This is a genomic window from Pontibacter litorisediminis (assembly GCF_029360645.1).
GTDB classification, from domain to species: domain Bacteria; phylum Bacteroidota; class Bacteroidia; order Cytophagales; family Hymenobacteraceae; genus Pontibacter; species Pontibacter litorisediminis.
Genome location: NZ_JARDUA010000010.1, coordinates 1 through 115,343 on the forward strand (window position 1 = coordinate 1; position 115,343 = coordinate 115,343).

102 protein-coding genes and 1 other RNA gene are annotated in these 115,343 nt (G+C 49.5%); 73 read left to right on the forward strand and 30 right to left on the reverse strand.

Features of this window, described 5'->3' with window-relative positions; genetic code table 11:
• Positions 1-185: 185 nt before the first annotated feature.
• The 5 genes from PXG97_RS20135 to tsaD form a co-directional block, all read right to left on the reverse strand.
• Positions 186-689 (reverse strand): HNH endonuclease, encoded by a 504-nt coding sequence (locus PXG97_RS20135; RefSeq protein WP_276499644.1) that lies wholly within the window; start codon positions 687-689, stop codon positions 186-188.
• 83 nt (positions 690-772) lie between these two features.
• The gene (locus PXG97_RS20140; protein ID WP_276499645.1) at positions 773-1,549 is read right to left on the reverse strand and encodes a C40 family peptidase; all 777 of its coding nucleotides are present in this window, start codon (positions 1,547-1,549) and stop codon (positions 773-775) included.
• Between the two features lie 173 nt (positions 1,550-1,722).
• On the reverse strand, positions 1,723-2,190 hold the full coding sequence (smpB, locus tag PXG97_RS20145) for an SsrA-binding protein SmpB (RefSeq protein WP_276499646.1): 468 nt from the start codon (positions 2,188-2,190) through the stop codon (positions 1,723-1,725).
• A complete protein-coding gene (locus tag PXG97_RS20150) occupies positions 2,191-2,577 on the reverse strand; it encodes a thioesterase family protein (protein WP_276499647.1) in 387 nt (128 codons plus the stop codon).
• Positions 2,578-2,725: 148 nt separating this feature from the next.
• On the reverse strand, positions 2,726-3,733 hold the full coding sequence (tsaD, locus tag PXG97_RS20155) for a tRNA (adenosine(37)-N6)-threonylcarbamoyltransferase complex transferase subunit TsaD (protein ID WP_276499648.1): 1,008 nt from the start codon (positions 3,731-3,733) through the stop codon (positions 2,726-2,728).
• A gap of 2 nt (positions 3,734-3,735) precedes the next feature.
• Between tsaD and PXG97_RS20160 the strand changes: the two genes are divergently transcribed.
• The 11 genes from PXG97_RS20160 (at position 3,736) to PXG97_RS20210 (ending at position 19,102) form a co-directional block, all read left to right on the forward strand.
• Positions 3,736-8,286 (forward strand): translocation/assembly module TamB domain-containing protein, encoded by a 4,551-nt coding sequence (locus tag PXG97_RS20160; RefSeq protein ID WP_476745741.1) that lies wholly within the window; start codon positions 3,736-3,738, stop codon positions 8,284-8,286.
• A 171-nt stretch (positions 8,287-8,457) separates the two neighbouring features.
• Positions 8,458-9,354, forward strand: a complete 897-nt coding sequence (locus PXG97_RS20165; protein WP_276499650.1) for a cell division protein FtsX — start codon at positions 8,458-8,460, stop codon at positions 9,352-9,354.
• A 4-nt stretch (positions 9,355-9,358) separates the two neighbouring features.
• The gene (locus PXG97_RS20170; RefSeq protein WP_276499651.1) at positions 9,359-9,577 is read left to right on the forward strand and encodes a DUF3098 domain-containing protein; all 219 of its coding nucleotides are present in this window, start codon (positions 9,359-9,361) and stop codon (positions 9,575-9,577) included.
• Positions 9,578-10,411, forward strand: coding sequence for an undecaprenyl-diphosphate phosphatase (locus tag PXG97_RS20175; RefSeq protein WP_276499652.1), 834 nt, complete (start codon positions 9,578-9,580; stop codon positions 10,409-10,411).
• 2 nt (positions 10,412-10,413) lie between these two features.
• Positions 10,414-11,112, forward strand: coding sequence for a tRNA pseudouridine(55) synthase TruB (gene truB / locus PXG97_RS20180; RefSeq protein ID WP_276499653.1), 699 nt, complete (start codon positions 10,414-10,416; stop codon positions 11,110-11,112).
• On the forward strand, positions 11,096-12,025 hold the full coding sequence (locus PXG97_RS20185) for a bifunctional riboflavin kinase/FAD synthetase (RefSeq protein WP_276499654.1): 930 nt from the start codon (positions 11,096-11,098) through the stop codon (positions 12,023-12,025). The genes truB and PXG97_RS20185 overlap by 17 nt, the downstream gene beginning before the upstream one ends.
• Positions 12,026-12,243: 218 nt before the next feature.
• On the forward strand, positions 12,244-14,121 hold the full coding sequence (locus PXG97_RS20190) for a DUF389 domain-containing protein (protein ID WP_276499655.1): 1,878 nt from the start codon (positions 12,244-12,246) through the stop codon (positions 14,119-14,121).
• A gap of 108 nt (positions 14,122-14,229) precedes the next feature.
• Entirely contained in the window at positions 14,230-14,928 is a 699-nt protein-coding gene (locus tag PXG97_RS20195; RefSeq protein WP_276499656.1) for a CoA transferase subunit A, read from the forward strand.
• Between the two features lie 11 nt (positions 14,929-14,939).
• The gene (locus PXG97_RS20200; protein ID WP_276499657.1) at positions 14,940-15,596 is read left to right on the forward strand and encodes a CoA transferase subunit B; all 657 of its coding nucleotides are present in this window, start codon (positions 14,940-14,942) and stop codon (positions 15,594-15,596) included.
• A gap of 165 nt (positions 15,597-15,761) precedes the next feature.
• Positions 15,762-17,312: a bifunctional GNAT family N-acetyltransferase/carbon-nitrogen hydrolase family protein gene (locus tag PXG97_RS20205; protein WP_276499658.1), complete on the forward strand. Its 1,551-nt coding sequence runs from the start codon at positions 15,762-15,764 to the stop codon at positions 17,310-17,312.
• Between the two features lie 476 nt (positions 17,313-17,788).
• Complete coding sequence (locus PXG97_RS20210; protein WP_276499659.1) at positions 17,789-19,102, forward strand: flippase; 1,314 nt, start codon at positions 17,789-17,791, stop codon at positions 19,100-19,102.
• A 204-nt stretch (positions 19,103-19,306) separates the two neighbouring features.
• Here PXG97_RS20210 and PXG97_RS20215 read toward each other — a convergent pair whose 3' ends face one another.
• Complete coding sequence (locus PXG97_RS20215; RefSeq protein ID WP_276499660.1) at positions 19,307-20,209, reverse strand: Wzz/FepE/Etk N-terminal domain-containing protein; 903 nt, start codon at positions 20,207-20,209, stop codon at positions 19,307-19,309.
• A gap of 202 nt (positions 20,210-20,411) precedes the next feature.
• Here PXG97_RS20215 and PXG97_RS20220 point away from each other — a divergent pair, with 202 nt between their 5' ends.
• The 9 genes from PXG97_RS20220 to PXG97_RS20260 all read left to right on the forward strand — a co-directional run bounded on the left by PXG97_RS20220 (position 20,412) and on the right by PXG97_RS20260 (position 30,235).
• A complete protein-coding gene (locus PXG97_RS20220) occupies positions 20,412-21,872 on the forward strand; it encodes an oligosaccharide flippase family protein (RefSeq protein WP_276499661.1) in 1,461 nt (486 codons plus the stop codon).
• Between the two features lie 8 nt (positions 21,873-21,880).
• The gene (locus tag PXG97_RS20225; RefSeq protein WP_276499662.1) at positions 21,881-22,630 is read left to right on the forward strand and encodes a class I SAM-dependent methyltransferase; all 750 of its coding nucleotides are present in this window, start codon (positions 21,881-21,883) and stop codon (positions 22,628-22,630) included.
• Between the two features lie 197 nt (positions 22,631-22,827).
• On the forward strand, positions 22,828-23,625 hold the full coding sequence (locus tag PXG97_RS20230) for a glycosyl transferase (protein WP_276499663.1): 798 nt from the start codon (positions 22,828-22,830) through the stop codon (positions 23,623-23,625).
• Between the two features lie 238 nt (positions 23,626-23,863).
• On the forward strand, positions 23,864-24,967 hold the full coding sequence (locus tag PXG97_RS20235; protein ID WP_276499664.1) for a glycosyltransferase family 4 protein: 1,104 nt from the start codon (positions 23,864-23,866) through the stop codon (positions 24,965-24,967).
• Between the two features lie 4 nt (positions 24,968-24,971).
• Positions 24,972-25,817 (forward strand): glycosyltransferase family 2 protein, encoded by an 846-nt coding sequence (locus PXG97_RS20240; protein ID WP_276499665.1) that lies wholly within the window; start codon positions 24,972-24,974, stop codon positions 25,815-25,817.
• 46 nt (positions 25,818-25,863) lie between these two features.
• A complete protein-coding gene (locus PXG97_RS20245) occupies positions 25,864-27,054 on the forward strand; it encodes an O-antigen ligase family protein (protein ID WP_276499666.1) in 1,191 nt (396 codons plus the stop codon).
• Positions 27,002-28,048 (forward strand): glycosyltransferase family 4 protein, encoded by a 1,047-nt coding sequence (locus PXG97_RS20250; RefSeq protein ID WP_276499667.1) that lies wholly within the window; start codon positions 27,002-27,004, stop codon positions 28,046-28,048. The genes PXG97_RS20245 and PXG97_RS20250 overlap by 53 nt, the downstream gene beginning before the upstream one ends.
• Entirely contained in the window at positions 28,026-28,874 is an 849-nt protein-coding gene (locus PXG97_RS20255; protein WP_276499668.1) for a glycosyltransferase family 2 protein, read from the forward strand. The genes PXG97_RS20250 and PXG97_RS20255 overlap by 23 nt, the downstream gene beginning before the upstream one ends.
• Positions 28,874-30,235, forward strand: a complete 1,362-nt coding sequence (locus PXG97_RS20260; protein ID WP_276499669.1) for an O-antigen ligase family protein — start codon at positions 28,874-28,876, stop codon at positions 30,233-30,235. Before PXG97_RS20255 ends, PXG97_RS20260 begins: the two co-directional genes overlap by 1 nt.
• A 586-nt stretch (positions 30,236-30,821) precedes the next feature.
• Here the strand turns inward: PXG97_RS20260 and PXG97_RS20265 are convergent.
• Positions 30,822-32,303: a sugar transferase gene (locus tag PXG97_RS20265; RefSeq protein ID WP_276499670.1), complete on the reverse strand. Its 1,482-nt coding sequence runs from the start codon at positions 32,301-32,303 to the stop codon at positions 30,822-30,824.
• 321 nt (positions 32,304-32,624) lie between these two features.
• Here PXG97_RS20265 and hisS point away from each other — a divergent pair, with 321 nt between their 5' ends.
• From hisS to PXG97_RS20290, 5 genes are all read left to right on the forward strand, one after another.
• On the forward strand, positions 32,625-34,019 hold the full coding sequence (gene hisS, locus PXG97_RS20270) for a histidine--tRNA ligase (RefSeq protein ID WP_276499671.1): 1,395 nt from the start codon (positions 32,625-32,627) through the stop codon (positions 34,017-34,019).
• 4 nt (positions 34,020-34,023) lie between these two features.
• A complete protein-coding gene (hutH, locus tag PXG97_RS20275) occupies positions 34,024-35,514 on the forward strand; it encodes a histidine ammonia-lyase (RefSeq protein ID WP_276499672.1) in 1,491 nt (496 codons plus the stop codon).
• A 125-nt stretch (positions 35,515-35,639) separates the two neighbouring features.
• Complete coding sequence (locus PXG97_RS20280; protein ID WP_276499673.1) at positions 35,640-37,568, forward strand: T9SS type B sorting domain-containing protein; 1,929 nt, start codon at positions 35,640-35,642, stop codon at positions 37,566-37,568.
• A gap of 120 nt (positions 37,569-37,688) precedes the next feature.
• Entirely contained in the window at positions 37,689-38,024 is a 336-nt protein-coding gene (locus PXG97_RS20285; protein ID WP_276499674.1) for a YbaB/EbfC family nucleoid-associated protein, read from the forward strand.
• Positions 38,014-39,036 (forward strand): glycosyltransferase family 2 protein, encoded by a 1,023-nt coding sequence (locus PXG97_RS20290; protein ID WP_276499675.1) that lies wholly within the window; start codon positions 38,014-38,016, stop codon positions 39,034-39,036. Before PXG97_RS20285 ends, PXG97_RS20290 begins: the two co-directional genes overlap by 11 nt.
• Here PXG97_RS20290 and PXG97_RS20295 read toward each other — a convergent pair.
• Positions 39,031-39,249 carry a PspC domain-containing protein gene (locus tag PXG97_RS20295; protein WP_266053777.1) on the reverse strand — a complete coding sequence of 73 codons (219 nt, stop codon included), beginning with the start codon at positions 39,247-39,249 and terminating at the stop codon, positions 39,031-39,033. The two genes, PXG97_RS20290 and PXG97_RS20295, sit on opposite strands and share 6 nt — an antisense overlap.
• Positions 39,250-39,405: 156 nt before the next feature.
• On the opposite strand from PXG97_RS20295, the gene PXG97_RS20300 reads away from it, so the two are divergent.
• The 7 genes from PXG97_RS20300 (at position 39,406) to ligA (ending at position 48,839) form a co-directional block, all read left to right on the forward strand.
• Positions 39,406-41,187 (forward strand): tetratricopeptide repeat protein, encoded by a 1,782-nt coding sequence (locus tag PXG97_RS20300; protein WP_276499676.1) that lies wholly within the window; start codon positions 39,406-39,408, stop codon positions 41,185-41,187.
• A gap of 86 nt (positions 41,188-41,273) precedes the next feature.
• Positions 41,274-42,257 (forward strand): pyruvate dehydrogenase complex E1 component subunit beta, encoded by a 984-nt coding sequence (locus tag PXG97_RS20305; RefSeq protein WP_276499677.1) that lies wholly within the window; start codon positions 41,274-41,276, stop codon positions 42,255-42,257.
• Positions 42,258-43,070: 813 nt separating this feature from the next.
• Positions 43,071-43,907 carry a DUF2279 domain-containing protein gene (locus PXG97_RS20310; protein WP_276499678.1) on the forward strand — a complete coding sequence of 279 codons (837 nt, stop codon included), beginning with the start codon at positions 43,071-43,073 and terminating at the stop codon, positions 43,905-43,907.
• Positions 43,908-44,006: 99 nt separating this feature from the next.
• Positions 44,007-44,543 (forward strand): DUF1572 family protein, encoded by a 537-nt coding sequence (locus PXG97_RS20315; RefSeq protein WP_276499679.1) that lies wholly within the window; start codon positions 44,007-44,009, stop codon positions 44,541-44,543.
• A gap of 54 nt (positions 44,544-44,597) precedes the next feature.
• Complete coding sequence (locus PXG97_RS20320; protein WP_276499680.1) at positions 44,598-45,548, forward strand: Smr/MutS family protein; 951 nt, start codon at positions 44,598-44,600, stop codon at positions 45,546-45,548.
• A gap of 129 nt (positions 45,549-45,677) precedes the next feature.
• An RNA gene (gene rnpB, locus PXG97_RS20325) (RNase P RNA component class A) lies at positions 45,678-46,066 on the forward strand.
• Positions 46,067-46,829: 763 nt separating this feature from the next.
• Positions 46,830-48,839, forward strand: coding sequence for an NAD-dependent DNA ligase LigA (ligA, locus tag PXG97_RS20330; protein WP_276499681.1), 2,010 nt, complete (start codon positions 46,830-46,832; stop codon positions 48,837-48,839).
• A 162-nt stretch (positions 48,840-49,001) separates the two neighbouring features.
• Here ligA and PXG97_RS20335 read toward each other — a convergent pair whose 3' ends face one another.
• Both PXG97_RS20335 and PXG97_RS20340 read right to left on the reverse strand, forming a co-directional pair.
• Positions 49,002-49,781, reverse strand: coding sequence for an ABC transporter permease (locus PXG97_RS20335; RefSeq protein WP_276499682.1), 780 nt, complete (start codon positions 49,779-49,781; stop codon positions 49,002-49,004).
• Positions 49,778-50,737 (reverse strand): ABC transporter ATP-binding protein, encoded by a 960-nt coding sequence (locus PXG97_RS20340; protein ID WP_276499683.1) that lies wholly within the window; start codon positions 50,735-50,737, stop codon positions 49,778-49,780. The genes PXG97_RS20335 and PXG97_RS20340 overlap by 4 nt, the downstream gene beginning before the upstream one ends.
• A 277-nt stretch (positions 50,738-51,014) precedes the next feature.
• Between PXG97_RS20340 and PXG97_RS20345 the strand changes: the two genes are divergently transcribed.
• The 3 genes from PXG97_RS20345 (at position 51,015) to dapA (ending at position 53,997) form a co-directional block, all read left to right on the forward strand.
• Positions 51,015-52,085 (forward strand): sensor histidine kinase, encoded by a 1,071-nt coding sequence (locus tag PXG97_RS20345; RefSeq protein WP_276499684.1) that lies wholly within the window; start codon positions 51,015-51,017, stop codon positions 52,083-52,085.
• Between the two features lie 4 nt (positions 52,086-52,089).
• Entirely contained in the window at positions 52,090-52,821 is a 732-nt protein-coding gene (locus PXG97_RS20350; RefSeq protein ID WP_276499685.1) for a LytR/AlgR family response regulator transcription factor, read from the forward strand.
• A gap of 306 nt (positions 52,822-53,127) precedes the next feature.
• Positions 53,128-53,997: a 4-hydroxy-tetrahydrodipicolinate synthase gene (gene dapA / locus PXG97_RS20355; RefSeq protein ID WP_276499686.1), complete on the forward strand. Its 870-nt coding sequence runs from the start codon at positions 53,128-53,130 to the stop codon at positions 53,995-53,997.
• An 81-nt stretch (positions 53,998-54,078) separates the two neighbouring features.
• On the opposite strand, the gene PXG97_RS20360 is transcribed toward dapA, so the two are convergent.
• Entirely contained in the window at positions 54,079-54,930 is an 852-nt protein-coding gene (locus PXG97_RS20360) for a hypothetical protein (RefSeq protein ID WP_276499687.1), read from the reverse strand.
• Between the two features lie 277 nt (positions 54,931-55,207).
• Between PXG97_RS20360 and PXG97_RS20365 the strand changes: the two genes are divergently transcribed.
• Positions 55,208-55,399 (forward strand): cold-shock protein, encoded by a 192-nt coding sequence (locus PXG97_RS20365; RefSeq protein WP_276499688.1) that lies wholly within the window; start codon positions 55,208-55,210, stop codon positions 55,397-55,399.
• Between the two features lie 67 nt (positions 55,400-55,466).
• Here PXG97_RS20365 and PXG97_RS20370 read toward each other — a convergent pair whose 3' ends face one another.
• Both PXG97_RS20370 and PXG97_RS20375 read right to left on the reverse strand, forming a co-directional pair.
• Positions 55,467-56,231, reverse strand: coding sequence for a creatininase family protein (locus PXG97_RS20370; protein WP_276499689.1), 765 nt, complete (start codon positions 56,229-56,231; stop codon positions 55,467-55,469).
• Positions 56,232-56,267: 36 nt separating this feature from the next.
• Entirely contained in the window at positions 56,268-56,585 is a 318-nt protein-coding gene (locus PXG97_RS20375; protein WP_276499690.1) for a hypothetical protein, read from the reverse strand.
• A 204-nt stretch (positions 56,586-56,789) separates the two neighbouring features.
• On the opposite strand from PXG97_RS20375, the gene PXG97_RS20380 reads away from it, so the two are divergent.
• The 3 genes from PXG97_RS20380 to PXG97_RS20390 all read left to right on the forward strand — a co-directional run bounded on the left by PXG97_RS20380 (position 56,790) and on the right by PXG97_RS20390 (position 58,973).
• Complete coding sequence (locus PXG97_RS20380; RefSeq protein ID WP_276499691.1) at positions 56,790-57,200, forward strand: hypothetical protein; 411 nt, start codon at positions 56,790-56,792, stop codon at positions 57,198-57,200.
• A gap of 114 nt (positions 57,201-57,314) precedes the next feature.
• A complete protein-coding gene (locus PXG97_RS20385) occupies positions 57,315-58,349 on the forward strand; it encodes a COX15/CtaA family protein (protein ID WP_276499692.1) in 1,035 nt (344 codons plus the stop codon).
• Between the two features lie 390 nt (positions 58,350-58,739).
• A complete protein-coding gene (locus PXG97_RS20390; RefSeq protein ID WP_276499693.1) occupies positions 58,740-58,973 on the forward strand; it encodes a hypothetical protein in 234 nt (77 codons plus the stop codon).
• A gap of 83 nt (positions 58,974-59,056) precedes the next feature.
• Here the strand turns inward: PXG97_RS20390 and mscL are convergent, their stop codons facing one another.
• A complete protein-coding gene (gene mscL, locus PXG97_RS20395; protein ID WP_276499694.1) occupies positions 59,057-59,491 on the reverse strand; it encodes a large conductance mechanosensitive channel protein MscL in 435 nt (144 codons plus the stop codon).
• 253 nt (positions 59,492-59,744) lie between these two features.
• On the opposite strand from mscL, the gene PXG97_RS20400 reads away from it, so the two are divergent.
• A complete protein-coding gene (locus PXG97_RS20400) occupies positions 59,745-59,993 on the forward strand; it encodes a hypothetical protein (RefSeq protein ID WP_276499695.1) in 249 nt (82 codons plus the stop codon).
• 62 nt (positions 59,994-60,055) lie between these two features.
• Here PXG97_RS20400 and PXG97_RS20405 read toward each other — a convergent pair whose 3' ends face one another.
• The 3 genes from PXG97_RS20405 to PXG97_RS20415 all read right to left on the reverse strand — a co-directional run bounded on the left by PXG97_RS20405 (position 60,056) and on the right by PXG97_RS20415 (position 65,824).
• On the reverse strand, positions 60,056-60,487 hold the full coding sequence (locus tag PXG97_RS20405; RefSeq protein WP_276499696.1) for a hypothetical protein: 432 nt from the start codon (positions 60,485-60,487) through the stop codon (positions 60,056-60,058).
• A 320-nt stretch (positions 60,488-60,807) separates the two neighbouring features.
• A complete protein-coding gene (locus PXG97_RS20410) occupies positions 60,808-64,761 on the reverse strand; it encodes a class I SAM-dependent DNA methyltransferase (RefSeq protein WP_276499697.1) in 3,954 nt (1,317 codons plus the stop codon).
• 766 nt (positions 64,762-65,527) lie between these two features.
• Positions 65,528-65,824, reverse strand: coding sequence for a hypothetical protein (locus tag PXG97_RS20415; RefSeq protein ID WP_276499698.1), 297 nt, complete (start codon positions 65,822-65,824; stop codon positions 65,528-65,530).
• 195 nt (positions 65,825-66,019) lie between these two features.
• Here PXG97_RS20415 and PXG97_RS20420 point away from each other — a divergent pair, with 195 nt between their 5' ends.
• Positions 66,020-66,520 carry a metallophosphoesterase family protein gene (locus PXG97_RS20420; RefSeq protein WP_276499699.1) on the forward strand — a complete coding sequence of 167 codons (501 nt, stop codon included), beginning with the start codon at positions 66,020-66,022 and terminating at the stop codon, positions 66,518-66,520.
• Positions 66,521-66,632: 112 nt separating this feature from the next.
• Here the strand turns inward: PXG97_RS20420 and PXG97_RS20425 are convergent, their stop codons facing one another.
• The gene (locus tag PXG97_RS20425; protein WP_276499700.1) at positions 66,633-66,818 is read right to left on the reverse strand and encodes a hypothetical protein; all 186 of its coding nucleotides are present in this window, start codon (positions 66,816-66,818) and stop codon (positions 66,633-66,635) included.
• A gap of 78 nt (positions 66,819-66,896) precedes the next feature.
• On the opposite strand from PXG97_RS20425, the gene PXG97_RS20430 reads away from it, so the two are divergent.
• The 3 genes from PXG97_RS20430 to PXG97_RS20440 all read left to right on the forward strand — a co-directional run bounded on the left by PXG97_RS20430 (position 66,897) and on the right by PXG97_RS20440 (position 69,669).
• Entirely contained in the window at positions 66,897-67,943 is a 1,047-nt protein-coding gene (locus PXG97_RS20430; RefSeq protein WP_276499701.1) for a threonine aldolase family protein, read from the forward strand.
• Between the two features lie 330 nt (positions 67,944-68,273).
• The gene (locus tag PXG97_RS20435; RefSeq protein ID WP_276499702.1) at positions 68,274-68,897 is read left to right on the forward strand and encodes a DNA-3-methyladenine glycosylase family protein; all 624 of its coding nucleotides are present in this window, start codon (positions 68,274-68,276) and stop codon (positions 68,895-68,897) included.
• An 82-nt stretch (positions 68,898-68,979) separates the two neighbouring features.
• Positions 68,980-69,669 carry a hypothetical protein gene (locus tag PXG97_RS20440; RefSeq protein WP_276499703.1) on the forward strand — a complete coding sequence of 230 codons (690 nt, stop codon included), beginning with the start codon at positions 68,980-68,982 and terminating at the stop codon, positions 69,667-69,669.
• 97 nt (positions 69,670-69,766) lie between these two features.
• On the opposite strand, the gene PXG97_RS20445 is transcribed toward PXG97_RS20440, so the two are convergent.
• Positions 69,767-70,855 carry a DNA topoisomerase IB gene (locus tag PXG97_RS20445; protein WP_276499704.1) on the reverse strand — a complete coding sequence of 363 codons (1,089 nt, stop codon included), beginning with the start codon at positions 70,853-70,855 and terminating at the stop codon, positions 69,767-69,769.
• A gap of 1,028 nt (positions 70,856-71,883) precedes the next feature.
• Between PXG97_RS20445 and PXG97_RS20450 the strand changes: the two genes are divergently transcribed.
• From PXG97_RS20450 to PXG97_RS20475, 6 genes are all read left to right on the forward strand, one after another.
• The gene (locus PXG97_RS20450) at positions 71,884-72,288 is read left to right on the forward strand and encodes a hypothetical protein (RefSeq protein ID WP_276499705.1); all 405 of its coding nucleotides are present in this window, start codon (positions 71,884-71,886) and stop codon (positions 72,286-72,288) included.
• 80 nt (positions 72,289-72,368) lie between these two features.
• Positions 72,369-75,218, forward strand: a complete 2,850-nt coding sequence (locus PXG97_RS20455; protein ID WP_276499706.1) for a M16 family metallopeptidase — start codon at positions 72,369-72,371, stop codon at positions 75,216-75,218.
• 217 nt (positions 75,219-75,435) lie between these two features.
• Positions 75,436-76,272, forward strand: coding sequence for a M48 family metalloprotease (locus PXG97_RS20460; protein ID WP_276499707.1), 837 nt, complete (start codon positions 75,436-75,438; stop codon positions 76,270-76,272).
• A 57-nt stretch (positions 76,273-76,329) separates the two neighbouring features.
• Positions 76,330-77,481 (forward strand): App1 family protein, encoded by a 1,152-nt coding sequence (locus tag PXG97_RS20465; protein WP_276499708.1) that lies wholly within the window; start codon positions 76,330-76,332, stop codon positions 77,479-77,481.
• A 158-nt stretch (positions 77,482-77,639) separates the two neighbouring features.
• Positions 77,640-79,280 (forward strand): alpha-amylase family protein, encoded by a 1,641-nt coding sequence (locus PXG97_RS20470; protein ID WP_276499709.1) that lies wholly within the window; start codon positions 77,640-77,642, stop codon positions 79,278-79,280.
• Positions 79,281-79,323: 43 nt separating this feature from the next.
• Positions 79,324-79,839 (forward strand): GreA/GreB family elongation factor, encoded by a 516-nt coding sequence (locus tag PXG97_RS20475; protein WP_276499710.1) that lies wholly within the window; start codon positions 79,324-79,326, stop codon positions 79,837-79,839.
• A 648-nt stretch (positions 79,840-80,487) separates the two neighbouring features.
• On the opposite strand, the gene PXG97_RS20480 is transcribed toward PXG97_RS20475, so the two are convergent.
• Together PXG97_RS20480 and mtgA are read right to left on the reverse strand one after the other, a co-directional pair.
• Positions 80,488-80,943, reverse strand: a complete 456-nt coding sequence (locus PXG97_RS20480) for a YybH family protein (protein WP_276499711.1) — start codon at positions 80,941-80,943, stop codon at positions 80,488-80,490.
• Positions 80,933-81,667, reverse strand: coding sequence for a monofunctional biosynthetic peptidoglycan transglycosylase (gene mtgA, locus PXG97_RS20485; protein ID WP_276499712.1), 735 nt, complete (start codon positions 81,665-81,667; stop codon positions 80,933-80,935). The genes PXG97_RS20480 and mtgA overlap by 11 nt, the downstream gene beginning before the upstream one ends.
• A gap of 155 nt (positions 81,668-81,822) precedes the next feature.
• Here mtgA and PXG97_RS20490 point away from each other — a divergent pair, with 155 nt between their 5' ends.
• The gene (locus tag PXG97_RS20490; protein ID WP_276499713.1) at positions 81,823-82,464 is read left to right on the forward strand and encodes an LON peptidase substrate-binding domain-containing protein; all 642 of its coding nucleotides are present in this window, start codon (positions 81,823-81,825) and stop codon (positions 82,462-82,464) included.
• A 21-nt stretch (positions 82,465-82,485) separates the two neighbouring features.
• Positions 82,486-83,667, forward strand: a complete 1,182-nt coding sequence (locus PXG97_RS20495; protein ID WP_276499714.1) for a metallophosphoesterase — start codon at positions 82,486-82,488, stop codon at positions 83,665-83,667.
• An 8-nt stretch (positions 83,668-83,675) separates the two neighbouring features.
• On the opposite strand, the gene PXG97_RS20500 is transcribed toward PXG97_RS20495, so the two are convergent.
• Positions 83,676-84,572, reverse strand: coding sequence for a diacylglycerol/lipid kinase family protein (locus PXG97_RS20500; protein ID WP_276499715.1), 897 nt, complete (start codon positions 84,570-84,572; stop codon positions 83,676-83,678).
• Positions 84,573-84,663: 91 nt separating this feature from the next.
• Positions 84,664-85,476 carry a M48 family metallopeptidase gene (locus PXG97_RS20505; protein ID WP_276499716.1) on the reverse strand — a complete coding sequence of 271 codons (813 nt, stop codon included), beginning with the start codon at positions 85,474-85,476 and terminating at the stop codon, positions 84,664-84,666.
• Positions 85,477-85,726: 250 nt separating this feature from the next.
• Here PXG97_RS20505 and PXG97_RS20510 point away from each other — a divergent pair, with 250 nt between their 5' ends.
• Positions 85,727-85,924: a hypothetical protein gene (locus PXG97_RS20510; protein WP_276499717.1), complete on the forward strand. Its 198-nt coding sequence runs from the start codon at positions 85,727-85,729 to the stop codon at positions 85,922-85,924.
• 92 nt (positions 85,925-86,016) lie between these two features.
• On the opposite strand, the gene PXG97_RS20515 is transcribed toward PXG97_RS20510, so the two are convergent.
• Positions 86,017-86,826 (reverse strand): murein L,D-transpeptidase catalytic domain family protein, encoded by an 810-nt coding sequence (locus PXG97_RS20515; protein ID WP_276499718.1) that lies wholly within the window; start codon positions 86,824-86,826, stop codon positions 86,017-86,019.
• 270 nt (positions 86,827-87,096) lie between these two features.
• On the opposite strand from PXG97_RS20515, the gene PXG97_RS20520 reads away from it, so the two are divergent.
• Positions 87,097-87,513: a hypothetical protein gene (locus tag PXG97_RS20520; RefSeq protein ID WP_276499719.1), complete on the forward strand. Its 417-nt coding sequence runs from the start codon at positions 87,097-87,099 to the stop codon at positions 87,511-87,513.
• A gap of 37 nt (positions 87,514-87,550) precedes the next feature.
• On the opposite strand, the gene PXG97_RS20525 is transcribed toward PXG97_RS20520, so the two are convergent.
• Complete coding sequence (locus tag PXG97_RS20525; protein WP_276499720.1) at positions 87,551-87,946, reverse strand: hypothetical protein; 396 nt, start codon at positions 87,944-87,946, stop codon at positions 87,551-87,553.
• A 346-nt stretch (positions 87,947-88,292) separates the two neighbouring features.
• Here PXG97_RS20525 and PXG97_RS20530 point away from each other — a divergent pair, with 346 nt between their 5' ends.
• On the forward strand, positions 88,293-88,490 hold the full coding sequence (locus tag PXG97_RS20530; protein WP_276499721.1) for a hypothetical protein: 198 nt from the start codon (positions 88,293-88,295) through the stop codon (positions 88,488-88,490).
• Between the two features lie 97 nt (positions 88,491-88,587).
• Here PXG97_RS20530 and PXG97_RS20535 read toward each other — a convergent pair whose 3' ends face one another.
• Positions 88,588-89,049: a DUF4199 domain-containing protein gene (locus PXG97_RS20535; RefSeq protein ID WP_276499722.1), complete on the reverse strand. Its 462-nt coding sequence runs from the start codon at positions 89,047-89,049 to the stop codon at positions 88,588-88,590.
• Positions 89,050-89,091: 42 nt separating this feature from the next.
• Entirely contained in the window at positions 89,092-89,562 is a 471-nt protein-coding gene (locus tag PXG97_RS20540; RefSeq protein ID WP_276499723.1) for a DUF4199 domain-containing protein, read from the reverse strand.
• 335 nt (positions 89,563-89,897) lie between these two features.
• Between PXG97_RS20540 and PXG97_RS20545 the strand changes: the two genes are divergently transcribed.
• Positions 89,898-91,523, forward strand: a complete 1,626-nt coding sequence (locus PXG97_RS20545) for an ABC-F family ATP-binding cassette domain-containing protein (protein ID WP_276499724.1) — start codon at positions 89,898-89,900, stop codon at positions 91,521-91,523.
• 46 nt (positions 91,524-91,569) lie between these two features.
• Positions 91,570-92,256 (forward strand): hypothetical protein, encoded by a 687-nt coding sequence (locus PXG97_RS20550; protein ID WP_276499725.1) that lies wholly within the window; start codon positions 91,570-91,572, stop codon positions 92,254-92,256.
• A 77-nt stretch (positions 92,257-92,333) separates the two neighbouring features.
• Here the strand turns inward: PXG97_RS20550 and PXG97_RS20555 are convergent, their stop codons facing one another.
• Positions 92,334-92,483: a lmo0937 family membrane protein gene (locus PXG97_RS20555; RefSeq protein WP_115566706.1), complete on the reverse strand. Its 150-nt coding sequence runs from the start codon at positions 92,481-92,483 to the stop codon at positions 92,334-92,336.
• Between the two features lie 64 nt (positions 92,484-92,547).
• The gene (locus tag PXG97_RS20560; protein ID WP_108212983.1) at positions 92,548-92,700 is read right to left on the reverse strand and encodes a lmo0937 family membrane protein; all 153 of its coding nucleotides are present in this window, start codon (positions 92,698-92,700) and stop codon (positions 92,548-92,550) included.
• 393 nt (positions 92,701-93,093) lie between these two features.
• On the opposite strand from PXG97_RS20560, the gene PXG97_RS20565 reads away from it, so the two are divergent.
• The 16 genes from PXG97_RS20565 (at position 93,094) to PXG97_RS20640 (ending at position 112,885) form a co-directional block, all read left to right on the forward strand.
• Positions 93,094-93,984 carry a 3-hydroxyacyl-CoA dehydrogenase family protein gene (locus PXG97_RS20565; RefSeq protein WP_276499726.1) on the forward strand — a complete coding sequence of 297 codons (891 nt, stop codon included), beginning with the start codon at positions 93,094-93,096 and terminating at the stop codon, positions 93,982-93,984.
• 388 nt (positions 93,985-94,372) lie between these two features.
• Positions 94,373-95,161, forward strand: coding sequence for a polysaccharide biosynthesis/export family protein (locus PXG97_RS20570; protein ID WP_276499727.1), 789 nt, complete (start codon positions 94,373-94,375; stop codon positions 95,159-95,161).
• A gap of 15 nt (positions 95,162-95,176) precedes the next feature.
• On the forward strand, positions 95,177-97,498 hold the full coding sequence (locus PXG97_RS20575) for a GumC family protein (RefSeq protein ID WP_276499728.1): 2,322 nt from the start codon (positions 95,177-95,179) through the stop codon (positions 97,496-97,498).
• Positions 97,499-97,697: 199 nt separating this feature from the next.
• Positions 97,698-98,204 carry a UpxY family transcription antiterminator gene (locus PXG97_RS20580; protein WP_276499729.1) on the forward strand — a complete coding sequence of 169 codons (507 nt, stop codon included), beginning with the start codon at positions 97,698-97,700 and terminating at the stop codon, positions 98,202-98,204.
• A 42-nt stretch (positions 98,205-98,246) separates the two neighbouring features.
• Positions 98,247-99,332 carry an NAD-dependent epimerase gene (locus PXG97_RS20585; protein WP_276499730.1) on the forward strand — a complete coding sequence of 362 codons (1,086 nt, stop codon included), beginning with the start codon at positions 98,247-98,249 and terminating at the stop codon, positions 99,330-99,332.
• Positions 99,333-99,427: 95 nt separating this feature from the next.
• The gene (locus PXG97_RS20590) at positions 99,428-100,984 is read left to right on the forward strand and encodes a lipopolysaccharide biosynthesis protein (RefSeq protein WP_276499731.1); all 1,557 of its coding nucleotides are present in this window, start codon (positions 99,428-99,430) and stop codon (positions 100,982-100,984) included.
• 9 nt (positions 100,985-100,993) lie between these two features.
• A complete protein-coding gene (locus PXG97_RS20595) occupies positions 100,994-102,145 on the forward strand; it encodes a glycosyltransferase family 4 protein (protein WP_276499732.1) in 1,152 nt (383 codons plus the stop codon).
• A gap of 6 nt (positions 102,146-102,151) precedes the next feature.
• On the forward strand, positions 102,152-103,438 hold the full coding sequence (locus PXG97_RS20600) for a hypothetical protein (RefSeq protein WP_276499733.1): 1,287 nt from the start codon (positions 102,152-102,154) through the stop codon (positions 103,436-103,438).
• Between the two features lie 48 nt (positions 103,439-103,486).
• A complete protein-coding gene (locus PXG97_RS20605; RefSeq protein ID WP_276499734.1) occupies positions 103,487-104,914 on the forward strand; it encodes a nucleoside/nucleotide kinase family protein in 1,428 nt (475 codons plus the stop codon).
• Positions 104,915-105,177: 263 nt separating this feature from the next.
• The gene (locus PXG97_RS20610) at positions 105,178-105,933 is read left to right on the forward strand and encodes a P-loop NTPase family protein (protein WP_276499735.1); all 756 of its coding nucleotides are present in this window, start codon (positions 105,178-105,180) and stop codon (positions 105,931-105,933) included.
• A 132-nt stretch (positions 105,934-106,065) separates the two neighbouring features.
• Positions 106,066-107,028, forward strand: coding sequence for a glycosyltransferase family 2 protein (locus PXG97_RS20615; RefSeq protein WP_276499736.1), 963 nt, complete (start codon positions 106,066-106,068; stop codon positions 107,026-107,028).
• Between the two features lie 143 nt (positions 107,029-107,171).
• The gene (locus tag PXG97_RS20620) at positions 107,172-108,302 is read left to right on the forward strand and encodes a glycosyltransferase family 4 protein (protein ID WP_276499737.1); all 1,131 of its coding nucleotides are present in this window, start codon (positions 107,172-107,174) and stop codon (positions 108,300-108,302) included.
• A gap of 94 nt (positions 108,303-108,396) precedes the next feature.
• On the forward strand, positions 108,397-109,563 hold the full coding sequence (locus PXG97_RS20625; RefSeq protein ID WP_276499738.1) for a glycosyltransferase family 4 protein: 1,167 nt from the start codon (positions 108,397-108,399) through the stop codon (positions 109,561-109,563).
• A gap of 16 nt (positions 109,564-109,579) precedes the next feature.
• Positions 109,580-110,515, forward strand: a complete 936-nt coding sequence (locus PXG97_RS20630) for a glycosyltransferase family 4 protein (protein ID WP_276499739.1) — start codon at positions 109,580-109,582, stop codon at positions 110,513-110,515.
• A 38-nt stretch (positions 110,516-110,553) separates the two neighbouring features.
• Positions 110,554-111,573, forward strand: a complete 1,020-nt coding sequence (locus PXG97_RS20635) for a DUF354 domain-containing protein (RefSeq protein ID WP_276499740.1) — start codon at positions 110,554-110,556, stop codon at positions 111,571-111,573.
• 4 nt (positions 111,574-111,577) lie between these two features.
• The gene (locus PXG97_RS20640) at positions 111,578-112,885 is read left to right on the forward strand and encodes a nucleotide sugar dehydrogenase (protein WP_276499741.1); all 1,308 of its coding nucleotides are present in this window, start codon (positions 111,578-111,580) and stop codon (positions 112,883-112,885) included.
• A gap of 301 nt (positions 112,886-113,186) precedes the next feature.
• Here the strand turns inward: PXG97_RS20640 and PXG97_RS20645 are convergent, their stop codons facing one another.
• A complete protein-coding gene (locus PXG97_RS20645) occupies positions 113,187-114,569 on the reverse strand; it encodes an exopolysaccharide biosynthesis polyprenyl glycosylphosphotransferase (RefSeq protein ID WP_276499742.1) in 1,383 nt (460 codons plus the stop codon).
• Positions 114,570-115,343 lie beyond the last annotated feature (774 nt).

Sequence of the window (115,343 nt, forward strand, 5' to 3'; positions counted from 1 at the left end):
AAGGCGCTGCTGATCAGGTTTGAGACAAAAGCCAGCAACTGGATGGCCCTCCACGTGCTGGCTTTTACAGTGCTTTTTGTTCGGAAAATTAAAAGATGTGAGAAACTCTAAACAGGTTCTATACCTATTGATGCTCAATACAATAACGCTAAGCAACTAAATTTATTAGCAACCATAAAGTGCAGTTAATTTTCTACTCCGAGGTAAGTTTTCCAGTCCGAATTGCTGTGGTTCAGGTGCAGCTGCAGGAATGTTTGGAGGGTGGGGCGCGTAGGTTTCCGAAGAAGTTTAAGCCCGGCTTCCTCGGGGGTACGGTCGCCTTTGCGGGAGTTGCAGCGCGAGCAAGCGGTTACCAGGTTCTGCCACTTGGTTTCTCCACCCCGGCAGCGCGGCAACAGATGGTCCAGCGTTAAATGTTTGACCGAACCGCAATACTGGCAGCTGTAGTTGTCGCGGCGCATCACATTGTGGCGGCTCAGGGCAATGCCATAGTACGGCACCCGCACATAGCGTTGCAGCCGGATAATGGAGGGCACAGGATACGTGGTGCTGACAGTATGAAGCACCTCGGAGGCAGACTTGGAGACCATCTCCGCCTTATCGAGGTACACCAAACGAAAAGCCCTCTGGATAGAACATACAGCAATTGCGCTGAAGTCCTGGTTCAGGATGAGTACTTTGTCTTTCATGGCCAATTTCTGGTCTTTCGCCTACTCTTTTACGGAATTCACCGAAAAGCTGTAGCGCCAGATCCAAAGAAATCAGCAAGATTTTAGAGGTGAATTCGCTTGATAATGCGCAGGTTATGGGAGTAGCGCTTGCGCTCTGCGTTGTAAATCCCGTTGTGGTCCAGCGTATCGATTCGGACTTCGCCATGGGCATGCATGATCTGCTGCCCCTCCAGCACAAGGCCGACATGCGTGATGCGGCCTTCCGGGTTAGAAAAGTATGCCAGGTCACCTGGCTGGGCCTGCGTCACGAAGTGCACCTCCTCCCCATGGCTCACCTGCTGGTAAGCATCGCGCGGCAGTTGGTAGCCGCAGATACCGAACACGAGTTGCGTGAAGCCGGAACAGTCGATACCGAAGATGGATTTGCCGCCCCACAAGTATGGCGCCTTCAGGAAGCTGTTGGCCACCTTCAGCAGCTGCGCCGGTGTAGCGTGGGTAGCTGGGTTAGAAGCCCTGCCGGTGTACTGGTACCGCTCCTCTCCCACCCGGATGCTCATCCCGTCGAAGAAAGGCAGGTAACAGCCGATGCCCACCGGAATTCGCACCTCCGCGTTGCTTATTACCTGCAGCAGGTCCAGAGCGCGAGGGTGCTGGGAGCTGCACCATTCTTTGTAGTAGTCCGTTGATACCGGGGTGTGCTGCTTTGAGTCTATCCAACCACGGTAGCCGTCGGCGGCCAGTTGCAGCTGCAGCCAGTTACCGTCGCGCGCCACCACCTCGTAGCACTCGCCAAACGTCAGCTGCGTCACGATCTCAGCCTTGTCAGAAGTTTCGGCGCGCATGGGCACCACACTCAGCATTCCTATTCCGTATTCCACTTTTGTTTAAATTGTGATTGAGTGAAAGAGTGATTGAGTGAATATTAAATGAGGGATTGGTTAAATGTTTTCAAAGTATAAAATAAGTATAAACCAGTACCTTTTTGCCTTTATAGGGCTTTAGAAAAGTATAAATTTAATCACACATTCACTCAATCACTCATTCAAAATCCCTAGTATCCGCTGCGCTCCATCTCGCGCTTCACATCTTTTGCCTTTATGTCTTCCCGCTTGTCATACAGCTTTTTACCACGCGCCAGCGCAATTTCTACTTTAGCAAAGCCACGGTCGTTTATGAACATGCGGATCGGGATGATCGTTACCCCCTGCTCCTCAGCGCCACGCTCCAGTTTGCGCAATTCGCTCTTGTTGAGCAAGAGCTTTCGGGCGCGCATGGGCTCGTGGTTGTAATGGGTGCCCTCGGTGTAGGTGGAGATGTGCACATTGTGCAGCCACAGCTCATTGCGGGTAAACACGCAATAGCCGTCCTGCATGTTCACCTTTCCCTCCCGTATCGATTTTATCTCTGTTCCCATCAGCATCACGCCAGCCGTATACTTGTCGAGGAACTGGTACTCGAAGGAGGCTTTGCGGTTTACGATGTTAACGTGCTTCTGTATTCTGTCTTTGTCTTTCGCCATTTATACTTGCTTCGGCGCCAAAATTTTCGCCAGTTTTTCTTTTTTCAAAATTTTCTGACCGGTTTCTCCGTCAGCCACCACACGCTCCCCCACTTTCGCCGTGAAGCTGCAGATTACGTCTATCCCTTCCTGTTTCATCAGCGTCGCCACAATCACCACATCCTCCCCCTCAAAGGCAGGTGCTTTATGGTTGATCGTTAAGCAGGTACCTATCCCCTCTTCATCCTCCGCTTTCATTTCCAGCACAAACAAGCGCCCTGCCCACTCTGCCGCCTGCGCCAGCGAGAAGGTAGAGCAAACGGCATGCACCAAACCATCCTCAAAACGGGCAAAGTCAGCCGCCGTTACGCGCTTAACATACGTACGGGTGTCACCGGGTTGTATCATCGTTATTCGTTGTTCTCTAATCGTTGTTAGATTCAGGATTTACAGGAATGAAGTACTATCAGGATGATCAGCTTGAGTACCGTACCATTTCATCACCATAATTTTGTTATTGCCAATAATCAATTAACGGATAACCAACAACAAATAACTAAAATTTGAGCCTCGGCTCGGGGCTTACGTATTGCGTGGCAAAATCGCTTTCAAGGTACTGGAAGTGAGCCGCCATAGCAATCATGCCTGCATTGTCGGTGCAGTACTGAAAAGCCGGGATATACACATTCCAGTTGTGCTTCTGCGCATACTCCTGCAGCGTCTTGCGCAGCCCTGAGTTGGCCGACACACCGCCTGCTATCGCAATTTCACGGATACCCAGATCCTTAGCAGCCTGCTTCAGCTTCTTCAGCAGCGTTTTGATCAGCGTGTGCTGCACACTGGCGCAAATATCCACCAGGTGCTCCTGCACAAAATCAGGGTTCTCCTTCGTTTTATCTCTGAGGAAGTATAAAACTGACGTTTTGATGCCGCTGAACGAGTAATTATACTCCGGCATGTTGCCTACCGGGAACTCGAAAGCCTTTGGGTTGCCCTGTGCGGCCATTTTGTCGAGCATCGGCCCGCCCGGGTACGGCAGGCCCAGCATTTTAGCAGTCTTGTCGAAGGCCTCGCCCACGGCATCGTCGGTGGTTTGGCCGATAATCTCCATGTCCAGGTGATCTTTTACGAGCACGATCTGGGTATGGCCGCCGCTCACAGTCAGGCACAGGAACGGGAACTGAGGCTTAGGGTCATCGATAAAATGGGCCAGAATGTGCGCCTGCATGTGGTTTACCTCAATTAAAGGCACACCCAGGCCCAAGGCAAACGACTTGGCAAAAGAGCAGCCAACAAGCAGGGCGCCTAAAAGGCCGGGGCCGCGTGTGAAGGCAACTGCATTTAGCTCACTTTTTGCTACATTTGCCGTAAGCAAGGCCTGAGAAACCACCGGTATAATGTTCTGCTGATGGGCTCTGGAAGCCAGCTCCGGTACCACACCGCCAAATTGCTCGTGCACGGCCTGTGTGTTAACGATGTTAGACAATACCTTGCCCCCACGGATAACCGCGGCGGAGGTCTCGTCGCAGGAAGATTCTATCGCTAGTATTGTAGGTTCAGTCATCTTTGGAAAAAGAACAGTCAATAAATTACTTCAAAGTTATAGGAAAAGCTATTCTAAAAATAGTTTTGGGGCTGTTCCTGTTCCTTTTCCTGCTTTTTGCGGCTGTTTTTGTGGCTATACGCTTCCCAAGTGTGCAAACCAAAGTGGCGCAAAAGGTGGCGGCATACTTATCTGAGGCCACCAAGCACGAGGTAAGCGTGGGCCGCGTAGACATAGAGTTTTTCAGTAACGTGGTGCTGGAACAGCTACAGGTAAAGGACAACCGCCAGCAGGAACTCTTCTATATAGGCCGCGCCGAGGCAGACATCAACGCCTTCTCCATCCTTAACCCGAATAACCTGAGCATAAGCACCCTGGAACTGCAGGAGCCGCGGGCCAACCTGGTTAAGTATGAGGGGGCAGACTCCCTCAACCTTAGCTCTTTTATCAGTGCCCTACAGGGCTTGTTTGTAAAGGACACCACCAAGGTCTCCAAGCCCTTCAATTTCGAGCTGGACGAACTCATCATCAAGAACGGCAGCTTCACCTACGATGACTTTAACTTTCCCCGCACCGACTATGGGATGGATTACCGCCACCTAGCCTTTACCAACCTGAGCGGCCGCTTTGATGAGATACAGCTGGAGGACACGCTGAAGGTGCAGGTAACTGACCTGATGGCACTGGAGACAAACTCCGACACCCGCCTGCACAACCTGGACACGCGTATGACCTACGCCCCCACCTTCTGGGATTGGGAGGCACTGGACCTGCAGCTCAACAACAGCAACCTGCAAAACCGCGTCCGATTCGACTATAGCACCTTCGGCAACTTTGCCCATTTTGTAGACAGTGTGCGGATGACAGCCAACCTGGAGAATAGCAAAGTATACTCGCAGGACATTGCCGTGTTTGCGCCACAACTTAAAGAGTACGATGAGAACCTGCAGGTAAACTCATTGAAGCTAAGGGGGTTTGTCCGGGACTTCGCGGCCACTGACGTGGACCTGGAGTATGGGCGCAACACCCACATTGTGGGCAGTATAAATGCGGACGGTTTGCCAAACTTTAAGGAAACATTTGCCAACCTAAGGCTGAAGCCATCCACCATCAGCGCCGAGGACCTGAAGCAGTTCCTGCCGCAGGAGGCTTACCAAATTGCATCCCGGCTGGGCACCGTGCGTCTGGACGGGCGCTTCCTGGGCTTCTACAACGACTTTGTGGCCAATGGCGAGTTCGGCACGGCGCTGGGCAACCTGCGCTCGGACATCAACCTGAAAATCGACGACGACACCCGCACCTCCTCCTACAGCGGCTTCGTGACCACTAATGGGTTTAACCTGGGCCGCTTGTTAGACGCAGAAAAGCAGATCAGCTCCATCTCCATGAGCGGTCGCTTACAGGGCTCTGGGTTCACCTTGCAAACGGCTGATGTGAAGGCAGACGTAAACATCCGCCAGGTGCAGCTCCTGGGGTACAATTACCAGAACATTCGGGCCGACGGAGTCTTAAAGCAGCAGGTGTTTACAGGTGATGTCGCCATTAACGACCCGAACCTGGTATTTACAGCCAGTGGTGAGGTAAACCTGGCAGAGCAGCGGAAAGCCTTTAACATGCTCGCTGACCTGGAGCGCATTAACTTCCAGGCCCTGCACCTGACAGATGAGCCATTTTTGCTAAGCGCCCAGGCTAACCTCAACTTCAGCGGCCTCCATCTCGATGATTTTGAGGGCACCGCCCGGTTTGACAGTGCCTATGTCAGCTACAACGGCAACAGCCTCTCCCTCGACTCCATGCTGATCGCCTCTGAGATTGCTGCCGGGCAGCGTACGCTAGACCTGTTTTCTAACCTGCTGGACCTGCACGTGAACGGCAACTTCAACTATACCACGCTCATCGACGACCTCAAAACGCTGGTGCAGGAGTACAAACTTAACTTTGAGAGCAACGATGCAGCCACGGCAGCCTACTATAGCCGCAAACCCAGGAGCACCGGCAATGAGTATGCCGTCAACTACCGCATGAACCTGAAAAGGGCCAACCCGATTCTGGAGATGTTCATGCCGGAACTCACGATTTCCGACAGTTCTCAGGTGGAGGGCTCCTTTCGCCACGATGCCACCGCCATACTTGACCTCTACGCCACGATTGACACCATCAACTATGATAACTATACCTTGTATGGTAACAACATCGAACTAAACACCTCTAAGATGCTGGATAACCCGGATGTGCTGGCTGCGCTTCTCTTCACCTCCCGCCAGCAGGAGATTCCGGGCGCCGGTTCTGCGCAGGACTTTTTCCTGGAGGGGATCTGGAGCGAGCGCACCATACAGTTTGCCTCCAGTTTGCGCCAGCCGCAGCAGAACAACCGCGCCCTTATTACGGGCGACCTGAACTTCCTTCAGAATCAGATCCAGATCGTTTTTGACCAGTCTGACATTACGCTGCAGCAGAATGAATGGGCTTTTGTGCCCGGAAACACGGTATACATTAGCGAGGCCGGCAAGCGGCTGGTGTTCGAAAATTTCGCCCTCACGAACCAGAACCAGGTTATACGCGCTGACGGAGAGGTGTCGCGCAACCCGGATAGCCGCCTGGAACTGATTGTGGAGAACTTTAAACTCAACAACCTGAACCCGCTCCTCTCGATGAAGATCGCAGGCGAGGTGACCGCCCAGCTTACGGCACAGGACCTCTACAACGAGGCCAAGGTAAATGCCGCCATGCAGGTAGATTCCTTTTACCTGGACAATGTGTTTATCGGCAACGTGGTGGGCAGCACCGACTGGACCAAGGCCAAACAGCGGGCAACAGTGGATTTGGGCATCCAGCGGGACGCCAAGAAGGTGCTCTCCCTGACCGGCTTTTACAACCCGCAGGTAGAGGAAGACCAACTGGACCTGCTGGCCGTCTTGGACCAGGCCAACCTGAAACTGGTAGAGCCGGTGCTCCGCGGGCTCTTCTCCGACTTAGGTGGGGAGATGGAGGGGCGCATCCGCATCCTGGGCAATCTCGATTACCCTGTCCTGAAAGGGTCAGTTATGGTAACGGGCGGCCAGTTTACGTTCGACTACCTCAACACCACCTACCGCTTCTCCGACCGTATTTACCTCGGCCCGAACAGCATCAGCTTCCGAAACGCGCAGCTACAGGATTTATTTGGCAACAAAGCAACAGTGTCGGGCGGTATCGCACATGACGGTTTCCGGAACATGGTGATAGACATGGAGGCCCGCTACCGTAACTTTATGGTGCTGAATACGACGGAACAGCAAAACGAACTCTTCTACGGGACAGCTTTCGCCACGGGCACGGCCAGCGTGCTGGGGCCGACCGAGAACCTGCAGGTGCGGGTAGACGCGCGTAGCGAAGAAAACACCCGTATCGTGCTGCCCCTCGACTACCAGACCGACGTGTCCCGGAAAGACTTTATCCGCTTCGTGAACAACAACCCGGAGGCGGCCACAGGTGTAGAGGTGGAAGCCGAGAACCACATCGTAGACCTGTCCGGTATCAACCTGGACTTTAACCTGGATGTAACCGACGATGCCTATTTTGAGATTATTATTGACCGCACCACCGGTGACGTGATCCGTGGCTCAGGCAACGGCGATATTCAAATGACCATTGACACCCGCGGCGACTTTAACATGTATGGCACTTTTGAGATTACCCGGGGCGCTTACAACCTGAACTTGCTGGAGGGCCTGCTTACCCGGGAATTCCGGGTAGTACCGGGAGGCACCATCACCTGGAACGGCGACCCTACGGCTGGCGTGATGGACATCCGTGCCAACTATACCCAAATGGCCTCCTTCAACAACCTCGTCAGCGATTTTAACAGCGCTGGGCGCTACCCGGTTACAGCCGTGATCGACCTGCGCGGACCGCTGCTCACCCCCCAGATACAGCTTGGCCTTAGCTTTGACCAGTTGCCGCAGGAGGTGCAGTCTTCGCCCTACCTGTACCCGATCATCAACTCTATTAAAAGCGATGAAAGCGAGCTGAACCGACAGGTGTTCAGTTTGCTGGTGCTGCAGCGCCTTTCACCGCAGGGCACCCTTGCCTTCGACAGCAGCGTGGGCGCCGGCGCCGTGGGAGGCAGCTTGGGCAGCCTTCTTTCCGGGCAGCTGAACAACTTCTTCAACAGCATCGACTCGAACCTGGAGGTGGACATTGGCCTGGGAAGCGTGGGAGGCCCGGATGCCCTGGCAGCGCTGCAGGTGCGCCTGAGCTATACGTTCCTGCAGGGGCGCCTGCGCATTACGAGCGAGACAGGCTTCGGCAGCTCGCGCGATGACGCACGGGGCACCGGCTATGTAGGCGACTGGACACTGGACTATTACCTCTCGCAGACCGGTGAGCTGCGCGCGCGCCTGGAGTATAACACTACCCCTAACTTCTTTACGGGCCGCATTACCCAAAGCCAAAGTATAAGTTTGCTGCACACCAAGCGCTTTGATAACCTGCGCGACCTGTTCCGCAGCGAGAAGCGCGCCCGCCGCCAGCAACGCCTTGAGATGGAGCGCGACCGCATCATACTGGACTCGGACCCGCGGCTAGAGCTTTAGATGCGGGCTTGAGCATTATACCCGCATACTATTATAGCTACATCTGCGGAGGGGTGTCAAGCGGCCCTGCCTGGCTTACCAAGTACAGATAGGCCTATTTTTACTGGCTTTGCCCGGTGCTCCTGCGCTTTTGTAAAATATATTCCTAATTTTGTGAGGAAGGCTAAAGCTATGGCGACGAAAGTAAAACACATTAAAAAGAAAAAGTTAGGCAATTACCCCCACCTGATGGTAGTGTTCAGCATCACGCTGGCACTTTTTGTCATCGGGGTGTTCGGGTTGCTGCTGATCCATGCCGAAAAGCTGTCGGAGAAGGTAAAGGAAAGCATAGAAATGCAAGTATACCTGGACCGCAACCTGACAGAGGTGCAGCGGGTGAGGCTACAGAAAACCTTCGCAGCCAAAGAGTACATTGCCTTCCAGAACGACACAGCGCAGGTGCGCTATGTATCCAAGGAAGATGGAGCCAAAGCCTTTTTAGATGAGACCGGCGAGGACTTCATGGCTTTCCTGGGCGATAACCCGTTGCGCGACGCTTACGTGCTCCGCATCGATGCCGACCACTCCAGCTCTGCCATGCTCAAAAGTATAAAGCTGGACCTGGAGGAGGTGGAAGGTGTGTATGAAGTGCAGTACGTGGAGAGCCTAATCGAATCCATCAACCAGAACATCCAGAAAATCAGCATTATCCTTATCGGTTTTGCCGCCATACTGGTGCTGGTAGTCATCATCCTCATCAACAATACCATCAAGCTGGCCCTCTACTCGCAGCGTTTTTTAATCCGCAGCATGCAGTTGGTGGGGGCCACGTCGTTCTTTATCCAGCGCCCATTCCTGAACCGCGCTGCCTGGCAGGGCATTGTGAGCGGCATGCTGGCTTCTGCCCTGTTGTTTGGCCTGATGCACTATGCTTATAATGAGATTGCGGAGCTCCAACTGCTGCGCAACGACGAGCAAACCTACATATTGATGGGAGCCCTAGTCATACTTGGTTTGATCATTGGTTTTATGAGCTCTTACCGCGCAGTGCGCAAGTACCTGGGCATGTCTCTAGATGAACTATATTAATACTATGGAGGAAAACAGAAATAACCTTGCCTTCGGCAAGAAGAATTATGTGCTTATGCTGGTATGCATTGCCGTGCTGGCCATTGGCTTCTTTATCATGACACTGGATAAGGAACAGTACGGCCTGGGCTTCCTCGGCATCACACTCGGCCCGCTGGTAGTGCTGGCTGGCTTCGCAATAGGATTTTTCGCCATCCTGGCAAAGGACAAAACAAAAAAATAAATGAGTGTTTGGCAGGCTATAATTTTAGCCATAGTTGAAGGATTAACTGAATTCCTGCCGGTTTCCTCTACCGGGCATATGATCATCGCCTCCAGCCTGATGGGCATAAACGAGCTTCCGATCACCAAAATTTTTGAGGTTAACATACAGTTTGGGGCCATCCTGTCGGTGGTGGTGCTGTACTGGCGCCGCTTTCTGCAGAGCTTCGACTTTTACAAAAAGTTGCTGGTGGCTTTTATTCCGGCAGCCGTTATTGGTTTTGCCCTGAACGACATCATAGACGCCATGCTGGAGAGCGTGATGCTGACGGCGATCATGCTGGTGCTGGGCGGCGTGGTGCTGCTTTATGTGGACAAGTGGTTTCGCCATGCCCAGAAGGAGGAGGTAAACTATAAGAACGCGCTGACGATTGGGTTCTTCCAGTGCCTTGCCATGATTCCGGGCGTTTCGCGCTCTGCTGCCTCTATCGTGGGCGGTATGTCGCAGGGCGTCAGCCGTAAGGCCGCCGCAGAGTTCTCGTTCTTCCTGGCAGTACCCACCATGCTGGCCGCCGCCACCTATAAGTTAATCACGGACCTGCTCCAACTGGAGCTGTCAGACCTTATCAGGTTTGATTTCGTAAAAATTCAGAACAGCTTTGAGGTAATTCACCCGGACGACCTGCAACTGCTGCTGATTGGCAACGTGGTGGCCTTTTTTGTGGCCATGGCAGCGATAAGCTTCTTCATCAGCTTTCTGACCAAGTATGGCTTTAAGATGTTCGGCTATTACCGCATTGCCCTGGGCGTGGTGCTGCTGGCACTGCTTGCCATGGGCGTAGACTTAAAAGTATAACTATGCAATACGATTTTGCCGCTGGCGAAATACTCCTCTTAAACAAGCCACTCGACTGGACCTCTTTTGACGTGGTGAAGAAAGTACGCAACACCATCCGCGTAAAAAAAGTAGGGCACGCCGGCACGCTGGACCCCCTGGCCACAGGCCTGCTTATACTTTGCACCGGCAAGTACACCAAGCGCATCGATGAAATCCAGGGGCAGGAGAAAGAGTACACCGGCATCATCCGCATGGGCGAGATAACCCCTTCCTACGACCGGGAGACTGAGGTTACGGAGACAAACGACATCAGCCACCTGACAGCAGAGGCTATAAAAGCAGCCGCCCAGTGCTTTGTGGGAACGATAGAGCAGGTGCCGCCCATCTATTCTGCCGTGCAGGTGGATGGCAAGCGTGCCTACGACCTGGCCCGCAAAGGCAAGGAAGTGGAACTGAAGTCTCGCACGGTTACGATAAACGCGTTTGACATTACAGGAATAGATGGCCCCGAAGTAACATTCAGGGTGGTGTGCAGCAAGGGCACCTACATCCGCAGCCTGGCTCACGACCTGGGGCAAAAGCTGGGCGTGGGGGCTCATCTGAGCAAGCTGGAGCGCACACGCATCGGCGAGTATAAACTTGAGGATGCTTTAACGATAGAAGACATCGTCGAGATAAGGAAAAAGCAGCTGGAGGAAGCGAATGAAAGTAATTCATGATATAGCTGATTTTCCGCAACTGAGCCATGCCGTGGTAACCAGCGGCACATTTGACGGCGTGCATATCGGCCATCAAAAGATACTGCGCCGCGTGATGGAGCGGGCCCGGCAGAGCAACGGCCAGAGTGTGGTCATCACCTATTGGCCCCACCCCCGCCTGGTGCTGTTTCCGGAGGATAATGAGCTAAAGCTGCTTTCTACGATAGAGGAGCGCGTAGAGCAGCTCCGCAGCTTCGGCGTAGATTACCTGCTCATCATCCCTTTTACGAAAGAGTTCTCCCGCACCTCTTCCCGCAGCTTCATCACCGATATACTGGTGCGGGCCATTAACACCAAAGTGCTGGTGATCGGCTACGACCATCGCTTCGGCAAGAACCGCGAGGGCAGCTTTGAGCACCTGAAGGCCCGTTCGGCACAGTATGGTTTTGAGGTGGAGGAAATACCGCGCCAAGATGTGGACGATGTGGGCGTGAGCTCCACAAAGATTCGAAAGGCGCTGGAAAGCGGCGACATCGAGACAGCCAATAGTTACCTTGGCCGGCCGTACAGCATCACCTCCGTGGTGGAGGAAGGCGACAAGATAGGCCGCACCATTGGCTTCCCGACAGCAAATCTGGCTCTACCCCCTGCGCACAAACTCATACCTGGCAATGGCGTTTATGCCGCCTGGGCTCTTGTGGAGAACGAGCGCCACCCGGCGATGATGAACATTGGCCTGAGGCCCACGGTGGATGGGAAACAATTAAGGCTGGAAGCGCACTTGCTGGAGTATACCGGCGACTTGTATGGTAAAACCATAACCGTGCAGTTTATAGAACAGCTCCGCAAAGAGCGCAAGTTTGATGGCTTGGAAGCCTTAAAGCAACAGTTGGCGCAGGATAAGCTGGCAACAGAGCAGTTGCTGAAAGTCTAAAACACCCGAAAGCATCTTTTTAAGCGGCCCTTTGATGGCCGCTTTTTTTGTGTCCTCCTAAAATAAAGCGGCCATACAGGTAGCTACCCCACCCATACCGGACGTATAGGATGGTCTGCCGAATGAAATCCGGATGCCAGGAAGACCGCCTACAGGAAGAGCCGGCCCTCCAGGGGCATCAGTAACGGCAAGGTACACAGAAACACCCGCAAGCCCCCATGACAGAGCTGACGCTTATTTATGATCCGTTGGAAGAGCAGACGGTGCGTGAGAAGATCATACCTGCTTTTCGCTCCTTTACCATCACACCGGTCGCATATGCCCTGAGCAAACGCACAATAGTACCCAATTGCAAGTTTATGACTTACCTGAGCGATGAGATGCTCTCGGAGATCGTGATGCTGGCAGCCAATAAGAACTGCACGGTGAGCCTGCTCCCCCACCCCATGATGAAGGAGGCAAGGCAGGGCTACGGAATAGCGGCTAACCTGGCACAAGCTATAGAAGATATTGAGCAGGCAGAGAAAAGTATAAGAACAGACCTGCTACTGTGCAACAGCAGGCCCGTGTTTAACAAAGTAGTGGTAGGTAATAGCCTGAGCCTGATATCGGGAAGTGTGGCGCAGAACGCTTTTGTTTCTGCACTAGAGCGAATTGGCCGCCTGTTTAAAAGCCCACAGGTGTATGTGCCACAGGCTTTCACAATATCCGCAGACAGCCACCCTCAGCTAACGACCGCGGCGTTAGGGATCATAGCCGTGCTCCATGGCAAAAGCAACCTGCTCTCCAGGCAACTGCTGAAAGACTCCTACATCAACGATGCAAGAATGCACGGCCTCATCCTAGCGCCCAAAAGCATGCCCCAGCTCATTAGGTTCTACCTTGGCTCCATCTTCGACGGGAACAAAGGCAGCAGGCTTCCTTCCTTCATCGGCCACATCAAAGCCCGGGCTATGACTATTGATAGCCCGGAGCCGCTGGATTATGCTCAGGACAATTACCTGCTTAGCGCCAAAACGCTGGAACTGCGCGTAATGGAGGATGCCTTCAACGTTATACCTGGTCGCCACCTGCTGGAGAGCGCAAAGGCAGGGGGCCCCAGCGATGTATACAGGGTAGAAAAACTCCCCAAAGAAGAGGCCTACCTGCATGAAATTGTAGGCAGGCCTTTGCCGTGGCTTTACCATGCCTCCACCGTTGAGTTCAGGGACCTTTTTGTCACCCTCCGGGAAAATGCGAGGGCCACCAGCCCTTACCTTACCCTGATGGTGCTGTCCACACTGCTGGCAACCCTGGGGCTGTTCTCTAACTCCTCTCCCGTGATTATCGGCGCGATGATCCTGGCCCCGCTCATGGCTCCCATCATCTCCATGTCGATGGGGGTGCTCCGGCAGGAAAGGAAGCTGATCTACGGCAGTGCCAAAACAATTGGGCTGGGGCTGCTGCTAAGCTACCTGGCAGCCGTGCTGCTGACCCTGGTTATGCCTCTGCAAGCCATGAACGACGAAATAGGCTCCCGCATAAGGCCAAATCTGCTGGATCTGGGTATCGCCATCTTCTCAGGGGTTGCCGGTGCCTATGCCCATGCCCGTCAGGAGGTAGCCAAAACACTGGCAGGCGTTGCCATTGCCGTGGCCCTCGTGCCTCCTCTATCGGTTTCCGGCATTGGCATAGGCTGGGGAGAATGGGATGTGTTTTCCGGAGCCCTCCTGCTCTTCACCACCAACCTTACAGGCATTATCCTGGCAGCAGCCTGTACCTTCATGTTCCTGGGTTTTAGCCCTTTCCACCTGGCCAAACGAGGGTTGCTTGTTTCGCTGGCTTTGGTGGTTCTGATAAGCTTCCCACTAGGGTTCGGCTTCTTTAAAATGGTGCGGGATAACAACATCATGCGCTCCCTGAACAACTATAAGGTAGAGGACATTACTGTTCGGGAGGTAGCTGTCATCAGGGGCGGGGACCCTATGCTACTCAGGGTCAGACTCATGTCGGAGCACCCCATCAGCAGCGCAGACCTGGACCGGGTAAAAGAGGCTATTTCGTCAGAGGTAGGGCGGGATGTAGAGTTGGAGGCAACGGTAAGCATCAAAAGGTAATTGTTTGTGCCTCCTACATGGAAACTTAATCTGGTAAAAATCGAAAGATATATTTAGGTATTGCCTTTTTTATATATAAATTAATGCTGAAAAAACTGTTCCAAAACTATGATCAATAAAACTGTTAAGAACGCACAGGAGGCACTACAGGGCGTTCAGGATGGCATGACCCTGATGCTGGGGGGCTTTGGCCTTTGCGGCATTCCGGAAAACGCGATCCAGGAGCTGCTGCGCCTGGGGGTGAAAAACCTGACCTGTATCTCGAACAATGCCGGTGTGGATGACTTCGGTATAGGCCTGCTCCTACAGAAGCGCCAGGTAAGAAAGATGATTTCGAGCTATGTAGGTGAGAACGCGGAGTTTGAGCGCCAACTGTTGAGCGGCGAACTGGAGGTGGAGCTGATCCCTCAGGGTACGCTGGCAGAGCGTATCCGTGCCGGGGGCGCAGGAATCCCGGCTTTCTTCACACCGGCCGGTTACGGCACCGAGGTTGGCGAGGGCAAAGAAAGCCGCGAGTTTAACGGTAAAATGTACCTGATGGAAGAGTGGCTGAAAGCCGATTTCTCTTTTGTGAAGGCTTGGAAAGGTGATACCGCCGGCAACCTGATCTACAAAGGCACTGCCCGCAACTTTAACCCTATGATGGCTACCGCAGGTAAGATAACTGTAGCGGAGGTGGAAGAACTGGTGCCCGCAGGTGAGCTTGACCCGAACATGATCCACACGCCAGGAATTTTTGTGCAGCGCATTTTCCAGGGCGAGAAGTACGAGAAACGCATCGAACAGCGTACGGTGAGAACTGCTTAAATCAGAACAACATGGCTTTAGATAAAAACCAGATAGCGAAGCGAATCGCAAAAGAAGTGAAGAACGGTATGTACGTGAACCTGGGCATCGGTATCCCCACCCTGGTAGCAAACTACATCCCGGAAGGCGTTGAGGTGGTACTGCAGTCGGAGAACGGACTGCTGGGCATGGGCCCCTTCCCTACCGAAGACAAAGTGGATGCCGACCTGATCAACGCCGGTAAGCAGACCATTACGACCTTGCCGGGCTCCTCAATTTTCAGTTCTGCGGACAGCTTTGGCATGATCCGAGGGGAGCATGTGGACCTTACCATACTTGGTGCCATGGAGGTGTCTGAGAGCGGCGATATTGCCAACTGGAAGATACCGGGCAAAATGGTAAAGGGTATGGGCGGTGCCATGGACTTGGTGGCCTCTGCCAAGAATATTATCGTGGCGATGCAGCACACCGCCCGTGATGGCTCCTCTAAACTACTGAAAAAATGCACCTTGCCTATTACGGGGCTGCAATGCGTGAAGAAGATCGTAACAGACCTCGCGGTGCTGGAAGTAGTGGAAGGTGGCTTCAAACTGCTGGAGCGGGCACCAGGTGTGTCTGTAGAAGAAATCAAGGCGGCAACAGAAGGCAACTTGATTGTGGAAGGTGACATCCCTGAGATTCAGTTCTAGAAGTGCCTCTGTTATACCTTGAGCAAAGAAGCGCAGCCGTAAACTGCGCTTCTTTGCTTATTTTTGCACCAACCTGTTTGCACTATCCTGTGCTGCAGGTATAATATATCAAAACGATAGGAAGCATACGTATATAGCTACAAGTATAAATTTCACAAACCCATAATGAGCGAACGAGAAGAAACCAGTTTTGAACATAGATTGCTGCTGCGCCAGCTGGAGCTGAAGGACTACAAGGAGGTGAAGGAGATCATGGAGTTGGTATACTCTAGCATAGACGGTGCCTGGACCCGAAAAGAGTTCTCAAACCTGCTCAAGAAGTTTCCGGAGGGCCAGATTTGTATTGAAGACAACGGAAAGGTGGTGGCAGCCGCGTTAAGCCTCATCATTGACTATGACGAGTACGGTGACAAGCACACCTATGATCAGATCATTGACAAAGGATCTTTTAAAACACATGACCCTGAGGGTGACACCCTTTATGGTATAGACGTTTTTGTGCACCCGGAGTACCGCAACCTGCGCCTGGGTCGCCGCCTGTACGACGCCCGCAAAGAGATTTGCGAGAAGCTGAACCTGCGTGGCATCATTGCCGGGGGCCGCATACCGGGCTATAAAGACTACGCAAACAAGCTGACCCCGGCCAAGTACATCGAGATGGTGCGCAACAAGGAGCTCTCGGACCCTGTGCTTTCCTTCCAGTTGAGCAATGGCTTCCACGTGCGCCGTATTCTAAAAGGGTACTTGCCTGACGACAAAGACTCCAGGGCCTATGCTACCTTGCTCGAGTGGATTAACGTTTACTTTGAGGAAAAGGAAAAGCTGATCGGTGGTAAGAAAACGGTGGTTCGCATCGGTATTGTGCAGTGGCAGATGCGCGCTGTGAAAGACCTTGACGACTTTATGCAGCAGGTAGAGTTCTTCGTGGATACGGTAAGCTCCTACAAATCGGACATCGTGATGTTCCCGGAGTTCTTCAATGCCCCGCTCATGGCCCTTTCCAACGAAGACACCCCTTCGGAGGCAATCCGAAGTATGGCCGAGTACACTGAGGAGATCCGCGAGCGGATGATTCACCTGGCCCTGTCGTACAACATCAACATCATCGCCGGAAGTATGCCGGAGTATTACGACAACAAGCTCTATAACGTCAGCTACCTCTGCCGACGCGATGGCACGTACGATGCGCAGTACAAGCTGCACGTAACTCCGGACGAGTCCCATTACTGGGGCATGCGCGGGGGCCACAAACTTAAGATATTTGATACGGACATCGGAAAAGTAGGTATCCTGATCTGCTATGACGTGGAGTTCCCGGAGCTGGCCCGCATGCTATCGGACATGGACATGAAGATCCTCTTCGTTCCTTTCTGGACCGATACCAAGAACGCTTACCTGCGCGTGCGCCTTTGCTCCCAGGCCCGTGCCATCGAGAACGAATGCTATGTGGCCATTACGGGTAGCGTGGGCAACCTGCCGAAGGTGGAGAACATGGACATCCAGTACTCGCAATCGGCTGTCTTCTCCCCTTCTGACTTCGCCTTCCCGCACGACGCGGTGATCGCCGAGGCCACCCCGAACACAGAGATGACGCTGATTGCCGACCTGGACCTGGACCTGCTCAAGGACCTAAACACTGCCGGCAGCGTCCGCAACCTGAAGGACCGCCGCAAGGACCTCTACAGCCTGAATTGGGTGATGCGCAAGGACGAGTAGGAAATATAAAGGCCGTTGCTATACTACTGCAGCAACGGCCTTTGTACTTTACTTTCCCCTACACCCTCCGCCGTTGTTCTGTTCCTGTAAAATTACAGGTGCCAGCAAGAATCATAAACCTACTCCAGGTTTGTTTTTGGTATCCTACTGGAAAGACAAAGCAGATGGTGGTTTCTTGTAAAACCATTAGAAAATGAACTGCCTTTAAAATATAAAGTTTATACTTTCCCTTCAGTGTAGACTATATGTCTAAAGGGTGTTCCTTATGCCGACTGGAGGCAACGTACAGTGGGAATTTCCCGCAAGCTGAACCGCCTGAAAGTTAAATTGCTAGCGAGAGCCTTCATCTGCTTATTCTGTTATTTATCTTACAAATTGCTGCCATATTGCTCTAACTTTGTACTCCGTGCGGGTCCTGTGCCTGGTTCATGGATTCATTCGTACCAACCTACATCAAGTAAGGCATCTTCAGAAATATGAAAGACCAACATGAAGGGAAAAGCTTTAAGAAGTATGCCTTCAACACCGGTTGGTTGTTTGCAGAGCAGCTGTTCAGGATCATTTCTTCTCTTCTTGTGGGCGTGTGGGTGGCCAGGTACCTGGGGCCGGAGCAGTATGGGGTATACAGCTATGCCGTAGCCTTCGTGGCACTGTTCGCAGCTATTGCTCATCTGGGTTTGCAAGGCATCGTCGTGCGCGAGCTCATCAACGGAACGGATCAGCAGAGGGTGTTGGGTACTGCTTTTTGGATGCAGGTTGTGGGAGGTATTGTCGTTATCGCTCTGATGGGTTCTGTCTTACCCTTCACCTCGAATGATGCCCGAACAAACCTGTACATAATGATCATCGCAGCCGGCTTGCTCTTTCAGTCCTTCCAGGTGATAGATTACTACTTCCAATCCATTGTGGAGTCAAAGTATGTGTCTGCTTGCCGCCTCACACAGCTCTTCATTTCTTCTGCCGCAAAAATAATCCTCATTACAGCGGAAGCTGATCTGATATATTTTGTCCTTATAACATTTCTCGACCAGATAACCTTGGCTGCCGCCCTTGCTTACGCTTACAAGCTAAAGCATCCGCAAAGCCCATTCTATAGATGCTTCAGGCGGGCTAGAGCCAAGAGCCTGTTTGCGGAGTCTTGGCCCATGATCGTTTCTGGATTAGTCGTGATGGTTTACATGAAGATTGACCAGGTAATGATAAAAGAGCTGCTTGGGGCTAACGCCGTAGGAGTTTATTCTGCTGCAGTAAGGCTGGCGGAGGCATGGTATTTCGTTCCCATCATCATCAGCCAATCGCTGTTTCCTGCTATCATCAGCGCCAAAAGCCAAGGGGAGCAATTATACAGGCTTCGGTTGCAGCGCCTGCTCAACCTGATGATGGTCTTGTCTGTTTTGGTTGCCGTCACGGTAACTTTTACCTCAGACTTTTTGGTGGCAATCCTGTTCGGCTCAGCCTATGCAGGAGCTGGAGCAGTGCTTTCCATTCAGGTATGGGCAGGGATTTTCGTCGCTTCGGGTCTTGTGAGCAGCAAGTGGTTTATTATGGAGAAGCTTCAGCGATACCTTATGTACCGATCAACGGCAGGGGCTATACTTAACATAGCGCTTAATCTTATACTCATCCCAAGCTATGGAATTATCGGGAGCGCTGTGGCTACTTTGGTCTCTCAGTTCGTAGCCGCTATTTTCCTTAACGCATTTTTCTCAAACACCAGGGCGATGTTTATACTGCAGCTCAGGTCAATCCTGGGCTTCGGTTTGCTTGGGAACCAGTTAAAGGACTCTTAACAAAGATTTGCCATACACATGGATACATCCTGAGAAGAAATTTACCGGGAACTTGGAAGAATTCTTTATTAATCCAGTGGAAACGAACTATCTGCTACTGCCGCCATTTTCTCAGAACTGCTGGGTTATGCGCAGAAGACGACATACTTACAAAGCGGCTGCTGCGATAGCTGTATAGCAGCAGCCGCTTTGTAAGTATGTACGTTAAATGCGATTCTTCTTTTTACTCTCAAGTTTTACAGCTACAAGTACACCGACAATGAAGGCTATCCCGCCGCCATAAATTAAGAATTTAAGTAGGTTAGGACCTGTTGGACGCAAGCGTGGGGCAAAACCATTTACGATCTGGATGTTATCCAGCTGCTCCAGATCCCCCTCCAACTCTACCTGCTTCTGATACATCGTGATGCTTTCGCGGAAGAGATTGGCTGGATCTATCGGCTCTCCATAGACAAATCCGTTCACAGGCCCACGTGGAGAAGCAACAGTCTTCTTTACGCTGTCAAGTGCCGATATATCGCTCTGAAGCTTTTTGATCATGCTTTCAACCTCTTTCTGTCGAATTAATTTTTGCTTTGAGAAGTATCTGTTGTTTTCCAGATAATTAGCTAGGGCTGTCTCCATTGAGGAAAACAATGTGTTATTATACAACGAGAGCTCGATTTCGAAAGGGGATCCAGTCAAGACGCTGTCTTCAGCGATTCTTTCTTGGTCTAGGTTACTGAAGCTCATGTCCTTGATTTCCCTGGCAGCATCAATTGTGATATCAAGGTCTTCTGCTACAGCCTCATAGTTGTCCTCTTTGATCATGATTGACAGTCTGTTGAGCTGGTTCTCCACAAACTGGTTCCTGATTTCGGCCAGCACTAGCGTCGTGGTGGAGGTATAATAAGGCTTAACAGTTTTATATATTGCAAAAGCTAAGCCTAACCCGACAAGAACAAGTAGAGCTACTACTACTATTCTTTTCAGTATAATATCAGTAAGGCGCTTTAGCGAGTAAAAGATGTTCCTGAAACCATTTTGGATACTCCTAAGTACCACTCTGATGTCTATCTCATCGCTATTGAAACTATCGTGCTTGTTCTGAAGTTGTGGTCGCATCATTTATAAGTTTGTTGCGCAAAACTAGCCATTTTTGTTTATAAATATTACATGGCTTAAAACTATGAAGGAGAGATGAGGAGAGTTAAGATCGCAAATTTTACTATTTTTGCCCCCGCTTGAAAAATTCGAATCCGTTACAAGCTAGAAAGAACGACTTAACGAAGACAAATTGAAATTTAGTTTCTTACGATTTAGGAACAGCATGTTCTTAAAATCCTCTAACTTCAAAAATGCCTATTGGAGCATTGCTGATGTTGTTATCTATCCCATAGTCTTACTCGTAGCAACTCCTATTTTTTTAAAATACTTAGGTGCAGAGCAGTATGGTGTTTGGGTGCTGATCAACTCCATCATTGCAAGTATAGGCGTTCTGAATGCCGGGCTTGGAGACGCGACCATTAAATTTATTTCAAAGTACCGTGCCACCGATAATATCAATGGGGTAAAGCGGGTCTTCACAGCAACATATACCCTTACCTGTTGCGTGTTCTTTTTTACAATAACAACCGTGTTGCTCAGCTCTGAATGGATCACCAGTTCAGACTTGTTCAAAATAAGTAGGGATACCCAACCCATTGCAAACACTGCGCTGCAATTAGCTTCTGTAGCGTTTGCGTTTAGGCTGCTAGAACAAATATTTTTCGCATTTTTTAAGGCGTACGAACGGTTTGATATCTATTCAAAGATATCTATCACCTCTAAGAACCTGGCTTTGGTAGCAGGTGTGTTCCTCGTAATTCAGGGCGGCTCCTTGGTGGCAATTATCCTGTGCAATACAATTGCGGCAATTCTCTCTGTGCTCATCGAAGTTTTCTTGATTTCGAAGCGGCTAGGGTTTGATGTACTGATTCCCAGATTTGTTAAGGCAGATATAAAAGAGGTTTTTGCATTTAGCTCTTGGGCTTGGGTACAAACGGCAATTGGGCTAATTGGGGCCCAGCTTGACCGGTACATTGTTGCTGCTGCCGTTAGCGTAGAGGTTCTGGCTTATTACTCTGTCGGACTATTGGTTGCGTCGCAGATACACAACGTCTTTGCAGCAGGCTCCAGCTTTATTTTCCCGCTCATCTCCATGAAGATTGAGAAAAAGATGGGGATCAAGCACATTTACTTTAAAATGCAGCTCCTCGTGATCGCTTTGGGATTGTTGGGCATTACCACTTTGGCTCTCTTGCAGACGCCATTGTTCACGCTCTGGCTGGGCGAAGCAAATTACGCAAAGTCTAAGGAGTTCATCACCCTTTTTCTATGCTATGAGGCAGCTGTTCTAACCTCAGTTATCCCTTACTTCTACCTTATTGGTGCAGGCCTTGTCCGGCTAAATACTTTTATATCAGGTGTTGGCATTGCTGCAATGGCTTTATGTATGATGGTTCTGTTCTATTTTATTGGAGAAACCGGGCTGATATGGGGTAAAATACTTTCAACCGTCCTCATTACACCTTTTCTGTATAACATACTTCACCGCAGGGTGCTTGAGGATGCCGACCCTTTTGCTGGTGTAAAGCTGCTCTTGCCAAGCTTTGCCACAATTGCATTTATACTTGTTCCAACAATTCCTTTAAAACTGCTGGCATTGTTGCTATGCATTGTGTTTTTCTATAAGTTTATTTACAAAAGAATAGGTAGTGTTCAAACTACCAACGCGGTAACTAACCCCTAAAGGCTGATATGTCAACGTCACGTGAGCAAATAGTTGAGAAGTACTTTCTAAACCTAGGCCTAAGCAAAGGTGACTCTGACATTTACTATGTTAGAAATAGCATTCTTCGTGCTGTTAAAGCTAACCTGCACAAATTTTATGGGACTTTACTGGATGTAGGATGTGGTATCATGCCATACCGAGAGTTAATTAGGGAAAATAACCCGCGTGTTTCAACCTATATTGGTTTGGACTTTGACGCCCCTTTAACGTGGGAATTCTCAGTCTGCAAACCTGATTTGATCTGGGATGGAAAAAATATTCCCTTAGGCAATGAGTCTGTGGACTGTATCATGGCAACAGAATTGTTTGAACACTGCCCGGAGCCAGAAAATGTAATGAGGGAGATGTACAGGGTTATCAGACCAGGAGGATTGATATTTTTCACTGTACCATTCATATGGAACCTGCACCTTGTTCCATATGATGAATACAGATACACGCCTTTCTCCCTTAGAAGACATTTGTCGAATGCAGGGTTTGTTGACATTGAGCTGGAGGCGTTGGGAGGTTTGGATGCTAGCTTGGCACAAATGTTAGGCATTTGGCTGCAGAGAAGGCAATTGTCGAGAGCCGTAAAAGCGGCACTTGCCGTTCTGATTTTGCCCCTGATGAAATTACTGATAAAAAAAGATTTGAGGACCAACACAAAAGCAGTATTCTCCGACGGAACCATGTACACAGGTTTACATGGAGTAGCTTTTAAAAAAAATGTATGAAAGCAGCCTTTACCATTGCAACTGCCAACTACCTATCGCAAGCAAAGACAGTTGCAGACTCCTTCTTAAGCTTCAACCCTGACTACAAGTTTTATATTTTCCTGCTCGATAAGATCGACAGCCGTTTTGATGTTACCTATTTTCTACCTGCAGAAGTAATTGAGATTGGCTCATTGCCTATCAGTGGCTTTAACAGTATGCTGCTGAAGTATAACATATTTGAACTGAGCAATGCGCTAAAGCCTTTTGCCGCTGAAGAACTGCTGAAGGACCCGAAAATTGACTCTGTCATATACTTTGACTGCGATTTGTTGATCTACTCTTCTTTTGAGGCGGTGGAGAAGGTACTGCAGGAGCATGAAATTGTTATAACCCCTCATTTTCTCACCCCCTTGCCTCTCGATGGGCTACTGCTAGATGAGAAAGCATTTCTTAATACAGGTGTATATAACGGGGGCTTCTTCGCTTTGAAAAAAGGAGAAGAAACCTTCAAATTCCTGGAATGGTGGAGGAGTCGGCTGCAAGAGTACTGTTTTGTTGATTTTTCGGCCGGCCTTTTTGTGGATCAGATTTGGTTGAATTTTGTGCCGCTATACTTCAAGAACGTAAAAGTGCTGCAGAACTTGGGGTATAATGTGGCATACTGGAACCTGCATGAGCGCGAAATCAGCAGTTCTAATGGCGAATACTTCGTGAATTCAAGTGATAAACTGGTGTTTTTCCACTTTAGTGGTTTTGACTTCAGCAAGCCTGATACCTTATCCAAGTACCAGTCCCGGTACGACTTCAGCTCAAGACCTGACGTTACCAAACTTTTTAAGGATTACAATCAGAAGGTTTTAAGCAACAAATTCAACTTCTATAGGAGCTTGCCTTGCTTTTATGTGCTGCAAAAGCAAAGACAGACTAAATCCTTTGGGTACATAAAAAACAGCTTTTCCACAGGTAAATATTACATAAGCCTCAAAAAAAGGCTCAGAAGATTGTTAGACTAAGCATTACCCCTTGCACGACCTCAAACTACGGGGCCTACATCGGAGTGCCTTATATAAACAGTCAAGATCAGGCTTGTTTTCATTTGGATGTAGCAGCCCTTTATGCGATCCGGCAGCTCTGCGTACCGATAAAGCCCCAGCATCAGTAAAAATCACATCAAAGGGTACTGCCTTTCCTTGGACAGGCTATAGATAGTATAGTTAATAAGTGGGGTATTAAATCTGTAAAATTCGTTAAATGAAAGTTCTCTATGATCACCAGATCTTTTCTCTTCAAAGATATGGGGGTATTTCCAGGTATTTTTGTGAGTTAATGCACCACTTTGAGCAGCATGATAGTATAGATTTTGAAGTTGGCGCTAAACTAAGTAATAACCTATACCTGAATAAGTTAAATAGCGTTAGTATAAAGCCTTTCTACCCTAAGCTAAAGTTTCGGGGGCAAGGAAGGTTTATGTATCTCTTTAACAGCTTTGTCACCAATTCCGCTGTAGGGAAAACTAACATCGGAGTGATACACCCTACTTATTATGACCCTTATATTTTGAAGAGGAGTAAGAAACCGATTGTGCTCACATGCCATGATCTTATTCACGAGAAGTTCGGGGATCAATTCAGCCAGCTGTCGGACACAGCCCTTACGCATAAAAAACCACTGTTAGCTGCGGCTGCAGCCATAATTGCTGTTTCAGAGAACACAAAACAGGATATTGTAGAGACGTACGGTATACCAGAAGCACGTATAGAGGTAATACATTTAGCAAGCGCCATAAGCACTGCGGATGTGTTGAGTACGGCAAACATGTCGTTGCCGGAGAAGTACCTTCTTTATGTTGGGAACCGGGGCATCTATAAAAACTTCATAAACTATGTAAAGGCAGTTGCCCCTCTCCTTGTAGAGGACAGGGACTTAAAGATAATCTGTGCTGGAGGAGGAACGTTTACACGCGAGGAAGTAGCGCTTCTAAAACAGCTAGGTGTTGAGCGTAACATAATCCATTACCAGATTGATGATGCCATTCTAGCGACGCTGTACCACTATGCCTTAGGGTTTGTTTTCCCTTCGCTGTATGAAGGTTTTGGGATACCTGTATTAGAAGCTTTTAGCTGTGGTTGCCCTGTTTTGGCAAGTAATACCAGTTCTATTCCAGAGGTGGCTGCTAAAGCTGCCTCGTTCTTCGACCCCCTTAGCAAGGACTCGATGCTTGAGAGCACAAGGATGTTTATCCAAGACAGTAACTTACGAAAGGAGCTGCGAAAAGCCGGGCAAAAAAGGGTGGAAGGATTTTCGTGGGCGCAAACTGCTGAAAAAACGCTCAACTTGTATAAAAAAATAGTGTAACATAATGCCATTGACAGGAGCTACTTTTACGGGTACAGCATCATTCCATGGAAGCCAAAGCGCAGTACAGCCGTTGGTTTCAATTATCACGATCGTCTTCAATGGCGAAAAATTTCTGGAGCAAACTATCCAGAGTGTCATCAACCAGACTTACCCGCACATCGAGTACATCATCGTAGACGGTGGCTCAACGGATGGGACAATCGAGATAATCAAAAGATACAGTGGCAGTATTTCACGCTGGATCAGTGAACCTGACCAAGGTATAAGCGACGCATTTAATAAGGGAATCAGGCTAGCCACCGGTCAGCTAATTGGCATTATCAATGCTGACGATTGGTTTGAGCCGGAGGCGGTGGCTGCGGTGGTAGACAATTACAAGCCGGGATGTGTGTTGCATGGTAACCTCCAGTATTGGAACCAAGACGGTAGCAAAGCATTGCTCGTTATGCCAAAACAAACTTCGTTACCACGTGGCATGACGGTTAATCATCCTACAGTATTCCTTGATAGAGAGCTCTACAGCAGGTACGGGATGTTCGATACAAGCTATAAAATGGCTATGGACTACCACCTTCTGCTCCGACTTTACAAAGCAGATGTTCCCTTCATTTACATCAACAAAACGCTGGCTAACATGCGCTTCGGTGGAACGTCTGATAACTGGGTCAAAAGTTACCAGGAGGTGTTGAGAGCAAAGCAGGAGGTACTCGGCAAAAGCTACACGCATCACCTGACCTACCATTGGCAGATTATGAAAAGACGTGTGTCAGAGGGCTTAGCACACTCCCCCCTATCTTTTATAAACACGCTCTACCGCAATTATTTCTCATCAATGAAGAAAGTATAATTTATAAGATTATACTAGCTTTGCAGCCAGAATGGTCAATAAAGATTTGGACGCATCAATAGATCATAGAGACGCACCACTTAGTTTAAACAGCAATATCTTAATTCTTGTTTTGATGTGCTTTGGGGCACTTTTTATTAAGAACCCCAAGTTCTACAACATAGCAATCACTGATATTTCTATAGTTCTGGGCCTTCTGCTTGCCTTTTCTTACAATTACTCCACGAACATTAAGTTAAAGAACTTGGTGTTGTGTGTTCTCGTAATTTCTTTTCTCATCTATGCCGGACTTGGAATCTTCAAGGTACCAGACTCTGCTGTTTTCTTCAAGTATTACATACGTGTCCTCAAATCCAGTATACTGTGTGTTTTGAGTTACATCTTTTTTAGCAGGCTTAGCCAGGATCATCAATTATTCATTCTTAGGTTTTTCTTCAAGCTTGCAATTGTCTCTATCGTTTTCGATACTGTCTATTCCTTATACTATTACTCAACACAGGAATCAGGAAATGTTTGGATCCTTTATAGCTCGCTAAAGGTCAGCTATTTGTATGCTGACAAGAATATGGTTGCTTTTACCATATCCTTATTAATGGTCCTATCCAACCGTTTTTTTAGAAACAAGTACTTATTTTTACTATGGTTTCTTACCATACTCTCGCTTTCCCGAAGCGGCATACTTGTTAACACCTTGCTCCTGCTGTACTACACCGGGTTTAAGTTCTTCAAGCCTTCCATATTACTTGCACTTTTTGCGACACTTGCTTTTTCTTTTGCAGTGGTGTATTCTTTAGGCCTGGATGAAATGTTCTCAGAGCGCTTAAGTCTAAACAAAGACCTCAGCATGCATAGCAGGCTCGGCCTTCAAAGAATGGGAATCGCTATGTGGCTGGACGCACCTGCCACAGGTCAAGGGCTAAGCGGGTTTGAGCAGCACTTCTTTGACTATTATGAGGGCGGGGAGCAAACCCCCTTTCCTCATAATTTCTATATCTACCAACTATCGGAGCAGGGCCTGATAGGCTTCTTCATGCTTGCAGCCATATTCAGCCTAGTTTGGCTAGATTTGTACCGAAAACGACTAGGGATGCTTGTCGGTGCGTACCTAATGTTTGGTATGTTTTTATTTAACCTCTCAGAGTACCACTTCTTTTTCCTTGTCGGAATACTACTAGCACTTAAAAATGAAAGCAACCCACCTGAAAATAGCTTACATCCTACCATCCTTAGCCAATAAAGGACCTGTTCTTGTTGTTAAAGACCTGGTGTCTTATTTAAGAGATAAAGCTGACGTTACAGTTTTTTACTTTGACCCAATCAAGGAATTAGACTTTGAGTGTAAAACAGTAAACATCAAATTTTCGGAAGGTTTTGATTTTTCTGAGTTTGACATTGTGCATTCCCATATGCTCCGGCCCGATGCGTATGTTTTCCTGCACAGAAGGAAGATAAAGGCAAAGTGCATCAGCACGTTGCATAGCTATGTTGAGAAGGATCTTGAGAATACACATGGCAAGCTTTTATCCTTTATTTTCACCAGGATTTGGAACCAACTGCTGCGCAAGCACGACATGCTGGTGGCGCTAACGGAGCACATGCAGAACTACTACAGAAAACTGTATAGCAATCCGAATATTACCTATATTTATAATGGTAAAAGTGTTGACAAGGGATTAGCAATAGAGGCCACAGATCTTCTGAAAATAAAGGAATTTAAAGAAGGCTCTATACTTCTAGGCGTATCAGCTATACTGACGCACATCAAAGGGATAGACCAAACAATTAAACTTTTGGAAAGGCTACCCTACCTTAAACTGCTGATAATTGGGGACGGACCAGCTAAAAATGACTTGTTGCGTTTAGCAGAATCTAGGCAAGTTTCCGAGAGATGCCTTTTTTTAGGGTACAGATCACACGCTAACCGTTATTATAGCCAATTCGATGTTTATGCTATGTCATCAAGGTCAGAGGGTTTCTCTTTGGCATTGATCGAGGCCGCAGCTTACGGGTTGCCAACAGTATCATCGAACATCCCGACAGCAGTGGAGGCCTTCACAGGCGAAGAGGTAAGCTTCTATGAGCTGGAGAACCTGGATTCTATGCAAAAAGCTACTGAGCACCTCCTGGCTAATAAGTCTAAATTTAGCAGCAACATCTTATCCAAGTATCACAACGCATATACGGCGAGCAAAATGGCATCCCAATACAATGAGTTATACAAACAGCTTTAAAAAACAGCAGTATGAGGTAACTGCCTCCATCGTTACCTATAACAACAACAGGGAGATCTTACTTCAGGCAATACAAAGCTTTCTCAACACCGAGTTAAACGTCCACCTTTTTATCGTAGATAACTCTCCTGTCAACTCGCTTGAGAATCTCATCAAGGACGATAGAGTTACCTACATTTTCAATAATGCTAATATAGGGTTTGGGGCTGCCCATAATATCGCCATTGTACGCGCCTTGCCTTTAACACAGTATCACCTGGTGCTCAACCCTGATGTATACTTCGGGCCAGATGTGCTAGGAAAGTTGGTAAACATGATGGATGCCAACCCTTCCGTGGGTTTGGCTATGCCAAAAGTTTTGTATCCAGACAACACGGTGCAGCACCTCTGTAAATTGTTGCCGACCCCAAAAGAACTCTTTTTACGCCGTTTCATGAAATGGGACAAAAAAGCGCTGGAAAAGAGCAACCATATATACGAACTCCGTTTTACTAATTATGATAAGCAGATGACAGTACCCTACCTGTCCGGATGCTTCATGTTTCTGAGAACCTCTGCATTGCAGGATGTTGGCCTCTTTGATGAACGGATCTTCATGTATTCTGAGGATTTAGACCTTTCCAGAAGAATTCATCAGAAGTATGATACCGTCTTTTATCCTGAGGCGAAAGTTTACCATCACTTTGCAAAAGGATCCCACAAAAGCCTTAGATTGCTTTGGTACGCTATACATGGAAACATCATATACTTTAACAAGTGGGGTTGGTTCTTTGATAGCGAACGCGATAAGATCAATCAGGCCGTTCTGTCTAAACTTTCGTCCTGATGTTAGGTAAAAGAAGTCTCTCTATCTACCTTGGTACAGGGCTAGCTGCCTTGGTGGCGGCCCTTCCCTTTTCGATCAAGATCACGAGTATTCTCAGTATACTGCTGTTACTCCTTTGGGTACTGGAAGCTGATTGGCAGAAGAAGTGGGAAACCATTAAAACTGAGCGGTGGGTACAGCTTTTTGTAGGCTTTTACATGCTGCACGTCTTGGGCCTTCTGTATACACAGAACCTGGGCGACGGTTTGTTTGATCTGGAGAAGAAACTCTCGCTGGTTCTCTTTCCTCTAATATTAGGCACCAGTCCAGCAGTTAGAGAAAGTCAAAGCCTCAGAGATAAGGTTCATAGCTGGTTTATATTTTTCTGCCTGTTGGCCCTCCTATACTGTCTGGGGCATGGTGTATATCGTTTTATAGCAGGTATTCCTCCTAGCTTTTCTGTCTACGGCGGTTTCGAGGCGACACAACAATTTTTGGATACCAACAAAGGGGTCTCGGCCTTATGGAATTACATCACGTATTCAGAGCTACTCTCACCGCTTCAGTTACACCCCACCTATAGCTCCCTCTTTATTTTACTTGTCATCGTTATTCTTTTAGAACAGAAACCTCAGGTTGGTTATTTTGAAAGAAAACAGCTTGGCCGGTTGCTATTATTGTTGTTCTTTACGCTAACTATCTTCTTGATTGCATCCCGTATTGCCGTTGCGATCTTGATTTTACTTCTGCCTATTAAGTTGTTCATGCGTATGAGAGGCCGGGTCTCATGGAAAAAGCTAGCCATGGCTTCTTCTGTCTGTATTCTCCTTTTGGCGCTAGTCATCAACTTTGTCCCTGTAGTAAAGCATCGATTTATTAATGATTTTCAGTTTATCGGGCAAACCTATGACAGTCAAAACCCAGGTACGGGCATGATGATGAGACTTACCTTCTGGAAAACTGCGGCTGAAGTAATAATGGAAAACCCCGTAATCGGAGTCGGTACCGGGGATGTTCAGGATGCTATGGCTGAAATTTATCGGGCGAACGGAGTGAGTGAACTGGCTGGCTACAATCCGCATAATCAATACCTCCATACAGCTGCTATGCTGGGGTTGATAGGATCGGCTTACCTGTTAGCCATGTTGCTCTTGCCTTTGATTCTTGCCTGGAAAAGGAGGGACAACGTTTACCTATTCTTTCTCCTAATCGTTGGCATAACTTTTTTTACTGAATCAGTTTTACAATCTAACAAAGGAATCGTCTTTTACGCTTTGTTCAACTCGCTATACTTATTCAATTTCCCTCCATATTCCAGGGCTCAACAAGAAAAGGTAGATCGCACCTTGGCGGAAGAAGCAAGTGCTAGACAAGAGCGCTAATTCCTGTTATAGCCTCCCCCTAAACCTGACCTCCGCTTTATTTTAAGACGCGCAAAAGTACAGGGATTCAGCTTGCTTTATAGTTGAGCGTATGCTTTAGGCATTGAAGGGGCTATTGTACGGTAGAACCTCGGGAACCACAGCCGTTAAGAAAGATTGATCAGCCACAGAAGTAAAGCACCTGAAAGCGGGAAAAGCTAGTGAACGCAGTCCTAGCGCCAGAGTGCTGCTTTCTCAAGGCAGCGCCGGGAACGCTTAACCTTGCAGAATTAGTTTCAGTGCTTCCAACTTCTATGGACAGAGAACGCTTCTTTACAAGTTTGAGGCTAGTAATCCCGGCGCTAAAGTGGATAGCACCTCCTCCACCTACATGGCTTATCACATGTGGCGCATGGCATATGAGCGTCCGAAGTACAAGCGCTTTTTCAAGCTCTAATTACTCTGATCACTTATATGGTATGATCTAATGCTTGTGCGTGTAAAGTGTTGGGTGAAAAAGTATTGATGCGCTTTAGGCGCTGACGCTTCAACTTGGATCTCTGTCTCAACCAAAGTCTTTCGTAGTTATTTAAAGTATTAGATGGTATTACATTCCTTTGAACCTGACCACAACGCTTATGGTCTTAAGCAGTACTTTTATGTCCATCATGAAAGAACGGTTTTTCAGGTAGTACAGGTCATACTGCACCTTCATCAAAGCGTCGTCGCTGTTAGAGCCATACTTATAGATAGCCTGCGCCCAACCGGTAATACCCGGCTTTGTTAAGTGGCGCGTATCGTAGAATGGAATCTCATTCTTGAGTTGCTCCACAAAAACAGGTCGCTCTGGTCTGGGTCCAATCAGGCTCATATCCCCTTTCAATACGCTCCAGGCCTGCGGCAACTCATCTATCCTGGATCTGCGCAAAATCTTTCCTACTTCAGTGATCCTGCTATCATTCTTCTGCGCCCATGCGGCACCGTCCTTCTCTGCATCCACTACCATGGATCGGAACTTTACGATCTTGAAGGTCTTCCCGTACAACCCAACGCGCTCCTGCGAGTAGAAAAGCGGTCCCTTACTTCCCAATAGGTTCGCGATATAGACTAAAGGCATGAACAAAAGGCACAGGAGCACGCCACACACGCCAAACGCTACATCTAGAGCTCTGGAGAAGAACAGGTAAGCAGTTTTATATTGATTTCGATTGTAAGGAAAGGCCAAACTGAAGTCTCTAGCTGTGTTGTGCACAAGCACACGCCCTGTCAGGTATTCATAAAAATCAGGCAACGTAGTCACGGCAATACCCGCCTTACGGCAATTCGTCAGTTCCCGAATAGATACTTCGTTATTATCCTTGTTTTTGGTTTCATCGACAATGATCTCGTCAATTTTCAACCGTTTGGCAAGTTTCGTGATGTTGGAGGTGCCGTTAATGATCCTTACCCCTTTATAGATCGTGTTAGAGCTATCCTCATCAATCACACCTACTATCTTATAGCCCAAGTGGTAATTGAAAATATCGCCATTCGCGAAGACATCGATTAGGGCATTGCTGGACCAGCTAGATCCTACAATCAGGACACGCTTGAGGAAAAGGGGGCTATCCAGCAAGCGTGAGTAAATGTAGCGCCATATGGCTAACGGCGACAGCAGGGTAAAATAAAAAAGTATGATGGTAAATCGAGAAGGCAAGGGCGGCGTGAACCAAGGGAACAACACATAGCTTGCAACTGTAAGTGTAGAGGCAATAAACACGTACTTTACAGTTGTGTAAAAGTTGTTGATCTTCTCGAGGTTATATAAATCGAATACGTATGAGAAGAAGCTCCAGAAAACAACTATAGGCACAAAATACCAATAATGCGCTGTTGTCATCTGCTGTATCGCCAGGTCTGGCACTGCCCTAGTTCCATAAAGAAAGGCGGCCGAAAGGACTAACAGGAGGTCCACCGTGTACAGTAAGTACTTTCGGTCAGACACCTCGAATGAAAAAACTCTTTTATCCACTAAATAAGCCAAAAGTCTAAAATAAAGCGGATTACTAGGATAGTTTGTTTCCTTTAGTTTGGTAGCAGTAATACTCATTTTGTACTAAAAATTAATAACCAGATGACGCTAGTATAACAGTGCTTTTACAGATAGACCCTAGATGAAGAAGAAGGGTTGCACGTTATGAAAATATCTGGTTAATGCATTAAGTTTGTCAGTGAAAGCCAAATTTAGTATAATAAATTCTCATGCCAAAACTAAACGTTTGGCTTAACTCCTTATTATATCATATTCAAAGTATATATCTGTTTTGTTATATAAAATTCAGGGATGTGATGCCCTCCCGCCCTTTTACTTAAGTGTCCACTCCCACCTTTCCCCCACTTTTAGTAACTTCGCCGGCAAACCTGCAAGAGCATGAGCAAAGAGAAACCATCTATACCCAAAGGAACACGTGATTTTGGCCCGGCCACAGTGGCCAAGCGCAACTATATATTCGGCGTCATCAAGCGCACTTTCGAGAAGTTCGGTTACCTGCCCCTGGAGACCCCTGCCATGGAGCAACTGTCGGTGCTGACAGGTAAGTATGGCGATGAAGGCGACCAATTGATTTTCAAGATCCTCAACTCCGGCGATTTCCTGGCCAAGACCAAAGCAGAGGATATCGAGCAGGGCTACAAGCACCTGACGCGCAAGATATCAGAGAAAGCGCTGCGCTACGACCTGACCGTGCCCTTCGCCCGTTTTGTGGTGATGAACCGCAACGAGATTTCCTTCCCCTTCAAGCGCTACCAGATTCAGCCGGTGTGGCGTGCCGACCGCCCACAGAAGGGACGCTACCGCGAGTTTTACCAGTGCGATGCCGATGTGGTGGGTACCAACTCCCTGCTATGCGAGGCCGAGATCGTACAAATGATCAACGGTGCGCTGACGGACCTGGGGCTGACAGACTTTACCATAAAGATAAACCACCGTGGAGTATTGGCTGGTATCGCCGAGGCCATTGGCGAGAAAGGCCGGGAAGGCGACATTTGTGTAGCCATCGATAAGTTAGACAAAATCGGCCGCGAAGGCGTTCATAAAGAGTTGCTGGAGCGCGGTATTGCGGAAGCGGCTATCGCCAAACTGGAGCCCCTTTACGACCTAACCGGCACCAATGAGGAGAAGTTGGAGCAGCTGCAACGCATACTTGGCGCCACCGCCGAGGGCTCGCGTGGCCTCGAAGACTTACACCAGGTATGGGCCTACCTGCAGGGCCTGCAGAGCAGGGCGCTTGCGGCAGAGAACCCGTCCGGGGAACCGCGCCTGATGCTGGATGTGACCCTGGCCAGAGGGCTCTCCTACTACACCGGCTGCATCTTTGAGGTGAAGGTGAACAACGTGAGCATGGGCAGCATCAGCGGCGGCGGCCGTTACGATAACCTAACAGGCATGTTCGGCATGCCGGGCGTGTCGGGTGTAGGCTTCTCGTTTGGCGTGGACCGTATATATGATGTGATGGAAGAGCTGCAACTGTTCCCGGAGAGCAGCCAGCAGAGCACCACCGCCCTGATCGTGCAGTTCGACAAGGCCTCTGAGCAGTATGCACTGCCGGTGCTGCAGCAATTGCGCGATGCAGGCATCAGTTCAGAGCTATACCCGGAACCCGCCAAGCTGAAAAAGCAGCTGAGTTACGCCGACCAAAAGAACATCCCGTACGTGATTTTGATTGGCTCCGAGGAAATGGCTACTGGCAAACTGAAGCTACGCGACATGAAGCAGGGCGAGCAGCAGGACCTGACGGTAGGGGAAATCATCTCAAAACTGAAATAATTTTATGGCCCAGGTACATCATATCTCCAGCCAGCAGCTGACTTTAGAGCGCATTAACACGATTCTGAAAGAAAACTATTCCTTGGCGCTGTCTGAAGAGGCGGAGCAAAAGATCGTGCATTGCCATACATATCTGCAGCAGAAAATAACGAATACAAACAGCAGCATTTACGGCATCAACACCGGCTTCGGCTCCTTGTATGACCGCAAGATCTCTCCTGCCGACCTAGAGCAGCTGCAGCGCAACCTGATGATGTCGCATGCCTGCGGCACAGGCGAGGAGGTGCCTCAGGAAGTGGTGAAGCTGATGCTGCTGCTAAAAGTACAGTCGCTGGCTTATGGCCATAGCGGCGTGCAGCTGCAAACCGTAAAGCGGCTGATCGACTTCTACAACCGTGATGTGTACCCCGTGGTGTACCAGCAGGGCTCCCTGGGCGCCAGCGGCGACCTCGCCCCCTTAGCGCACCTGTGCCTGCCCCTGCTGGGCCTGGGTGAAGTATCTTTCCAGAGCATGAAGCTGGAGAGCCGCCACGTGCTGGAGATGTTTGGCTGGGAGCCAGTCGCCTTGAAAGCCAAGGAAGGACTTGCCCTGCTGAATGGCACCCAGTTCATGAGTGCCTACGGCGTGTACAACCTGCTTATGGCCAAACGCCTTTCGCAGCAGGCAGACTTAGTGGCCGCCCTGTCGCTGGATGCTTTCGATGGCCGTATAGAGCCGTTTAACCAGCTTATACACCAGGTGCGCCCGCACCAGGGGCAGCTGCAGACAGCCAAGGTCATGCAACGCTACCTTGCCGGCAGCCAGCTGATAGAGCAGGAAAAACAGCATGTGCAGGATCCATACTCCTTCCGATGCATTCCGCAGGTGCACGGAGCCAGCAAAGACGCCATCAACTATGTGGAGCAGGTCTTCCTGACGGAAATCAATTCGGTGACGGACAATCCGAACATTTTCCCGGAGGAAGATGAAATCATCTCCGGCGGCAACTTCCATGGGCAGCCGCTGGCGCTGGCGCTGGATTTTCTGGCAATTGCCGTGGCCGAGCTGGGCAGCATCTCCGAGCGCAGAACTTACCAACTTATTTCGGGGCAGCGCGGCTTGCCGGCTTTCCTGGTGGCAGAGCCGGGCCTGAACTCCGGCTTTATGATCAGCCAATACGCAGCGGCCTCTATCGTGAGCCAGAGCAAGCAGCTGTGCACCCCGGCCTCCGTAGATACGATCCCTTCGTCACAGAACCAGGAAGACCATGTCAGCATGGGAGCCAACGCCGCCACCAAGGCGTTCCAGGTGATGCACAATACCGAGCGCGTGGTAGGCATTGAACTCATGAATGCGGCACAGGCGCTGGAGTTCCGCAGACCGATGCAGAGCTCAGAGCCACTAGAGCAGCTGGTAAAGGCTTACCGCGGGCAGGTGCCGTTTGTCTCCACAGACCGCGTGCTGCACCACGACATCCAGCAGAGCATCCAGTTCCTCAGGGCTTACCCCCTGTAAATCATAAACATAAAGTATAAAAGCCTTTGCCATACCCCTGGCAAAGGCTTTTCTTTTACCGGCAGCTTCACTTTTATGCCGTACTTTTAGTAATTTGATCGTAAAGGCAAAAGAAAAAGATCCGCTTGAGACACCTGCTTACGATATGGTTTATACTTTTTGCCCTTACTGCCCGGGGGCAGAACCAAAAGTGCATTGCAGCGCTTGATGCAGCAGGCAAGGAACTAGAGGTCATTTGCGTGGGCCAGGAGGTAACTTTTAAGGACTGCTTCGACAAGGCAGATGACGACAAGGAGTACTATATTTTTGATTACAAAGGAGAATCACCTATTCCCACACCTGCCACACCGAATAAAAAGCATACGTATACTGCGCCGGGCCGCTATAGGGTGCTGCAAATCGCCAACTACAACGAACTATCTACCGATACTTTATCCAGAGTTTTCGAGGTGAAAGCAGCCTCGGAGCCTGTGTTTACTTCTGAGAGCTGCGCCAGCGGAGCGGTTTCCTTCACCATCACGAATCCAGTGTATGATGTGTATACGTTCGATTTTGGCGACGGCACCACGCAGGAGACAAACGGCAGCACCACCATTACCCACACCTACACCACACAGGGGAATTTCACCGTGACCCTTACCGGCAGCTACACAGGCACCGCTTGCAGCAACAGCAGCACCCAAACCGCCACCACACTCCCCCTGCTTGACCCAGAGAATCCAACCCAGTCAGAGAAAGTGAACGTGCTGGAACAGGGCGAGAACGGAAATATACAACTGGAGCTGTCGGGACTGGTACCGGGGTATACCTATACGGTAGAGCAATATACCGGTGATTTCAGGCAGCCGTACATTCAGATTGGCGAAATCACAGGCTTCAGCGGCACCACCTTAACCCAAACCTTCAGCAATGTGAACACCTCCGAAGGCACCTGGTACCTGGTGCGGCCTGTGGATGCCTGCGGAGCCGTTTTCATTAACTCCAACATCGTCAGCGGTATTTCTCTGAACGCGCAGACTGACGAGGAACAGGTGAACCTGAACTGGGAATATTCACCGGATTTCACGGCGTTTGAAGTATACCGCAACGGCACACTGCTGCAAACGCTTGCCGGCTCTGCCACCTCCTACACCGACAATGAGGTAACCTGCAGCCAGACCTACAGCTACTACGTGGTGGGCACAGGCACCGACCCGCAGGGCGACCGCTATACTTCTGTGTCTGCTGCTGTTGATGCCGAAGTTACCTCCACGGCCACACCAGCCGCACCCTACCTGCTCTCCAGCTTTAACCGAAACAACCAGGTGGAGCTGACATTGCAGCTACCCGAAGGCGAAGCGGTGCGCGTGGCCACAGTGGAGCGAAGTATAAACGGCGCCAACTACCGGCAGTTAACAGAGACGCAACAGACAAGTATACTGGACGAGGATACAGGTTTGAAGCCTGTTTGCTACCGCAGTTCCTTCACCAACCTTTGCGGCAACACCTCCCCCATCAGCAATGTTACCTGCCCTGTACTATTACTGGCCGAGCAGCAGACGGACGGAAGTATAGAGCTGAACTGGTCTGCCTACAGCGGCTTTCCCGATGGCGTGGGCCGATACACAGTGGAGCTGCTGGATGAGAGCGGCACTGTGGTGACTAGCTACCCCGCCGCCGGCCGCAGCTTTACCGACGAGACCCGCAGCGACGAGTTACCGGTGCTGCGCTACCGTATCCGCGCCACTTCCCAAAACGGCACGGGCGTTTCCTACTCCAATCTGGTGGCAATAGAGCAAAGTGCTCTGGTGTATATTCCGAGTGCCTTTACCCCGAACGGCGACGGACTGAACGATGTGTTCGAGGTGAAAGGCAAGTTCTTCACCGGCTATACCTTGCGGGTGTATAACCGCTCCGGCAACGTGGTGTACGAGGGCTCGGAGGCTGACGCCGCCTGGGACGGCACCCACAATGGACGCGAGTTACCTGCCGGGGCCTATGCCTACCTTATTACCTTCCAGACCAGCTTCGGCACCTCCAAACAGCGAACCGGCACAATAACCCTGCTGCGCTAAGCATCCCTTGGCGCGCCTCGTCTACAAAGTATAAAATAGCTTATAAAAAGAGTACGTATATTTGTAAGTAGAAAGGCTAATGCTTCGTTAGCCTAATATTACCCCATAAAGAAGAAAACTATGTTTGATATGATGGGCATGATGGGCAAGATCAAAGAAGCCCAGGCCAAAATGAAGGAAGCACAGGAGAAACTGAAAGACGTGACCGTGACCGCTGAGTCAGGGGCGGGCCTTGTAAAGGCCACCGTAAACGGCCACCGCCAGCTCCTGAAGATAGAGATAGACGAGTCGATCCTGAATGCGGACGACCGAGAGATGGTAAACGACTTAGTAGTAGCCGCTGTAAACAACGCCATGCTCACCGCCAATGAGCGCGCGCAGGAGGAGTTGCGCAAATCCACCGACGGCCTTCTTCCAAACATCCCCGGCTTAGACCTAGGCAGCTTTGGACTATAATCCGCCGCACACGGCCATTGTAATACTTAATTGGAATGGCCTGAAGCATTTACAAAAGTTCCTACCATCGGTGGTGGCCAATAGCGGCACTGCGGAGATCATTGTGGCGGATAATGCCTCCACCGATGGTTCCATTGCTTTTTTGCAGCAGCACTACCCACAGGTGCGCCTCATCCTGCTGTCAGACAACTTCGGCTTTTGCGAGGGCTACAACAAGGCGCTGCAACAGGTCGAGGCGAAGTATTACGTCCTGCTTAACTCCGATGTGGAGGTGCCCCCGGGCTGGACGGAGCCTGTCATCGCGCTGATGGAGCAGGATCAAAATATAGCCGTTTGCCAGCCCAAGATCCTGGCACAGCAACACCCCGGCTTATTTGAGTATGCGGGTGCCGGTGGCGGCATGCTGGATGCCCTGGCCTACCCCTTCTGTCGCGGCCGCTTGTTTGAGACCCTGGAGGAGGATAATGGACAGTATGACGATGTACAGGAGGTGTTCTGGGCTACCGGGGCGTGTATGTTTGTGCGGGCCGAAGTATACCATCAGCTGGGTGGCCTGGAGCCGGCCTTCTTTGCGCATATGGAGGAGATCGACTTTTGCTGGCGCGCCAAGAACGCGGGCTACAGCGTGATGTACAACGGGCACAGCCGGGTCTACCATGTGGGCGGCGGCACGCTGCACAAGTCAAACCCGCGCAAAACGTACCTCAACTTCCGTAACGGCCTGGCGCTCCTTTTCAAGAATAGTCCTTCGCAGGAACTGGGGATGGCAATGCTGATCAGGATATTACTGGACTGGGTGGCAGCCCTTAGGATGGTGCTGGCCGGCCAGACCAAAGACGCGCGGGCGGTGCTGGATGCCCATGCCGACCTGCTTCGGAACAATGCTTATTGGCGGCGGCGGCGGAAGGAGCAGCAGCCTAAAGGCAATTTCCCTTACATGAGCGGCGTTTACAAAGGCAGTATCGTGTGGCAGTATTTTATTCGGCAGAAGCGGACGGTGCGGGAACTATAGGTCCCAAACGGTGCTGCGCTCGCGGCGGAGGTGCTTGCTTACATTCATCCAGAAGGCCAGCATCAGGTAAATGAGTACCGGGGAGCCCATGGTAAGGAAAGATACATAGATGAACGTGAGGCGGATGCTGCTGGAGGCAAAGCCCAGCTTCTCCCCTAGCATCGTGCACACCCCAAAAGCCTGTGATTCGATAAAGTATTGGAGCCGTTTCATTTTCATCTTATTTAAATTCTAAATTATACTTTGTTCTCCAAACATCCAAATTAAGCAATGCCCGGTAGGTATGACCTTAAAACTAAGTATAACCTTAAACGTGGAAATATGGTTTGTGGTGTACCCTACTTTTACGGCAAAAGAAAAAAACAGGACATGCAACAGTACAAAAATAACCGGAACCTTCTCCTACTTCTCACCCTTGGCCTCGGCCTAAGCACCTCCGGCTGCACCCTGCAGCGCATGGTAAAAACCGCCGAAAAGCACCAACAGGTAACTGTTGTGCCCTCGCCCCTGACCACCAACGGCGAAAGCGTAAACTTTGAAATGAAAGCACAGGTTCCGGAGAAGCTGATTCGGGAGAAAGAAGTGTACAAACTAGACGTGTTCTACGAGTATGGTAATCAGAAGCGCGAGAACATCGGCACCTACAATTTTGAGTTCGGTGAGTTTGTGTACGAGGATAGAAAACCGACCATCACCAAGCAGCTTTCCTTCCCTTACGCTCCCGAGAAATCCACAGGCCGCCTGATGGTGCAGGGCCGCGCCATCGATAAAAAAGACAACGATATTGCCTATACCGAGACAAAGCAGGTAGCCACCGGCCTCAACACTACCCCGCTGCTGCTCGTGCGCAACAACGACTTCACGTTCACAGCTGATAAGTACCTGGAGGAGGCTGACAGCACGGGAAAGCTGGTATTTTATTTTGAGCAGAACCAGCATAAACTGGATGACCTGTCGGAAGACAAGCTGAAAGTGCTGGACCAGTACGCGTTGGACAACGTGCCAGACCAACATATTAAAATAGTGGGAATGCGTGCCCCGGGCGAGAAAAACAGCAACCTAGCCCAAAAACGAGCGCAAACCCTGGAGCAGCAGTACCGCCAGAGAATAAAGAACCTGGACTACAGCGGCAAAAAAGTAAGCATTACCACCGAGGTACAGGAAAACCTGGTGGAGGTGCTGCAGCAGAAACTGGAAACTACGGCGTTGCCAAAAGCGCAGAAACAGCAGGTGCTGGCTATCCTTCAGGGGGAGCAAAGCGAGCAGCAGAAGCTGCAGGCATTACAGCAAACAGAGGCTTATGCTTACCTGCAAAAGTATGTATACCCTAGCCTGCAGGCCGCCCAGGTAGAATTTAACTATAACCGCAGCCGCCGCCCCGATTACGAGCTATACTTGCTGGCACAGCGCGTAGCAAACGAAGAGGTAGATGCCGACGTGCTGACGGAAGAGGAGCTGCAGCATGCCGCCACCCTCACGCCTATACTTGCCGAGAAGCGAAAACTGTATGAGGCAGCCGTTAAGACCACCGATAAGTGGCCGGCCTACTATAACCTGGGCGTGGTATACTATGATATGGCCCAGAAAGACTACCGTCCGGCCGCCAAAAAGGAGCTGTTGGAAAAAGCCATCCATAACCTCACCTTCGCCGGCTACCGCAACCCTACTGCCAAAGTATACTACAGCCTCGCCAGCGCCTACCATCAGCTGGGTAAGTATGAGCAGGCCCTGGAGAACTACACCTATGCCGCCAGGTTAGGCGGTGATGAGGAAATGCTGCAGGCTGTTTTTGCCGATAAGGCGGCCCTGGAGATTGAGACAGGCAGGTACGACGAGGCCATCGGCAGCCTGCGCTACGCCGGCGACAGCTACCAGACCAACATGAACCTGGGCCTGAGCTACCTGCTAAAGGAGAACTACGAGGGAGCCGAGGAGTTTTACCTGAAGGCGCTGGAGCAGAAGCCGGACGACGCGCTGGCCTACTACAGCCTGGCCATCATCGGCGCCCGAACCCAGAACGAGGAAATGCTGGAGCAGGGCCTCCGCCGCGCTGTCAGGGCAGACAAAAGCTTTACCCAAAAGGCGATAAACGACATGGAATTTGCCACTTACCGCGATAAGCAGGCATACAAAGACGCCCTGATTCGATAAGAACCTGTGCAAAAACGCGTGAGCACATTGTAAATTGATAGAGTTCTCTTAATTTTACCTGCTGAACCGAGAATTAAACATCTTATATGCGAAGTATACAGTTTAGAGAAGCCCTGCGCGAAGCGATGTCTGAGGAGATGCGCCGCGACAAGAGCGTGTTTCTGATGGGCGAAGAAGTTGCCGAGTACAACGGAGCTTACAAAGTTAGCCAAGGCATGCTGGACGAGTTTGGTCCGGAGCGTGTGATCGATACCCCCATTGCCGAGCTTGGCTTTGCCGGTATCGGTGTAGGTGCCGCCATGAACGGCCTGCGCCCTATCATCGAGTTCATGACTTTTAACTTCTCGCTGGTTGCCATCGACCAGGTGATTAACTCTGCTGCCAAGCTGATGTCTATGTCAGGTGGCCAGTATGGTGCCCCTATGGTATTCCGTGGTCCTACCGGTAGTGCCGGTATGCTGTCTTCGCAGCACTCGCAGAACTTCGAGAACTGGTATGCCAACACCCCAGGGCTTAAAGTGGTAGTACCTTCTAACCCATACGACGCCAAGGGCCTGCTGAAGTCAGCCATCCGCGATAATGACCCGGTGATCTTCATGGAGTCTGAGCAGATGTACGGCGACAAAGGCGAGGTACCAGAGGAAGAGTACCTGATCCCAATCGGTGTGGCCGACGTGAAGCGTGAAGGCTCTGACGTGACCATCGTTTCTTTCGGCAAGATGATGAAAGTAGCCCTGGCTGCTGCCGAAGAGCTAGCAAAAGACGGCATCAACGCTGAGGTAATCGACTTGCGCACCGTTCGCCCGATCGACTATAAAACACTGATCGAGTCTGTGAAGAAGACAAACCGCATGGTTGTCGTGGAAGAGGCCTGGCCATTGGCTTCCATCTCTGCGGAGCTGGCTTACCACATCCAGAGCAACGCCTTTGATTACATGGATGCACCAGTGAAGCGCGTTACTTGCCGCGACGTGCCGCTTCCGTACGCCCCTACCCTGATTGAGGCATCTCTGCCAAACGTAGAGCGTACCATTGAGGCCGTAAAAGCCGTCATGTATAAGAAAGCCTAAGCAACAATGCTTTAAATATTAGGGCGGCGAAGCTACATCAGCTTCGCCGCTTTTTTTATTCCCTGTCAGAGTCAGGATTGATGAGGGGATGTGTCGGATTTTCGGCAGCCAGGATCCCAGCCACCCCTACCCCTCAGAGCTACGCTCGCTACCTTCGAACTCGCGTTCTTGGTAGTCCAAGGAGGGAAGCCTGCTGTTACTTTGGCTAAAGTACAAGCTTCATAAGAGCTGACCCTAAAAGTATAAGCCCACTCCAACCCCTCCCAGGAGGAAAATTACCCGGCCGGCGACTGTTATTCCCCTGCTCCCTTCCATGAGGAACTTGGCTGTAGCTCTGTAAGCTCTGGCTATCTAACTAGAACCCAGTCCTTGGGTTGAGCGCCTATGCGAGTTTTTCCGGTGCCCGCCAAGGGCATTGCGACCGAAGGGTAGCAAAGGGAACACAGCGCGATGCCCTTATCGAGGGCCCCTACCCCCAGGACGAGCCCTTGCGGGCTTGAGCGAGCCAAAGTATGAAATGCAACTGTAGGTGGGTGGGGCTGGAGGATCTGCTGTAGCTAGCAAGGACAGCTTACTTCAAGCAGAAGGAAGCAGTGGCTAAGCAAGAAAGTATAAAACAACTTAAACTACGCCAACTCCAAAAAGATGAGCCCCATAAAGTATAATATCCAGTAACCGATAACAATAGCGACAACACACAGCAGGACCGTTAGTACACGAGGCAGAAAAAGAAATTCCTCTATCTTTGCTCTAATGCGCCACCGAATCATCCTTTACCTCCTGCCCCTGCTGCTATGCCTGCCCAAAGCAACCATGGCACAGGCACACCCCGACACCACAACCATCCACAAAAAGCGCTTGCTTGTGCTAGGTTCTACCTTTAGCGTAGGCTATTCTGCTTTACTTGTCTCGCTTAACAAAGCCTGGTACAAAGAGGAGCGTACAAGCTTTCATTGGTTTAACGATAACCATGAGTGGAAGCAGCTAGACAAGGCAGGGCATTTCTGGAGCGCCTTTCATCAGAGCCGCGCCGGGATAGACATGCTGCGGTGGGCAGGCATGCCAGAGAAAAAGGCAGTGCTTTACGGAGGCCTCACCGGCATTCTGCTCCAGACCCCAATCGAGATTTTCGACGGGTATCAGGCCGATTATGGGGCCTCGGTGGACGACCTAATGGCAAACACGGCAGGGTCTGTCGCCGTAACCGCGCAGGAACTGGCCTGGCAGGAAGTGCGCATCATGCCAAAGTACTCCTTCCACACCACCCGCTATGCTGCGATGCGCCCCAATGTGTTAGGCAGCACCATAAGTGAACAGGCCTTAAAAGACTATAACGGACACACCTATTGGCTTTCGGTGGATGTTGGCGCGTTTTTGAAAGCGGAGAGCAGATATCCCAGGTGGCTGAACATTGCCGTGGGTTACGGCGCGCAGGAAATGGTGTACAACGACCCGGAGGCAAATGCTGCGGCTGGCCTGGATGCGTACCGGCAGTTTTACCTGAGCCCTGACCTCAACCTGATGCACTTTAAGGGCAAGAACAAAGTATGGAATACCGCCCTCTATGTTCTCAGCATCATTAAGGTTCCGGCCCCTGCATTGGAGTATAACCGCAAGGTTGGCTTAAAAATACACCCCCTATACTTCTAAGTTGATATGAAGCCGTATATTTTTACGTAGCACCTTATAGCAGCCCATGACCAAGCTGCAACCTGGCTAACCATAAATATTTATACCTCCGAACGAACTATGAAAACCTCCTATTTAGCTTCCGCCATAAAACGCTTTGAGTACTATAAAACACTGGAAGAGAAAACGTTTGATCAGCTTACCGAAGCGCAGCTGTTCTGGCAACCGGACGAGGAGAGCAACAGCATCGCCATACTTGTGCAGCACCTGTGGGGCAACATGCTCTCCAGGTGGACCGACTTCCTGACCACCGACGGGGAGAAAGACTGGCGCAACCGCGATGCTGAGTTTGAAAAAGAGATCAAAAGCAAAGAGGAGCTGATGCAGAAATGGCACGAAGGCTGGCGTTGTTTGTTAGATGCCCTTCACTCCATCACGGACAAAGACTTAGACAGGGAAATATTCATACGCCACGAGAGCCACTCCGTGCTCGATGCCATCAATAGGCAGCTGGCACATTACCCGTACCATGTGGGCCAGATCGTGTATATTGGCAAATTGTTACGAAAGCAGGATTGGCAATCCCTATCGATACCAAAGGGAAAATCTGCTGAATTTAATGTTGAAAAGGGAAGACAAGCCGGTATGGGTAAATAGGACCGGCTGTGTTAAAGTATAAAACAAGTACAGACACTTAGAAAAAGTATACATATGAATGTAGGAGACCGTGTGCGCCTGATGTCGGGCCGAGAGGAAGGCATTATTACGCGCATCCTGGACAATAACCTGGTAGAAGTAGCCATAGACAACGACTTTACCATTCCTGTAGCCAAGCGCGAAGTGGTGGTGATTGCCGCCGAAGAGCAAAAGTACATGCGCCAGGAAGAGGCGCCGCAGCCAACAAAACGAAAAGAGCCTGTTGCCCCTGTGCTGGCGGCACAGGGAGTATACCTGGCGCTGGTGCATCAGTCGGATGAGCTGCTGGCGGTGACCATGGTAAACAACTCAGACTACGACGTGCTGTTTACCAGCGGTGAGGAGCGCGAGAAGAACTACCGTGGTCTGCAGAATGACAAGCTCGCCCCGAAAGGCACCCGCGTTATCACGCATTACCACCTGAAGGAGTTTGAGAAGTGGCCGAACCTGCTCATCCAGTTTATTCAGCACCGGAATGGCAGCCCTACCCTTTTCGAACCGGTGGTGAAGCGGGTACAGTTTAAAGCCAGCTCCTTTTACAAGAGCAAGCGCACTGCCCCCGTGCTCAACAAGGAGGCGTACCTGTTCCAGCTCGACCAGAAGCCGGTATCGGTGAACCCAGACAAGATAAAGGAGCAGCTGGCAGAGGCTGTGGAGAAAAGCGAAAACTATAAGCTAACCGCCCCTGAGCATGAGGTAGACCTCCACATCGAGAAACTGGTGGATGACCACAGCAGCATGAGCAACAGTGCCATCATCAAAACCCAACTGGAGCGTTTTCAGGATGCCTTGGATAGAGCCATGGCCTCCAACATGCACGAGATCGTGTTCATCCACGGGGCCGGCAATGGGGTGCTGCGCAAGGAGCTTCAAAAAATCCTAAGCCGTACGCCCGGCATAAAGTATTTTGAGGACGCCCGTAAAGAGAAATTCGGCTACGGCGCCACGCTGGTGAGACTGAAGTAAGTATAGGAGTTGGAAAGTTTAAGCGTTAGAGAGTGCTGAGTTTTTCCACTCCCTAACTCCTCAACTCTCTAACTCTCCCGAACCTCCGTTTCGGGTTTTATGTTATCTTTGCACAGAAACAAAGTATCAACGGTAAGCCGTCTTATCGCTGCCCCTTTGGGGGAGAGGAAAGTCCGGGCAACGCAGAGCATCCTACTTCCTAACGGGAAGGGTCTGTTTTGGGGACGAAACAGATACAGCCAGTGCCACAGAAAATTACCGCCAGCCTTGTGCTGGTAAGGGTGAAAAGGTGCGGTAAGAGCGCACCAGCGGCTGGGTGACCAGTCCGGCTGGGTAAACCTTAGGAGTTGAAAGACCAAATAGGCTGGCAGCGCCTCGCTTTGGCGAGGCTAAGGGCTGCTCGTCCGATGTCAGTGGGTAGGTCGATGGAGCCTGTGCGTGAGTGCAGGCCTAGATAAATGATAAGACGTTGGGTGCAAACTCAGCGACAGAACCCGGCTTATAGGCTTGCCGTTGATGTTTTGTTTTGATTTTCTGGCCCAAACGTACGTTTGTGCTTTCCTTCATCCAGGAAATGTGTCCTATCGCTGGGATAATTTTGCAACTCGTGTCTTAACATTGTCTGGGTTTGTAATCCCTTGAGCTTATCGAGCCAAACTTCTATAGTTTTCGGATCCCGTAGCTTGACCTAAGCTATCCTTACTAGCTGCCGTTCATCCTTGGCCTTATAACCTGAATTGTTTCACCTCTTGCTTTGGTGCTCTCTAGCCCGAGAGGGCTCGTCTTTGGGCATCGCGCTGTCTACATTTCCTTTGCTGTCGCAATGCCTTCGGCACCGGAAATCTAGAAGGCGCTCTTTTTCGAGGGCCCCTACCCCCACCCAAAGATTGGGTTCTAGTTCGATAGCCAGAGCTTACAGGACTTGAACCGAGCTCCCCTCCTTGGACAAGGAGGGCAGGGGTGGTTGGACTATTATTGCAGAACGTGGATTAGTGGATCTTCTACAACATGAGCAATTCCCCTCCTCGGAGGGGCTAGGGGTGGGTTTATACTTCTTTCTGATGCTACCGCAGTTGCCATAAAGTTTACACTTTAGCCAAAGCCACTTTAAGCTCCCCGCCTTAAACTACCAAGAACGAGAGTTCGAAGGTCGCGGGCGTAGCGCTGAAGGGCAGGCGTGGTTAGACCCGGCACAGCCGAAAATCCTCCTCATCCCCTCATCCTGCAAACCCTGATTCAGACATTTTTTCCTATTTTTACAGGAAGCATAAATCACGTGACATGGCACATACACAAGACCCGGCCCTGGAAATACAGGAGCTGACGCAGAAGATAAATCACCTGAACTACCAGTATTACCAGAATAGCATTTCGGAGGTGTCTGACTTTGAGTTCGACCAGTTGCTGAAGCGGCTGGAGGCACTGGAGGAGCAGTACCCGGAGTATAAGCTCTCGCATTCCCCTACCCAGCGCGTGGGCGGCACCATCACCAAGAACTTTGAAACTGTATACCACAAGTGGCCGATGCTCTCTCTTAGTAACACTTACTCGGAGGAGGAGCTGCGCGAGTTCGACAAGCGCGTGCGCAAAGCCGTGGGCGACGAAGTGGAGTACGTATGCGAGCAGAAGTTCGACGGCGTGGCTATTAGCCTAACCTATGAGAATGGCAGGTTTGTGCAGGGTGCTACCCGTGGCGACGGCACGCGCGGCGATAACATCACAGCCAACGTGCGCACCATACGGGATGTGCCTTTGCAGGCGCATGGGGAGGGCTATCCGGAGTTGTTTGAGGTACGCGGCGAAGTGTTTTTGCCGCTGCAGGTGTTTGAGCAACTGAATGCCGAACGCGAGGAAGCCGGCGAGCAGCTACTGGCCAACCCCCGCAATGCCGCCTCTGGCACCCTGAAGCAGCAGGATTCTTCCATCGTGGCCAGCCGCAAGCTCGGGTGCTTCTCCTACAGTTTCCATACCGATAGAAGCCTCTTCGACACGCACTCAGAAAGCCTGCAGGCAATTCAGAAGTGGGGCTTTAAGGTGTCTGATACCTGGCGCAAGTGCCAAGGCATAGAGGAAGTGCTGGCTTATATCAATGAATGGGAAAAACGGCGTCACGAACTTCCTATCGCTACGGATGGCGTGGTGGTGAAGGTAAACAGCTATGGGCTGCAGGAGGAACTGGGCTACACTGCCAAGAGCCCACGCTGGGCCATTGCTTATAAATATGCCGCGGAGAATGCAGCCACCAGGCTCCTGGGCGTGCAGTACCAGGTAGGCCGCACCGGCGCGGTTACGCCTGTCGCCCTGTTGGAGCCCGTGCAGCTGGCCGGCACCGTGGTGAAGCGTGCCTCCGTGCATAATGCCAATGAGATTCAGCGCCTGGACCTGCGCATAGGCGATAGCGTGTTTGTGGAGAAAGGCGGTGAAATTATACCTAAGATCACGGGCGTGGACTTTGATAAACGCCCCGCTGACAGTCAGCCTATCCTCTACCCTACCCACTGCCCTGCCTGCGATACAGAGTTGGTACGCCCAGATGGCGAGGTAAATTTCTACTGTCCGAACGAGAAGGGCTGCGAGCCGCAGATCTTGGGCAAGCTGGAACACTTCATATCCCGCAAGGCGATGAACGTGGACGAACTTGGTCCTAAAACATTGGAGCAGCTTTACAAGGCAGGCTATGTGCGCAACGTGGCCGATTTGTACGACATTACCTTTGAACAGCTGGTACCGCTGGAGCGTATGGGCGAAAAATCTGCCAATAACATATTTAACAGCCTGGAGAAATCGAAGGAGACGCCGTATGAGCGGGTGTTGTTTGCCCTGGGTATCCGGTTTGTGGGTAGCACGGTAGCCCGAAAGCTGGCAGAGGAGCTGCCTGACCTGGAGGCGTTGCGGGGTGCCACCTACGAGGAGCTCATCGCCATTAACGAAATAGGCGACCGCATCGCGCAGTCCATCATCGCCTACTTCCAGGACCCGGATCATGTGGAGCTCGTGGAGCGCCTGAAAGCGGCTGGCCTTAAATTCAAGTCAGAGAAAACCGCCCCGGATATACAGAGCGATAAGTTGGAGGGCCAGACTTTCGTGATCTCCGGCGTATTCCAGAGCGTAAGCCGCGAGGAATTGCAGCAGCTCATCATCAGCCATGGAGGCAAGGTGGTCAGCTCCATCTCTAAAAAGCTTTCTTACCTGGTGGCCGGCGATAAAATGGGCCCTTCCAAACTGGAGAAGGCAGAGAAGCTCGGCGTGAAAATGCTTAGCGAGGATGAATTCCTGGCCATGATCAAATAAGCCAACGCAGCTAATGAACACATGCAAAAGCGCTACCTATCGTGGGTAGCGCTTTTGTGTTTTACAGGCCGTTCTTTTCCTCCTCAAGAACCTACCCATAAAAGTAAGAGGCGGCACCGTAGAACAGTGCCGCCCAAACTCAAACAACAAACAAACAAAATATCAGGAAATACGCTTACGGGAAACGTCGAAGTAACCAAGTATAAACACCAGTAATCCAGCACCTAAACTCAGCACCACCTCCTGGCTGAACAGGTTATACACAGCTGCCTCTAAGGGAAACTCCTTGATAGCCATGAACGGGTAAGCGAAGGGATAATAGTGGATGTACTCCCAACGCATAGCCACCAGCACGGTGATGATCGCCACGATGCCCACGCCCATGCTGAGGGCAAAGCTGCTCCACCGCATGCTCAGCCAGAACTGCAGGGCGATGATCACGAACGTAGCCAGGAACAGCTTCAGCACGGCAAAGAACACCACCTGCAGGCCCACTATGTTGCTAAAGCCCAGGTCCGGGCGCACGAGCGAGAGGAACAGGCCAGCAGCCAGGTACCCCAACACAAAGACCACATTGCTCAAAAACACCAGCCCCAGCACCGTGGTAGCCTTGGCTATATAGATCGTGCTCTTGGGCAGCGGCAGACTGTAGAGGTGCTTCCAGCCGTTAGACTTGTGCTCTATGCCATTGGTCAGGCTGGTTAGCAGCGCGATAAATATGGGCAGGAGCAGCAAAGTATAAAGACCGAAATTCTGGCTGGCAAAGCGGTGCCAGGGGTTTATGCCATCTGTTACAAAATGCTGCCCTTTCGACCAGAAGGCCAGCACATTCATACTCAACAGCGCGCATGGAGCTAGTATCGAAAGCCAGAGCGCAAATGTGTTCTTTAGCTTCAGCGTCTCCGCGCTCAGGCTGCAGCGGTAGTAGGTTGCGGCGTTCATAGCTCTTTAGAAAGTATAGGTTCTTGTATCATAGCTGGCGCGGCCCCGCCCTTGGTCATGTTCAGGAAGAGTTCCTCCAGGTTTTGGGTGTGGGTGCTCAAACGAAACACCTCTAGTCCGTTCACGATCAGGAAACGGTTCAGCCTGGCTACCTGCTGCCTGTCCTGCACCTGCACTGCCAGCACATCCTCCTCCCGCGGCAGCAACTGGTACTGGTGGTCTATAAGCAGCTTCTGGGCGATGGCGTTGTTGCTCGTCTCCAGCAGCAGCACATTGCTCTGGAAGGTGCCCTCGTAAAGCTCCTCCAGGCTACCCTGGTACAAAGTGGCCCCCTTATCAATAATGGCCAGCTCGGTGGCGCACTTCTCTATCTCCGAAAGCAGGTGGCTGGAGAGGAAAATGGTCTTACCGAAGTCGCGGTTAAGGCGGAGGATCAGCTCCCGTACCTCTCTTATTCCACTGGGATCCAGTCCATTGGTAGGCTCATCCAGAATAAGCAGTTCAGGGTCGGTTACCAGGGCAAGCGCAATGCCCAGGCGCTGACTCATGCCTAGCGAATACTCTTTGGTTTTGCGGTGCGCGTCCTGCGATAGCCCCACCACTTGCAGTACTTCAGCAATGCGGCTTTTGGGAGCCTGCACCATGCGGCGGTGCATCTCCAGGTTGTCGTGGCCCGAGAGGTGGCGGTAAATGGTGGGCATTTCAATGAGGGCTCCGGTTTGGCGCAGGATGTCGATGCGGCTGTCGCCGAGATCCATGCCGTGCAGCAGCACCTGCCCTTTGGGCACTGGCAGCAAGCCCAGCAAAATGCGGATAGTGGTGGATTTCCCGGCGCCGTTCGGCCCCAGGAACCCGAAGATGGCCCCCTGCGGCACGCGCAGCTCCAGGTTGTGGAGCACCTGTCGCCTGCCAAAGCTGTAGTTAAGCCCGTGGGTCTCAATGATCAATGGTTTCATAGTTTTATGGTAAGTAGCGTGTAGCCACAAAAGAGGTATTTATTTCAGCATCAAAAAAATAGAATATACTAACACCTGATAAGTATAGACCAAGTGCAGACAGGCAGGGCTGTGCAGGTTTGTCCCTTAAAAAGGCATTTTGGTAGCCATAACCCGCTGATTTGTATATAGAAGTATGGCTACGGCGTTAAAATGCCAGACTTTACTTATATTTAATGTATAAAAGGCTGGTGCCAAGCAGAAGATTTATGCTTGGCCAAGGCCCCAGATGCTATACATGAGCCTGAAATCTTTGCCGAAACCAACCATGATGCTGCCCGAAGTGGCTGTTAAGAAAAGGTATACCGTGGCCATACACGTGGCCGCCTGGGTGCTGTTCGGCGCCTGGGTGTTCTATTTCCTGTACGGTAACAGCGCCTTGTCCTTCGGTAAGGTAATGGACGTGCTGATGGGCCTGCTCATCAACATCTTCATCTTTTACTTTAACTGGTATGTGCTTATCTCCAGGTACCTGGCGCGCAACCGCATCTTCCTCTACATTGCCGCCGTTCTTACCACCCTCATCGTAATAGCCGTGGTGCGTGCGCCCCTGGACTTCTATTTCTTCCGGGAGTATAACCGCGAAATGACGCAGCTCTACAGCAGCGAGCGCATCCTCCAGTACATCATGGGGGGGCTGGTGCTGATCTTTATCTCTTCGGCCCTGAAGGTAACCGGCAACTACATCCGCAACGAGCGCCGCAACAAGGAGCTCGAAACGCAGAAGCTGACGGCGGAACTGGCTTTCCTGAAGTCGCAGGTGAATCCGCACTTCCTGTTTAACACCCTGAACAACATTTACTCGCTGGCCTACAAGCAGCACCCCGAAACACCTGACGCCATCATGAAGCTCTCGCTGCTGATGCGCTACATGCTCTACGAGAGCAACGATACCCTCGTGAGCCTGGAGAAAGAGGTGGACCACATCAAGAATTTCATAGATTTGCAGAAGCTGCGCCTGCGCGAGCAGACAAGTATACGGTTTAACATTGAGGGCAAGCTGGAGGGCAAGCAGATCGCCCCCATGCTGCTGATGACACTGGTGGAGAACGCCTTTAAGCATGGCCTGGTGAGCAAAAACGAAATCGGCATCATTCTTAACCTGGTGGTGCAGGACGATGCGCTGCTTTTCAGCACCATCAACAACACCAGCCAGCATAAGAGGCGCGAGTTTGGGGGCATTGGGCTGGAGAACCTGAAGCGGCGCCTGAACCTGCTCTATGCCGGGCGCCACGAGCTGACATTCGAGGAAAAAGAAGGCACCTTTTACGCCACACTGAAACTATACTTCAAGCCAATAACAAAGTAAAACTATGAACATCCGCTGCCTTGCCGTAGACGACGAACCGCTGGCCCTCGACATCATTGAGAGCTACGCGAGCAAATTGCCTTTCCTGAAACTGGTGAAAACCTGCTCCAGCGCCACAGAGGCCATGCAGGTGCTGCAGGAAGAGCAGATTGACCTGATGTTCCTGGACATTGAGATGCCGGAGCTGACGGGTATTCAGTTTCTGAACATACTCAAGCACCAGCCGCTCATCATCTTCACCACGGCCTACCCCGACTACGCCCTCGAAGGCTTTAACCAGGATGCGGTAGACTACCTGCTCAAGCCTATCCCCTTCGACCGTTTTCTGAAGGCTGTGACGAAGGCGCAGGAACGGCTGCAGCGCTCGAACGGGAAGGCGGCAGAGGCCGCGGCACCGCAGGCTGCGGCGGCAGAGCATGACTTCATGTTTGTGAAGGCCGACTACAAAACGATTCGTGTAGACTTCAAAGACATTCTGTGGATTGAGGGACTGAAGGATTATATCATCATCCATACCAAAGAGCAGAAGATCATCACCCTGCTCTCGATGAACAAGATGATGGAGAAGCTGCCGGAATCCAAGTTCCTGCGCGTGCACCGCTCCTTTATTGTGTCGCTGCAGAAGATCGACAGCATCGAGAAGAGCCGTATCCGCATCGGTGCCAAAGAAATTCCGATTGGTGAAGTATACAAAGATGCTTTCCTGAAGTGGGTGGAAGAGAACAACATACAGTAGAGTTAGAGAGTAGGGCAGTTAGAGGGTTAGAAAATTAGAAGGTTAGGGAGGCGCTGTACGTTGATTGCGTCTTCTTGTACTTCCCGGAGCAGTTTTTGATGCTTCGTCTGATTGCTGGTGGCATTGTTCTATCTTCCGGCCCCCTTAGCGCCATAGAAAATATTTCCCCACTGGTCCTTGGCAGGCTTGGCTTCTGTCTTTTTAACCGGCTGCTGCTTTTGTAAGGGCACGTACATCCAGATACCTGACACGATATTTGCAGAAGCGCTAACATAATTCGAACTTCGTGTTTTATAAGGCAAGGAAATGATTCAGGATAAATTAAAAGGAACGGGTGTGGCCTTGGTTACACCATTCACTAAGGATCTGGCAGTAGATTACGAGGCGCTGCGCAAGCTGCTGGATTTTGTGCTGGATGGCGGTGTGGATTACCTGGTGATCAACGGGACTACGGCTGAGTCGGTAACGACCACGGCCGATGAGAAGGTGCAGATTCTGCAGCAGGTAAAGCAGCACGTAAACGGGCGGGTGCCGCTGGTGTATGGCCTGGGCGGAAATAACACGCAGCAGGTGCTGGCCAATATCGCGGAAACGGACTGGACAGGCATAACGGCCATTCTCTCGGTGAGCCCCTACTATAATAAACCGTCGCAGCAGGGCATTTACCAGCACTTTGTGCAGGTGGCCAATGCCGCTCCTGTGCCGGTGCTACTGTACAATGTGCCCGGCCGCACGGGCAGCAACATGAGCGGCGAGACTACCGTAAAGCTGGCCTCGCATGATAACATCATCGGCATCAAGGAAGCGTCCGGCAACCTGGAGCAGTGCATGTACATTGCCAAGCACAAGCCAGAGGATTTCATGCTCATCAGCGGCGACGACCTGCTGGCCGTGCCGATGGTAAGCTTTGGCGCTGAGGGCGTGATCTCAGTGCTGGCCAACGCTTTCCCGGGCAAGTTCAGCGGCATGGTGCGCCACGCGCTGGACGGAAATTACCGGGAGGCCTCTTCGCTCCTGCTAAGCTTCGTGGACATCAACCCGCTGATGTACGAGGAAAGCAACCCTGTTGGGGTTAAGGCTGTGCTGGAGCGCTTCGGGGTTTGCTCGGCCCAGGTTAGGCTGCCGCTGGTAGAGGCTTCATCCGGCCTGAAGGACAGGCTGTACAAGCTGCTGTAACAAACCTTCTGCTTAAAAACCAAAAAGGGAGCTCTTTCAAGTATAAGAGCTCCCTTTTTGGTTTAGAGTGATCGGTTGTTCCTAATCCGGGCAGGTATAGGAGTAGCTTACTTTTGCCGGACGGCTACCTTCGCCAGCGTACGTAATGGTGCCTGCTACGGGGTATCCCTGCTCGTTGTACTCATACTCAGCGGTGAAGGCCACGTTCTCTACCTCTTTAACTTCGGTGCCAGTGCCAGTGCCGGTTCTAGTTGTGGCTTTGAAAGATGTGATAACATTCAGGTTCGGATAGCCAGCGCCAGGCCTGCGGTGCAAGTATACAGGGGTCGCCGAAAGGGGCGCATACTTACTGGTATCCTGTTGGATCGTAGCTGTATAGAGCGTCTGCCCCCCCTGCCCCTTAACGGTAGCCAGCATGCCACCGGACTGCGGGTAGGTTTGCGAGACAGAGCCACTGGCCACTTCCCTGTTATTCTGGTACAGGTAGTCGGTTGCGGTGGTAAGCCGGCCAAGCTGATCGTAAGCCACTTTATAAGAGGCCAGTTGGTGCACCGCTTCCAGGCCGGGCACCTGTTGCTTTACCTCATACTTGGAGAGGCGCCCCCCAGGGTTATAGCTGTACACGGTAAACGATACCTCTTCCTCCTCAGGGGTTAGCAGGAGCTCCCTGTTAAGCTTGCCCTCCGCGGTATAGGTATAAGTGCGAATCTCTTGCAGCTCTCCCTGCTCGTAATGCTCCGTACGGATAACCTGGTTAAGTTCGTTGTAGCTGTAGCTGATCGTACTGGTCTTGTCTCCTACCACAACGGTTTGCTCCTGCAGGTAACAAATGCTCTGCGGCTCCGGGTTCGGGCTCACATTGGGTTCATCGTCTTCGCCACAGCCGGTTAAAAGCAACAGGCCCAGCAGCGGTGCCAGCAGTTTGGTCTTCATGCGCATCATCTTTAAGTATACGAAGATACAGTATAGCGGCCTTTTATGCTAAGGGGCTATTTAGAGTTTCTTTGCCGTTGTACTTCTTATCATCAAAAGCGCAGGCACTTCTACGGCAAATAGCGCCTACGTGTGCCCACAGGCTTGTTTTACCCGAAAACACATATCATTTCGTCGAGACTTGATTTTGTATTTTATAAATTTTTTAATTTTAAATTTACTTTTACTGAACCATTTTGCCTCTTTGTACGTCTTAGGTTTAAATCAAAAGCATATTATGAACAAGGGAAAAGTAAAATTCTTTAATGGAGAGAAGGGATTTGGCTTCATTAAAGACGAGAACAACAGCCAGGAGTACTTCGTGCACGTTACAGGCCTGGTAGACGAGATCAGAGAGAACGACGAAGTTACCTTTGAGTTGAAAGAGGGGAAAAAGGGGCTAAACGCTGTGAATGTAAAACGCGTTTAGTTTTAACATACAGCTACAACAAAAAGCCCTGCACATAAGTGCAGGGCTTTTTGCTTGTGTAAGGCTATCAGTCGCCATAGCGGTCGTTTACATCTACCCTGGCCAGATCGGCTAGCAAGCCGGCTATGTTCTGGGCAGCAGCCTCTAAGAAGGCCTTGCCCTTTTCGGCGGTGGCGGCTTTGGGGTTGCCAATGCCGGTGTCTTCCGTCACCATAGACCATTGCCGCTCTGCCCAGGCCCAGCCTTCCCGGATGCCTTTTATCCTGGACTTGCGCTCTTTGCCCTCTCCGGCCTCCTCCAGCGGCAGCACCAGGTCCGGGCGCAGGTGCAGCAGCAGGCTTGTCTCCATTTCATCGGCGTGGTCGCCGGGCACCTCGAAGAACTGCTTGCGGTCAGCGGCCTGGATCCAGAAACAGCTTACCAGGAACATATCGGGGTAGCGTAGCCCCAGCTCCCGCAGCATGGGCTTAAAGTCGTTGCCGCCGTGGCTGTTGAGCACCAGCAGCTTTTTTATCCCCTGCCGGCTCAGCACCGCCACAATGTCGTCCAGGATGGCCAGCTGTGTGCTTGGGTTCAGGTTAATGTCCAGCTTTATGTCGGCCTGCCCGGTGTTCACGCCAAAGGGTATGGCGGGCAACACCATTACCTTGGTGCCGCTCTCCCAGGCAATTTTGGCAGAGGCAGCCGCAATGGCATCGGCCTCTATCACATCGGTAGCGTAAGGCAGGTGGTAGTTGTGGGCCTCCGTGGCACCCCATGGCAGCACGGCCAGGTCTACCTGCTGGTCTTTCAACGTCTTCCAGTTACTTTCGGCAAGTATGTATGGTCTCATTCGCTATGCTATTATAGTGTAGTAAGATTATTTACATCAGGAGGTAAGCCAGGCCATTGCCACGGCCCGGTTGTCAAAGGCCTGGTACTGGATTTTCTCCTTTACCAGCTCGGCAGCGCTTTGGGCAATGGTTTCGCGGCTAAGTTCGGTGGTAGCCAGGCGGGCAAACTTCTTCAGGCGGGTGGTGGCCAGCAGCAGCGCCAATTTGTTCATTACCTGCGCGTACACCTCGTTATCCAGTGTCACCCTCGATTTGGTGGTATCTGTGAGGATATGCTGCACATCATAGTGCTTCACGGTGTTCAGGATCTCTTCCAACATGAAGTTCAGCTCTGGCAGAGCGTATTCGTGCATGCTGGGCCATTCAATGACTAGAACATCGTGAGCGGGGTCGAATTCCAGCTTTAAAAAATGACTTGGTATGATCATGGCAAGTGTGCAGTAAGCTTTAAGCGTTACTAAACTAACAAAAACTGCCCGTAGTAGTGTACTACTTTAGCCATACTTTGTAAATTAGGTTGATAAAACCACCACAAACAGCAAGCTCTCATCTAGCACATGATTTTGCACCACAACAGCCTGATCAAACTGGAGTACAGCCCGGCCACAGACATTCTGCAGGTAAATTACCCCGACCTCTACAGCTACCAGCTCTCCGAGGTGCGCCACAGCCTGGCAGTGATGGTGGAGGCCATCCGGAACTATGATGTGAAGCGGCTGCTGCTGGACGCCAGCGTAACCGCTATCAGCATAGGCGAAGCGGAAAACCGGGAGCTGAGCATAAGCCTGGCTGCCAGCCTGGCCAAAACCCGTTTGCAGAAAGTGGCGCGCATACACCCCCTGAACCCCACCCGCGAGAGCATTGCGCAGGAAAACATCAGCAACATACTGCGGGCCGGCCCGCTGCCTTACCAGCTCCGCACTTTCAGCAACCGCACGCAGGCACTGCAGTGGCTGGTAGAGAAGTAAACCCCGCCTCTTCCAAGCCAAGTTGGCAGGTGGCCCCTGTGTGCTGTGCCCAAGTATAAACCAATGACGAAGATCAGTCTTTAAGTATTATTTTCTGCAGACCTTTGCCGGGTTATGCAGACATCCTCCTACAACAAAGCAATCGTGCTCTGGCTCCTGAGCGGGGCCCTGCTGCTGCTGGCCATGGTGGTGATAGGTGGCATTACGCGCCTTACCGGCTCCGGCCTCTCCATAGTGGAGTGGAACGTGCTATCGGGCACGCTGCCCCCCCTCAACGAGCAGGAATGGCTCCTTACTTTCGAGAAGTACAAGCAGTTTCCGGAGTACCTCAAGCTGAACAAAGGCATGACGCTGGCAGGCTTTAAGCAGATCTTCTTCTGGGAGTACCTGCACCGGCTGCTGGGCCGCATCATCGGCGTGGTGTTCCTGCTGCCGTTCCTGTACTTCCTGTTCACTAAGCAACTGACAAGCCGGCTGTTCCGGCGGCTGCTGTTTATACTGGCCCTGGGCATGGCGCAGGGGCTCATGGGTTGGCTGATGGTAAAGAGCGGCCTGGTAGACAACCCGCACGTGAGCCACTTCCGGCTGGCCGCACACCTGGCACTGGCACTAACCCTGATCGGCGTTATCCTGTGGACGGTGGCCGACCTGACCTCCGGCAAACGGATAGCCGCGCCACGCGCTGGCAACCCGCTAGGGCTGACAACGCTTTTGGTGCTGGCGGTGGTGCTGGTGCAGATCATTTTGGGTGCCTTTGTGGCCGGACTGAAGGCAGGCTTCTCCTATAACACCTACCCGCTTATGGAAGGGGAGCTGCTACCGTCGCATGTGGCCGGCCTTACCCTGTGGCAAACGCTGGAGAATGGCGTGGTGATGCAGTTTGCGCACCGCTGGGTAGCCATGGCCGTACTGCTGGCGGTGGGGCTGCTTTGGTACCGTGCCCGCACCACGCACCTCTCCCACCCGGCCCGCACCCTTACGTGGGCGCTACTGCTAACCTGTATGGCGCAGGTGGCCCTGGGCATAGCCACACTTTTGCTTGCCGTGCCGGTAACCCTGGGTGTGCTGCACCAGGTGGTGGCTGTGGTGCTTTTTGCCCTTACGCTGCTGCTGGTGCACCGGCTGCGGTACAGTGAGCGGCTGGCCTGATCCGGCATTGTACGGGTGGCGCTACATGAAACATACCAGCCTCTCACGTTGAAGGGCAGATGCGGCGCCTCCTTTGCGCCACTTAATTGGAGGGGAACGTTAGGAACAGATGTTGGCTCCGCTCCCGCTTGCCGGAGCTGACGCCCTTGACACAGCCTTCGCGCGCCGCCGGTTTCCGCAGAGCGTTGTGGGCGGGCTTGAGGGAACTGGTAGTGCCGGTTCATGGCATCCTGCCTCTTAACCAAGGCCTCCCCTGTTTTGCACATTCCCTAACCAACCCAAAGCCGCGAACACACCTTTTCTGGAGTAGCACTCGTAAAACCAAGTATAACATACAACGGGTATAGCACCTGATTTGTATTTATACTTGTTTAACTAAGTACATAAACTATGAAAAGGATATTTTTAGCAGGATTGGTAGTTGCCACCTCCCTGAGCCTGGCAGCCTGCGACAGAACCGATAAAACAACCAGCCTCGAGGCAGAGGAAGACAACAAGGTAGTAGTAGACCGCGACTCTGTGCCAACTGAGTATGAGGTAACTGAAACTGTGGTAGAGTATGACACCACCACCAGAACCAAAACGGTAGATGCCGACGTCGACAACAAGAAAGACGACAACTAACGCTGCTGCTACGGATGCACCTTCTATAACAAAAGCGCCTGCCCATTAGGGGGCAGGCGCTTTTGTGTATATGTTAAACGAGCTTACTTGGCTGCTATCTCACGCAGGCTGTCTCGCATCTCGGTAAGCAGCACCTCTTCTTTTGTTGGGGCTGGCGGCGTGGCAGGAGCCGCCGCTTTCTTGCGCTTCAGGCTGTTGATGCCTTTCACGAGCATGAAAATGACAAGTGCCAGCAGGATGAAGTTGATTACCTCGGTTACGAAGTTACCCCAGGCAAACACGGCTCCCAGGGCACGCGCCTCTTCTAAAGGCAGGCCGCGGGGCACATCGCTGGTGAGGGGTATGTAAAGGTTCGAGAAGTCTACATCGCCAATGGCTTTGCCTACCAGCGGCATAATCAAATCGTTTACCACCGACTGCACGATCCGGTTAAACGCCGCGCCGATGATCACGGCCACTGCCAGATCGATGACGTTGCCGCGCATGGCAAACTCCTTAAACTCTTTCATCATTCCCATGATTGTCTCTTTTTAAGCTTTTAAAATGCTGGGCAACAGCCTGTAGCCGGGCTGAACAAACGGCTGCACAGCTTTTTGAGTATAGCAATATACTATATTTTGAGATAACAAAAGCCGTTTGCTGCAAAAGTAACGCCGCCGGAGTTGGGGTAATCTTGCCTGAATAAACTCCGCTTCATGACATATGTCATTTCTTATCCTATTGTGTGTCAATAACTTTATAAGACATAAACTATACCCTTAACCAAATGAGATGAAGCAAAAAGCTATTGAAGAGGTGTTAGGGCTGGAGATGCGCCCTGCTGAAGCCAACAAGATGTTCCGAAACGTGTTTGTGTACCTGCTGCAGCACGATACCCGGTGCCTGCTGCAGGCCCTGGATTACCGGGACACGCTGGGCAACACCGGCAGGCCAGTGGCGCAATACAAAATCTTTAAGTTTATACTTCAGTCGCTGCTGCGGCATAACCCCAGGCAGCTGGTGGCGCTATGCCCTATGTGAGGGGGCAGGTGCAGGGCCAGCTGGTAAAAAGCCAGGTGTTAGAAATTCAGAAGCGGTGTGCCTTAGTCCAGCATCAACCAGTGTAAGGCGTCTGCTTTCAGACCGAAATCGTGGAGCTCGAAGGATAGGCCCACGGCGCTAACGGTGCAGGACGAGCTGCGGCCGCCCGGCGGCTGGAAAAACTCGGGAGCCAGCACACTGGCAACACGGCTCACCTTGCTTTGCCGCAGCAAATGCTCGGAGCGGTTGGCAATCCACAGCTGGTCTTCCAGGCTGGGGGCGACCAGGCGGCTGTAGTCGGCCAGGATACGCTCTATGTTGTAATCCAGCACATATTGGCAAACGTAAATAGTGCCCTGCCTCAGCACCTCACTTGGCACCACCCCGCGCCACTCGCTGCAGAGTAGCTTTTCGGTAGGGTAATAGCGTAGTGTTAGGTGCTGCTCCTGCAGGGCGGTAAGGTAGTGTCGGTCTGTTAACAGGGTGGCTGGCATAAACATTAATTTGCCCTATTTACGCAACCTGCCCCCGCCACGACCATGCCTATACGTTAATTATTTGCACTTTACACCCTTTTCCCAGCACAGCACAGGCGCAAAGCATAAGCAGAACTTGTTTAAGTATAGCAGAATACCTGCAGCTGTAGCTCCTCTGCACCTGCTTGCAGCAAGCTGATGACCAGCGCCTTAGCCATACGCTAGCCCCTACCCCAAGCCATTGCCCGGAGCGCAGGGCTACAGCTACCACAGGCACTAATAGCAACCCCGCAAAACCCAATACACCACAGCTTCAGACCCGCGCCTGCACAGGCCGTTTACCCTTCTGCTTTCAGGGGTGCGGCCACCTCGGCCAGGGTCTGCTCGTAGGCCTCGCGGGGCATGCTGAAGCTGGGCTCCACCAGCAGCACTTCCTCGTAGGTGAGGTGGTAGAGGCGGTACACCAGCACATCCACCTCGGCCTCCAGCCCCGACGTATCGGCGGCCGGATCGGCTTGTTTTATACTTAGTATCTGATCGACCAGCGCAGTTATACTTGCTTTTGTTTCCTCGTCGGGTGTGGCGATAGGTATAAGCGAAGTATAAATGCTCTGCATTGCTAATGCTCCGCCCTGTAATTTTGATGTTATTTGATTTAAAAACCACCAAGTTACTTTTGAGTTCAACAGACCAAGAATAAAATTATCCGCATCTGGAATAATGTAAGTTTTATTGTTTGAATAGCTTCCACTCTTATCAATAACAAAGGACTGAAAGGTAGCTATCTCTTGAAACATTACTTTATTCTTATCAAACTCCTCAAAATATGAAGCTGCACATCTTTGCAAAGCGTACCATTCATACCTGATACCAGTTTCAGCTTTATTCCTTTTACTAAGTCCTGCTTTATATTTTAGTAAATGATTATAGACTACAGGATAATGCTCCATAAATGCTCTTTCTGCCTCAAGAGAAGCCCCTGTAATAGAAGAGTCTTTGTGTAATGGAAAGTGCCACGGGATAAATAACAGAAATTTATTTGTCTTAGGAGTTTGATACCGTTTCAAATCCCGTCCAAGCAAGAATGGTTTGATTACTTCTTCACTCCGAGGATCTTCAAGTATAAATCGTTCTTTAGTGGCTTCATCAATCACAAAAGCTTCATTATACCCTGTTTTGATGCCGTAGTAGATTTTGCCTTCAACATAATCACCAAGAGGCGTGCCGGTGTTCCTCAGTTTTTCCAGCAGTTGCTGAGCGATGCTGTTAGAGAGCGTCCAGCCGGAGTTGGGCAGCAGGTCGGCCTGCACCGTATACTTGTGCTGCTGCACGTATGCCTCCAGCCCCTGCTCAAATTGCAGCGTGTTTATAGTGGCGGCTTCAAACGTATAACCAGGCTCAGGTTCATACTTTGCCACAGCAAGTATGAGCGGGTAGGTAGTCGCTTCCTCAAACACTGGCAGATCGCCGAAGTCCAGCAGCTGCTCCAGTTTATAGGTTTGCAGCCATTGCCGCAGCGCCTGACCATAACCAGCGCGCATCCACTTGTTGGGGAGTATGTAGCTGAACTGCCCGCCCTCGCGCAGCAGCTCCAGCCCGCGCTCCACAAAGTATACATACAGGTCGGCGGTGCCGGCGTAGGTGCTGTAGGCTTTCTGCAAGTATAGCTTAAAGCTGCCTAGTTCCTCCTGGCGTATGTACGGCGGGTTGCCCAGCACCACATCGAAGCCTTTATACTTGCCTTCCTCGTCCAGCACCTCCGGAAACTCGAAGCGCCACTCAAAAGCGCCCTCGTATACTTTGTTTTCCTCGATGGCCTGGCGCTCGTCCTCCAGCTTCTGCAGTTGCTTCTGCTTTTGCTGCAGCTGCTTCTTGTCTACCTTTTTGGCCCCGAACAGGTCGGGGTTCTGCATCACTGAGATCTGCCCGCGTAGGTCGGCCATTTTCTTGCGCAGCGGGTCGTTGTTGGCCAGCGTGGTCTTAAAGCCCTGCTTAATCTCCTCCAGGAAAGCCTCCAGTTGCTTTTTATCGGCCTTGGAGTTGGTGTGTTTATACTTTAAAACGGCCTCGCGGTAAGCCTGCAAACTATGGCCCTTCTTGCCAAAGGCCTCTTTCAGATCGGCCGTGAGCGGGTAGCGGCTCAGTAGCGAGTTGCCCTGTTTTATGTTGATGTCGATGTTGGGCAGCGTCTGCAGCTGGGTATACTTGCCCGAGCCTGGCTCTCCGTTTATACTTTCGGGGGCGGTGTAGTAGGCGTTCTTGAGCAGCTCTATCCAGAGGCGCAGGCGGCAGATCTTCACCGAGTTCGGGTTAATATCCACCCCGAAAAGGCAGTTTTCAATAATCGTCTGCTTCTCATGGAAGAGGGCCTCCTGCAGCTCCTGCACCTGCGGGTTTATACTTCGGTGGCCGTCGGGGTGCTCGGTTACGGTATAGCTGAAAGGTTCGCCATGGAGGTCGGTCACGATCAGCTCGTCGTTCTGTACTTCTATACTTCCGTAGTGCAGCGGCTTGCCCTGGCGGTTCGTCAAAATCCGGAGGTCATGCTTTAGCACGATCAGCTCGTTCAGCGCGCTCACCAGGTAATGCCCCGAGCCCACCGCCGGGTCGCAGATGCGCAGGCTGTTGAGGAGCTGGTTATACTCCTTTATACTTTCTAAAGTATAGTTCTGGTGGATGCGGAGCTGCAGGGATTCGAACCCCAGTCCGGCCGAGCTGGTGTCGATGTCCCAGTTATACCTTTCCGAAAAGCGCTGCACCACGGCACGGCGTATGGCTTCGCGGCTCATGTACATGGTAATAAAGCCGGGCGTGTAGAAAGAGCCGTCGCGGTAGCCGTTTATCTTCTCAAAGATCAGCCCCAGCACCGAGGCCGTGATCAGCGTCTTGTTCTCCTCCTGTATCTCCTCCTTGCCCTCGGCCCCGAAGTCGTAGCTGCCCAAAAAGCGCAGCAGGTACTCCAGCGTGTGCAGCTCCGGGTGCTTGCTCACAAAGTCTTTGCCTTGCGTGCGCCGGAAAACCGTTTGCGGGTAGAGCGGCAGCAGGCTGCGGTCTTTCAGGTTAGAGATGCGCAGCGTGCGTTTCTCCAGCGCCGTGGTCTCGAAGAGCGAGGAGTTGAGGTACGGGATATGGTTATACTTGCCTTTCACGCTGGCGCTGCGCATTTCGGGCCGTTCGGCCAGCACATCAAAAAACAGCTCGTTCAGGTCGTCGAACTCGCGCAGGTTCACGGTGCTCATAAAGCCATACTTCTTGTCTCCGTGGTGGTAGCTGATGAGCTGCGCCTCCAGCAGTTTGAGGAACAGGATGCGGTTTATCCAGGTGATGCACAGCTCCAGGGCCACGTTAAACAGCTGCTCCTCGCGGGTGCTGCCGTAGCTGTAGGGGTTGTCGAGGTCCGAGATCAGGTCTTCGGAGCGCAGTTTCTGGTATGCCGCCTCCAGCAGCGAGCCGGGGTTGGGTTTTGCTTTCCGTTGGATGAGTTTGCGGCCTCCCTCCTTCACTTCCTCCAGCCCGATGATGTGCAGCAGCTCCAGGTAAAAGTCGCGGTCCAGGGAGTTGGCGTCGTTGGCGAAAGGCTCTTTGAGCAGGTGCGCCGGCGAGAGCAGCTTGTAGAGCGCCACCAGCTTCACATCGTCTTTGGTGCTCTTGTTGCGCAGCGGCTTCTCGTAGTCCTTCAGGTTAAAGTAAGTATAGCTGATGCTTTCCTGTAGATTAGAGATGTAAGGTGCGGCGATCTCTTTGTAGAAGAAATCCGTGCTGCCGCTGGCCTTGCGCCCGGCGCTCCAGTCGGCAAAGTCCTTCTTCAGCTGCGTATTCCGAAAGAACAGCCGGTCGAACTCCAGGGCATCAAACACAAACCACTCGTGCACGCTCGTTACGATGAGGTGGCGCAGGTCGTGGTTGTGGTGCTCCAGGCGCTCGCGCAGGTAGTAGAGCAGCAGCTCGTGGGTGGCTTTGTAGTTAAGGTTGTCGGTGGTGGGCATGTCGGCCTTGTTGGTCGGCCGCTTCACCTCCAGCAGCACCCCGGCATTGCTCTTGGTGTTGTTTCCGGTATGGATCACCAGGTCGGTCTTACCTTTGGTGTTCACGCCGTACTTATCATAAAACGTCAACCGCAGAAAATCGCGCAGGTGGTTCTTGGCGTGCTCCTCCGTCTCGTGCAGGTTTATACTATCCAGCAAGGCCGCCAGCGCCTGCTTAAATTTTTCGATCTCGGTTCGGCTTGTTTTCAGTCGCAGGTAAGCCTTGTTCAGCGCCTGCTTTGGGCGTAGGGTGTTGTGCTGCAGCATGTGTCGGGGTGCCTTTGTTTTCTACAGCAAGATAGGGAAAAAGATATAAAGATTATTGGGCTGCGGGGGGATTGGGATGTTTCTGGTGAACGATTACACCCCTACAGTCCCCTCAAGGGGATAGTTCTGGCTGTAGCTGCTTCTGAACTGGTTGGTTTGTAACTCCTGGGTTTGCTATTGCACTTACTGCTAAAGGACTTAAGAAAAACTGTCCCCTTGAGGGGACTACAGGGGTGTTATTTTTGTTAGGCTTGAATTCTACAGAAAAGGGAATATACGTTGAGCAAAAACTACCTTATACCCTACAGAGAAGACCTGAAGGCAAAAGCAAGAGAGCTTAGAATGACCAGCACACTAACTTACCCACCCCTAACCCCTCCTCGGAGGGGTTAGGGGTGGGTAAATCGTTCCCTGTAACAGCATGAAGCGCAAAGCTATTCCGTACAAGCCTTACCTTAAGGAGCTGGCAAAGCAGCTGCGGCAGAACAGTACCGTGCTGCAGTGCCGGGTCCAACCACCCCTGCCCCTCCTTGTCTTTTTCGAGGGCCCCTACCCACAGGAGGGGAGCCTGTTATTACTGCTCCAGCTGTGAAAGGACGTAGTCAGAGTATTAGTTAGACATATTAAGCTTTTAAATTTTCACTAATTTTATGCAGCACCCGCTCCAAACTTTCAAACACTCCGGTAAAACGGGCCAAAACCAAAATGCCCCGAACAGGCATTTACCTGCTCGGGGCATTTAACAACGTAATGTATAGGCTGTAGCTTATTGATACTCGCTCCTTCTCTTGGCCTGTTCCTCCAGTGCCTTTAACTCGTGCTCGGCGGCTTTAAGCCTGTTTTTGGCGGCTTTCTCGCGCTGCTCCGCCTCCTCGGCGTAACGCTCTGCTTCCTGCACCTCACGCTTCAGGCGGTCTACCTCACGTCTCTGATGCGCCACCTCCGGGTCGTTGGCTACGCTGCTGCTGCCTGAAAAGGCGGAGCAGCCCATCATTAGCGGGAAGATCAGGAGCATCGTAAAGGCCATGAACGTTTTATATACTTTTTGTGCGTTTGTTTTCATATGATTGCTTGCTTTGTTTCGTTTATACCTACGGTGCGGTTTAACTGGTGGTTCTACATCAACCGGCAACCCGCTTGCCTGCCACACGCAGTTTACCCGCCCTCCCCCGGCAGGTCCGGTGTCCGCAGCGAGGGTGGTGGCGCAACTTTTCCGCCAGGATTTCGCTACCTTCACCACAACTAACGCTATAACCCTATGCGCAAAATCGGCCTTCTCTCCGACACCCACTCCTACCTCGACGATCAGATCCTGCGCCTGCTCTCCGACCGCGACGAGATCTGGCACGCGGGCGACTTCGGAAGTATAGAGGTATCGGACAGGCTGCAGGAGCTGGCACCGCTGCGGGGCGTGTACGGTAACATTGATGATGCCGCCATCCGGCAGGTGCACCCCAAGGTAAACCGCTTTGAGGTGGAGGGACTGGATGTGATGATGACGCACATTGGCGGCTACCCCGGCAAATACCACCCCGACGTGCGCGACAGTATAAAGCAGCACCCACCTCAGCTCTACATCACCGGCCACTCGCATATCCTGAAAGTGATGACCGACAAAAGCCTGAACAACCTGCTGCACATAAACCCGGGCGCGGCGGGCAGGCATGGTTTTCATAAGGTGCGCACCATGGTGCGCTTCAACGTGGCGGATGGCAAGGTGCAGGACCTGCAGGTGCTGGAGCTAGGCAAGCGGGCATAAAAAAAGTGTGCCTGCACGAGCAAACACACTTGAAATCTTGTTTAGTAAGCCGCCGCCATTCGCTTTAAATAGCAGCGGCAGCAGATGGACTTACTTTCGCGGAAAATAAGGACTACTCAGCGGCAGTTTCTTCGGTAGCAGGCTTGCTTTTTGGAGCCTCTCCAAACTGAGCTCTCAGCTCGTCCATGTCAACGTTCTTGATAACAGGTGTCAGCAGCAGCTGCTTAATTCTGGCTACTTTGTTGTTAGCTCTTGCCTTATTTTTGCGATCTTTTCTTTTTAGTCTAGTAACTCCCATCGTTGCAATGTTTTAATTTGAAGGGCAAAAGTAAGTTATTATTTTTACAAAGTAAAGTTTTTTTCTGAAACCAAATTCATGACACAAAAGACAGACCTCCGCTCCGATACCGTCACTAAACCAACCCCTGCCATGTTACAGGCCATGTTTGCCGCCCAGGTAGGCGACGATGTGTACGGCGAGGACCCCACCGTAAATGCCCTGGAGGAAAAGGCGGCGGCCATGTTCGGCATGGAGGCAGGTCTCTTCTGCCCTTCCGGCACCATGACCAACCAGATCGCCATTAAAGTACATACCGCCCCGCTCACAGAGGTTATCTGCGACGTAACCGCTCACATCCACCAGTACGAGGGCGGCGGCATTGCCTTTAACTCGGCGGCCTCCACGGCCCTGGTGCACGGCGAGCGCGGCAAGATGACGCCGCAGCAGGTAGAGGCCCACATCCGTCCGCTGGATAACATCCACTTCCCCGAGACAAGGCTGGTGGCCCTGGAGAACAGCTGCAACAAAGGCGGCGGCTCCTATTATACCTTGGCGGAGATTGCGGCCATCTCGGAAGTATGCAAGCGCCACCAGCTCGCCCTGCACCTGGATGGCGCCCGCGTGTTCAATGCCCTGGTTGCCTCCGGCGACAGCGCAACAGACTACGGTTTATACTTCGACAGCATTTCGGTGTGCCTCTCCAAAGGCTTGGGTGCCCCGGTGGGTTCGGTGCTGCTCGGCTCCAAGGACTTTGTAAAGCGGGCCAAAAGGGTACGCAAGGTGTTGGGTGGCGGCATGCGCCAGGCAGGTTACCTGGCAGCCGCCGGCATTTATGCGCTGGACCACCACATCGAGCGCCTGCACGAAGACCACCGCCGGGCCAAGGAACTGGAGCAAGCGCTGCTGCAGACAGACTATGTGGAGAGCGTGCTGCCGGTGGAGACCAACATCGTGATCTTTAAGCTGAACGATCGCCTGCGGGACACCGCGTTTGTGCAGGCGTTGGCAGAGCAGAACATCCTGGCCTCCAGCTTTGGTCCGCAGATGATCCGCTTTGTTACCCACCTGGATATAACTGAGGAAATGCACCGGCACCTGCTGCAGGTATTAGCCTCTCTGAGCCAGCAGAAGGTGGAGGCGTAGGATATAGGAAGAAACCCGCCCCCACTCCTCCTGGGAGGGGATTCCCGTTTACTGATATTTTCTCAGTTGTGCACTGGTGATCCCCTCCTAGGTGTAGAGGCGTTTCATTCCGAAGCAACCTGCCGGAAGTTTTAAACCTGTGTCTTGCAATGGTGTCGGGTTGTCACTCACCTGGGCCAGAGGCCCAAATTATAGCCGGTCACGAGCGAGGACGCTCGCGCCATGGCCGGCTGTTTGACAGAACTAAACACTCCTGCCCTTGAAGAGTCAGCTTATTGTTAGTATAAATTTTTGCAACCTTCTCTTTCTTATACCTATTCTACTAAAACTATGAATACCTCCTACCCTGCCCCGGAAATAATGGCGGCCTTTGCCAACGACCCGATTATCTGCGAGATCATCCAGAAAGGCCAACCGCTCAAGTCCTCCCGCTCCGAGGATGTATATTTTAAGCTTCTCAGCTCCATTGTGTCGCAGCAGCTAAGCACTAAAGTGGCGGCAGTTATTTTCAAGCGTTTCAGGGAGCTGTTCCCGGAAGAGTACCCGCACCCGGAGCTGGTGCTGGCCGCCCCGGACGAGCAGCTGCGCAGCGCCGGGCTCTCGTTTCAGAAGATCGGGTATGTGCGCAATGTGGCTGCTTTTGCCGCCGAAGGCAACCTGCAGCACGCTGCCATCGACGCCCTGGAGGACGAGGAACTGATCAAGCACCTGACGCAGATAAAAGGCGTGGGCCGCTGGACGGTGGAAATGCTGCTAATGTTCGCCCTGGAGCGCCCCGACATCTTTCCGGTAGATGACCTGGGAATACAGAATGCCATGAAACGCCATTACGGCCTGGAGGCTACCGGCAAGGCGCTGCGCCTGCAGATGCAGCAGATCGCCGAGAACTGGCGCCCTTTCCGCACCATCGCCAGCAAGTACCTCTGGCAGTCGCTGGACAATATGCCGAAGTAGCAGCTGCATATTTATTGGCAGGTTTGTTTACAAAATCATACCTTACCAAGATATTGCTGCTACTATATAATAAGCCAACTATATGCTGCACCTCTCCAAACAACTAAGCAAACTTATCGGCAGCTTGCTGCTACTGGCCCTGCTAACAGCCTGCGAAAGCGATGAAAGTACCACCGAGTTTGCTGGAAAAGTAGTAGACCCTGACACAAACCAACCTGTTGCCGACGCCAAAGTAGCGCTTATTATTGGAGATGGATTAGCGCCTGGAGGCAGCTTTGTGGCACCAGAAGAAATGAATGGAAGCACAAACAGCAAAGGCGAGTATAAATTCTTAAAATCCTACCGCCAAGGACAAACAGTCTACTGGGTGACTCCTGAGAAAGCAGGCTATGTGGAGGTGAAAGATGCCATAGGTAAAGAGCTAAAGCCCAATGAGCGCAATGTGCTGGACATCCAGTTGGCCAAAGCCTCCTACCTCAACCTAAGTATAAACAAGACATCTGCAGCTACTCCCCATAAAGCCTTGAAAATAACGCTTTCGTACCCGATGGATGCATCAGCCTCACCAGTGACGGGGATGATGTATAGCGCAGAAATCATAACCTACGATGCTACGGCTGCGGCTACAGAGCTTTTACGCGGCTACTACTTTAAACGCACTCCGTTCGTGCTGCTGGAGTGGGAAGTAACAACAGATGGCGCTACAGAAACGAAGAATGTCAAAGTCCCACTCGTTGAGTACGACACAACTTATTACGAAATAAACTACTGATCTATACCTGAAGCCACACAGCTACAAGCTACTAAACCTTGAAGCACATAGTACAGGCTGTGGCCAATCTGCCAACTGGGCAAGTATAAAGTATAAATCAGGCCGCCACCTTCTTCTCCTTTTCCTTAGCCACCCGCTGCAGCATCTTTAGCACCAGCTCCTCTGTACCCGACAGGTGCTTCGACTTTGGCTTGGTGGCATCATGGCGCTTGAGGTAGTTCATCAGCCTATCTTCCCGGAACAGGTTCACTACTTCCGGGTGGATGTAATACTTGCTGCACACGCTGGGGGTATTACCCAGGCCTTTGGCCACATCCTTCACGGCCGCCTTGATGGCTTTTTCCTTGTCCAGGTCGGGCTGCTCGTCCAGCACGTTCTCCAGGCACTCCACCATGCGCACGGTGCCGCCCCAGGTGCGGAAGTCCTTGGCCGTAAAGTCATAGTCGGTGGCCTCCCGCAAGTACTCGTTCACATCGCCAGACTCCAGCGTCTGCCGCTCCCCGTCCTCATCAAAGTACTGGAAAAGGTCATACCCGGGGATGTCTTTGCACTTCTTCACCAGGCGGGCCAGGCGACGGTCTTTCAGGTCCACTTCCTGCGCCACGCCTTTTTTGCCCACAAAGGAGAATTTCACACTACTGCCGTTGATTTTCACATGCTTGTCGCGCAGGGTGGTAAGGCCATAAGAGGAGTTAGACTTGGCATAGTGCCGGTTCCCCACCCGGATCAGGGCGTTATCCATGATCGTGAGCACCAGCGCCGTTACTTTGAGACGGTCCAGCTTTCGGGAGCCGATATCTTCCTGCATACGCTCCCGCAGCTTCGGCAAGGCGCGGCCAAACTCAATCATGCGCCCGAACTTGGTCAGGCTGCGGGCCTGCTGCCACTGCGGGTGGTATATATACTGCTTGCGCCCTTTGGTATCGCGGCCGGTGGCCTGCAGGTGGCCCTTCGGCGACTTGCATATCCATACATCGGTCCAGGCCGGGGGTATCACCAGCGCCTGCAGCCTTTCCAGTACCTTCTCATCGGTTACTTTCTCTCCCTTATTGTCCAGGTAATAAAAACCCTTACCGGCTTTCTTGCGGGTGTAGCCTGGCTTTTCGTCAGAAGTATAGCGCAGGCCCGCCCAGGCAGCCGATTTGCCCGGGTCGGCATATAATTCATGTATTTCTTTCTTCGTCATCGTCAGAGGCTTCTTCAACTTCCCTGCCTCAGAGGTTAATACTTTAGTTTAGGGCAAAAGTTGTTACGATCTTTATTACCTGATACCGGCAACACTGAAAACAGGCAGGCTCAGCACGAGCTGCAACAGCTTCCCCTGTCCATCCCTGATACAAGGCCAAGGTCTGAGGCTATGCTAAGGCGAGGGATTACCTGATTCCTTCTACCATCAATCTCACCCGTATCACTCGTTTTTGTAATGCTCGGATGGTTTTGGTGGTTGGAAGGTGAAGCTGCGGCTGTAAAGTACATACTCACTCCTCCTGATAGAGGGAATTCTGCAGTGCCGGATCAAACCACCCCTGCCCCTCCTGGGGGTGCAGGGGCCCCCTTTAGAGGCCAAGGAGGGGAGCCTGTAACTACTGCAGCTAAAGTACAAGATTATAGCGGCGGGTACAGGTCGCGACCTGTACCTACAAGTATGAACCCACCCCTAGCGAGCTCCGCTTGCTAGCTCAAAACCCGCGTTCTGTAGACCAGAGGAGGAGAGATCCTGAAGGAACGATTTACACACCCCTAACACCTCCTAGGAAGGGAATTCACCTCACCCCAGCCCTCTCCTAAAAACAGGAGAGGGAGTACAGTTCAAGCTGCGTCAGCCGAGGCTATTGAATTCGATCCCAGTCTTTGGGTTGAGCGCCTTCTAGATTTCCGGTGACGAGCGAGAGCGAGGCATTGCGACAGCAAAGGAAATGTAGACAGCGCGATGCCCAAAGACGAGCCCTCTCGGGCTGGAGAGCACCAAAGCCAGCTATGGAAAGAGCCGCTCGTAAGGCTATGGATGATCGGCGGCTAGTAAGGGTAGCTTACTTCAAGTTGTAGAAAGCAGCGGCTAAAAGAGGCACAAGTGGACGCTTGCGCCAGCAAGTGCGTCTGCTGGCATAAGCAAATGCAACCATTAAAGCCTGTTCCCGGCCCCGGCGAACACCGGCATTTCAAACTTCCATTTTCTCCTTTATCTTTACACCATACTTATACCTGTAGCGCGTCATGCACAAAAACATATCCTACCTCTACGCTTTTTTCGGGTTCTTTTTGCTAGGCTGCGGCGTAGTGGCCGTAGACCTTGCCGGGGAGCAGGCCAACACGGCCCTTTTTACTGGCGCTGCAGGTGGTTTGATCGGGCTTACCGCCGGGCATTTCCTGAACCGGGGCAAACGCTGGGGGTTTATGCTGGGCACGGTAGAGGCAGGTTTGCTCACACTGCTACTGGGCTGGCGCGCCGGCACCTACTTTATACGCCTGCTGGGGATGGTGCAGCAGCCGCAGGGGCCGGATGCCACCGAAACAGCAGGCATGGCCTTCCTGCTAACAACAGCTATGCTGGTGATCTCGCTGCTCACACTCACGGTTTCCATTATGTTCGCCAAACAAGTATTAAGCGAGACAAAATAGCCATTCGTCTATATTATTTTCCTACTTCACCTTCAATGTGCTATATTGTTTAGGTAAACATTCACCAAACATTACAGCACATGATGAACAAAACCGTGCTGAGCATCCTGCTAACCGCAAGTGTGGTTGGAGTAGCCGAAGCTCAGACCAAACTCGTGGAAAAGGTTACCAAGCAGGGCGACGAACTGGTAATCCCTTATACCAAGTATAAACTTCCCAACGGCCTCACCCTGATTGTGCACGAAGACCACTCTGACCCCGTGGTGCACGTAGACGTGACCTACCATGTTGGCTCCGGCCGCGAGGAAGTGGGCAAGTCTGGCTTCGCGCACTTTTTTGAGCACATGATGTTCCAGGGCTCCGACAACGTGGCCGACGAGGAGCACTTCAAGATCGTGTCGGAGTCTGGCGGCACGCTGAACGGCACCACCAACCGCGACCGCACCAACTACTTTGAGACAGTGCCAAGCAACCAACTGGAGACGGCACTGTGGCTGGAGGCAGACCGCATGGGCTTTTTGCTGGATGCCGTAACGCAGCCTAAGTTTGAGGTGCAGCGCGAGACCGTTAAGAACGAACGCGGCCAGAACTACGACAACCGCCCTTACGGCCTGGTGTACGAGATGACCTCCAAAAACCTCTACCCTTACGGCCACCCTTACTCCTGGACCACCATCGGTTACATCGAGGACCTGAACCGCGTGGACGTGAACGACCTGAAGAACTTCTTCCTGCGCTGGTACGGCCCGAACAACGCCACGCTTACCGTGGGCGGCGACGTGAAGCCGGAAGAAGTGGTGAAGCTGGTGGAGAAATACTTTGGCTCTATACCTGCCGGCCCTGCCGTACAGGACATGAAGCCACAGGTAGTGAAGCTGGACAAGGACCGCTACGTAAGCTACGAAGACAATGTGCGCTTCCCGATGCTGCGCCTGACCTACCCTACCCCGGAGTCTGGCCACAAAGACGAGCCGGCGCTGGACGTACTGGCAGAGATCCTGGGCCAGGGCAAGAGCTCTATCTTCTACAAGAACTTCGTGAAAGAGCAGAAAGCCATGCAGGCCTCTGTTTACAACTCTACCTCTGAGCTGGCTGGCGAATTCAGCATCACGGTAATGGCCTACCCGAACACCCCGCTGGCGCAAAGCGAGGAACTGGCCCGCAAGTCCATTGCGGAGTTCGAGGCACGCGGTGTGAACGACGAGGACCTGCAGCGCTTTAAGGCACAGGCAGAGTCCAGCCTGATTAACCGCATGGCCAGCGTCAGCGGCAAAGTATCGCAGCTGGCTTATTATGAGACCTTCCGCAACAACCCGAACTACCTGCAGGAAGAGATCAAGCGCATCCAGGCGGTAACGAAAGAGGACGTGCAGCGCGTGTACAACCAGTACATCAAAGGCAAGCCTGCCGTTGTTCTGAGCGTGGTGCCGAAAGGCAAATCCGAGCTGCTGGCGAAGGCGGACAACTATACCATCTCCCAGGATGGCTACACTGCCGGACCAGACGAGTACAGCGGCCTGAAGTATACCAAGGCGGTAGATACGTTTGACCGCAGCAAGCGCCCAGGTGCCGGTGAGAACCCGATAGTGGCCGTACCAAACTACTACACAGGCAAGTTCAAGAACGGCCTGAAGATGATTGGCACCAACACCAATGAGATACCGACCGTGACGATGCAGCTGAGCATTAAGGGAGGCCACCGTTTAGCAGCCAGCGATCCTAGCAAAGCCGGCCTTGCCGCTATAACCGCAGACATGCTGAACGAGGACACGCAGAACTATACCTCTGAGCAGTTCAGCAACGAACTGGACAAGCTGGGTAGCTCTATCCGCATCGGCTCTGGCCAGAATGAGACCTACATCATGGTGCAGTCGCTGAAGAAGAACCTGGACAAGACACTGGCCCTGCTGGAGGAGCGCATGTTCAGACCTAAGTTCAACCAGGAAGACTTTGACCGCCTGAAGAAGCAGCAGCTGGAGGCTATTGCCAACCAGGCCACGCAGCCGACGGCCATTGCCAACAACGTGTACAGCAAGTTGCTGTATGGAGATGGCCACATCATGGCTATCCCAACGGCTGGTACAGAAGCAACGGTGGCAAACATTACCCTGGAGGATGTGAAGAAGTTCTACAACGACAACTACTCTCCTTCTGTATCTCAACTGGTGGTGGTAGGCGACATCTCTGAGAAAGAGATGATGGGCAAGCTTAACTTCCTGAAGAAATGGAAAAAGAAGAACGTGCAGCTTCCTGCCGATGTAAAGACTCCTTCCATCGACAAGACCCGCATCTACCTGGTAGATAAGCCGGACGCAGCGCAGTCTGAGATCCGCATCGGTTACATGGCCATGCCATTCGACGCCACCGGTGAGTATTACAAGCTGGGCCTGATGAACTACAACCTGGGTGGTGCCTTTAACAGCCGCATTAACCTGAACCTGCGCGAAGACAAAGGCTATACCTACGGAGCCCGCTCCTACTTCAGCGGCAGCAAGTACGCAGGTCCGTTTACGGCTTCTGCCGGTGTGCGTGCCGATGCCACGGCCGAGTCGGTAACAGAGTTCATGAAAGAGCTGACCGACTTCCACAAGAGCGGCATTAAAGCAGATGAGCTGCAGTTTATGAAGAGCTCTATTGGCCAGGCCGATGCCCGCCAGTACGAGACCCCGTACCAGAAGGCCGGGTTCCTGGGCCGTATTCTGGAGTATGACCTGAGCAAAGATTACGTGAAGAAGCAGACCGAGATCCTGAACAACATCACGAAGCAGGAGATTGACGCGCTGGCAGCCAAGCACCTGCCGGTAAACAACATGCTCATCGTGGTGGTAGGCGACAAGAAGACGGTGCTTCCGAAACTGGAGTCCCTGAACTACGAGGTGGTGGAACTGGATACCGACGGCAACCCGATTGCCAGCTCGTCCGTAAAATAAACCACATACTACACTAAGAGAGCCCTTGGTTTTACCGAGGGCTTTTTTATTTCTATTTTGCACAAGTTTTGAGGTTTTACGCGCGCAACCATTACGGGGCTCCTAAACGTAAAGCAGGGTGCAATGCTATAAGCGGCATATATAGCCATAAAACAGAAGTTGCCTGTACTGAGGAGCCCATGTGCTGCGTTGCACTCTTATCAGCATAAACCATATCATGAAAAAACTATTTTACACTCCTGTGTGGCTATTGGCTCTGGCCGGTACGCTTACATTCAGCAGCTGCGACAACAACGACGGCGTTATTTTCTCGACTCAGGATGACGTGAACCTGGGGCAGCAGGTGGCCCATGAGGTAGACTCTACTTACCGGGCGCAAGGCAAGCTGCTGGAGCGCAACAGCTCCAACGCCAATACCCAGAAAGCCTACCAAAGCCTCGACCGTATCGTGAACCGCATTCTCACCTCGGGCGAGGTAAAGTACAAGCAGGAATTCCCCTGGACGGTGAAGATCATCAAGGATGATGCGACCCTGAACGCGTTCGCCTCGCCGGGCGGGCAGATCTACGTGTTTACAGGCCTTATTAAGTTTCTGAACGATGAGGACCACTTTGCCGGGGTGCTGGCCCATGAGATAGCCCATGCCGATAAGCGGCACAGCGTAAAGCAGCTGCAGCGGGATTACGGCATTGCCTTGCTCCTGTCGGTAGCGCTGGGCAACAACCCCAGCACCTTAAGGCAGATCGCGGCGCAGCTTACCGGCTCGCTGGCCGGGCTGAAGTTTAGCCGCGATGCCGAGACAGAGGCTGATGAAGCTTCAGTGGCCTATTTAGCCGGCACCCGCCATTACGCCTGCGATGGCGCTGCGGGCTTTTTCGTGAAGCTGGAGCAGCAGGAGCAGCAGCAAGGCGCGCCGCCCGAGTTCCTGAGCACCCACCCCAGCCCGGAGAACCGCATCCAGCACATCCAGCAGCTGGCCCAGCAACGCGGCTGCAGCACCGCCTCAGCACCTGACACAGATTATCAGCAACTGAAAACCGCACTTGGGTTTTAACGAATAAAGAAGTGCCTGCCTTACCAGGGCAGGCACTTTGTATTGACGCACAGCACTATGAAAAATCTAAAGAAACGCATCACCGAAACTATACTGCGCGGAGAGGAAAAACTGGACCTGCTAACGTTCCAGCTGAAGAACAAGCTGCGGCTAAACCACCCCCTGCAGATCGTAACCTACCGCAGCTACGGCACACCGGAACGCCTGTACGTAAAAGGCCGTGTGCTGGTGGATAAGGGCATTCGCCAATCTGAGGAGAACGACACCACCTGGGAAAACCTGTTGAACATGTACCGCCGCTTCGAAAGCGACGAGATACCCAACGCGCGGTTACAGCTATGCCTGCAAGACCAGCTGCATGAGATCACCACCGATGTGGAGGGATACTTTGTGCTGAACCTAAAACCTGAGACACCGCTGCAGCTGGACGACATCTGGCACCCGATAAAAGTGGAACTGCAGGAGGCGCCAGTGCACGACTTTGAGCCTGGCATTACAGAGACAGCCCATGTACTGGTGCCGCCGCCCGATGCCGAGTATGGCATTATCTCCGATATTGACGATACCATCGTGCGCACAGGTGCCACTAGCCTGCTACAGACCGGCCGCAACGTGCTGCTGAACAACGCCCACTCCCGTATCCCTTTCCATGGGGTGTCGCAGTTTTACAAATCGCTGCAGTTGGGGCGCAACGGCAAGCGCAATAACCCCTTCTTCTACGTGAGCAGCAGCCCCTGGAACAACTATGACCTGCTCTACCATTTCCTGGAGCTCAACGAGATTCCGCAGGGCCCGCTCCTGCTCCGCGACTTTGGCATTGACGAGAGCAAGCTGGGGCACTCCGACCACATGAGCCATAAGTATAAGGAGATCGAGAACATCCTGATTACTTACCCGCACCTCAACTTTATACTGATCGGCGACAGTGGGCAGCAGGATGCGCCTATTTACCGTGAGGTGGTCAAGAACCACCCGGGCCGCATCATGGCCATTTACATTCGCGACGTGAACATTGAGAAGCGCACAAAGGCCGTCACGAAGATAGCCGATGAACTGAAAGCAAGCGGGGAAGTAGAACTGGTGCTGGTGAAGAATACCGCCGCCGCTGCCGCCCACGCCGCTGAGCAGGGTTTTATACTTACGGAGGAGGTAAAAGAAGTAGAAAAAGAAGCAGACCTGGACGAGGAGAACGACCCGGAATCAGTTTAACCGCACACGAAAGGCAAAGCAGAAGAAGCCCCTCAAAAGGCTTCTTCTGCTTTTACCGCACAGCGTAAAAAAGTCTGAAAGCCAACTATACGTATACCAGCCTCCGTACAAGGTACAAATCATTCGGACCGATACGCTACCAACTAAAGCACCCCAGCATGACAGAAGAATTATGGTATAAAAATGCGATCATCTACAGCCTGGACCTGGAAACGTTTATGGACTACAACGGCGACGGTGTGGGCGATTTCCAGGGCCTTGGCCGCCGCCTCGATTACCTGCACGCCTTGGGCGTAGATACGCTTTGGCTCGCGCCCTTCCAGCCTACCCCAAACAAGGACAACGGCTACGATATCAAAGACTACTACGGCGTAGACCAGCGGCATGGCTCCAGCGGCAACTTTGTGGAGTTCATGCACCAGGCAAACAAGCGCGGCATAAAGGTGATCATCGACCTGGTGGTTAACCATACATCGGATGAGCACCCGTGGTTTCAGGACGCGCGCAGCAGCAAGGATGCCAAGCACCGCGACTGGTATGTGTGGTCTGAAGAAAGGCCGGAGGATTGGGACGAGGGCATGGTGTTTCCGGGGGTGCAGGAGGCTACCTGGACCTACGACAAAAAAGCCAAAGCCTACTACTACCACCGCTTTTACAAGTTCCAGCCTGACCTGAACATGGACAACCCGGAGGTGCGCGCCGAAATTAACCGCATCATAGGCTTTTGGCTGGAGTTAGGGGTTGCCGGCTTCCGGGTAGATGCCGTGCCGTTCATCCTGGAGTCGCAGGGGCCGGAAAAGAAGAAGACAGAGTATAACTTTGAATACCTCCGCGATATACGCCGCTTCCTGCAATGGCGCAAAGGCGATGCCGTGCTGCTAGGCGAAGCAAACGTGCTGCCTGAGGATAGCAAGCGGTACTTCGGCCAGGAGGGCAGCGGCATCCACCTGATGTTTAACTTCTACGTGAACCAGTACATGTTCTACGCCCTGGCTACCGGTGAGATCGAGCCGCTGAAGGAAGCGCTGGAAGCTACCCGCATCTCCTTCCCAACCTCGCAGTGGGCGCACTTCCTGCGCAACCACGATGAGCTGGATCTGGGCCGGCTCACGGAGGAGCAGCGGCAAAAGGTCTTCGCCCGCTTTGGCCCCGAAGAGTACATGCAGCTGTACAACCGGGGCATACGCCGCAGGCTCTCCCCCATGCTGGGCAACAGGCAGCAAACAGAGCTGGCCTACAGCCTGATGTTTTCCCTGCCGGGGGCTCCCGTTATCCGCTACGGCGACGAGATAGGAATGGGCGACAACCTGGAGCTAAAGGAGCGGGACGCTGTTCGTACTCCCATGCAGTGGTCTAATGAATGGCAGGCAGGCTTTTCTGAAGCCGACAAGCTCATTCACCCTGTTATAGACAAAGGCCCCTACGCCTACGAGTACGTGAACGTGGAGACACAGCGTCGCACCCCTGACTCGCTCCTGAACTGGATGACCACCATGATCCGCCTGCGCCAGGAATGCACCGAGATAGGCTGGGGAGACTGGGAAACAGTTGACACCAACAATCCGCGCGTGCTGGGCATGCACTACAGCTGGAAAGGCAGTTCTCTGCTGATCTTCCATAACTTTGATGAAAAAGCCCATGAAATCATAGTGACCCTAAAGGAGGAGCGCCTGATAGACCTTATGAAAGACGAGGAAAGCAAAGCAGATAAAAAAGGGCAGCACAACATTAACCTGGAGGCTTACGGTTACCGATGGTTCAGAGCCAATGAACTAAGCCACCTCCTGCAGAAAGGTTGACCACAGGTATAAACGTAACGCCACGCTAGTACACCCCTACCCTATGAGCAGAGCATTTGTAAAAGAAGACGACACAGGCCAGCCGCCCATCATACCGCCGCGCGCCGCGCTGCCCCCGGGGGTAACCAACTATGTGACCCCATTCGGGCTGGAAAAACTGCGCGCCGAACTAGTAGAGTTGGAGACAGCACGCGCCAAGGCAGAAGCAAACCGGGAAGATGAGGCTAACCGCACCCGCCAACTCACGATCCTGAATGCGCAGATTAATGCCCTGAACGAGCGCATAGCCAGCGCCCGCGTGATTGACCCCAAGGAGCAACCTGCTGACGAGGTACGGTTCGGGGCTACCGTTACCCTTAAAACTGTGGAAGGGCCTAAAGCCGGCCAGAAACGCACCTTTACCGTCGTAGGTGTGGATGAGGCGGATGTATCAGAAAATAAAATTGCGTTTGTAGCCCCTATCGCTAAGGCAGTTATTGGCGCAAAAGCAGGGCAAATTGTTACCTTAAGATTAGGCAGGAACGAGGAGCAGGTAGAGGTGGTGGGGATTAGGTATTAGCCGTGCCTGCCTCTCATCTTGTGTTTGATAGGCAATGCAGAGGTTATGACAGATCTGGCTTAGCCCGACTTTCAACTTAGCCATACTTCATACCTGCTGCTTTACAGGCTATACTCAAGCCAGACCTAAGCTTGGATTTGCCACTCTACCTACCATAGCCTGTCTCTGCTCAAAGCTGTACTTTATGCTTTTATGGCGGAAGCGTCCGCTTGTGCCTTTTCTTTGTCGCCGCTTGCTGCAGTTGGAACCAAGCTATCCTTCCTAGCTGCTGTTTATCCTCAGTCTTACAAATCTACAGTTTCATCTCTGGCTTTGGTGCTCTCTAGCCCGAGAGGGCTCGTCTTCGTGCATCGCGCTGTCTACATTTCCTTTGCTGTCGCAATGCCCTTGCGGGCACCGGAAATCTAGAAGGCGCTCAACCCAAAGACTGGGAACATTTCGATAGCCAGAGCTGACGGAGCGTTAGCTAAGTTGTGGGAGGATGATAGTCGTCTGCTAATTTCCCTCCTTAAACTACCGAGAACGCGAGTTCGAAGGTAGCGAGCGTAGCTCTGAGGGGCAGGGGTGGTTGGACACTGTACTGCAAAACTCCCTTAACCTGTTCTAAGGGATGCAACTGCCTACCGGATAGCACCTTTGCTCAGAGGTTTAGCTTGAATGGTCGGCGATGATCTTCCAGCCATCGGGGAACCGGCGGAAGATGACGGAGAAATGCCCCTCCATGTCTCCTGTTTTGGGGGCACGCTGCAGGTGCCACTTGCCCACCACCAACATCGTTTCCGGCGACAGCTGCCGCATTTCCTTCAGGTCAAAGCGCAGCTTACCCATGGCGGCCACATCCGGGTAGCCGCGCTTGTAGTTATCCAGCGTTTGCTGCCAGCCGTACGTGAGGCCGCGGGAGCCAACAAACAAAAGCGAGTCAGACTTCCAGTAGCCCTGCATGTAGCACTCCAGGTCACCGGCGCTCCAGCATGCCGCCTGTTCCTCCAGCACCTGCCGTACCTCAGCAGTGGCATCAGCAGCGGAGATAGCGGTTTGGCTGCTCTTGCAGGCACTCATGCTTAACAGACCGAGCGCCAGCCATGTGTAAAGTTTATTTTTCATCCTTCACGGGTAAAATGTCCTTGATATAGGTAGCGCCTCCTAACCGGCCCATGGCGCGGGCGATGCGCACCCGGCGGCCCAGGATATACCCGGAAGGCTTACGGGCGGAGTATTTGATGGGGTTAGGCAACACAGCTGCCAGTAAAGAGGCCTGCCACCGCCCTACCTCGCTCGCCGGCTTTTGGAAGTATGCCTGCGAGGCCGCCTCCACCCCGAACACCCCATCGCCCATTTCGGCAATGTTCAGGTATACCTCCAGGATGCGTTGCTTTCCCCACAGCACTTCTATCAGCACTGTAAAGTATGCCTCCATGGCTTTGCGCAGGTAGCTGCGCCCGTGCCACAGGAAGACGTTTTTGGCCACCTGCTGGCTAATGGTGCTGCCGCCACGTATGTTGCCCCCTTTCCGGTTACGCTGAAAGGCCTCCGAAATGGCGTCAAAGTCAAAGCCGCTGTGCTGCAAAAACTTTTGGTCCTCGGAGGCCACCACCGCTAGCGGCAGCTGGTCCGACATTTCCTCCAGGCTTACGAATTTATACTTGATACCTGGGTTATCCTTGCCGGTGGCCCCGGCCTCAGCGCGGCGCTTCAGCATGTGCAGCGTGGCCGGCGGCGCTACCCAGCGGTATACCAGCACCCACGCCACACTCATCAGAAAAAGGCTTAGTACCAGCTTCACGAAGAGCAGTTTCAGCTGCCTTAACCCCAGTCGTTTTTTAGCCATTCCGGTGCAATTTCTTTTGGCCGCAAAGGTAAGGAGTTTGAGGCATTTTCCTAACGCTGCCGCGCCTGCAGCCAACGCTAGGCCCGCTGCCAGCGTAGGGTAAAACAGAGGTGCAACGTATACTTCCAACACCCTTACGCATAAAGCAATAACATATGCCCAATACGAAATACCTTCCGCTCTTCCCGCTCAGCATCGTGGTGTTCCCGGAGGAGAAACTGAACCTGCACATCTTCGAGCCGCGCTACAAACAGCTGGTGCTCGATTGCGTGGAGCAAGACAAGACCTTCGGCATCCCTACCTACATCCAAAACGGGGTTGGCCTGTACGGCACTGAGGTGGAGATTCTGAGCATCGAAAAAAAGTACGACAATGGGGAGATGGACATCCGCTCCAAAGGGCTGCAAATCTTTAAGATCCTTAACTTCGATAAAATGGCCCCGGGTAGGCTCTATGCCGGCGGCGAGGTGGAGATGGTGGAGAACAACCTTGAAGAAGACATCATCACGAAACTGAAAATAAGGGAGCACCTGGAGCAGCTATACGAAACGCTTGGCCTCGGCAACTTATACTCGGAGCTGCCCGAGGACTTTAAGAGCTACGACATTGGCCACCAGCTGGGGCTGAACACGGAGCAGGAGTATGCGCTGCTGCAGCTGCTAAGCGAGAAAGAGCGCCAGGAGGTGATTCTGCTGCACCTGCAACAGCTGCTGCCCATGCTGCTGGAAACAGAGAAGCTGAAGGAACGGGTAAAGCTGAACGGGCACTTTAAGAACCTGACGCCCCCAAACTTTTAAGCCCATCGCTGTTTATACTATATGCTGGTATACTTCCTGATTATTGTTCCGGTACTGCTTTTCTCGTTCCTGGCCTTCAGCTATGGGCAGGAGCGCAAGTACAGGCGCAAACCGTTTTACAGACTATCCGATGTGGGGTGGCAGCGGCAGGCCCCGCCACCTGGGGCAGAGATAGTACATTCAGTAGCACTGCTGGGCGATGTGGGCGCCATAGCCACCGATGGTTCCGACCCCGTACTGAAGCTGGCACAGCAGTGGCAGCAGCAGGCCGGCGAAAAAGGCACGATGGTTTTCCTGGGGGATAACCTCTACCCTATTGGTTTGCCCGAGGCCGGCAACCGCCACCGCGACCTGGCCGAGGCCCGTCTCAACACGCTCCTCCAAAGTATTAAAAGTTACCCCGGGCAAGGCATTTTTCTGGGCGGCAACCACGACTGGCTGAAGGGGCGCGAAGGCGGCTATGAGCAACTGCTGCGGCAGGAGCAGTATGTGCGGGAGCACCTGCCGCAGCCCAACAGCTACATGCCCCCCCAAGGCTGCCCCGGACCAGACTGCCTGCAACTGGCGGATGGACTACTGTTGGTGGTGATAAACACGCAGTGGTTTGTGCAGCGGGGCTTTAAGCCGCTTGGCAGTAAATGCGGCTGCCCCTATGCCGATATTGAAGAGTTTTTTGCGCGCCTGAACAAGCTGCTTAGGCAAAACAGCCACCAGCGCATCCTTATTGCCGCCCACCACCCACTCTACAGTAATGCCATGCACGGGGGCAAGTTCACCATCAAGCAGCACATTTTCCCGCTCACTACCCTAAACAAGCGTTTTCTGGTCCCGTTGCCCATCTTTGGATCGCTGTTTCCGTTTTACCGCAAATTGTTCGGAGCCTATGAGGATATGTCGCACCGCAAGTATAAAAAAATGCGCAAGCGCCTGCTCCGCATCTTCCACCGGTACGACAACCTGATCTATGTGGGCGGCCATGACCACAACCTGCAGCACTTTGAGATACGGGGCAACCACTACATCGTGAGTGGCTCTGGCAGTAAACTGGCCTTTGTGAAAAAGGGAGGGCGGGCCACTTTTACCCTGGAAGAGCTGGGCTTCTTTGTGCTGAACTACTACGGCAACGGGCAAGTATGGGTGGAGTGCCGCACCGTGTCCGACACATTTGAACAGGGCCAGTTGGCGTTCCGGAAGCAGCTTTAATGAGAAACCTAGCCGGCGGCAGGAAGTATGACCTTGAGGCTCTTGGCGTGCATCTCAACCTCTATTTTGGCAGCGGTCGGTACCGGCTCGCCGTCAATGTGCATCACCTCCAGGTCGGGGTTGTAGATGGTGGCGCGCCTGCACTTTAGGATCCGGGTATACACGCTGGTGTCGATGCTGTCGGTGTAGAGTTTATAAAGAATGCCGATGCTGGCCGCACGCGGGAAAGGCTCGATCAGGCAAATCTCGAACATCCCGTCGTTCAGGATGCCGTCGGGGTTGATGCTGGCGTTGGAGCCCCAGGCATTGGCGTTGGCAACCGTTACCATAAATGCCTTTCCCTCAAATGTATCTGTATCGGTCTCTATCCGGTAAGACTTTGGCTCGTAACTCAGGTACTCCTGCAGCGCAATCCAGGCGTAGGCCCCCGGCCCACGGGTATCGCCTTCGCAAAACCGCTCCACCACCAGGGCATTAAAGCCAATGTCGCTGAGATGTATAGATGGCTTCCCGTTAAGCGTCACGGTATCGATGTTGCGGACCACGTGCGTGTGTATCAGCTGTAGCGCCTCCTCTGTGTCCTGCGGAATGTCCAGGTCTTTGGACAGCCCGTTGCCGGAGCCCAGCGGAATGATGCCTAGCGGGGTGCTGGTGCCTATCAGCAGGGAAGCAACCAGGCTTACCGTGCCGTCACCGCCGATGGCATACACAGCGTCATACTTGTTTTCCTTCAGTTTACGCTCTATCGCTTCCTTATCCTTTTCGCCGGTGGTGGTATAAATGTCATACCTGATGCTGTGCTCCCCGCAGAGGTTTTCTAGATCCTCCTTCAGGTCGTCCTTCTCAATGTCACCGGCTATAGGATTTAGCACGAAAAACAGGTTACGATGCTTCTGTACATTCATTCTGTTAAAAGTATTGTAGTGTTGCTGTACTTGTTACGTAGCACAGCCTGATGGGTGGCTCTTTAGAATGATTTAACAGCCAGAATATCGGCTACTCGATAAGCCCCTCCGGTAAACCGTTAGGATACTCCTGCTCAATGGCTTTCTGTAACCTGGCAATGCGGTTCCCAGGGTTTGGGTGCGTCTGCAAAAACTCCGGGCCACTGCGGCCTCCCCCACTCGCTTCCTCCAGAATTTCCATCACACGCATCATGGCACGAGGGTCGTAGCCTGCGGCGCCGGTAAGCTGCACCGCCAGTGCGTCGGATTCCAGTTCATCGTCACGGCCATAGCTCATGTTTACTACCTGCCCAATCATAGCGGCCACAGCGGCGCCGGAACGGCTGGCAGGGTTGTCCGGGTCGTAGGTGGCGATGGCGGCGGCACCTGTCAAGCCCTGCGTTAACTTAGCCTTTGCCAGCTGCTGCGCTGAGTGGCGCGCCACCACATGCCCTATCTCGTGGCCCAGCACCCCCGCCAGCTGCCCCTCCGACTCCAGCCTTCTCAGCAGGCCGGCTGTAATAAAGATCTGGCCACCTGGCAGGGCAAAGGCGTTCACGGTTTGCTCATCGGCCAGCAGGTGAAAATCGAACTGGTACGGTGTGTCGCGCACGCGGGTATGCTGCACCAACCGCTGGCCGATGCTTTTAACCTCCTGTGCCGCCTGCTTGTCGGGGTGTAGTCCGCCATACTGCTCTGCCATTTGTGGCGCCGCCTGCAGCCCCAACGCTATCTCCTGCTCCACCGTCATGTCCACCCGCTGCTCTTCCCCGGTGAACTCATTGGTTTCGGAGCTGCACCAGTACGTCACCAGGGAGACAGCCGCGATCAGCAGGGCAACTATAAACTTTATTATTCCTCTCATACATTATTTACACTTAGATTTTAATGCCCGCAGAGGCACTGGTAACAGAGAAACGTGGTACTGCCTGTGCTGGTTATGGCCCACCGCAGCCGCATGCCCCTCCACACTTAGCTATACGTTTTGTACGCCATCTGAGGAGGGGGCCGGTGAAGGTATATTAGCTGTATTGTATACTTTATGATACAGATTTCGTACTTAGGTTTGCTTGCGGCAGGTTAGCGGCAGGCAGGAAAAACTAACATTTACAACTATGAACCAGAAGCGAACATTCGGCTCCATCCTGACTATACTGGGTATAGTGGGCATTATTTGGGGAGCCTACGCCTTCCTGATGGGGGGCGATGGCGTAGCGGTAGGCAAGTACACGGCCGCCGTTCCGTTTGTGGTAGGGCTGATCTTCTTCTTTGCAGGGATCAACCTGATTAAAACCACAAAAGACGAAGCATAACATTTAAAGTATAAGCACAAAAAAGAAGCCACCTGCTAGCGTACTAGCAGGTGGCTTTTATAATTTAGCTGACCGTAGCTCTAAGAAGTAGCTCAGATGTTCATTACCTCACTGCCGGCCTGGGCAGCAAAGTACTCCACCGCCTGTGTGTTATCCAGGTAAGGCGAAGCATAGCCCTTGTCACTGCCGTGGATGTACAGTACCGACTTGTCTTTTATTGCCTCAATCACATCACTAGAGATCTCGCGCGGAATAGCAGGGCAGCCAAGGCTGCGGCCCAGTCGGCCATACTGCTTCACAAACTTCTCTGTGGCGTAGTCGGCCCCGTGCATGACAATAGCACGCTCCATGGCATTTGAGTTATAGCCTTCGTCCATGCCCTGCAGGCGCAGCGACAGACCATGCTTGCCATAATAAGTGGCATCGGTGATGTAGAAGCCCAGGCTGCTCATGTAAGAGCCGTTCTCATTAGAGAACTGCGTAGCCTTATCCTGGCCTGTATTGCGGCCGTGTGCAACCAAAGTATTAAAGAGTATTTTCTTAGACTTCAGGTCAATGATCCAAAGGCGTTTCTGGGCGCTGGATTTGGTGAAGTCCACCACGGAAAGTATAGATTTTTCGGGGGAGACCATTTGCAGGCGCTTGAAGTTCTGGAAGCCCACCACGGCCTTCTCGAACACCTCATAAGACAAACCTTTCTCTTTTAAGCCAGCCGTGTCGTAGAGCTCCTTCACATGGTTGTCGAACGCCGCCTCTTTTGCAGCTGCAGCGCCACTTCTGGTTGCAACAACCTCGTTCGCCTCGGCCACAACCTTGGCCGGCGTTGCCACGGCACGCTCTGGTGCAGGGGAAGTAAATGAAAGGAGTCCGAGGGTGATAGCAGTTAGAGTCACTCTTACCATAAGTCTAGATTAAGCTTTCTGTTAAACGAGTTCGGTTAAAACAACATGATTCTTTATGAAAATTGTTCCATAGCTGCACCAACCTAAATGTAAAAGTCATATTTAAAATAACACAGTCTTTACACATTTGCAACTACCGTAGCCGCTTATTTTTTACATTATTCCCCCAATCATATTCTATATAGCAACTCTCCTATTTTTGCCTTTTTTTCTGTTATGCCTTGTGTGGCAAAAGAACTTGCTGCAACTTTAAGCCAACAAGCTACAACCATGGCAAAACGATTTTTAGCGATACCATTTCTAGGGCTTCTGCTGCTGGGAGCCTGCTCCACACCGGAAAGCATGAGGGATTTTGACAGTGAAACCTGGAAGAGCGACCGCTTGGGCTGCGCCAACCAGCGCGCCGGGCTGGTAGACGATTTTGAGAAGATCAGAAAGGAGCTGTATGGCAAAAAGGAGTATGTCGTGCGCAATGTGCTAGGCAAGCCAGACTCCGAGGAGCTCATGGAGCGCAGCCAGCGCATTTACTTTTATTATATAGAGCCGGGCGAGCATTGCCAGGAAAAAGGCCGGCGCACCAAGTTGTCGGAGGCCAACCGGGTGCAGGTGCGCATCAATTCACTGGGCAAGGTGTCGGAGATCACGTATTACAAACCTGTTTCCGGGGAAACAGCAAAGCCCGAGTAAATACCCGGGCTTTGCTGTTTTTTATAAGTTTGTTTACTTACTCTTCGTTTTCAGTAATCAGCTGCGTGTCCAACCGTCCTTCCAGTTTCTGATAGGTGCGCATCTGCTTGCTGGTAAGCACGCTTCTCAGGTTCTGGTCGTTCTTCAGCTGGATGCTTCTGAACTCCCTGGAGCGCGAAAGGGGATCGTTTGAGAAACTGGCCTCTGCCTGCTGCAACTGCTGGTAGCGGCCCTTATTTAGCCTGGCCACCTCCACGTACTGCTCTTCAGATAAGCTCAGCTCCTGCCTCATTTCCACACTTGCCATAGCTGGTCCATCCAGCTCCATCGACAGCACCACCAGATCCAGCGCATCATCCGATGTATTTGAACGCTGGGCGTAGCTCGCCGTCCCAATCAGCACCACAACAAGTATTAGTAAAGCTTTTTTCATTTCGAATGTTAAACGTGTTAGGAGTTAAAGGTTTCTTTTAGCTGTCTTAAACGTACAATTCTTGCGCAAGTTAGGAATAAAAATTAAATATTATACTTTTTTATTATTTTATTTGATTTTACACAAGAAACGCACAAAATATTATTTATTAAAACTACAGCTTTCATCCCTCCACTAAATACCCCACAAAATATGAAACCATAACACCTTAGCAGGGTATACTAAATATATGATTTCCTTAATAGGATTTTTCAGAAGTATAACCTCGAAACTATTTCACTGACAAAGGTTTCGATTTAACTAAATCAACATGAGGACAAGGTTTTACAATCCCAGTAAACTGGAAGTGAATTTCGCAAAAGCCGTTAAAGACCTGACACAGCAGCTAGAAGATAAATTGGACGAAGGCCAGCGGGTAATCAATACTGAATCAGTGCACGACACTGATAATCCGATGGTTATCTTTAAACTGGAAGATAAGGAGGGAGACCTGCACGAGGTGGTGGTTCAGATCATACAGCGGCCAGACAGCATCGTAAAATAAACACATATCAACAGCAACAGCAAAAAGGCCAGTTATGTGTAATAACTGGCCTTTTTGCGGGCAAGCCCAAAAAGTTTAAGTTTCGCCGGAATCCGTGCTATTGGGGCGCGCCGGGTATCTTGTGTTCGCGCTGCTTAAACCATTGCATGGCAATAAAGGTTATCATGAAACCGGAGATCACCCCTTCCAGCAATAAAACCGAGAATATGACGATGCCTGGCGTCTCCACTATGCGCTCTCCGAAATAGCGGTCAGCCGACAGCATCTCCACCAGCGAGTTCCCTACTGTTTTCACATAAACCAATATGGCGGCGGCAAACACAACCGTGCCCACCACAGCTGTGATCAGCCCGGTGCCAAGCCCTTTGAAGTAGGAGATTTGGCCGTTGTTCAGCTGTTTATAAGCCTTTAGGGCCAACACGATGCCTACTGCCATGATAATCCCGTTCAGGAATCGCAGTTCAATGATGTGCACCATCCCCAGTAACTTCATCAAAAAGAAGTAGGCGATGAGCGCCGCGGCGGTAAGCAGGCCGTACTTGAGGCCAATCTTTTCCATAGTTAATCAGGTTCTCAGGGTGATTTGGGAGATTGAGTTCGGCTATATCTGGTTCGGCATAGTATGCTCCGGGTTCTTAAACCACTGCATGGCAACGAAACCAACCAGGAAGCCTGGCCAGGTGCCATGCCCGATCGTGACCCAGAACATGGATAGCACCGATAAGCCTGTAGGGAAGAGTGCACTGGCCTGCATCTGCTCCAAATAGGCCTTATCGAACACTGTTACGTAAAGCACTAAAAACAGCGCCAGTATAAGAGAAGACACAAAGGCAGTGACCACGCCAATACCCAATCCGTCGAAGTACCTGACGCCTACCCCACTCAGGCGTTTATACTTGGAAAGCGCCATCACAATGCCGATTACCAGGAAAATACCGCTCAGGTAAGATAGCTCCACGATATGGGTAAGGCCCAGTATGCGCATTATCAGGAAAAACACGATGTGCGCCACGCCTACCATCAAGCCATACTTAATAGCGATATTCTGAAAAGGGACTTTTGCAGAAGCCATGTTCTATAGATTTATGTTTTTGATCAATTATTTAAAAATGAACAGTTTAACATTAAGTTTGGTTAATGAAAAAGTACCCTGCGGCACCGTATTTGCAACCACAGGGGTGTGCCCATTAATATTATTGAAATTATATACTAGAGTTTGCATGCCGGCGTTGTGCTTTACACGTGTTTTTTTAGCCGGTAACGCTTAAATCAACTGGTTTTGAAATACATGCGCCTCAGCCTGGGGTTATACTTTATACCCTTCTCCTACGTAAGAGGCGCCTAAAATCAGCATTTATTTCGTAGCTTTGCAGCCAAATCTAACATCATACTTATACTTAAGCTTTTATGATTAGTACGAACAATGTCAGCCTGTCTTACGGCAAGCGCACATTATTTGAAGATGTAACCATCAAGTTCACTCCCGGAAACTGCTACGGCCTGATTGGGGCTAACGGTGCCGGCAAGTCTACTTTCCTGAAGATACTATCCGGTGACATCGACCCGAACACCGGCACCGTGGATATTCCGGCCAACGCCCGCCTGGCGGTGCTGAAGCAGAACCACTTTGAGTACGATGAGTACCCGGCCCTTCAGACCGTGATCATGGGCCATAAGCGCCTGTGGAGCATCATGGAAGAGAAGGACGCGATTTACGCCAAGCCTGATTTCAACGAGGAGGACGGCATCCGCGCCGCCGAGCTGGAGGGTGAGTTTGCCGACCTGGAGGGCTGGAACGCCGAGTATGAGGCAGCCGAGCTCCTGAGCGGCCTGGGCATCAGCGAGGACCTGCACCACAGCCAGATGAAGGACTTGAGCGGTAGCGAGAAAGTGCGCGTGCTGCTGGCGCAGGCCCTGTTCGGCAACCCGGACATCCTGCTGCTTGACGAGCCTACCAACCACCTGGACGCCGAGTCGATCATGTGGCTGGAGAACTTCCTGGATAACTTCCAGAACACCGTGATCGTTGTGTCGCACGACCGCCACTTCCTGGACGCTGTTTGTACGCATGTGGCTGACATTGACTTTGGCAAGATCCAGATGTATGCGGGTAACTACAGCTTCTGGTACCAGTCCAGCCAGCTGGCCCTGAAGCAGCGCTCTGACGCTAACAAGAAAACCGAGGACAAGCGTAAGGAACTGGAGGAGTTTATCCGCCGCTTCAGCGCCAACGCCTCTAAATCGAAGCAGGCCACCTCGCGCGCCAAGTTGCTGGAGAAGCTTACCGTGGAGGACATCAAACCTTCTTCCCGCAAGTATCCGTACATCGCCTTTAAGCCGGAGCGTGAGGCAGGCAACCAGATCCTGAACGTGGAGAACCTGAGCAAGTATGTGGATGGCCAGCCCATTTTCACCGACATCAACTTCATGGTGGACAAAGGAGATAAGATTGCCGTGATCGGCCGCAACGACCTGGCCGCCTCCTCTTTCTTCAAAATCCTTTTTGGAGAGGACAAGGCAGACAGCGGCGAGTTTAAGTGGGGAACCACCATCACAGCCTCATTCTTCCCGAAAGACAACCAGGAGTTCTTCGATACGGACCTGAACCTGGTGGATTGGCTGCGCCAGTTCTCGGTGGAGAAAGACGAGAGCTTTATCCGTGGCTTCTTGGGCCGCATGCTGTTCTCTGGCGAGGAGTCGCTGAAAAAAGCCAACGTGCTGTCGGGTGGTGAGAAGGTGCGCTGCATGTTCTCGCGCATGATGCTCCAGTCGGGCAACGTGCTGGTGTTCGATGAGCCTACCAACCACCTGGACCTGGAGTCGATCCAGGCGCTGAACAACTCGCTGCGCGATTTTGACGGCACCATCCTGTTCTCGTCGCATGACCTCCAGTTTGTGGACACCATTGCTAACCGCATTATAGAGCTCACGCCAAACGGCATTATTGACAAGCGCATGACCTATGAGGAGTACCTGTCGGATGAGGCGATAAAGGAACTGCGCAAAAAAATGTATGCCACTGCAGTAGTGTAAGTATAAAAGTATAAGTATAAACCGTAAATGCTATACCTGTAAACCTATGCTGACGCCTTCGCGCCTCCTTGCTCCTCTCCTGTTTGCTTTTGTGCTCGTGCTGCTTACCGGCACAGCAGCCCTGGCCCAGGTGCCCGACACCACTTACCGAAAGCCGGAACTGCCTACAGGGCCGCCAGCCCCAGTAGAGCAACCAAGGCCGCGCCCGCAGCCGCGGGTGGTAGAGCAGCCAAAGCCGGCACCGGCCGAAGCAGCAAAGCAGGAAGAGGATCAACAAGAGGAACAGCTTCGGTTTATCGATAAGCTCTACTTTGGGGGTAGTTTCGGACTGCAGTTTGGCACGTACACAAACATATCGCTGCTGCCCACCCTCAGCTATGCCCTAACTCCAAGGCTGTTTGCCGGTGTGGGCGGCGTGTACCACTTCCAAAGCGGAGGGGGCTACAATTGGCACCACTATGGCGGGCGCGGTTTGCTGCAACTGGAAATGTTTGATGTAGGAGACGGTGCTGTGGTGGCCCATGCGGAGGTGGAGACGCTTAGCATAGAAAAGTTCGACAGCGAGCGCACCTCGCTTGCCATCCCCATGGTGGGGCTTGGCTATCGCCAGCGTATCTCCGACAAGGGCTTCCTCGACCTGCTGGTGCTTTATAACGGCAACAGCAGTAGGTACAACCCCTATAACAACCCAGTCATTCGGGTGGGTTTTAACATACCTTTTACCAGCCGGTAGTGAGGCGAACAGGATAGTATAAAACGAAAAGGGGCTGCCAGTTTATGGCAGCCCCTTTTATTTGGAGTAATGCGTTATCATCCCCGTATCAGGCGGAGCAGCACTACTATAATAGCAATTACCAGTAGAATGTGTATCAGACCACCTACGGCATCAGGGAATCCTAAGAAGCCAATGAGCCAAATGATCACGAGTACTACAGCTATAATATACAATAAATTTCCCATAGTTTTGTCTATTTATAGTGTTTGAGTTGATTTTAGTTTTATTAACGTAAATACAGTCTGATGGTTAAGCACTCCTGATGAGGCGCAACAGCACCGCAATCACGGCTAATACCAGCAGCACGTGGATTATTCCGCCTACAGCATCTGGGAATCCCAGAAATCCGATCAGCCAGAAAATCACCAGCACAACGGCGATGATATAAAGTAAATTTCCCATAGTTTTTGTTTTGTCTTTTGTTATACCGGGCGACAAGGGTTGTACTGTTTTAGCTTACGCCCATGTATTTTGTGTTTTTAATTTTTAGCTTTTACGGGGCTTTTAAGCAAAAGATGTAAAACATGCAATAATTTTCTATTAAAATAGGTAGTTTTATCTATATAAGCATTCACCAGCCTTTGTTTAACACTCAGCACACCAGTATTTTACCCTATCACATACCCCATAATGGCCTTCGAAGCAACACGGCCCGGCACTATTTTGGCGGGTTTGGCCGAATAGCTTCCCTCCCTCTTTAAGTATAAGTATTTAAAGATTACCTCCTACTCATCCAAAGTATAAGTATAAACTTGTTAGCTTTGTATAGATTAAAAACTGACATACTATATACCCATGAAGAAAGTAGCAGTAGTAGGTTCTGGCACGATGGGCAACGGCATTGCCCACGTCTTCGCCCAGAACGGTTTCCCTGTTTCGCTGGTGGACATTTCGGAAGAAGCCCTGCAGAAGGCGATGGGCACCATCACCAAGAACCTGGACCGCATCATGGCCAAGGGCAACCTGACCGAAGAGCAGAAGCAGCAGACACTGGAAAACATTACCACCCATACCAGCATGCAGGAAGGCGTGAAGGATGCCGACCTTGTAGTGGAGGCCGCCACGGAGAATGTGGACCTGAAGCTGAAAATCTTCCGTGACCTGGACAGCTTTACAAAACCTGAGGCTATTCTTGCCTCCAACACCTCCTCTATCTCTATCACCAAAATCGCCTCGGTTACCAACCGTCCCGACAAGGTGATTGGCATGCACTTTATGAACCCGGTGCCTGTGATGAAACTGGTGGAGGTGATCCGCGGTTACTCCACCACCGACGAGGTAACGCAGCAGATCATGGAGCTTTCGAAGCAGTTGGGCAAAGTGCCCGCCGAGGCGAACGATTACCCTGGCTTTGTGGCCAACCGTATCCTGATGCCCATGATCAACGAAGCCATCTATAGCCTTTACGAAGGCGTGGCTGGTGTGGAAGAGATCGACACCATTATGAAACTAGGTATGGCCCACCCGATGGGGCCGCTGCAGTTGGCCGACTTTATTGGGCTGGATGTGTGCCTCTCTATCTTAAATGTACTGCACGACGGCTTCGGCAACCCGAAGTACGCGCCTTGCCCGCTGCTGGTGAACATGGTGCAAGCCGGCCACAAAGGCGTTAAGTCTGGCCAGGGCTTCTACTCCTGGACGCACGGCACCAAAGAGCTGGTGGTGGCGGAGCGGTTTAGGAAGTAACGGTTAATGTATTTTTAAGCTTTCTTTTTAGAATCACAGGCTTCTCTGTTGGAAAGAGAATTAGACCACTGTCAAGGCTATTGACAGTGGTTTTTTATTTGTGCACCTATGCTTGTATAATTTAAAAAATTTACGCTTGAGCTAATGATATTTTAAGAGTTAAAGCAAAGGCACGAGCAGGCTAACTATAATCTACTGCTGTTCCAATAAGATTAGCATAAATTTACTAAATCAAACAATAAATATAAAACAACAAACATATTACTTTACCGTATTGTGATTATCTATTTTATTATTAGATGATACCAAAAAATAGTATAAAAAAAGAAACATAAATTTACACACATAGTATTTACAGAGATACATTACACCCTAATTTCTCTTAAAGATGGAGCTGCGTGAAATAAAAGGAATTCTCCTTGCCCTTACATTTTTGCTTGCAACAGTATCTTGCACAAATACTCGAAATGCGACCTACTTCAGCAATGTGGAGAGTAATGAATATGGCAGCTCTCGTGAGAACCTGGAGCCCATCATCCAAAAAAATGATTTGTTAAGTATTTCTGTGAGCAGCCTCAACCCAGAGGCTTCTAAAATTTTCAATACAAATAGCTCAAGTGATTTTAGGAGTGTAAGTGCATCAAATACAGTGGCACCAGCTACTGGTTACCTTGTAGATCAAGAAGGGTATATCCAATTCCCCTTATTAGGAAAAATCAAGGCTGCTGGCTTAACTAAAAAAGCTTTGAAAGAAGGAATAGAAAATGAGCTCCTAAGAAGAAGGTTACTTTTAGAGCCTATTGTAGATATCCGTTACCTGAACTATAAAGTCTCTGTGCTTGGTGAGGTAGCTAACCCTTCTGTGCTAACAATCCCCAACGAAAAGCTAACATTGCTAGAAGCACTAGGATTAGCTGGAGACATGACAATTTATGCGAGCCGCAACAATGTGCTGCTGATCCGTGAAGAAGAGGGCAAAAGGAAATTAATAAGACTGGATTTAACATCGGATGAAATCCTTACCTCCCCTTATTATAACCTGAAGTCTAATGATATTATATATGTTGAGCCTAACAAGACTAAAATTGCGGCCTCTGGCGCAGCAAGGCAGTGGCTGCCGCTTGTGCTAAGCTCTCTCACTTTAGTTGTTGTCAGCATAGACCGTTTAACAAGATAATTAGCAAACTAGCTTATGGAGAAAAGTAAGTTACACTCCGAGGATAACCTGGTGGTATCATTGATTTACAAATTTTTGCCATTCTGGCCGCTCTTTTTAGTTCTTTTAGTATTGGCCCTATCTGGAGCATGGGCTTACATCAGATTTTTTACAACACCAACTTATGCCGTATCAGCCTCACTAATAATAAAGGATGAAGAAAAGGGCGTTAACTCCTCCAAGATAACGGAATCTATTGACGCGTTCAATACAAACAAAACAGTAGAAAACGAGCTTAACGTTCTACGCTCAAATGCCCTTATGAACAAAGTAGTCTATGAGCTAAAGTTATATGCACCTATTTATGAAGAAACAGAACTTAAAACTATTCCAGCCTATACGACATCCCCAATCATAGTAACGCTTCAAACACCTGAAACAGCAACTGAACAACCATCCGTTTATTTTACATACCACAACACAACAAGAACTGTTAAGATAAAAGGTATAAAATACCCTTTAAACAAATGGGTGCAAACACCTTATGGGGTGATGCGTTTCACAGAAAATCCTAGGCAGTCTAGTAGCACAAATAACCCGTTGTTCTTTTCAATTGTAAATCCCACTAGAGCCGCAAGAAGCTTAAGTGGCAACATTTTAATTGAATCTCCGGGCAAGCTCTCAAGTGTTGTGAATCTGTACCTGGAAGATAGTGACCCTGAAAGAGCCGAAGACATTCTTAACACACTTATTAAGTCTTACCAGCAGGCAGCCTTAACAGAAAGAAACAAACTTGTTACGCAAACCCTTGCTTTTGTTGAAGACCGTATAAAGTTGATTGAAGATGAGTTGGATGAGCTTGAAGAGAAAATAGTTAAGTATAAGTCATCAAGGGGAGCAGTAAATCTGAATGAACAAGGAAGGTTATTCTTGCAAAGTGTAGATAATAATGACCGCAGACTAAGTGAGATTAACCTACAGTTGGCAGTGCTTGACAACGTGGAGAGCTACGTTATATCCAAAGAAAAAACAGTGGGAATCGTTCCTTCTACTTTAGGAGTAAGTGATCCCGTACTATCACAGCTTCTACAGAAGCTTTACAATTCTGAAATTCAATACCAGCAACTTCGAAAAACAACTGCTGAAAATAACCCCTTGTTGCTCTCGCTCAGAGAAGAGATTAATAACATAAGACCAGGTATACTAGAAAATATTCGTAACCAAAGGGACAACCTGATGTCTAGCCGAGCAAAACTCGCTTCTACTAACAGTAGTTACAATGCAGTACTACAGAGCATTCCGCAGAAAGAAAGGGAGCTGCTTGAGATAAGCAGGCAGCAGGCAATAAAGAATAATGCGTATAGCTTTCTGCTACAGAAGCGTGAAGAAACAGTACTGTCGTATGCTCCTACCGCTGAAGATATACGAGTAGTAGATCTAGCCGAGTCATCTAAAGCCCCAGTAAGCCCACGGCCGCTCTATATCTACCTGGCTTCAATAGCACTTGCTCTGGGAGCAGGAATTGCTTTGGTCACAACCAAAGAACTATTGCACAACAAGGTCCTTTTTAGATCTGAGATCGAGTCCTATCTCCAAGCACCAATAGTGGCAGAACTCTCGGTTGTTAAAAAGCCTAAAAAGAACATTCTGCTAGAACCAGCCGAAGTTTCTCAGGTAGAACAGTTTAGGCAGATGAGAGTTACGATGGGACTCTATGGCAGAACATTTACCAGGAAGAAGATAATGGTTACTTCAAGTATTCCCGGTGAGGGTAAAAGCTTCGTAAGCACGAACTTGGCGTTAAGCCTCGCATCTTCCGGAAAAAAAACCATTTTACTGGACTTTGATCTTCGGAACCCCAGCACTTCCTCCTTGTTTGGCACAATCGATCATCAGGGCATCATAGAGTACCTCACGACTGATCTTCAACCAGAAGATATTATCCAGAAGACGAGTTATGAAAACTTAAGCTTGATTCCTGCAGGTATCAACATAGGAGATCATACGGAGTTACTGCTTAATGGCAAGATGGAAGAGCTCTTCCGGTACCTTGATGATACGTTTGACTACGTGTTAATCGACACCCCCCCAGTTGATTTGGTTTCCGATGCATATTTACTATCGGAATACTGTGATATAACACTACTTGTAATACGCCACGCCTACACCCCAAAAAGCCTTGTCCAGCGACTAGCACAAAATAACAAGCTTAAGTCGCTTAATAATGTTGCCATCGTATTCAATGGGGTGAAGCCAAGAGGATTTGTAAAGGGACAGTATGGGTACGGCTATGGTTATGGCTATGAGAGCAAGTATGGCAATAAGTCTTACAAATCGAAAAAGCTCGCCATGAAGTAGCGGTGGCAATTTGTTGCTACTCCCACAAAAACTCGGTGTAAACTGGTTTCGGCTCTTCTTAGACAGCAAGGCAGCTCTTGATTCTTTCAGCTAGTTGCCTCTCCCCATCTGAATTTAAAGCTTTACCCGGTCTCTATGTGTGACTGAGGACGGCGGAGCCATATGCTAAGCAATATCTGTAACTTAAAAACGACCTGTGATGACTGAAAAATGGTATGCTGTTTACACCAAGCCCCGCTGGGAAAAGAGAGTTGCTCAGACGCTTACGATGAAGAATCTAAACGCATATTGCCCCATCAACCAGGTTATCAGGCAGTGGAGCGACAGGAAAAAAATTGTTCTGGCGCCTTTGTTTACTTCTTACGTTTTCGTCCGAATAACAGAAAAACAGATCTGTGAGGTAAAGAAAACTGAAGGAGTGGTTAACCTGGTGTACTGGTTAGGTAAGCCTGCCAGTATCGAAGACGAGGAGATAGAAACAATCAAAAGGTTTTTAAACGAACACCAGAACGTCCAGCTAAAAAAGATTCAATTCAGCATAAATGAGAAAGTCCGGGTTACGACCGGCCATTTGATTGACAAAGAAGGCGTAGTGGTAGCTATCAAAAACAACACAATCAAAGTCGCCCTTCCCTCTCTCAACTACTTAATGTACGCGGAAATCTCTACATCTAGCGCCGCGAAGATTGACAGCCTCAACACATAATTGGATCAGATGCATGAATAGGTACTGTTTTAACGCAATAGCATGAAAGCACTTGTAACAGGCACTGCAGGCTTTGTAGGTTTTCACTTGGCTGAATACCTACTCTGCAGAGGGGATGAAGTTGTCGGAGTAGACAACATAAACGATTACTATGATATCAAGCTGAAGTATGCCAGGTTAACTGAAAGCGGCATCAGCGAAGAATTGATATGTTGGAACAAAGAAGTAACAAGCTTTAAGTTCCCCAACTATAGATTTATCAGAATGCACCTGGAGGATAAAGCAGAGTTGATGTCGCTTTGTGAAAGGGAACATTTTGATGTCATAGTACACTTAGCAGCCCAGGCAGGTGTGCGCTACTCGATCACTAATCCGGACGCATACGCTCAATCTAATCTTGTGAGCTTTCTAAATGTGCTGGAGGCAAGCCGTCATAATAATATTAAGCACCTGGTTTATGCTAGCTCCTCTAGTGTGTACGGCTTGAACGGAACCATGCCTTTCTCAGTAAGGCACTGCGTGGACCATCCGGTGTCGTTGTATGCAGCAAGCAAGAAAGCAAATGAGTTGATGGCCCATACTTACAGTCATTTATACAGAATTCCTACTTCAGGACTGCGCTTCTTTACCGTCTATGGCCCCTGGGGAAGACCGGATATGGCATACTTTATTTTTACGGAAGCTATCTGCAACGGCAAACCTATTCAAGTCTTCAATCATGGAAAGATGAAGAGGGATTTCACTTATATAGATGATATAGTGAAGGGAATAGTTAGTGTTTTGGACAAGCCCGCCGAGGCGTGCCCTCAGTGGAACCCCAAGAAGCCTGATCCTTCCCGCTCAACTGCTCCCTACCGCATTTACAACATCGGCAACAACAAGCCCGTGGAACTTATGCAGTTCATCCATGAGATTGAAGCTTGTGTTGGCAAGGAGGCGCTGCTTGAAATGAAAGAAATGCAGGACGGGGACGTGACAGCCACTTGGGCCAATATAGATGACCTTGCCGATAACTTTGGATACGAACCAGGTACAGATATCAAGACGGGGCTAAAAAAGTTTACTGACTGGTATAAAAGTTTTTATACTGTTCAACCAGAAAAAGTAGGCGTTACTACCCTTGCCTAACGCGGCATTTCCTTATAGTTAAGGCTTTGCGCCCATACCTATTTCATTGTTGCTTCAGGCAAACTCATATCGAATAATCAATAATGCTTTTTAAGTTGGAAAAGGAAATAGCATCTCCCCTTACCCTTGCTAAAAAGAAGGAGAACCTAAAGCAGCGGGCTTATCTTAACTCCTTAACAAGCATCATTGATTTTGCCGTTACTCAATTAACAGGATTTATCGTAAGTCCTTTTATTGTAAGTGGCCTGGGAAGCTCGATGTACGGTGTTTGGCAAATGCTAGGGCAAATGACAGGCTACGCAAAAATTGCGGATACTAGAGCAACTCAAGTTCTTAAGTGGACAGTCGCTAAAAAGAAGGACATTGCGGATGAAGAGGAGCTTAGAAGCGATGTAACCAGTGCTTTTGCAATAACGCTATTTATTATACCTCTTGTATTAGTTGCAGGTGGAATCGCATCATGGTACGCACCTACCATTACGAAAGTAGAGCTCGAGTATTACACCTTAATCAGAGTGACTTGCTCCCTGATGATCCTTTCACTCGTTGTCACCAAACTCTTTGACCTTTATGAGTCGGTCTTGAGGGGCATGAACCTTTCGTTTAAGCGTATGGGCTTGAGAGCCGGTGTTGTTGCTGCAGGAGGAGCCTTAAAGGTACTGGTGCTAACCCATGGGTACGGGTTAATTGGTCTTTCAGTCGTTCAGGTGTTGATAGCTTTTGTTATTGGCGTAACCTATTACATAACTGTAAAAAAAACAGTTAGTTGGTTCGGGTTTGGTAAGACAAACTTTTTGAAAATAAAGCGCTTTAGCAAAATTAGCAGTTGGTACCTGGCTGATACAAGTGCGAACCTTCTTCTTGAGAACAGCGATAAAATCCTACTCGGAATTTTAGCAGGACCAGTTGTTGTAACATACTACACACTCACTCTCTTTCTGCCACTAGCATTGCAGGGAATGATCAACCGTATCATATTGGGGATTGTTCCTGGTATAGGAAAGCTTTTAGGGCTTGAGGAGTATGACAGGGTGCAAAAGGTTATAGGCAGCATCAATAACATAACATATCTTTTCACAACAGCTGCCGGTGTCACCATCATCTTCCTTAATCATTCATTTTTGAACGCATGGGTGGGCGAAGGAATGTTCGCTGGGAATATTGCCAATACACTCATAATGGTCCTAGTGGTTCAAGATACTTTCATCAAGCACGACTCTTACATTATAAGTGCCACACTTGACCTTAGAGAGAAGGTAATATTAACTGTGGCTGCAGGTGCTGCATTTTTGATTATAGGTTACATTATAGTTGGCAAACTTGGGATTATTGGTTTATGTATAAGCCTCTTAATCGGGAAATTTATTTTACTGCTAGGGCAGCAAAGAATACTTAAACGCAAAATACAGGGAGCTTTAACCAAATCAGTGTTCGAAAGAGCCAGGCCTGTAGTGGTATCACTGACAATGCTCACCGTGGCAGGATTCCTGTCGGTACAAATTAAAATACTAAGCCTGTTAGAGATGGTCGGCTTGGCACCTGTTGTTTTCTTAGCGACACTTGTTGTTTTCGCTGCTCTAGGTTTAACTAGAGGCAGCAGAAAAGAAATTTTTCAACTGCTTCTTTCTATTAAGCTTTTAAAATCTGACTAGTATCAAGCTATGAGAATCCTGTTTGTTGCCCCCAGATTTCATACAAATCAGTATCAGTTGGTAAAGACGCTTCAGGAGAACATGCATGAAATTTACTTCCATGTCAGTTACTTGGGTCCTACTGAAGATCATAGTTTACTAACCCCGGTTAACTATAAGCAAAGTAAAGTCTCGCTGTTGGTTGAGAAGGTTATAGGCGACGTTGAGAAGAAAAGGCCTTTTTATTACTACTTCCCTAACATCGTAAACTATTGGAAAGAATTCAAGAGCTTAAAACCCGCAGTTGTGGTAATAAGGGACCCTTACACTTGCTTTTCCCTGGTTGCAGCTTTTTGTGCTTTGTTCAATAAAAGTAAAATTATCTTCTATACCCAAGAAGAACTAAATCGATACAGGACAACCTTTACCTTCTTCAAACAGATGCTTACCATTAGCTTTTTCAAGGCTGCCTGGATGACACCATTGTTAGGCGAACATCACTTTAAGCATCCGAAGCATATGTACTATGTTCCACTGCCCATACCCATACAATCAGCTAACATCTTAGTAGGTAAAGAGAGTATTACAGTTCCCCACTTTTTAATGATTGGCAAATATCATCAGGAAAGGAAAAAGCACCTCCTGTTATTAGAAGCTGTAAGTATATTAAAGGACAGGTACAAGTTCAAAGTGACAATGGCCGGAGAGTGTGTGACAAAGAAGCAGATGGAAAGGTACAGAATGATAGAGGATTTAGTACAAAGAAAATGTCTTTCAAACTTTGTTGAGCTAAAAACCAATGTACCATTTCCTCAAATGGCTGAATTATATGCTAGTCACCATGTTTTTGTATTACCGTCTATTAACGAACCGTATAGTATCTCTGTTTTAGAAGCCTTGGCCTATGGCCTACCGGTCATATGCACCGATACTTGTGGATCAAGTATCCATATCCGCAATAACGAGAATGGTTTCATTGTCAAATCATCATCACTTGAAGAACTTACTGCCGCTTTGGAAGCCTTTTTGAGCAATGCTTCCAAAGTGCGTGCAATGAGTAGTAAGGCCCTATCTTATGTTGAACAGAATCTCTCTGGTCAGGCTTGCTATTCTAAATTCTCGGGATTGATAGAAAAGCGATTTAAAATACAAACCCCTAAGCGGGAAAAGGATCTAAATTAAGGAAAAATGAGTGCTTTCTTTCTTGTAGTTGAGCTACTAAGTTATGTATTCGCTATTTATATCTTTTTAAAGAAAAAAGAATTAGCGGTTATGTACCTGCCAGTTTTATTCTTCGCAAACAGTATGGTTAATCCTGTTCTTCCAGCCTCTGTCTTCTATTTAACTGTTTCTTTCATCATATTTGCCTTTATATTCTGGAATCCATCATACTACAAGCAAAACCTACCTGCTCTCCTGCTTTCTCTTTACTTTCTAGTTTTGCTGCCTCAGTCCAGCGACATTGTTTATATTAGACCTTATTTGTTTGCAGTTTTCTGGTTATTCACACTCATCCCCTGTATAAGTACACTTTACCAGAAGTACACGAAGAAGGTTATTTTCAAAGAGTTGACCAGCACAGCGTTGATTTTGCTGGTCTTATTTACCTGCAACGTTTTGATGTCAACTGTAAAAGGCTACTCTCCTTATGAAATGTACGGCATTAGCAGCGGTATCTTATATGGTAATGTTTATGCCGCAGGATTCAATGTTCTTACTTTTGCTATCTACATCGTCGCGCTTGGTTTCATTCAAAATAAAAGCGCAGTAAATCTTCTCGTTTTAGTCGTAACTTTTTCATTTATTCTACTAAGCTTAAGAAGATCGGTTATGGGTATCAGTCTATTAGGAATCCTAATATCCTACTTAACCATTCTTACAGTGGACAAGGCTAAGACCTTTGTGCTTTTTGGGTTCCTCGCGGTTGCCCTTGGGTGTACAGTTTATTTCACAACAGATCTCGCTGACAGCTTCAAGGAAAGATATGAGCTGAGAAAACTTGATGAGCGTGAATTGGAGGAAGAGAAGAGATTTATTGAGTATGAACTGCTGTATAAAGACATGTTTGTTTATCGTGATTATAGTCCGCTCACCGGTTTTGAGCTATTCAATAGCTGGGGGAACTATGGCAGGGGAGCGTTAGATGATAGGAGCCTCCATGGAGATTTAACAAGCATTACACACTCAAGCGGCTTAATCGGGCTTTTCCTTTATCTATTGATGGTCTTCTCTGCATTTAGAACATCATGGAAAGCAGCACAAACAAGAACGGATTACTTAACCATACTTTTCTGTGGTGTCGCATTCATTGTTTTCACAATAACAGGGAGATACACAGAAGTTGGAGCAATGATGATGCTCTTCCTGGTACTCCAGCTCCCCCTTGCAGAAGATGAAACAGAAACCGCAGATATAGAAGCAACACACAACGCGCAGCACTCAACTCTACAGTCATCAAAATTGCATCATGTGTAGCGGAGAAATTCTAATGAGCCGCACTACCATTACTTAAGAACTTGCTCCATGCATACGACACTCACAGCAACACAAGCCACTTCTGTACTTCTTTCAGAACTTAGGAAGCATTGTACAACATTTGCCCATTGGAAGGGTAATAACCACCTTTTAGAATCATTAGAGGGTAAAACTGACTTAGAGATCTTGGTCAATGAAGGTAGCCGTGATTCTTTCGAAAGTGTCATGCATCGACTAGGCTATAAGAAAGTGCAAAGCCAGCCATGGAATGTATATCCTGAGGTGGAGGATTGGATAGGCTTCGATTATGAGACTGGCAATCTCCTACACCTGCATACACACTATGCTTTAGTTATCACACTCCCTTACGGCAGGTACATCCGTTTGCCGTGGATGCAGCAGTTCTTTAAACATATAACAACTGATCAACAAACGGGATGGCCTATCCCGGAACCCGAGTTGGAAACCTTAATACTACTATTAAGGCTATGGGCAAAAGGATGCACAAAGCCACTCAACCAACCCCAAGTATTTTTAGAGAAGAAAGAAGAGTTAGTTGAACTGCTTAAGAAAGTTGAGGTAGATAAATTTATTCTTATTTGTTCTGAATTACAGCTTAAAGCACCAGAAGGTATAGCTCTAAAGATTAGGGAAATAATAGAAAATCAAAACCTGGACGACATTAGAAACTTAGCCAAATTCTACTTTGAGCAGCTTTCTGACTCAATTATTAAGAACAGCATTTATACTTCGTTTAGATCTGTTTTTTTCAAGTACCACTTAAAGTCGTTCGATAAACTCACTCTCTTTGCAGGTCCTATAAAGCGCAAAAAAACGTTTCAGAAGCAAGGAAAGGTTATAGCTTTAGTAGGCAGTGACGGTTCTGGAAAAAGCACATTGAGTAATGATCTAATAAAATGGCTGACTTTCAAGATTGACACCCATTATTTTTATATGGGCAAGGTTCCATTCATTAAAAGCTATGATAGAAGATTACTGTCGAAGTTGTACTTATTTGTCGGCAGTAACATAGTGTCACGGCTAACAAGAAAACTAATAGGGGATTTCTATCATGTCATTATTATAAAACACAAAGTTGACATGTTGCGCTTAGCAAGGGAGCTAAGTGAGAAAGGTAGCGTAATCATTTGCGACAGATTTCCTCAGAAAGAAGTGCAAGGCATTAATGATGGCCCCAAGTGCAGTCACTCAAAAATAAACTGGGCCACTAAAGCAGAGCTTAGGTTTTTTCAGGAGGTTCAACAAATTGGTGCAGATGTGATTTTCAGGCTCCAAGTTTTGCCTGCTGTAGCCTTTGAACGCAAACCTGAGCATAGTTTTGCTCTTATAAAAAAGAAGTGTGAGAGTTTAGACAGTTTAAACTTCAACAACTCAACCATTATCAATATTGATGCTAATAAGCCATATGACCAAGTGCTTCTAAATCTAAAAAGAGAAATCTGGGCAATTCTGTGATCTAGAAATCACCTATTTTTCTTTTAACTAGATACTATAAAATATTTTTAAATTAAATTCAATTTTATATTGTTTATAAACAAAATTGCTTAACGGTTTCATCACAGAAGCGTATATGAAATAATCAAGGACAGGATTCATTTATACTTGGCTCCGAAGCAGAAAAATTACAATTCTGAAGCATGGAGGTCCAGTATTTATTGAAAAGTCAATGCATCTACAGCATTGACTCCTGCAAAACCAAGATTATTCCTATTTGTTAAATGAAGCCGAAAATAATAGAGATCGTCGGTCCTCCCGGTGTAGGGAAAACAACTATATATGATTCGCTTTGCGGGTTGTGGGAAGAAAGCTCCAACTGGATCTATCAGGATGCCCTCCTGCTTCCAGAAAGACCTTCTATACTGGATTTTAATAATTTCCTGATTTACTACACAAAAAAAATTTTAAGGAAAAAGCTTTCTAAAAGCATTCCCACAGAATATGGGTTAAGGTTTATAGACAACAATCCCATTTTAGCGAACTTCTTTTGGAATCTTTTGTCTGATAGTAGGATCTACAACAGCCAGGAGGTAGATAAGCGATTCAGAGCTGCCTATCACCTCTTCTATGACTTCTGCAGATATCAGGCAGTTCTTGAAAGCAACTGCCCAAAGCCGTGCGTCATTAACGAAGGCTTACTTCAGAAATCTTTTTTCATCAATGATGATGAGCAGTACGTAACCGAACTTATCAATGTTTACCTGTCCTTGCTTCCCCTGCCACGGGCAATACTATTTATCGATGCCGAAGACAAAGAAGTAATTTTCAATAGGCTGAAGGGCCGGCAAAAGATCATAGCCTCGCACATGAACAAGGATGATGAGGCGCTTTTGTTGGACATAGAAAAGTGGCAAAACTTATTAAATATTATTGCGGAGAAATCCCGAAACTTCAATGTATACGTATGCAAAGTAGATGGGGAGAAACCGATAAGCGAAAACATCCTATACATAAACAACTTCCTAAACCAACTTTAGCGCCTGTAGGTGTATCCTGAAAAGTCACTTAGTTATAAGGCTCTCCATGAGGCAGGAAACAAAGCTTAGAGCCGAAGCCAGTAAGCGCTTGATAACATAACCCATTGTCCACCCTTCTAACTCCATAAAATATTGTTCAGCGTTATAATTCCACTGTATAATAAAGAGGTGACGATAGCTGTCACTCTTAACTCTGTTCTGAACCAAACATTCAAGGATTTTGAAGTAATTATTATCAATGATGGTTCGACAGATGATAGCTTGTATGTGGTAAACTCCTTCAATGACCCTCGGTTATATGTTTCCTCTCAGGAAAATGCCGGAGTTTCCCAAGCGAGAAATAACGCGGTGCTGAAAGCAAGGTATGACTACTTAGCTTTTCTTGATGCGGACGACTATTGGGCCCCTAACTATTTGGAAGAAATCGCAAAACTGATAAAAAGTTATCCCCAGAACCACGTTTTCACCACCGCTTATCAGGTAATAACACGAAACAGATCCTTCTCGCAATGTGAAAGGTTGCAAGAAGGTCTCATCGAAGACTTCTTTAAAACTAGAGCAACCAATCACATCATGCGGACATCTGCGACCGTAGTTCATAAAATAGCCCTAGACGCTGTTGGAGGTTTTCCGCCAGGAATGTATGGAGGGGAGGATGATTATACTTGGGCGAAAATAGCTATTAAATATAAAATTGTTTTTTCGCCGAAAGTCCTAGCTACTTATGATAACCGGAACAGTAGTTACCATTTGAGAAGAGGCAAACTTGACACCTGCAAAGAATCATGGTTTGACCTTTATGAGGATAACAACTTCTATAGAAATGAATTCATTGCCAGCAAAGCTATCTCCGCTGGAATTAGGTACGCGTACGGAGCTCCGCAGTTAAAAAGCCTGGAGATTGAAGAAAGAACCAGATACACGACACTGGCTAAAGAAAAGTGGAAATATTTATACATTCTAAATCGTATACCCCAACCTCTGATTCTCTTAGTCAAGAAAATTTTGCCTCTCTATAAGAGGAGTAAGTGTTGGTTGGCAAGAGGGAAAACAATGGCTTACGTAGCGAACTTCTATGATAGTGGATCACCATGACATGCTACGAAAGGAGACTGCTTTTTAACAAAGTTTCTGTTAGTGTAAAGTAATCATATAAATGAAGCCACTCCCCTATCAGCTTAAGTATTCTTCTTCTTTTAATACCATAAACGTTCATACAATACCGCTTATTCACCAAAATGGCAAAATTTTTATTCTACGATGATAAACTTATAAACATCCTTCAAAAGGATGAAAGGCCATCTGGAGGAGCTGCTGTTCAAACCCTAGGATGGATACAAGGCCTGTCTAAAGCTGGTCAAGAGATTTATGTGCTTACAGGACCTGCAAAGGATGCAGTCATAAAGGAACAGTACAAAGAGTTCAATATCATACCGTTATATGATCAACAAAAAGGAGTTCGATGGATAAGGTGGGTATACTACAGGTTACCCTATATCTACAAGAAAGTGAGAAGCACCAAGCCTGATTATTTATACCAAAGCATACCAGGCTGGTCTTCTTTCCTAATTGGCTCCTTGTGTCGGTACCTTAAAATAAGGTATGTTCTAAGAATTTCAAACGACAACCTAACTGATGAACGCTTTTTTAAACACTACTCTAGAGCTCATCATTTCTTTCTAAAGTCAGGGATGAAGCTAGCGTATTGCATTCTTTGCCAAAATGAATATCAACTGGAAAATATTAAAAAGAAACTGCCTGGCAAATATGTTGTAAAGCTACCTAACCCAATACTACTAAAGCCGTCACAACAACTATCTGATACTAGGGCAAGGGGTTACATTGCCTGGGTTGGGCTTTTTCAATATCAGAAGAACCTAAAACTTTTGTATGAAATTGCCTCCAGTCTTCAAAATGAGCAATTCTGGGTTGCTGGGAAAGAACTACCAAAATTAGACAATGAAACTGTACGCTATCTGGAAAAGCTTCGCCAGCTGCCTAATGTCAAATTTGTTGGCTTTCTGAAAAGAAACGAGGTTCAGTCATTTATAGCAAATGCTAAGTTTCTCCTCAACACCTCATACTATGAGGGTTTTAGTAACACATTCTTAGAGGCAATGGCAGTTGGCACTCCCATAATAAGTAGTAGCAAGGTAAACCCAGATGGATTTATCACAACAAACTGCTTAGGCATTGTCTATGAGAATGCCCAGGACCTTGCCAGGCAGTATGCAGCTGTTACAGCCAGTTCTTATGAACTGATGTCTAAAAAAGCCTTACAGTATGTCTCCCAACACCATAGCCATGATCATTTGGCAAGAAGGTTACTAGACATTCTCAATGAAAAGCAGATGAGTCTGTGTAACTGAAATATAAACATGAAATGGCTCACTTTGGCAACAAAGTTATCTTCTCTAAAAGCAAGTGGTTTGTCATTAAATCTTAGGTAATCCTACAAGATGTATGAATACTTTTCGAAACAAAATCAGAATCCTCATTTTCATCGGGAGCCTTCAAACAGGTGGCAAGGAGAGAAGGTTAGTCGAGCTTCTCACTTATTTGAAAGATAAAGGACGTTATGAGTTTCTATTAGTAATGACAAAAAACGAGGTGCATTTCTCTGACTTTCATAACCTTGAAATACCTTATAGAGTCATAGAAGGGAGTAAGTACGCTGTACTTTACCAGTTCTATACTATATGCAAAGCATATAAACCGCAACTCATTCACACGTGGGGACGAGTTCAAACGCTGTACTCGCTTCCTGCGGTTGTATTACAGAAGATTCCTTTGGTAAATAGCCAAATAACATCGGCGCCTCCTAAAATAAGTAAGTGGTCGATCTCCAGAGCTATTGATAAAGTTAACTTTTACTTCTCCAATGTGGTGTTAGCCAACTCTATAGCAGGTGCTGAAACGTTCAAACCTCCATTAAAAAAAAGAAAAGTAATCTACAATGGCATCAATATGGCGCGTTTTTATAACCTACCTGATGTAGAGTGGATAAAAAGAAAATACTGCATCGCTACACCCTATACCATTGTAATGTCCGCCTCATTCTCTCCAAATAAGAACTATGATTTGTTTTACAGAGTAGCTTCCCTCGTCACCGAGCGTCGGAACGACATTACCTTTATAGGTGTAGGTGAAAGCCACGATGACGCTAAGTTTAGCAAGCTTTTAGCCTTAACACAAGCAAACCCCCAAATCTTACTACCCGGCAGAATCGATGATGTGGAGGCGCTTGTAAACGCTTGTGATATAGGTGTCCTGTTCTCCATGAATGGTGAAGGAATATCTAATTCCATTATGGAATATATGGCATTATCGAAGCCAGTTATAGCCAATGAGGCGGGCGGAACAAAAGAGCTTGTTCGACATAACTTGAATGGGTACCTCATTAGCAGCCAAACAGATGAAGAGATTGCCGGATTGATTCTAGATTTAATCAATGATACAACCAAACGCAAAAGGTATGGAGAGAAGAGCCGGGAAATAATAGACGAGGAGTTCTCTCTAGAGAAAATGGGAAAAGCTTTTGAGGAAGTATTCAGACAAGTTCTAACTCAGCCTCTGAATAGAACCCAAAGTGTTCAATCTAACCGAATTAACTCTACGATTTCTCTGTGAGGCTAATTAAAATGGTATGAACGTATTATTTATCAGCCGCTCGGATTCTGGAAAGCCGCATCCATTTATAGAAGAACAGGCTTCTGCCCTAATAGAGAATTTCGGCGTTAGCATTAGGCATTTCCTCATCCGCCAAGGAGGTGTCATCGGATACATAAGAGCAGCGAAACAGTTAGCTGATTATGTCAGCGAAAACAAGCCAGATCTACTTCATGTCCACTATGGGTTAGCCGGGCTGGTTGCAGTCATACACAAGATAGCTTTTTTGAACAGGATCAAATTTATTATAACCTACCACGGCAGCGATATAAATAAGGTTACTGAACGGCAGCTATCATTGTTAGCCGCCCGCTTCGCAGCACATAATATTGTTGTGTCGGAGAAAATGCTTAAATATTTTAAGAATAGCTGCTCTGTTGTTCCCTGTGGAGTTGATACTGAGGTGGAGTTAACGCACAGAGAAAGCACTAGAAGAGCTTTCAACTGGGGAGAAAATGATTTCATAGTACTTTTCTCCTCGAACTTCGGGCGCAGCGAAAAAGATCCAGCGTTCGCCTTCAAAGTAATTAAGAGCTTTTCCAGTATATCGTCAAGGTCTGTAAAATTCATAGAACTCAAGGGATACTCAAGAGAGGAACTTACCAAATTAATGCAAGCAGCTGATGCCTTGATTATGTGTAGCTCAAGAGAGGGAAGCCCTCAAGTAATCAAAGAGGCCATACTTAACTCCTTGCCCATTGTTTCTAATGACGTGGGTGAAGTACGATCAATCTGTTCTAATGCAGACAACTGTTTTATTGTGCCTAAAAAAGTTGATGAGTATGTGAAGCGCCTACAGTTCCTTTCTATAGAAAAAGTAAGAATTCAGAACAGAACCCCTGTACTGGAGAGATATAGCAACAAACTGATCTCTGATAAGCTGTATAACATTTACAGTAAAGCTCTAAAATAAAAAACACCCAGAGTACAACACTTTTCTTTGCAAGCCTCATGAAAATACTGTTTGACATCAAGCACCCTGCACAACTCAACTTATTTAAGGGATTATCTAAGGAGTTAAAAGATGAAGAATGGGATGTAACGATTTGTTACCTCGAAAGAGGTAAGTTACCTCGAATCATTGAAACGGAGTATGCTGGATTCAAAACAATTCCAGTAGGCAGCAGTAAGGGTACGAAATGGTCGATTTTGTGGGACGGAAATATCAAGCGTACGCTCGTTTTTCTGGAGCTTATCAGGAGAAACAAGTATAACATCTGTGTAGCTGCCAGTAGTATACCTCTAGCTCTTGCATGCCGGGTTACAGGGATTCCCGTAATCCAATTTTATGACGACCCAGAAAGAGGTAAGATAAACAGCCTGAATGCAACGCTTTCAAACCAATTGTTCTTCCCCCCTATTGTAAAAAAGAATAAAAAAAACTCAACCTTTAATTGCCTCAAAGAGTGGAGTTACCTAAGTCCCAAAAGATTTAATCCCAGTACTCAGGTTCTTGATAAATATGGGCTTACACCACATAAGTACATCTTTATACGGGAGGTAAGTAATAAGTCTTTTAACTATTATGACCAAGAAGATGCTATAGTTTGTAGCTTCTCACACCAGATTGATCCAAGCGCCCCAGTAGTGCTTTCGTTAGAAGATAAAAGCATCGCCCATAAGTTTCCAAAACACTGGACAATTCTTCAGGAACCAGTTGGAGACATCCATTCCCTCATCTATTACTCAAAAATGGTTGTTTCTTCTGGCGACTCCATGGCTAGAGAAGGAGCAATGTTAGGGGTGCCTAGCGTGTACTGTGGCATTAGAAACATGAAGGCCAATGAACTCCTGATGGGATATCAAATTTTAAAACACCTTCCTGGGAAGTCCTCACTTCCTTATATAAATGAGGTAGTTTCTGAGGACTTCAACGAGGGAGCACAACTTCGTACAAGAAACATGTTACTCGAAAGCTGGGATGACATGATAGTGTTTATGAAAGATCAGATTAACATCTATAAATGCTAATACTATGGATATTTCAATTTTCGGATTAGGGTATGTAGGTTGTGTAAGTCTGGGATGCCTTGCAAAGAACGGGCACCGGGTAATTGGCGTAGATATAAGCCAATTTAAAGTAGATCTTATCAATCAAGGAAAACCTACCATACTAGAGAAAGACATTGATAAGATCATAAAGGATGGCTTCGACTCTGGCAGAATAGCAGCGACTGTGTGTGCCGATGAGGCTGTTTTAAACACCGATATTAGCATCATCTGCGTCGGTACTCCCTCCTCGCCTCATGGCCACCTGAATCTATCTTACATCTTCAAAACAGCTGAGCAAATAGGCCTAGCGCTAAAGGAAAAGAATTCTTTTCATACAATAGTTATTCGAAGCACTGTACTACCAGGAACAAATGAACGCTTTGGGGAGGTAATAGAAAAGTACTCGGGCAAGAAAAGAGGTGAGCATTTTTCTGTGGTTTCAAATCCTGAGTTCTTAAGGGAAGGATCAGCGGTTAAAGACTACTTCCACCCGTCTGTTACTGTAATAGGCGGAGACAGTGTGGAGGCGATAGAAAAAGTGTCATCTTTATACAGCTGCTTAGATGCTCCTATAGAGGTTACAGATATAAAGATAGCAGAGCTTATAAAGTATGTTAACAACTCTTATCATGCTTTAAAAATTGCCTTTGCAAATGAAGTAGGTAATGTATGTAAAGCACTCTCCATTGATTCCCACAAGGTAATGGAGTTATTTTGCAAAGACACTCGATTGAATATATCTACTGCATATTTTAGACCTGGATTTGCCTATGGAGGCTCCTGCCTGCCAAAAGATCTGAAAGGATTTGTTACACTGGGCCATGACAATTATGTTAACACACCAGTGCTTGGTGGAATAGATCTCTCTAACGAGTATCAAAAGAAGATGGCTTATGAAATGGTGGCCAAAACAGGAAAAAGAAATGTGTGTTTCATTGGCTTAAGTTTTAAAGCAGGTACAGATGACCTTAGGTACAGCCCTGCAGTTGATTTGGCCGAAACCTTGATTGGGAAAGGGTATCGTATTACTATTTATGATGAAAATGTTCGACTTTCAAAACTGATCGGTGCAAACAAAGCCTTTATCAATGAGCGTCTGCCCCACCTATCAGAGCTTATTACACAGGATTTGGAAAAGGCATTAAGCATGAATGACATCGTGGTAATAACGCATAAAAATTTTGACATTGAAACCTACCGCGACTTGTTAAAAGACAAAGAGGCTGTGATAGATTTAGTAAGAATACCGGCCATTGAAAACCTCCCTAACTATGAAGGCATATGCTGGTGAAATCTTAATGATTTTATCAATATATTCTAAGCTGCGAGTATCTTAATCATAATATAACTATTTCGCTATATATCCCACAACTTAAAAAGCCCTCTGTTAGCATTTGTCCGGACAACTGTCACTGACTATGCATGCAGAGGGCTTTATTTTTGGGTTACAGTATTAGATAGACGGCTTCATCGCAAACAAGACTTGCCCTCTAAAACTGCTTCATGTATCAATGTTTGGAATTTAATCATTAATGACAATACCCACTTTACTGTAAAAAGGCCTCTCCTCTTCTAAGAGGAATCACTAACAACTAGAAAGCATTTTTATGAACCTTCCGGCTAAACAGTGTCATATATACTATTTTTAAGTCTAGACTAAGTGACCAGTTCTCCATATACCAGAGATCATGCAGCGTACGTTGGCTCTTCTGCTCCTTTGTTTCAGTTGGGCCTCTCCATCCATTTACTTGTGCCCATCCGGTAATGCCGGGCTTATAGTAATGCCTCGTCATATATTTATCTTCCGTCTCTTGCAACTGCTTATTTAGGTAACTTCTATGTGGTCTTGGACCAACAACGCTCATTTCACCAAGGAGCACATTAAGGAATTGTGGTAGCTCATCTAAACTATATTTTCTCATAATTCGCCCCAACTTCGTAATTCTTGGATCGCCCTTATGTGTGGATAACAAGCCCCCGGAAACCTCATCGTTTTCCTTCATACTACGGAATTTAAATACCCTAAAAGGTTTACCTCCTTTCCCAATCCTCACCGGGCAATAAAATACTGGACCTGGAGAATCAATTTTGATTAAAATTGCAAGACATAGGAAAACAGGGAATAGCATCAACAAAGCGCCTATCGAGAACAGAAGGTCAAATGTACTTTTTACTAGTGCTGCATGAGTTTTATCTAAAGGCAACTGTCTAACGTTTACAGCTTCCAAATGGCCATATCGTCTCGTTTTATAATGCTCCCCAAATAAGCTTTGATAATCCGGGACATATTTAACTCTTACCCCATAATAGTCAGCAGCAGATAAGATGTTCCGTACTTTTTTTGATGGCTTCACCGGTAGTGCTATTACGATTTCATCAACCGGATTATTCTTTAAGTAATCGTGGATCCTATCTAAATCTCCGACAATTTTATCTTGGCTTACCCTACACTCTTCATTTTTACATTTTATGTACCCCTTTACTCTATACCCGTATAGCTCTTTTTCAGCACTAGCAGCCAAATTTCCTATACCGGCAATCAATGTACTTTTTCGGTTATCTCTGCTAGCTTTAATTTGGCTAATTATGCCTCCAATTAAAAAGTGGAGTGGTAGCCCCAGAATTGGGAAACCTAACACGAAGGCTGTTATTAACTTGATGTTATGCAGAGTGCTTGAAAATAAGTTTGGAAAAACATAGTAAGTAATAACTGCTAGCGAAATAAAAATTGCATAAGCTTTAACAAACCTAGTTAACAGTGGTATGGTACGTGCCTCTGATGGTTTTATTGTAGATTTTACCCTGGTGTAGCTTACAATAAAGCACAATAGCAAGACATCAATAATGATAAGCAAACGTGTATCTATATGAGCTGCGCTATCCACTAAGTAAGCTAGTATGAAAACTGTGAAAACAAGAGTTAGTGCCTCCCTCTCCAAAAACACCGCTGTGATTTTTTGTCTAGATCTTATCATATTTTTGCACTTAAATAATTTATACTCGATTTACTTAGAAGCCTTTTGGCATCACAAATGAGACGTAATGCCTTATGCACTTTGGTCAAGTGCTCAGCAGCTTAAGGGTGAGGGCAGTAAAGCTGCGGAATGTGTTGGGTCGCTTGTTTTTACTTTACCTGAATGTTACAGGCCAGGCACTATAGTTAAGGAATGACTGTCATCAAACTAAACTTACATCGGCAGATGGTATGCTCTCAGCCACACGAATTGTGAGACTGAATTTTGCTTTTCCTTCAAACTTTGTTTTCAAATGGGAGAAGATTTTCCTTCATCATAAATTTATTTTATCAACTAAAGAAGAGACTGCATCTAAACATCAACTATCATGAAAGGCATAAGCATTTTGATATAGAATAGTATAAATAATCCATTAATTTGTTTTTTAAACAATCTAAATATACTTTAGTATTATACTAGAATACCAAAATTAAGATACCATTAATGTTATTTTTTTTATAAATAAATTTACATCACATAATATCTTTCCAAAGTGCCTTCAAACGCCTTGTAACAACCTCTACAAGTATAACTTACTGTTTGTAAAACAGGCGAAAGGATAAATTTCTTGGAGCTTCTTTAGGTTGCGCTCCACCTATTCTTCATAGTGTAGCTCATGATAATATGAGGCTAACAATATTGCCCCATCCTGCCAACTGTATAACATACCTCGCAAAAGACACACTTGAGTGAAGCCAGACACATCATAAACAATGTTTAATGCAAAATTTTTCT

Bases quoted from the DNA above. Each gene is read 5' to 3' on its own strand.
- PXG97_RS20135 (WP_276499644.1), bottom strand. From the start codon at position 689: ATGAAAGACAAAGTACTCATCCTGAACCAGGACTTCAGCGCAATTGCT.
- smpB (WP_276499646.1), bottom strand. From the start codon at position 2,190: ATGGCGAAAGACAAAGACAGAATACAGAAGCACGTTAACATCGTAAAC.
- PXG97_RS20150 (WP_276499647.1), bottom strand. From the start codon at position 2,577: ATGATACAACCCGGTGACACCCGTACGTATGTTAAGCGCGTAACGGCG.
- tsaD (WP_276499648.1), bottom strand. From the start codon at position 3,733: ATGACTGAACCTACAATACTAGCGATAGAATCTTCCTGCGACGAGACC.
- PXG97_RS20165 (WP_276499650.1), top strand. From the start codon at position 8,458: ATGGCGACGAAAGTAAAACACATTAAAAAGAAAAAGTTAGGCAATTAC.
- PXG97_RS20170 (WP_276499651.1), top strand. From the start codon at position 9,359: ATGGAGGAAAACAGAAATAACCTTGCCTTCGGCAAGAAGAATTATGTG.
- PXG97_RS20175 (WP_276499652.1), top strand. From the start codon at position 9,578: ATGAGTGTTTGGCAGGCTATAATTTTAGCCATAGTTGAAGGATTAACT.
- truB (WP_276499653.1), top strand. From the start codon at position 10,414: ATGCAATACGATTTTGCCGCTGGCGAAATACTCCTCTTAAACAAGCCA.
- PXG97_RS20185 (WP_276499654.1), top strand. From the start codon at position 11,096: ATGAAAGTAATTCATGATATAGCTGATTTTCCGCAACTGAGCCATGCC.
- PXG97_RS20190 (WP_276499655.1), top strand. From the start codon at position 12,244: ATGACAGAGCTGACGCTTATTTATGATCCGTTGGAAGAGCAGACGGTG.
- PXG97_RS20195 (WP_276499656.1), top strand. From the start codon at position 14,230: ATGATCAATAAAACTGTTAAGAACGCACAGGAGGCACTACAGGGCGTT.
- PXG97_RS20200 (WP_276499657.1), top strand. From the start codon at position 14,940: ATGGCTTTAGATAAAAACCAGATAGCGAAGCGAATCGCAAAAGAAGTG.
- PXG97_RS20205 (WP_276499658.1), top strand. From the start codon at position 15,762: ATGAGCGAACGAGAAGAAACCAGTTTTGAACATAGATTGCTGCTGCGC.
- PXG97_RS20210 (WP_276499659.1), top strand. From the start codon at position 17,789: ATGAAAGACCAACATGAAGGGAAAAGCTTTAAGAAGTATGCCTTCAAC.
- PXG97_RS20215 (WP_276499660.1), bottom strand. From the start codon at position 20,209: ATGATGCGACCACAACTTCAGAACAAGCACGATAGTTTCAATAGCGAT.
- PXG97_RS20220 (WP_276499661.1), top strand. From the start codon at position 20,412: ATGTTCTTAAAATCCTCTAACTTCAAAAATGCCTATTGGAGCATTGCT.
- PXG97_RS20225 (WP_276499662.1), top strand. From the start codon at position 21,881: ATGTCAACGTCACGTGAGCAAATAGTTGAGAAGTACTTTCTAAACCTA.
- PXG97_RS20230 (WP_276499663.1), top strand. From the start codon at position 22,828: ATGCTGCTGAAGTATAACATATTTGAACTGAGCAATGCGCTAAAGCCT.
- PXG97_RS20235 (WP_276499664.1), top strand. From the start codon at position 23,864: ATGAAAGTTCTCTATGATCACCAGATCTTTTCTCTTCAAAGATATGGG.
- PXG97_RS20240 (WP_276499665.1), top strand. From the start codon at position 24,972: ATGCCATTGACAGGAGCTACTTTTACGGGTACAGCATCATTCCATGGA.
- PXG97_RS20250 (WP_276499667.1), top strand. From the start codon at position 27,002: ATGAAAGCAACCCACCTGAAAATAGCTTACATCCTACCATCCTTAGCC.
- PXG97_RS20255 (WP_276499668.1), top strand. From the start codon at position 28,026: ATGAGTTATACAAACAGCTTTAAAAAACAGCAGTATGAGGTAACTGCC.
- PXG97_RS20260 (WP_276499669.1), top strand. From the start codon at position 28,874: ATGTTAGGTAAAAGAAGTCTCTCTATCTACCTTGGTACAGGGCTAGCT.
- PXG97_RS20265 (WP_276499670.1), bottom strand. From the start codon at position 32,303: ATGAGTATTACTGCTACCAAACTAAAGGAAACAAACTATCCTAGTAAT.
- hisS (WP_276499671.1), top strand. From the start codon at position 32,625: ATGAGCAAAGAGAAACCATCTATACCCAAAGGAACACGTGATTTTGGC.
- hutH (WP_276499672.1), top strand. From the start codon at position 34,024: ATGGCCCAGGTACATCATATCTCCAGCCAGCAGCTGACTTTAGAGCGC.
- PXG97_RS20285 (WP_276499674.1), top strand. From the start codon at position 37,689: ATGTTTGATATGATGGGCATGATGGGCAAGATCAAAGAAGCCCAGGCC.
- PXG97_RS20295 (WP_266053777.1), bottom strand. From the start codon at position 39,249: ATGAAACGGCTCCAATACTTTATCGAATCACAGGCTTTTGGGGTGTGC.
- PXG97_RS20300 (WP_276499676.1), top strand. From the start codon at position 39,406: ATGCAACAGTACAAAAATAACCGGAACCTTCTCCTACTTCTCACCCTT.
- PXG97_RS20305 (WP_276499677.1), top strand. From the start codon at position 41,274: ATGCGAAGTATACAGTTTAGAGAAGCCCTGCGCGAAGCGATGTCTGAG.
- PXG97_RS20310 (WP_276499678.1), top strand. From the start codon at position 43,071: ATGGCACAGGCACACCCCGACACCACAACCATCCACAAAAAGCGCTTG.
- PXG97_RS20315 (WP_276499679.1), top strand. From the start codon at position 44,007: ATGAAAACCTCCTATTTAGCTTCCGCCATAAAACGCTTTGAGTACTAT.
- PXG97_RS20320 (WP_276499680.1), top strand. From the start codon at position 44,598: ATGAATGTAGGAGACCGTGTGCGCCTGATGTCGGGCCGAGAGGAAGGC.
- ligA (WP_276499681.1), top strand. From the start codon at position 46,830: ATGGCACATACACAAGACCCGGCCCTGGAAATACAGGAGCTGACGCAG.
- PXG97_RS20335 (WP_276499682.1), bottom strand. From the start codon at position 49,781: ATGAACGCCGCAACCTACTACCGCTGCAGCCTGAGCGCGGAGACGCTG.
- PXG97_RS20340 (WP_276499683.1), bottom strand. From the start codon at position 50,737: ATGAAACCATTGATCATTGAGACCCACGGGCTTAACTACAGCTTTGGC.
- PXG97_RS20345 (WP_276499684.1), top strand. From the start codon at position 51,015: ATGAGCCTGAAATCTTTGCCGAAACCAACCATGATGCTGCCCGAAGTG.
- PXG97_RS20350 (WP_276499685.1), top strand. From the start codon at position 52,090: ATGAACATCCGCTGCCTTGCCGTAGACGACGAACCGCTGGCCCTCGAC.
- dapA (WP_276499686.1), top strand. From the start codon at position 53,128: ATGATTCAGGATAAATTAAAAGGAACGGGTGTGGCCTTGGTTACACCA.
- PXG97_RS20360 (WP_276499687.1), bottom strand. From the start codon at position 54,930: ATGAAGACCAAACTGCTGGCACCGCTGCTGGGCCTGTTGCTTTTAACC.
- PXG97_RS20365 (WP_276499688.1), top strand. From the start codon at position 55,208: ATGAACAAGGGAAAAGTAAAATTCTTTAATGGAGAGAAGGGATTTGGC.
- PXG97_RS20370 (WP_276499689.1), bottom strand. From the start codon at position 56,231: ATGAGACCATACATACTTGCCGAAAGTAACTGGAAGACGTTGAAAGAC.
- PXG97_RS20375 (WP_276499690.1), bottom strand. From the start codon at position 56,585: ATGCACGAATACGCTCTGCCAGAGCTGAACTTCATGTTGGAAGAGATC.
- PXG97_RS20380 (WP_276499691.1), top strand. From the start codon at position 56,790: ATGATTTTGCACCACAACAGCCTGATCAAACTGGAGTACAGCCCGGCC.
- PXG97_RS20385 (WP_276499692.1), top strand. From the start codon at position 57,315: ATGCAGACATCCTCCTACAACAAAGCAATCGTGCTCTGGCTCCTGAGC.
- PXG97_RS20390 (WP_276499693.1), top strand. From the start codon at position 58,740: ATGAAAAGGATATTTTTAGCAGGATTGGTAGTTGCCACCTCCCTGAGC.
- mscL (WP_276499694.1), bottom strand. From the start codon at position 59,491: ATGGGAATGATGAAAGAGTTTAAGGAGTTTGCCATGCGCGGCAACGTC.
- PXG97_RS20400 (WP_276499695.1), top strand. From the start codon at position 59,745: ATGAAGCAAAAAGCTATTGAAGAGGTGTTAGGGCTGGAGATGCGCCCT.
- PXG97_RS20405 (WP_276499696.1), bottom strand. From the start codon at position 60,487: ATGCCAGCCACCCTGTTAACAGACCGACACTACCTTACCGCCCTGCAG.
- PXG97_RS20410 (WP_276499697.1), bottom strand. From the start codon at position 64,761: ATGCTGCAGCACAACACCCTACGCCCAAAGCAGGCGCTGAACAAGGCT.
- PXG97_RS20415 (WP_276499698.1), bottom strand. From the start codon at position 65,824: ATGAAAACAAACGCACAAAAAGTATATAAAACGTTCATGGCCTTTACG.
- PXG97_RS20420 (WP_276499699.1), top strand. From the start codon at position 66,020: ATGCGCAAAATCGGCCTTCTCTCCGACACCCACTCCTACCTCGACGAT.
- PXG97_RS20425 (WP_276499700.1), bottom strand. From the start codon at position 66,818: ATGGGAGTTACTAGACTAAAAAGAAAAGATCGCAAAAATAAGGCAAGA.
- PXG97_RS20430 (WP_276499701.1), top strand. From the start codon at position 66,897: ATGACACAAAAGACAGACCTCCGCTCCGATACCGTCACTAAACCAACC.
- PXG97_RS20435 (WP_276499702.1), top strand. From the start codon at position 68,274: ATGAATACCTCCTACCCTGCCCCGGAAATAATGGCGGCCTTTGCCAAC.
- PXG97_RS20440 (WP_276499703.1), top strand. From the start codon at position 68,980: ATGCTGCACCTCTCCAAACAACTAAGCAAACTTATCGGCAGCTTGCTG.
- PXG97_RS20445 (WP_276499704.1), bottom strand. From the start codon at position 70,855: ATGACGAAGAAAGAAATACATGAATTATATGCCGACCCGGGCAAATCG.
- PXG97_RS20450 (WP_276499705.1), top strand. From the start codon at position 71,884: ATGCACAAAAACATATCCTACCTCTACGCTTTTTTCGGGTTCTTTTTG.
- PXG97_RS20455 (WP_276499706.1), top strand. From the start codon at position 72,369: ATGATGAACAAAACCGTGCTGAGCATCCTGCTAACCGCAAGTGTGGTT.
- PXG97_RS20460 (WP_276499707.1), top strand. From the start codon at position 75,436: ATGAAAAAACTATTTTACACTCCTGTGTGGCTATTGGCTCTGGCCGGT.
- PXG97_RS20465 (WP_276499708.1), top strand. From the start codon at position 76,330: ATGAAAAATCTAAAGAAACGCATCACCGAAACTATACTGCGCGGAGAG.
- PXG97_RS20470 (WP_276499709.1), top strand. From the start codon at position 77,640: ATGACAGAAGAATTATGGTATAAAAATGCGATCATCTACAGCCTGGAC.
- PXG97_RS20475 (WP_276499710.1), top strand. From the start codon at position 79,324: ATGAGCAGAGCATTTGTAAAAGAAGACGACACAGGCCAGCCGCCCATC.
- PXG97_RS20480 (WP_276499711.1), bottom strand. From the start codon at position 80,943: ATGAAAAATAAACTTTACACATGGCTGGCGCTCGGTCTGTTAAGCATG.
- mtgA (WP_276499712.1), bottom strand. From the start codon at position 81,667: ATGGCTAAAAAACGACTGGGGTTAAGGCAGCTGAAACTGCTCTTCGTG.
- PXG97_RS20490 (WP_276499713.1), top strand. From the start codon at position 81,823: ATGCCCAATACGAAATACCTTCCGCTCTTCCCGCTCAGCATCGTGGTG.
- PXG97_RS20495 (WP_276499714.1), top strand. From the start codon at position 82,486: ATGCTGGTATACTTCCTGATTATTGTTCCGGTACTGCTTTTCTCGTTC.
- PXG97_RS20500 (WP_276499715.1), bottom strand. From the start codon at position 84,572: ATGAATGTACAGAAGCATCGTAACCTGTTTTTCGTGCTAAATCCTATA.
- PXG97_RS20505 (WP_276499716.1), bottom strand. From the start codon at position 85,476: ATGAGAGGAATAATAAAGTTTATAGTTGCCCTGCTGATCGCGGCTGTC.
- PXG97_RS20510 (WP_276499717.1), top strand. From the start codon at position 85,727: ATGAACCAGAAGCGAACATTCGGCTCCATCCTGACTATACTGGGTATA.
- PXG97_RS20515 (WP_276499718.1), bottom strand. From the start codon at position 86,826: ATGGTAAGAGTGACTCTAACTGCTATCACCCTCGGACTCCTTTCATTT.
- PXG97_RS20520 (WP_276499719.1), top strand. From the start codon at position 87,097: ATGGCAAAACGATTTTTAGCGATACCATTTCTAGGGCTTCTGCTGCTG.
- PXG97_RS20525 (WP_276499720.1), bottom strand. From the start codon at position 87,946: ATGAAAAAAGCTTTACTAATACTTGTTGTGGTGCTGATTGGGACGGCG.
- PXG97_RS20535 (WP_276499722.1), bottom strand. From the start codon at position 89,049: ATGGAAAAGATTGGCCTCAAGTACGGCCTGCTTACCGCCGCGGCGCTC.
- PXG97_RS20540 (WP_276499723.1), bottom strand. From the start codon at position 89,562: ATGGCTTCTGCAAAAGTCCCTTTTCAGAATATCGCTATTAAGTATGGC.
- PXG97_RS20545 (WP_276499724.1), top strand. From the start codon at position 89,898: ATGATTAGTACGAACAATGTCAGCCTGTCTTACGGCAAGCGCACATTA.
- PXG97_RS20550 (WP_276499725.1), top strand. From the start codon at position 91,570: ATGCTGACGCCTTCGCGCCTCCTTGCTCCTCTCCTGTTTGCTTTTGTG.
- PXG97_RS20555 (WP_115566706.1), bottom strand. From the start codon at position 92,483: ATGGGAAATTTATTGTATATTATAGCTGTAGTACTCGTGATCATTTGG.
- PXG97_RS20560 (WP_108212983.1), bottom strand. From the start codon at position 92,700: ATGGGAAATTTACTTTATATCATCGCCGTTGTGCTGGTGATTTTCTGG.
- PXG97_RS20565 (WP_276499726.1), top strand. From the start codon at position 93,094: ATGAAGAAAGTAGCAGTAGTAGGTTCTGGCACGATGGGCAACGGCATT.
- PXG97_RS20570 (WP_276499727.1), top strand. From the start codon at position 94,373: ATGGAGCTGCGTGAAATAAAAGGAATTCTCCTTGCCCTTACATTTTTG.
- PXG97_RS20575 (WP_276499728.1), top strand. From the start codon at position 95,177: ATGGAGAAAAGTAAGTTACACTCCGAGGATAACCTGGTGGTATCATTG.
- PXG97_RS20580 (WP_276499729.1), top strand. From the start codon at position 97,698: ATGACTGAAAAATGGTATGCTGTTTACACCAAGCCCCGCTGGGAAAAG.
- PXG97_RS20585 (WP_276499730.1), top strand. From the start codon at position 98,247: ATGAAAGCACTTGTAACAGGCACTGCAGGCTTTGTAGGTTTTCACTTG.
- PXG97_RS20595 (WP_276499732.1), top strand. From the start codon at position 100,994: ATGAGAATCCTGTTTGTTGCCCCCAGATTTCATACAAATCAGTATCAG.
- PXG97_RS20600 (WP_276499733.1), top strand. From the start codon at position 102,152: ATGAGTGCTTTCTTTCTTGTAGTTGAGCTACTAAGTTATGTATTCGCT.
- PXG97_RS20605 (WP_276499734.1), top strand. From the start codon at position 103,487: ATGCATACGACACTCACAGCAACACAAGCCACTTCTGTACTTCTTTCA.
- PXG97_RS20610 (WP_276499735.1), top strand. From the start codon at position 105,178: ATGAAGCCGAAAATAATAGAGATCGTCGGTCCTCCCGGTGTAGGGAAA.
- PXG97_RS20620 (WP_276499737.1), top strand. From the start codon at position 107,172: ATGGCAAAATTTTTATTCTACGATGATAAACTTATAAACATCCTTCAA.
- PXG97_RS20625 (WP_276499738.1), top strand. From the start codon at position 108,397: ATGAATACTTTTCGAAACAAAATCAGAATCCTCATTTTCATCGGGAGC.
- PXG97_RS20630 (WP_276499739.1), top strand. From the start codon at position 109,580: ATGAACGTATTATTTATCAGCCGCTCGGATTCTGGAAAGCCGCATCCA.
- PXG97_RS20635 (WP_276499740.1), top strand. From the start codon at position 110,554: ATGAAAATACTGTTTGACATCAAGCACCCTGCACAACTCAACTTATTT.
- PXG97_RS20640 (WP_276499741.1), top strand. From the start codon at position 111,578: ATGGATATTTCAATTTTCGGATTAGGGTATGTAGGTTGTGTAAGTCTG.
- PXG97_RS20645 (WP_276499742.1), bottom strand. From the start codon at position 114,569: ATGATAAGATCTAGACAAAAAATCACAGCGGTGTTTTTGGAGAGGGAG.